Annotated in this window: 97 protein-coding genes and 1 riboswitch (1 of these 98 running past the window's edge); of the genes, 33 read left to right on the top strand and 64 right to left on the bottom strand. The window is 72.2% G+C overall.

The window, feature by feature from the left end:
* Positions 1-1,120 carry the 5' portion of a MocR-like pyridoxine biosynthesis transcription factor PdxR gene (gene pdxR / locus ACQB60_RS35820; protein WP_496930293.1) on the bottom strand. It extends 320 nt beyond the left edge of the window, so the window shows 1,120 of its 1,440 coding nt (coding positions 1-1,120); the start codon lies at positions 1,118-1,120; its stop codon lies beyond the left edge, outside the window.
* Positions 1,121-1,167: 47 nt separating this feature from the next.
* Here pdxR and ACQB60_RS35815 point away from each other — a divergent pair, with 47 nt between their 5' ends.
* The 3 genes from ACQB60_RS35815 to ACQB60_RS35805 all read left to right on the top strand — a co-directional run bounded on the left by ACQB60_RS35815 (position 1,168) and on the right by ACQB60_RS35805 (position 2,962).
* On the top strand, positions 1,168-1,713 hold the full coding sequence (locus tag ACQB60_RS35815) for a carboxymuconolactone decarboxylase family protein (protein WP_496930292.1): 546 nt from the start codon (positions 1,168-1,170) through the stop codon (positions 1,711-1,713).
* A 65-nt stretch (positions 1,714-1,778) separates the two neighbouring features.
* On the top strand, positions 1,779-2,213 hold the full coding sequence (locus tag ACQB60_RS35810; RefSeq protein WP_496930291.1) for a carboxymuconolactone decarboxylase family protein: 435 nt from the start codon (positions 1,779-1,781) through the stop codon (positions 2,211-2,213).
* The gene (locus tag ACQB60_RS35805) at positions 2,210-2,962 is read left to right on the top strand and encodes an isocitrate lyase/PEP mutase family protein (RefSeq protein ID WP_496930290.1); all 753 of its coding nucleotides are present in this window, start codon (positions 2,210-2,212) and stop codon (positions 2,960-2,962) included. The genes ACQB60_RS35810 and ACQB60_RS35805 overlap by 4 nt, the downstream gene beginning before the upstream one ends.
* A gap of 52 nt (positions 2,963-3,014) precedes the next feature.
* Here the strand turns inward: ACQB60_RS35805 and ACQB60_RS35800 are convergent, their stop codons facing one another.
* The 5 genes from ACQB60_RS35800 to ACQB60_RS35780 form a co-directional block, all read right to left on the bottom strand.
* Entirely contained in the window at positions 3,015-3,977 is a 963-nt protein-coding gene (locus ACQB60_RS35800; protein WP_496930289.1) for an ABC transporter substrate-binding protein, read from the bottom strand.
* Between the two features lies 1 nt (position 3,978).
* Positions 3,979-5,955 carry an ABC transporter permease gene (locus ACQB60_RS35795; RefSeq protein WP_496930288.1) on the bottom strand — a complete coding sequence of 659 codons (1,977 nt, stop codon included), beginning with the start codon at positions 5,953-5,955 and terminating at the stop codon, positions 3,979-3,981.
* Positions 5,955-7,076 (bottom strand): quaternary amine ABC transporter ATP-binding protein, encoded by a 1,122-nt coding sequence (locus tag ACQB60_RS35790; RefSeq protein WP_496930287.1) that lies wholly within the window; start codon positions 7,074-7,076, stop codon positions 5,955-5,957. Before ACQB60_RS35790 ends, ACQB60_RS35795 begins: the two co-directional genes overlap by 1 nt.
* Complete coding sequence (locus ACQB60_RS35785; RefSeq protein ID WP_496930286.1) at positions 7,073-8,605, bottom strand: GMC family oxidoreductase; 1,533 nt, start codon at positions 8,603-8,605, stop codon at positions 7,073-7,075. The genes ACQB60_RS35790 and ACQB60_RS35785 overlap by 4 nt, the downstream gene beginning before the upstream one ends.
* 71 nt (positions 8,606-8,676) lie before the next feature.
* On the bottom strand, positions 8,677-10,206 hold the full coding sequence (locus ACQB60_RS35780) for an aldehyde dehydrogenase family protein (RefSeq protein ID WP_496930285.1): 1,530 nt from the start codon (positions 10,204-10,206) through the stop codon (positions 8,677-8,679).
* 218 nt (positions 10,207-10,424) lie between these two features.
* Here ACQB60_RS35780 and ACQB60_RS35775 point away from each other — a divergent pair, with 218 nt between their 5' ends.
* Positions 10,425-11,174: a hypothetical protein gene (locus tag ACQB60_RS35775; RefSeq protein ID WP_496930284.1), complete on the top strand. Its 750-nt coding sequence runs from the start codon at positions 10,425-10,427 to the stop codon at positions 11,172-11,174.
* Here the strand turns inward: ACQB60_RS35775 and ACQB60_RS35770 are convergent, their stop codons facing one another.
* The 3 genes from ACQB60_RS35770 to ACQB60_RS35760 are packed head-to-tail and all read right to left on the bottom strand — an operon-like array spanning position 11,175 to position 12,895.
* The gene (locus ACQB60_RS35770; protein WP_496930283.1) at positions 11,175-11,690 is read right to left on the bottom strand and encodes a hypothetical protein; all 516 of its coding nucleotides are present in this window, start codon (positions 11,688-11,690) and stop codon (positions 11,175-11,177) included.
* Positions 11,687-11,935, bottom strand: a complete 249-nt coding sequence (locus ACQB60_RS35765; protein WP_496930282.1) for a helix-turn-helix transcriptional regulator — start codon at positions 11,933-11,935, stop codon at positions 11,687-11,689. Before ACQB60_RS35765 ends, ACQB60_RS35770 begins: the two co-directional genes overlap by 4 nt.
* A gap of 21 nt (positions 11,936-11,956) precedes the next feature.
* Complete coding sequence (locus ACQB60_RS35760; RefSeq protein WP_496930281.1) at positions 11,957-12,895, bottom strand: LysR family transcriptional regulator; 939 nt, start codon at positions 12,893-12,895, stop codon at positions 11,957-11,959.
* Between the two features lie 96 nt (positions 12,896-12,991).
* Between ACQB60_RS35760 and ACQB60_RS35755 the strand changes: the two genes are divergently transcribed.
* Positions 12,992-14,452: an MFS transporter gene (locus tag ACQB60_RS35755; RefSeq protein ID WP_496930280.1), complete on the top strand. Its 1,461-nt coding sequence runs from the start codon at positions 12,992-12,994 to the stop codon at positions 14,450-14,452.
* Here the strand turns inward: ACQB60_RS35755 and ACQB60_RS35750 are convergent.
* From ACQB60_RS35750 to ACQB60_RS35735, 4 genes are all read right to left on the bottom strand, one after another.
* Positions 14,449-15,438 (bottom strand): malate dehydrogenase, encoded by a 990-nt coding sequence (locus tag ACQB60_RS35750; protein ID WP_496930279.1) that lies wholly within the window; start codon positions 15,436-15,438, stop codon positions 14,449-14,451. The two genes, ACQB60_RS35755 and ACQB60_RS35750, sit on opposite strands and share 4 nt — an antisense overlap.
* A gap of 365 nt (positions 15,439-15,803) precedes the next feature.
* Positions 15,804-16,913 (bottom strand): XRE family transcriptional regulator, encoded by a 1,110-nt coding sequence (locus ACQB60_RS35745; protein ID WP_496930278.1) that lies wholly within the window; start codon positions 16,911-16,913, stop codon positions 15,804-15,806.
* 459 nt (positions 16,914-17,372) lie between these two features.
* Complete coding sequence (locus ACQB60_RS35740) at positions 17,373-18,314, bottom strand: helix-turn-helix domain-containing protein (RefSeq protein ID WP_496930277.1); 942 nt, start codon at positions 18,312-18,314, stop codon at positions 17,373-17,375.
* Positions 18,311-19,093 carry a helix-turn-helix domain-containing protein gene (locus ACQB60_RS35735; RefSeq protein ID WP_496930276.1) on the bottom strand — a complete coding sequence of 261 codons (783 nt, stop codon included), beginning with the start codon at positions 19,091-19,093 and terminating at the stop codon, positions 18,311-18,313. Before ACQB60_RS35735 ends, ACQB60_RS35740 begins: the two co-directional genes overlap by 4 nt.
* Before the next feature lie 303 nt (positions 19,094-19,396).
* Here ACQB60_RS35735 and ACQB60_RS35730 point away from each other — a divergent pair, with 303 nt between their 5' ends.
* On the top strand, positions 19,397-19,867 hold the full coding sequence (locus ACQB60_RS35730; RefSeq protein ID WP_496930275.1) for a peptidoglycan-binding domain-containing protein: 471 nt from the start codon (positions 19,397-19,399) through the stop codon (positions 19,865-19,867).
* An 86-nt stretch (positions 19,868-19,953) separates the two neighbouring features.
* Here the strand turns inward: ACQB60_RS35730 and ACQB60_RS35725 are convergent, their stop codons facing one another.
* Positions 19,954-20,646: a response regulator gene (locus ACQB60_RS35725; RefSeq protein WP_496930274.1), complete on the bottom strand. Its 693-nt coding sequence runs from the start codon at positions 20,644-20,646 to the stop codon at positions 19,954-19,956.
* On the bottom strand, positions 20,643-21,821 hold the full coding sequence (locus tag ACQB60_RS35720) for a sensor histidine kinase (protein ID WP_496930273.1): 1,179 nt from the start codon (positions 21,819-21,821) through the stop codon (positions 20,643-20,645). Before ACQB60_RS35720 ends, ACQB60_RS35725 begins: the two co-directional genes overlap by 4 nt.
* Positions 21,822-22,193: 372 nt before the next feature.
* On the opposite strand from ACQB60_RS35720, the gene ACQB60_RS35715 reads away from it, so the two are divergent.
* Complete coding sequence (locus ACQB60_RS35715) at positions 22,194-22,703, top strand: peptidoglycan-binding domain-containing protein (protein ID WP_496930272.1); 510 nt, start codon at positions 22,194-22,196, stop codon at positions 22,701-22,703.
* Between the two features lie 109 nt (positions 22,704-22,812).
* Here ACQB60_RS35715 and ACQB60_RS35710 read toward each other — a convergent pair whose 3' ends face one another.
* Both ACQB60_RS35710 and ACQB60_RS35705 read right to left on the bottom strand, forming a co-directional pair.
* Positions 22,813-23,271, bottom strand: coding sequence for a DUF3017 domain-containing protein (locus ACQB60_RS35710; RefSeq protein ID WP_384850772.1), 459 nt, complete (start codon positions 23,269-23,271; stop codon positions 22,813-22,815).
* A 17-nt stretch (positions 23,272-23,288) separates the two neighbouring features.
* The gene (locus ACQB60_RS35705; protein WP_384850769.1) at positions 23,289-24,155 is read right to left on the bottom strand and encodes a bifunctional methylenetetrahydrofolate dehydrogenase/methenyltetrahydrofolate cyclohydrolase; all 867 of its coding nucleotides are present in this window, start codon (positions 24,153-24,155) and stop codon (positions 23,289-23,291) included.
* A gap of 280 nt (positions 24,156-24,435) precedes the next feature.
* On the opposite strand from ACQB60_RS35705, the gene ACQB60_RS35700 reads away from it, so the two are divergent.
* The 4 genes from ACQB60_RS35700 (at position 24,436) to ACQB60_RS35685 (ending at position 28,126) form a co-directional block, all read left to right on the top strand.
* Complete coding sequence (locus ACQB60_RS35700; protein ID WP_496930271.1) at positions 24,436-25,035, top strand: hypothetical protein; 600 nt, start codon at positions 24,436-24,438, stop codon at positions 25,033-25,035.
* Positions 25,036-25,169: 134 nt separating this feature from the next.
* On the top strand, positions 25,170-25,952 hold the full coding sequence (locus ACQB60_RS35695; protein WP_496930270.1) for an FHA domain-containing protein: 783 nt from the start codon (positions 25,170-25,172) through the stop codon (positions 25,950-25,952).
* Positions 25,949-27,505, top strand: coding sequence for a serine/threonine protein kinase (locus ACQB60_RS35690; protein ID WP_496930269.1), 1,557 nt, complete (start codon positions 25,949-25,951; stop codon positions 27,503-27,505). Before ACQB60_RS35695 ends, ACQB60_RS35690 begins: the two co-directional genes overlap by 4 nt.
* A 108-nt stretch (positions 27,506-27,613) precedes the next feature.
* Positions 27,614-28,126, top strand: a complete 513-nt coding sequence (locus ACQB60_RS35685; protein WP_496930268.1) for a hypothetical protein — start codon at positions 27,614-27,616, stop codon at positions 28,124-28,126.
* Between the two features lie 88 nt (positions 28,127-28,214).
* On the opposite strand, the gene purH is transcribed toward ACQB60_RS35685, so the two are convergent.
* Both purH and purN read right to left on the bottom strand, forming a co-directional pair.
* Complete coding sequence (purH, locus tag ACQB60_RS35680) at positions 28,215-29,813, bottom strand: bifunctional phosphoribosylaminoimidazolecarboxamide formyltransferase/IMP cyclohydrolase (protein ID WP_496930267.1); 1,599 nt, start codon at positions 29,811-29,813, stop codon at positions 28,215-28,217.
* Positions 29,810-30,508 carry a phosphoribosylglycinamide formyltransferase gene (gene purN / locus ACQB60_RS35675; RefSeq protein ID WP_496930266.1) on the bottom strand — a complete coding sequence of 233 codons (699 nt, stop codon included), beginning with the start codon at positions 30,506-30,508 and terminating at the stop codon, positions 29,810-29,812. Before purN ends, purH begins: the two co-directional genes overlap by 4 nt.
* A gap of 182 nt (positions 30,509-30,690) precedes the next feature.
* On the opposite strand from purN, the gene ACQB60_RS35670 reads away from it, so the two are divergent.
* Entirely contained in the window at positions 30,691-31,509 is an 819-nt protein-coding gene (locus tag ACQB60_RS35670) for a hypothetical protein (protein ID WP_496930265.1), read from the top strand.
* On the opposite strand, the gene ACQB60_RS35665 is transcribed toward ACQB60_RS35670, so the two are convergent.
* A complete protein-coding gene (locus tag ACQB60_RS35665; RefSeq protein WP_496930356.1) occupies positions 31,506-33,170 on the bottom strand; it encodes a cell division protein PerM in 1,665 nt (554 codons plus the stop codon). The genes ACQB60_RS35670 and ACQB60_RS35665 overlap by 4 nt on opposite strands.
* A gap of 152 nt (positions 33,171-33,322) precedes the next feature.
* Here ACQB60_RS35665 and ACQB60_RS35660 point away from each other — a divergent pair, with 152 nt between their 5' ends.
* Complete coding sequence (locus ACQB60_RS35660; protein WP_496930264.1) at positions 33,323-34,810, top strand: helix-turn-helix domain-containing protein; 1,488 nt, start codon at positions 33,323-33,325, stop codon at positions 34,808-34,810.
* Positions 34,811-34,924: 114 nt separating this feature from the next.
* On the opposite strand, the gene sucD is transcribed toward ACQB60_RS35660, so the two are convergent.
* The 7 genes from sucD to ACQB60_RS35625 all read right to left on the bottom strand — a co-directional run bounded on the left by sucD (position 34,925) and on the right by ACQB60_RS35625 (position 44,259).
* Positions 34,925-35,809 carry a succinate--CoA ligase subunit alpha gene (gene sucD, locus ACQB60_RS35655; protein ID WP_496930263.1) on the bottom strand — a complete coding sequence of 295 codons (885 nt, stop codon included), beginning with the start codon at positions 35,807-35,809 and terminating at the stop codon, positions 34,925-34,927.
* Between the two features lie 21 nt (positions 35,810-35,830).
* Positions 35,831-37,009, bottom strand: coding sequence for an ADP-forming succinate--CoA ligase subunit beta (sucC, locus tag ACQB60_RS35650; RefSeq protein WP_496930262.1), 1,179 nt, complete (start codon positions 37,007-37,009; stop codon positions 35,831-35,833).
* Positions 37,010-37,314: 305 nt separating this feature from the next.
* Positions 37,315-38,403, bottom strand: coding sequence for a hypothetical protein (locus ACQB60_RS35645; RefSeq protein WP_496930261.1), 1,089 nt, complete (start codon positions 38,401-38,403; stop codon positions 37,315-37,317).
* A gap of 139 nt (positions 38,404-38,542) precedes the next feature.
* Entirely contained in the window at positions 38,543-39,433 is an 891-nt protein-coding gene (locus ACQB60_RS35640) for a hypothetical protein (RefSeq protein WP_496930260.1), read from the bottom strand.
* A gap of 46 nt (positions 39,434-39,479) precedes the next feature.
* A complete protein-coding gene (locus tag ACQB60_RS35635) occupies positions 39,480-40,715 on the bottom strand; it encodes a VWA domain-containing protein (RefSeq protein WP_496930259.1) in 1,236 nt (411 codons plus the stop codon).
* Complete coding sequence (locus ACQB60_RS35630; protein ID WP_496930258.1) at positions 40,715-43,138, bottom strand: DUF5682 family protein; 2,424 nt, start codon at positions 43,136-43,138, stop codon at positions 40,715-40,717. Before ACQB60_RS35630 ends, ACQB60_RS35635 begins: the two co-directional genes overlap by 1 nt.
* Positions 43,135-44,259, bottom strand: coding sequence for an ATP-binding protein (locus ACQB60_RS35625; protein ID WP_496930257.1), 1,125 nt, complete (start codon positions 44,257-44,259; stop codon positions 43,135-43,137). Before ACQB60_RS35625 ends, ACQB60_RS35630 begins: the two co-directional genes overlap by 4 nt.
* Before the next feature lie 141 nt (positions 44,260-44,400).
* On the opposite strand from ACQB60_RS35625, the gene ACQB60_RS35620 reads away from it, so the two are divergent.
* Complete coding sequence (locus ACQB60_RS35620; RefSeq protein WP_496930256.1) at positions 44,401-45,828, top strand: SWIM zinc finger family protein; 1,428 nt, start codon at positions 44,401-44,403, stop codon at positions 45,826-45,828.
* Positions 45,829-45,926: 98 nt separating this feature from the next.
* Positions 45,927-47,675, top strand: a complete 1,749-nt coding sequence (locus ACQB60_RS35615; protein WP_496930255.1) for a DUF5691 domain-containing protein — start codon at positions 45,927-45,929, stop codon at positions 47,673-47,675.
* Between the two features lie 119 nt (positions 47,676-47,794).
* Here ACQB60_RS35615 and icmB read toward each other — a convergent pair whose 3' ends face one another.
* Positions 47,795-48,211 (bottom strand): coenzyme B12-dependent isobutyryl CoA mutase small subunit, encoded by a 417-nt coding sequence (gene icmB, locus ACQB60_RS35610; RefSeq protein ID WP_384850719.1) that lies wholly within the window; start codon positions 48,209-48,211, stop codon positions 47,795-47,797.
* 356 nt (positions 48,212-48,567) lie between these two features.
* Here icmB and ACQB60_RS35605 point away from each other — a divergent pair, with 356 nt between their 5' ends.
* Positions 48,568-49,428 (top strand): lipase family alpha/beta hydrolase, encoded by an 861-nt coding sequence (locus ACQB60_RS35605; RefSeq protein ID WP_496930254.1) that lies wholly within the window; start codon positions 48,568-48,570, stop codon positions 49,426-49,428.
* Between the two features lie 175 nt (positions 49,429-49,603).
* Complete coding sequence (locus ACQB60_RS35600; protein ID WP_496930253.1) at positions 49,604-51,169, top strand: M23 family metallopeptidase; 1,566 nt, start codon at positions 49,604-49,606, stop codon at positions 51,167-51,169.
* Between the two features lie 49 nt (positions 51,170-51,218).
* On the opposite strand, the gene pcrA is transcribed toward ACQB60_RS35600, so the two are convergent.
* A complete protein-coding gene (gene pcrA, locus ACQB60_RS35595) occupies positions 51,219-53,750 on the bottom strand; it encodes a DNA helicase PcrA (protein WP_496930252.1) in 2,532 nt (843 codons plus the stop codon).
* 255 nt (positions 53,751-54,005) lie between these two features.
* Positions 54,006-54,161: riboswitch (cyclic di-AMP (ydaO/yuaA leader) on the top strand.
* Between the two features lie 8 nt (positions 54,162-54,169).
* Here pcrA and ACQB60_RS35590 point away from each other — a divergent pair.
* Entirely contained in the window at positions 54,170-55,375 is a 1,206-nt protein-coding gene (locus tag ACQB60_RS35590) for a C40 family peptidase (RefSeq protein WP_496930251.1), read from the top strand.
* A gap of 86 nt (positions 55,376-55,461) precedes the next feature.
* On the opposite strand, the gene ACQB60_RS35585 is transcribed toward ACQB60_RS35590, so the two are convergent.
* Entirely contained in the window at positions 55,462-55,815 is a 354-nt protein-coding gene (locus ACQB60_RS35585; protein ID WP_496930250.1) for a hypothetical protein, read from the bottom strand.
* A gap of 321 nt (positions 55,816-56,136) precedes the next feature.
* Between ACQB60_RS35585 and ACQB60_RS35580 the strand changes: the two genes are divergently transcribed.
* On the top strand, positions 56,137-57,216 hold the full coding sequence (locus ACQB60_RS35580) for a C40 family peptidase (protein WP_496930249.1): 1,080 nt from the start codon (positions 56,137-56,139) through the stop codon (positions 57,214-57,216).
* 28 nt (positions 57,217-57,244) lie between these two features.
* Here the strand turns inward: ACQB60_RS35580 and ACQB60_RS35575 are convergent, their stop codons facing one another.
* Both ACQB60_RS35575 and ACQB60_RS35570 read right to left on the bottom strand, forming a co-directional pair.
* Entirely contained in the window at positions 57,245-57,961 is a 717-nt protein-coding gene (locus ACQB60_RS35575; RefSeq protein ID WP_496930248.1) for a LuxR C-terminal-related transcriptional regulator, read from the bottom strand.
* Positions 57,958-59,250: an ATP-binding protein gene (locus ACQB60_RS35570; RefSeq protein ID WP_496930247.1), complete on the bottom strand. Its 1,293-nt coding sequence runs from the start codon at positions 59,248-59,250 to the stop codon at positions 57,958-57,960. The genes ACQB60_RS35575 and ACQB60_RS35570 overlap by 4 nt, the downstream gene beginning before the upstream one ends.
* Before the next feature lie 215 nt (positions 59,251-59,465).
* Between ACQB60_RS35570 and ACQB60_RS35565 the strand changes: the two genes are divergently transcribed.
* Together ACQB60_RS35565 and ACQB60_RS35560 are read left to right on the top strand one after the other, a co-directional pair.
* Positions 59,466-60,779 (top strand): PspC domain-containing protein, encoded by a 1,314-nt coding sequence (locus ACQB60_RS35565; RefSeq protein ID WP_496930355.1) that lies wholly within the window; start codon positions 59,466-59,468, stop codon positions 60,777-60,779.
* Entirely contained in the window at positions 60,766-61,029 is a 264-nt protein-coding gene (locus tag ACQB60_RS35560; protein WP_496930246.1) for a hypothetical protein, read from the top strand. Before ACQB60_RS35565 ends, ACQB60_RS35560 begins: the two co-directional genes overlap by 14 nt.
* On the opposite strand, the gene ACQB60_RS35555 is transcribed toward ACQB60_RS35560, so the two are convergent.
* From ACQB60_RS35555 to ACQB60_RS35545, 3 genes are all read right to left on the bottom strand, one after another.
* Complete coding sequence (locus ACQB60_RS35555; protein WP_496930245.1) at positions 60,996-61,532, bottom strand: DoxX family protein; 537 nt, start codon at positions 61,530-61,532, stop codon at positions 60,996-60,998. The two genes, ACQB60_RS35560 and ACQB60_RS35555, sit on opposite strands and share 34 nt — an antisense overlap.
* Before the next feature lie 198 nt (positions 61,533-61,730).
* Positions 61,731-62,996, bottom strand: a complete 1,266-nt coding sequence (locus tag ACQB60_RS35550; RefSeq protein WP_496930354.1) for a hypothetical protein — start codon at positions 62,994-62,996, stop codon at positions 61,731-61,733.
* Positions 62,997-63,129: 133 nt separating this feature from the next.
* Positions 63,130-63,915: a class II aldolase/adducin family protein gene (locus ACQB60_RS35545; protein WP_496930244.1), complete on the bottom strand. Its 786-nt coding sequence runs from the start codon at positions 63,913-63,915 to the stop codon at positions 63,130-63,132.
* Positions 63,916-64,081: 166 nt separating this feature from the next.
* On the opposite strand from ACQB60_RS35545, the gene ACQB60_RS35540 reads away from it, so the two are divergent.
* Complete coding sequence (locus ACQB60_RS35540) at positions 64,082-64,561, top strand: pyridoxamine 5'-phosphate oxidase family protein (protein ID WP_496930243.1); 480 nt, start codon at positions 64,082-64,084, stop codon at positions 64,559-64,561.
* 81 nt (positions 64,562-64,642) lie between these two features.
* On the opposite strand, the gene guaA is transcribed toward ACQB60_RS35540, so the two are convergent.
* Positions 64,643-66,232 (bottom strand): glutamine-hydrolyzing GMP synthase, encoded by a 1,590-nt coding sequence (gene guaA / locus ACQB60_RS35535; RefSeq protein WP_496930242.1) that lies wholly within the window; start codon positions 66,230-66,232, stop codon positions 64,643-64,645.
* Between the two features lie 392 nt (positions 66,233-66,624).
* On the opposite strand from guaA, the gene ACQB60_RS35530 reads away from it, so the two are divergent.
* The gene (locus ACQB60_RS35530; protein WP_496930241.1) at positions 66,625-66,912 is read left to right on the top strand and encodes a chorismate mutase; all 288 of its coding nucleotides are present in this window, start codon (positions 66,625-66,627) and stop codon (positions 66,910-66,912) included.
* 618 nt (positions 66,913-67,530) lie between these two features.
* Here the strand turns inward: ACQB60_RS35530 and ACQB60_RS35525 are convergent.
* Together ACQB60_RS35525 and ACQB60_RS35520 are read right to left on the bottom strand one after the other, a co-directional pair.
* Complete coding sequence (locus ACQB60_RS35525) at positions 67,531-68,283, bottom strand: hypothetical protein (protein WP_496930240.1); 753 nt, start codon at positions 68,281-68,283, stop codon at positions 67,531-67,533.
* A 71-nt stretch (positions 68,284-68,354) separates the two neighbouring features.
* Complete coding sequence (locus ACQB60_RS35520) at positions 68,355-68,813, bottom strand: hypothetical protein (RefSeq protein WP_496930239.1); 459 nt, start codon at positions 68,811-68,813, stop codon at positions 68,355-68,357.
* 241 nt (positions 68,814-69,054) lie between these two features.
* Between ACQB60_RS35520 and ACQB60_RS35515 the strand changes: the two genes are divergently transcribed.
* Positions 69,055-70,095 carry an LAETG motif-containing sortase-dependent surface protein gene (locus ACQB60_RS35515; protein WP_496930238.1) on the top strand — a complete coding sequence of 347 codons (1,041 nt, stop codon included), beginning with the start codon at positions 69,055-69,057 and terminating at the stop codon, positions 70,093-70,095.
* A 124-nt stretch (positions 70,096-70,219) separates the two neighbouring features.
* On the opposite strand, the gene ACQB60_RS35510 is transcribed toward ACQB60_RS35515, so the two are convergent.
* The 9 genes from ACQB60_RS35510 to ACQB60_RS35470 form a co-directional block, all read right to left on the bottom strand.
* Positions 70,220-72,094: a GMC oxidoreductase gene (locus ACQB60_RS35510; RefSeq protein WP_496930237.1), complete on the bottom strand. Its 1,875-nt coding sequence runs from the start codon at positions 72,092-72,094 to the stop codon at positions 70,220-70,222.
* A gap of 40 nt (positions 72,095-72,134) precedes the next feature.
* Complete coding sequence (locus ACQB60_RS35505) at positions 72,135-73,751, bottom strand: succinic semialdehyde dehydrogenase (RefSeq protein ID WP_496930236.1); 1,617 nt, start codon at positions 73,749-73,751, stop codon at positions 72,135-72,137.
* Between the two features lie 180 nt (positions 73,752-73,931).
* Positions 73,932-75,644, bottom strand: coding sequence for a serine/threonine-protein kinase (locus tag ACQB60_RS35500; RefSeq protein WP_496930235.1), 1,713 nt, complete (start codon positions 75,642-75,644; stop codon positions 73,932-73,934).
* Positions 75,645-75,686: 42 nt separating this feature from the next.
* On the bottom strand, positions 75,687-77,420 hold the full coding sequence (locus ACQB60_RS35495) for a serine/threonine-protein kinase (RefSeq protein ID WP_496930234.1): 1,734 nt from the start codon (positions 77,418-77,420) through the stop codon (positions 75,687-75,689).
* 154 nt (positions 77,421-77,574) lie between these two features.
* Positions 77,575-79,260: a protein kinase domain-containing protein gene (locus ACQB60_RS35490; RefSeq protein ID WP_496930233.1), complete on the bottom strand. Its 1,686-nt coding sequence runs from the start codon at positions 79,258-79,260 to the stop codon at positions 77,575-77,577.
* Between the two features lie 127 nt (positions 79,261-79,387).
* Positions 79,388-80,983, bottom strand: coding sequence for a serine/threonine-protein kinase (locus ACQB60_RS35485; protein ID WP_496930232.1), 1,596 nt, complete (start codon positions 80,981-80,983; stop codon positions 79,388-79,390).
* 244 nt (positions 80,984-81,227) lie between these two features.
* Positions 81,228-84,605, bottom strand: coding sequence for a serine/threonine kinase C-terminal domain-containing protein (locus tag ACQB60_RS35480; protein ID WP_496930231.1), 3,378 nt, complete (start codon positions 84,603-84,605; stop codon positions 81,228-81,230).
* 133 nt (positions 84,606-84,738) lie between these two features.
* Positions 84,739-87,009 carry a serine/threonine-protein kinase gene (locus tag ACQB60_RS35475; RefSeq protein ID WP_496930230.1) on the bottom strand — a complete coding sequence of 757 codons (2,271 nt, stop codon included), beginning with the start codon at positions 87,007-87,009 and terminating at the stop codon, positions 84,739-84,741.
* Positions 87,010-87,247: 238 nt separating this feature from the next.
* The gene (locus tag ACQB60_RS35470; protein ID WP_496930229.1) at positions 87,248-88,957 is read right to left on the bottom strand and encodes a glycerol-3-phosphate dehydrogenase/oxidase; all 1,710 of its coding nucleotides are present in this window, start codon (positions 88,955-88,957) and stop codon (positions 87,248-87,250) included.
* Between the two features lie 229 nt (positions 88,958-89,186).
* Here ACQB60_RS35470 and ACQB60_RS35465 point away from each other — a divergent pair, with 229 nt between their 5' ends.
* A complete protein-coding gene (locus ACQB60_RS35465) occupies positions 89,187-90,443 on the top strand; it encodes a nucleotide sugar dehydrogenase (RefSeq protein ID WP_496930228.1) in 1,257 nt (418 codons plus the stop codon).
* A 99-nt stretch (positions 90,444-90,542) separates the two neighbouring features.
* Positions 90,543-91,079, top strand: coding sequence for a hypothetical protein (locus tag ACQB60_RS35460; RefSeq protein WP_496930227.1), 537 nt, complete (start codon positions 90,543-90,545; stop codon positions 91,077-91,079).
* 97 nt (positions 91,080-91,176) lie between these two features.
* Here ACQB60_RS35460 and ACQB60_RS35455 read toward each other — a convergent pair whose 3' ends face one another.
* The 4 genes from ACQB60_RS35455 to ACQB60_RS35440 all read right to left on the bottom strand — a co-directional run bounded on the left by ACQB60_RS35455 (position 91,177) and on the right by ACQB60_RS35440 (position 95,527).
* The gene (locus tag ACQB60_RS35455) at positions 91,177-92,301 is read right to left on the bottom strand and encodes a GuaB3 family IMP dehydrogenase-related protein (RefSeq protein ID WP_496930226.1); all 1,125 of its coding nucleotides are present in this window, start codon (positions 92,299-92,301) and stop codon (positions 91,177-91,179) included.
* Between the two features lie 112 nt (positions 92,302-92,413).
* Complete coding sequence (gene guaB, locus ACQB60_RS35450) at positions 92,414-93,919, bottom strand: IMP dehydrogenase (RefSeq protein ID WP_496930225.1); 1,506 nt, start codon at positions 93,917-93,919, stop codon at positions 92,414-92,416.
* Positions 93,920-94,094: 175 nt separating this feature from the next.
* Positions 94,095-94,670 carry a sigma-70 family RNA polymerase sigma factor gene (locus ACQB60_RS35445; protein ID WP_127909693.1) on the bottom strand — a complete coding sequence of 192 codons (576 nt, stop codon included), beginning with the start codon at positions 94,668-94,670 and terminating at the stop codon, positions 94,095-94,097.
* A 245-nt stretch (positions 94,671-94,915) separates the two neighbouring features.
* Positions 94,916-95,527, bottom strand: coding sequence for a response regulator transcription factor (locus ACQB60_RS35440; protein ID WP_003948568.1), 612 nt, complete (start codon positions 95,525-95,527; stop codon positions 94,916-94,918).
* A gap of 380 nt (positions 95,528-95,907) precedes the next feature.
* Here ACQB60_RS35440 and ACQB60_RS35435 point away from each other — a divergent pair, with 380 nt between their 5' ends.
* The gene (locus ACQB60_RS35435) at positions 95,908-96,237 is read left to right on the top strand and encodes a WhiB family transcriptional regulator (RefSeq protein WP_384830049.1); all 330 of its coding nucleotides are present in this window, start codon (positions 95,908-95,910) and stop codon (positions 96,235-96,237) included.
* A 53-nt stretch (positions 96,238-96,290) separates the two neighbouring features.
* Here the strand turns inward: ACQB60_RS35435 and ACQB60_RS35430 are convergent, their stop codons facing one another.
* Positions 96,291-97,193 carry a LysR family transcriptional regulator gene (locus ACQB60_RS35430; protein WP_496930224.1) on the bottom strand — a complete coding sequence of 301 codons (903 nt, stop codon included), beginning with the start codon at positions 97,191-97,193 and terminating at the stop codon, positions 96,291-96,293.
* Between the two features lie 79 nt (positions 97,194-97,272).
* Between ACQB60_RS35430 and ACQB60_RS35425 the strand changes: the two genes are divergently transcribed.
* The gene (locus ACQB60_RS35425) at positions 97,273-97,941 is read left to right on the top strand and encodes an MOSC domain-containing protein (RefSeq protein WP_496930223.1); all 669 of its coding nucleotides are present in this window, start codon (positions 97,273-97,275) and stop codon (positions 97,939-97,941) included.
* 34 nt (positions 97,942-97,975) lie between these two features.
* Positions 97,976-98,749, top strand: a complete 774-nt coding sequence (locus ACQB60_RS35420) for an SDR family NAD(P)-dependent oxidoreductase (RefSeq protein ID WP_496930222.1) — start codon at positions 97,976-97,978, stop codon at positions 98,747-98,749.
* A 70-nt stretch (positions 98,750-98,819) separates the two neighbouring features.
* Here the strand turns inward: ACQB60_RS35420 and groL are convergent, their stop codons facing one another.
* From groL to ACQB60_RS35405, 3 genes are all read right to left on the bottom strand, one after another.
* Positions 98,820-100,448, bottom strand: coding sequence for a chaperonin GroEL (gene groL / locus ACQB60_RS35415; RefSeq protein ID WP_496930221.1), 1,629 nt, complete (start codon positions 100,446-100,448; stop codon positions 98,820-98,822).
* A gap of 116 nt (positions 100,449-100,564) precedes the next feature.
* Entirely contained in the window at positions 100,565-100,873 is a 309-nt protein-coding gene (groES, locus tag ACQB60_RS35410) for a co-chaperone GroES (RefSeq protein ID WP_018528412.1), read from the bottom strand.
* 534 nt (positions 100,874-101,407) lie between these two features.
* The gene (locus ACQB60_RS35405; protein ID WP_496930220.1) at positions 101,408-102,331 is read right to left on the bottom strand and encodes a polysaccharide deacetylase family protein; all 924 of its coding nucleotides are present in this window, start codon (positions 102,329-102,331) and stop codon (positions 101,408-101,410) included.
* An 82-nt stretch (positions 102,332-102,413) separates the two neighbouring features.
* On the opposite strand from ACQB60_RS35405, the gene ACQB60_RS35400 reads away from it, so the two are divergent.
* The gene (locus ACQB60_RS35400; RefSeq protein ID WP_496930353.1) at positions 102,414-103,622 is read left to right on the top strand and encodes a class I SAM-dependent methyltransferase; all 1,209 of its coding nucleotides are present in this window, start codon (positions 102,414-102,416) and stop codon (positions 103,620-103,622) included.
* On the opposite strand, the gene ACQB60_RS35395 is transcribed toward ACQB60_RS35400, so the two are convergent.
* Entirely contained in the window at positions 103,619-105,097 is a 1,479-nt protein-coding gene (locus tag ACQB60_RS35395) for an MFS transporter (RefSeq protein ID WP_496930219.1), read from the bottom strand. The two genes, ACQB60_RS35400 and ACQB60_RS35395, sit on opposite strands and share 4 nt — an antisense overlap.
* Before the next feature lie 94 nt (positions 105,098-105,191).
* Here ACQB60_RS35395 and ACQB60_RS35390 point away from each other — a divergent pair, with 94 nt between their 5' ends.
* On the top strand, positions 105,192-105,875 hold the full coding sequence (locus ACQB60_RS35390) for a TetR/AcrR family transcriptional regulator (protein WP_496930218.1): 684 nt from the start codon (positions 105,192-105,194) through the stop codon (positions 105,873-105,875).
* 66 nt (positions 105,876-105,941) lie between these two features.
* Complete coding sequence (locus ACQB60_RS35385) at positions 105,942-107,042, top strand: hypothetical protein (RefSeq protein WP_496930217.1); 1,101 nt, start codon at positions 105,942-105,944, stop codon at positions 107,040-107,042.
* 13 nt (positions 107,043-107,055) lie between these two features.
* Here ACQB60_RS35385 and ACQB60_RS35380 read toward each other — a convergent pair whose 3' ends face one another.
* From ACQB60_RS35380 to tsaB, 4 genes are read right to left on the bottom strand one after another with little or no spacing between them, the layout of a single operon-like run.
* Positions 107,056-107,319: a hypothetical protein gene (locus ACQB60_RS35380; RefSeq protein ID WP_496930216.1), complete on the bottom strand. Its 264-nt coding sequence runs from the start codon at positions 107,317-107,319 to the stop codon at positions 107,056-107,058.
* Complete coding sequence (tsaD, locus tag ACQB60_RS35375) at positions 107,316-108,452, bottom strand: tRNA (adenosine(37)-N6)-threonylcarbamoyltransferase complex transferase subunit TsaD (protein ID WP_496930215.1); 1,137 nt, start codon at positions 108,450-108,452, stop codon at positions 107,316-107,318. Before tsaD ends, ACQB60_RS35380 begins: the two co-directional genes overlap by 4 nt.
* A complete protein-coding gene (rimI, locus tag ACQB60_RS35370; protein WP_496930352.1) occupies positions 108,445-108,942 on the bottom strand; it encodes a ribosomal protein S18-alanine N-acetyltransferase in 498 nt (165 codons plus the stop codon). Before rimI ends, tsaD begins: the two co-directional genes overlap by 8 nt.
* 29 nt (positions 108,943-108,971) lie before the next feature.
* A complete protein-coding gene (tsaB, locus tag ACQB60_RS35365) occupies positions 108,972-109,628 on the bottom strand; it encodes a tRNA (adenosine(37)-N6)-threonylcarbamoyltransferase complex dimerization subunit type 1 TsaB (RefSeq protein ID WP_384830016.1) in 657 nt (218 codons plus the stop codon).
* Between the two features lie 166 nt (positions 109,629-109,794).
* On the opposite strand from tsaB, the gene ACQB60_RS35360 reads away from it, so the two are divergent.
* Positions 109,795-110,349: a L,D-transpeptidase gene (locus ACQB60_RS35360; protein ID WP_496930214.1), complete on the top strand. Its 555-nt coding sequence runs from the start codon at positions 109,795-109,797 to the stop codon at positions 110,347-110,349.
* A 34-nt stretch (positions 110,350-110,383) separates the two neighbouring features.
* On the opposite strand, the gene ACQB60_RS35355 is transcribed toward ACQB60_RS35360, so the two are convergent.
* The 4 genes from ACQB60_RS35355 to alr form a co-directional block, all read right to left on the bottom strand.
* Positions 110,384-110,563 (bottom strand): hypothetical protein, encoded by a 180-nt coding sequence (locus ACQB60_RS35355; RefSeq protein ID WP_496930213.1) that lies wholly within the window; start codon positions 110,561-110,563, stop codon positions 110,384-110,386.
* Positions 110,564-110,741: 178 nt separating this feature from the next.
* Positions 110,742-111,254, bottom strand: coding sequence for a tRNA (adenosine(37)-N6)-threonylcarbamoyltransferase complex ATPase subunit type 1 TsaE (tsaE, locus tag ACQB60_RS35350; protein WP_496930212.1), 513 nt, complete (start codon positions 111,252-111,254; stop codon positions 110,742-110,744).
* Between the two features lie 120 nt (positions 111,255-111,374).
* Positions 111,375-112,580 (bottom strand): alpha/beta fold hydrolase, encoded by a 1,206-nt coding sequence (locus ACQB60_RS35345; protein ID WP_496930211.1) that lies wholly within the window; start codon positions 112,578-112,580, stop codon positions 111,375-111,377.
* 46 nt (positions 112,581-112,626) lie between these two features.
* Complete coding sequence (gene alr, locus ACQB60_RS35340) at positions 112,627-113,817, bottom strand: alanine racemase (protein WP_496930210.1); 1,191 nt, start codon at positions 113,815-113,817, stop codon at positions 112,627-112,629.
* Between the last annotated feature and the right edge of the window lie 50 nt (positions 113,818-113,867).

The raw sequence follows: 113,867 nt of genomic DNA, 5'->3' as shown, positions 1-113,867 counted from the left end.
CGTAGGCGCCCGACGTGAGGAACTCCGCGAGCGTCAGCTGGTCCATCGCGCCGCACGCCCAGTCCGAGTAGCCCTTCTCGTCCGCCACCTCCAGGGCCAGCCGCGGCGGCAGCACCATCCAGCCGAGGCGCAGGCCGGGGGCGAGGGACTTGCTGGCCGTGCCCAGGTACACGACGTGGTCCGGGTCGAGGCCCTGGAGCGCGCCGACGGGCTGGCGGTCGTAGCGGAACTCGCCGTCGTAGTCGTCCTCCAGGATCACGCCCCCGGTGCGCCGGGCCCAGTCGACCGACTCCGCCCTGCGGTCGGGGTGCAGCGGAAGGCCCGTCGGGAACTGATGGGCCGGGGTCAGCAGAGCCGCCTTGGAGGAGTTGCCGGGCGCGCTCAACTCCCCCGTGACCGTGCCCAGTTCGTCCAGGTCGAGCGGCACCGTCCGCAGCCCCGCCCGCGCCAGGACGCCCCAGTGCACGTCCAGGCCGTACGACTCCACCGCCACGTCCCGCACCCCGCGCCGCCGCAGCACCGCGCCCAGCAGCATCAGGCCGTGCACGAAGCCGGAGCAGACGACGATCCGGTCGGGGTCCGCGCGCACGCCCCGCGCCCGGGAGAGGTAGTCCGCGAGGGCCGTGCGGAGCTCGATGCGGCCGCGCGGGTCGCCGTAGCCGAAGGCGTCGTTGGGCGCCGTCGCCAGGGCGCGCCGCGCCGCCTTCAGCCACTCGCCGCGCGGGAACGACGCCAGGTCGGGGGTGCCGGGCATCAGGTTGTACGTGGGGGCGGCGGACGTCCTGCGCCGGGGCGCCGTCGACTGCGCCGAGCGGGCCGACCGTGCGGGGCTCGGCACCGCCCGCTCCGCCACCCGCGTGCCCGAGCCCTGCCGCGCCGTCAGCCAGCCCTCCGCCACCAGGTCCGCGTACGCGTCGGCGACCGTGTTGCGCGCGAGACCCAGGTCGACGGCGAGGGAGCGGGAGGAGGGCAGCCGGGTGCCGGGGGCCAGGCGGCCGCCGCGCACCGCCTCGCGCAGGGCGTCGGTGAGGCTCTTGCGGACGCCCGTCCCGCGCGCCCCCTGTCCCGCCGCCGTGTCGAGGTGGAGGTCGACCCCCAAAGTGGCCCAGGTTTCTTCCATGGGAATGGACCATACCCATGGGCTATTCCGCTCCTAGAGTCGGCACCATGACGACGAACGAGAACACGAACGAGAACCACACCGGCAGCGGCCACAGCCACCCCGGATACGCCGCCGAGCACACCCCCCGTATGAACATCGCGACCCTCGCCCCCGACGTCTACAAGGCCATGGTCCGGCTCGACTCCGCCGCCCGGAAGGGCGTCGACCCGGTCGTCCTGGAGCTCGTGAAGATCCGCGCCTCGCAGCTCAACCACTGCGCCTTCTGCCTGGACATGCACACCAAGGACGCACTCGCCGCGGGCGAGAGCGTCGAGCGCATCGTGCAGCTCAGCGCCTGGGAGGAGTCGCAGCACTTCTACACGGCGAAGGAGATCGCCGCGATCGAGCTGACCGAGGCCGTCACCGTCCTCACCGACGGCTTCGTGCCGGACGAGGTGTACGAGAAGGCCGCCAAGGAGTTCGACGAGGCGGAGTTGGCGCATCTGATCTCCGCCATCACCGTCATCAACGCCTGGAACCGCTTCGGCGTGACCACGCGCATGGTCCCGGGCCACTACACGCCGGGGTCGACCGCGCACCGCCCCGCGTAAGGGGAGACCGTCCAAAAGAATCGCCTCCTCTCAACGCGTCGTCCGCACAAAGGAGTTACCGCACCATGCGTCCTGCCAAGGTCCACCCCGACGTCCGCGCCGCCCTCCTGAAGGCGACCGCCGCCGCGGCGAAGGGCCTCGACCCCAAGGTCAAGCACCTGGTCGAGCTGCGCTCCTCGCAGATCAACCACTGCGCCTTCTGCATCGACATGCATGTCAAGGAGGCCAAGGAGGCCGGCGAGACCGACGAGCGGCTCCACTTCCTCAACGCCTGGGAGGAGGCCGCCGATCACTACTCGGAGAAGGAGCGGGCCGCCCTCGCCCTCGCCGAGGCCGTCACCGTCCTCACCGACGGCTTCGTGCCCGACGACGTGTACGAGCGCGCCGCCCGGCACTTCGACGAGGAGGAGCTCGGCCAGCTCATCGCCGTGATCACCCTCATCAACGGCTGGAACCGCTTCAACGTGGCCCTGCGCACCCCGCCGGGACTCAAGAAGTGAGCGCCGCCGACCGGGCCGCGGTGTTCCGCGCCCTGCACCACGGCCACTCCCCCGGCGCCCCTCTCCCACTGCCTGAAGGGCGTGGGAGGTACCCCCTCGTCCTGCCGGGCCCCTGGGACGCCGCCAGCGCGAAGGTCCTGGAGGAGGCGGGGTTCCCGGCCCTGGCGACGCCGAGCGCGGGGGTGTCGGCGTCCCTGGGGTACGCGGACGGTGAGCTGCCCGCGGACGAGATGTTCGCCGCGGTCGCCCGGATCGTACGGGCCGTCGACGTGCCCGTCAGCGCGGACATCGAGCGCGGGTACGGGCTCGCCCCCAAGGAGATCGTGGAGCGCCTCCTGGAGGCGGGGGCCGTCGGCTGCAACCTGGAGGACTCGACCCCCGAAGGGCTCAAGGACCCGCAGGAGCAGGCCGATTGGCTGGCCGAGGTCCGGGCCGCCGCCGGGGACCGGCTGTTCCTCAACGCCCGTGTGGACACCTTCGTGCGGGGCGTCGGCGACCCGGAGCGGGCGATCGAAAGGGCCCGGCTCTACGTCGCGGCGGGCGCCGACTGCGTCTACCCGATCATGGCGCCGCCCGAAGTCGTCCCCGTACTGCGGGAGTCGATCGACGGGCCGCTGAACGTGGTGGCGCGGCCGGACTCGGACCTCGGCAGGCTGGGCGCGCTCGGCGCCACCCGCATCACGTTCGGCCCGGGGCTGCTGAAGGCGACGATGGCGCAGCTGAACGACCTCGCCACGGGGCTCCGTTAGTCGCAGAGCAACGGGTGGGTGGGAGAAAAGAAGTCCCACCCACCCATCGGGCTCACTTCGGAATCCAGGCCCGCCACTTGGACTCGTTCTCGGACACCCACTTCTCCGCCGCGTCCTGGGGGGACATCTTCTTGTCGGCGATGTTGAGGGAGACCTCGTTCTGGTCGGCCTCGGACCAGTGGAACTTCTTCAGGAACTCGGCCGCCTTGCCGCCGTTCTTCGCGAAGTCCGCGTTGAAGTACTTCTGCAGCGGCGTGTGCGGGTACTCGCACTTGATCTTCGCCGGGTCGGCGTCGCAGCCCTCCTTGTACTTGGGCAGCTTCACCTCCGTCATCGGCACCTTCTCGAACAACCACTGCGGCTTGTACCAGTACGTCAGGAACGGCTTCTGCTGCTTGGCGAACTGCTTGATCTGGGTGATCTGCGCCGCCTCGGAGCCCGCGAAGACGACCTGGTAGTCCAGGCCGAGGTTCTTCACGAGGGCCTTGTCGTTGGTGAGGAACGACGGGGAGCCGTCCATCAGCTGGCCCTTGTCGCCGCTCTCCGGGGTGCGGAGCTGGTCGGCGTACTTGTTGAGGTTCTTCCAGTCGGTGACGTCCGGGTGCTTCTTCGCGAAGTACGTGGGGACGTACCAGCCGATGTGGCCGGTGACGCCGACGTCGCCGCCGCGCGCGACCGTCTTCTTGTCGTCGATGTAGAGCTTTTCCTGATCCGGGTGGCCCCAGTCCTCCATGATCGCGTCGACGCGGCCCTGGCTGAGCGCGTCCCAGGCCGGGACCTCGTCGATCTGGACCTTGTCGACGCGGTAGCCCAGCTCGTGGTCGAGCAGGTACTCGGCGACGGCCACGTCCGCCTGGGCTCCCACCCAGGACTGGACGGAGAGCGTCACGGTCTTGGCGCCCGCGTTGGCGTACGGGGACGACTGCTTGGTCATGTCGGCGGCACCGCACCCGGAGAGAGCGAGGAGGGCGCCGCCCGCGGTGAGCGCGCTCAGCACTCGTGTGCGCTTGCGCATGTCAGGCTCCCTTCTTCGCGCCGCGGTCCCGGCGTTCCGTGGGCTGCGTCACCCGGTCCAGCATCAGGCCGAGGCAGACGACGGCGATGCCGCCCACCAGACCGACGCCGAGGTCGTTCTGCGCGATGCCGTACAGGACGTCGTAGCCGAGCGAGCCACCGCCGACCATGCCGCCGATGACGACGACGGCGAGGACGAGGACGACCGCCTGGTTGACGGCGAGCAGCAGCGTCGGCCGGGCCAGCGGGAGCTGGACCTGGCGCAGTTGCTGCCAGCTGGTGGCGCCGAGGGACTTCGAGGACTCCATCGCCGCCGGGCTGACCTCGCGCAGGCCCTGCGTGGTGATGCGGATGACGGCGGGCACCGCGTAGGCGATGGCCGCGGCGCACGCGGGGGCGCGGCCGATGGCGAAGAGGCCCACGACCGGGATCAGGTAGACGAACTGCGGCATCGTCTGCAGGACGTCGAGGACCGGGCGGAGCAGCCGCTCCAGGCGCGAGCTGCGGGCCGCCGCGATGCCGATGGCGAAGCCGATGAGCACGGTGACGGCGACGGCGGCGATGACCTGCGACAGCGTGTCGAGGGACTTGTCCCACACGCCGAGGACGCCGATCCCGGCCATCGCGAGGACGGCGGTGAGCGCGGTCTTCCAGGTGCCGATCAGCCAGGCGAGCGTCGCGACGATGAGCAGCAGGGACCACCAGGGCATCCACTGCAGTCCGTCGCGGATCGGGTTGAGGACGCCGGTGGTGAAGTGCGCGGCCCAGTCGGCGGTGCCGCCGACGACGGGGATGCCGGTGTAGAGGTGGTCGACCATCCAGTCCTTGGCGGTGTTGACCGGCTCGGCGATGTTCACCGTCCAGCCGGCCGGCCAGTCGAGGCGGTCGGCGAAGCGGACGGCGAGGGCGACGACGACGGTCAGGGCGGCGGCCACGGACCAGCCGCGCCAGCCGCGCAGCGCCGAGGTGTCCTCGGCCTGGGCGCCCAGCTTCTCCCCCGCCGCACAGGTGACGCGGTCGAGGACGATGGCGAGCAGCACGATCGGGAGACCGCCGGCGAGGGCCGCGCCGACGTCCACGGAGCCGAGCGCCTGGTAGACGCGGTCACCGAGACCGGCGCCGCCGATCACCGACGCGATGACGGCCATGGAGAGCGCCATCATGATCGTCTGGTTGAGGCCGAGCAGCAGCTCCTTGCGGGCCAGCGGCAGGCGCGCCGAGAACAGGCGCTGCCGGGCCGTGGTGCCGAGCGAGGTCACGGCCTCCATCACGCCGCTGTCGGCGCCGCGCAGGCCGAGCGCGGTGAGCCGGGCCATCGGCGGAGCCGCGTAGATGACGGTCGCGATGAGCGCGGCGGGGACTCCGATGCCGAAGACCAGCGCGACGGGCAGCAGATACGAGAAGGCGGGCAGGACCTGCATGGTGTCGAGGACCGGCCGCAGCACGCGGAAGATCCGGTCGCTCAGCCCGGCCGCGAGCCCGAGCAGCATGCCGAGGACGACGGAGGCGAGCACGGCGACGACCATCAGGGCGAGGGTCTGCATCGTCGGCACCCACATGCCGAGCAGCCCGCACACGCCGAACGAGGCGGCCGTGAGCACCGCGAGCCGCACCCCGGCGACCCGCCAGGCGATCAGCGCGGCACCGGCGACGACACCGGCCCAGCCGCCCGCGAGGAGCACCAGGTAGACGGCGCGCACGGCCGCCACGATGCCGTTGGAGATGTGGCCGAAGAAGTAGATGAACAGCGGGTGGCTGTCACGGTGGTCGACGATCCACGTGTAGACGTTGTTGAGCGGCCCGGTCAGGTCGACGGTGAGGGCGTCGGGCCAGGCACCGGAGGCCCACTTGGCGTTGGCGATCGGCACGAGCACGGCCGCGGCGACGGCGAGCAGCAGGAGCTTGCCGACGGCGCGGTGTCGCAGCAGGGCGCCGATACCGGTATCTCGCAGCGGACTTGAGGCGGTGGCGGTGGCCATCAGGCGGTCACCTCACCGGCGTCGGCTGTCCCCTGCCGGGGCTTGACGGCCTCCGAGGCCACCCCGGCGACCACGCCGAGCAGACCCTCGTGGTCGACGACGCCCAGGCAGCGTCCGCCGTCCATGACGCGGACGGGGAAGCCGGAGCGGGCCACCGCCTCGATGGCCTCGGCGACGGTGGCGTCGGGCCCGAGGGCCGGGCCGCGGTCCGCCTCGTCGCTGTCGGCGGTGCGCATGGCGGTGCGCACGGTGAGGACCTGCTCGCGCGGGACGTCCCGGACGAAGTCGCGGACGTAGTCGTCGGCGGGCGAGCCGACGATCTCCTCGGGGGTGCCGAGCTGCACGACCTTGCCGTCGCGCATCAGCGCGATGCGGTCGCCGAGCTTCAGCGCCTCGCTGAGGTCGTGGGTGATGAAGACCATGGTGCGGCCCTCTTCGCGGTGCAGCCGGACGACCTCTTCCTGCATGTCGCGGCGGATCAGCGGGTCGAGGGCGCTGAACGGCTCGTCGAAGAGCAGGACTTCGGGGTCGACGGCGAGGGCGCGGGCGAGGCCCACGCGCTGCTGCTGGCCGCCGGAGAGCTGGCCGGGCTTGCGCTGCTCAAGACCTTCGAGGCCGACCTTGGCGACGACTTCGAGGGCCTTGGCGCGGCGCTCGGCCTTGCCGACGCCCTGGATCTCCAGGCCGTAGGCGACATTGTCGAGGACCGAGCGGTGCGGCAGCAGGCCGAAGTGCTGGAAGACCATGGCGGCGCGGTGCCGGCGCAGCTCGCGCAGCCGGGACTTGTCCATCGCGAGGACGTCCTCGCCGTCGATGGCGACGGCGCCCGAGGTGGGCTCGATGAGCCGGGTCAGACAGCGCACGAGCGTGGACTTGCCGGAGCCCGACAGGCCCATGACGACGAAGACCTCGCCCTTCTTCACCTCGAAGGACACGTCGCGCACGGCGGCGGTGCAGCCGGTGCGCTCGCGCAGCTCGGCGGGGTCGAGGCCGGTCAGCTCGGCGTTGCCCGGGATCTGTTCGGCCTTGGGGCCGAAGACCTTCCAGAGGTTCTGGACGGCGAATACGGGCTGCCCGGTCTCGGTGGTGGACTTCTCGGTCATCGTGGCGGCCTCGCTCATCGGCCATCACCTCCCAGCATCTCGGCACACTTTTCCCCGACCATGAGCACTCCGATCATCGGGTTCACGGCGGGCATCGTCGGGAAGACGGATGCGTCCGCGATACGGATTCCGGCCAGGCCCCGGATCTTCAATTCCGGGTCCACGACCGCGAGTTCATCAGTGGAAGCACCCATTCGGCAGGTTCCCGCCGGGTGGTAGACGGTGTGCGCGGCCTTGCGCACGAGCTCGCTGATCTCCTCGTCCTCGGTGACGTCCGGGCCGGGGAAGACCTCGCGCTTGAGCCACTTGGCGAACGGCTCGGCCTGGGCGACCTTGCGGGCCAGCTTGATGCCGTCGACGAGCGTCTGCCCGTCGTAGTCGCCCTCGTCCTCGAAGTACTTGAAGTCGAGGGCGGGCTTGACCTCCGGGTCCGCCGACGTCAGGTAGAGACGGCCGCGGGCGCGGGACTTGGGGATGTTCGGCGTCATGGAGACGCCGTGCTCGGGGCGCTCGTAGCCGAGGCGCTCCGGGTTGTCCGTGAACGGGATTTGGTAGAAGTGGAACATCAGGTCCGGGCCCTTGTGGGCCGGGTCCCGCTTCACGAAGAGGCCCGCGTCGGAGTCCATCGCGGAGTTGCCGGGGATGGGCCCGTTGGTCTCCCAGACGATGACCGACTCGGGGTGGTCGATGAGGTTCTCGCCGACGCCCGGCAGGTCGTGCACGACCGGGATGCCGAGCGCCTCAAGGTCCTTCGCCGGGCCGATGCCCGAGTGCATGAGCAGCCGGGGCGTGTCGACGGCGCCGGCGCAGACGAGCACCTCGCGGCGGGCGGTGAGGAGCTTCTCCTCGCCCTCCTTGGTGCGGACGTGCACGCCGCGCGCCGTCTTCCCGTCGAGCTCCAGCTTGTGCGCCCAGGTCTCCAGGAACAGGTGGAGGTTCGGGCGGTCACCCGCCTCCATGTGGGGGTGGAGGTAGGCGACGGACGCCGAGGACCGCTTGTTGTTCTCCGGGTGGTACGAGAGGTCGAAGAAGCCGACGCCCTCGTCGAAGGGCTTGTCGTTGAAGCCCACGACCTCCGGCACGCCGAGCGCCGTCTTCGTCGCCTCGACCCAGTCGGTGGCGATCTGGTTCTGGTCCTTCTTCGCCACCCGCACGATGTTGTTGCGCAGCTTGCCGAAGTACGGGTCCATGGCCTTGGCGTTCCAGCCCGCGGCCCCGGCCTCCTCCCACTCGTCCCAGTCGGACGGCAGCGGCTTGAAGGAGATCAGCGTGTTGTGCGAGGAGCACCCGCCGAGGACCTTCGCGCGGCTGTGCAGGATGTGCGAGTTGCCGCGCGGCTGCTCGGTGGTCGTGTACTCGTAGTCCAGCTCACCGCCGAGCAGGCCCAGCCACTTGCGCAGCGTCAGGACGTCCTCGCGCCCGATGTCGGACGGGCCGCCCTCGATGACGGCGACGGTGACGCCGGGGTTCTCGGTGAGCCGGGAAGCGATCACCGATCCCGCGGTGCCGCCACCGACGATGACGTAGTCGAACTCGGTCTGGGACATGGGGGGTTACTCCAAAGTTCTGCGCGTGATGAGCGGTCGTACGGGTGCTCAGGACCTGCCGGGTGCGGGGCTCAGCCCGCGAACCAGCGGACCGGGGCGGGCGCCAGGTTCTGGTAGATGTGCTTGGCCTCGCGGTACTCGGCGAGTCCGGCGGGGCCGAGCTCGCGGCCGACGCCGCTCTTGCCGAAGCCGCCCCACTCCGCCTGCGGCAGGTAGGGGTGGAAGTCGTTGATCCAGATGGTGCCGTGGCGCATCCGGCGCGCCATGCGGCGGGCGAGGCCCTGGTCGGTGGTCCAGACGGCGCCGGCGAGGCCGTACTCGGTGTCGTTGGCGAGCGCGACGGCCTCGTCCTCGGTGGTGAACGTCTCCACGGTCAGGACCGGGCCGAAGACCTCCTCGCGGACGACGCGCATCCCGCGGTGGCACTGGTCGAGCACCGTCGGCTCGTAGAAGTAGCCGGTGGCGGGGCGGGCCTCGGTGGGCTCGGGGCGCTTGCCGCCGGTGCGCAGGACCGCGCCCTCCTCCAGGGCGGACGCCACGTACATCTCGGTCTTCTCGCGCTGCTGCTGCGAGACGAGGGGGCCGCACTCCACGCCGTCCTCGGTGCCGCGGCCCAGGCGGATCCTGCCTGCCCTGCGGGCGAGTTCGGCGACGAAGCGCTCGCGCACCGACTCCTCGATGATGAGGCGGCCACCGGCGGAGCAGACCTGCCCGCTGTGGATGAAGGCGGCGTTGAGCGCCTGGTCGACGGCGGTGTCGAAGCCCTCTTCGGTGGCGCAGGCGTCGGCGAAGACGACGTTGGGGTTCTTGCCGCCGAGCTCCAGGGCGACCTTCTTGACGCCGAGGGCGGCGGCCTGGGCGACCTTGGTGCCGGAGACGAGGCCGCCGGTGAAGGAGACCAGGTCGACGTCCGGGTGGTCGGCGAGGCGGGCGCCCACGGTGTGGCCGGGGCCGGTGACGATGTTCGCGACGCCGGTGGGGAGTCCGGCCTCGACGAGCAGCTCGATGAGGGCGACCGTCGTCAGTGGCGTGATCTCGCTGGGCTTGATGACGAAGGTGTTGCCCGCCGCGAGGGCCGGGGCGATCTTCCAGCTGGCCTGGAGCAGCGGGTAGTTCCAGGGCGTGATCATCGTGCAGACGCCGATGGGCTCGTGCACGACGACGCTGTGGATGTCATCGCTGCCCGCGTCCACGACGCGGCCCGCGCCCTCGCCGATGACGAGGTCGGCGAAGTAGCGGAAGGCATCGGCCACGCAGTCGACGTCGACGCGGCCCTCCTCGACGGTCTTGCCGGCGTCGCGGCTCTCCAGGAGCCCGATCTTCTCCCGGTCGCGCACGAGCAGGTCGGCGACCCGGCGCAGCAGGGCGGCCCGCTCGGCGACCGGCGTGTGCGGCCAGGGGCCCTCGTCGAAGGCGCGGCGTGCGGCGGCGATGGCGGCGTCCGCGTCCTCCGTGGATCCCTCGGCGATCACGGCGAACGTCTTCGCGTCCGCGGGGTCGAGGATCTCGCGCGTGGCCCCGGAGGCGGCGCTCAGCCACGCTCCGTCCACATGGATGGTCTGTTGTGCGGACACGTCCCGTTTGCCTTCCGTTCCTGTCATCTGCCCCACCTGTCACTCATGGGGGCATTGCCCCCAGCTTCCTCATGGGGGCCGGGAGCACCTGCCCTCGGCCAGGAAAAGCATGCGCGTTCGGTGGCCGAAAGTGCGCCGCATCACTGCGCATGCGGGAGTTGGTGGGGGTACGTACGCTTAATGGGTGGTTTTCCACCGGAGGTGTAGCTATGCCCGGAATATTGCATAGGCGAGCCCGGGGTGCAGTGACCAGCACCACGGCCGCCGCGGCCCTCGCCCTCACCTTGACGGGCTTCGCCCCGGCCGCGACCAGCAGGAACGACGGCGGCACCGCCGACCTGAGCGCACAGGAGATCTTCGAGAAATCACGGACCGCGACCGAGGGCGCGACGTCGCTGCGCATCAAGGTAGACGCAGGGAAGGCGGGCGGCGACCGCGCGGGCAAGGAAGCGATGCCCTCGGTGGACCTCGCCCTGGACCGCAAGGGCGACTGCACCGGAACGATCACCGAGGACGGCGCCGCCATCGAGCTGATCAAGAAGGGCGAGAAGGTCTGGATCAAGCCCGACGCGGCGTTCTGGCAGCACGAGCTGCCCGGCAGGGACGGCGAGGCCGCCCAGGAACTGCTGAAGAACCGCTATCTGTACGGCACCACGGCCGACCCCATGCTCCAGGACGTCGCCGACGCCTGTGACCTGAACAAGTTCCTCCAGGGCGACGACGAGGACGAGCCCACGAACCTGCAGAAGGACGGCACGTCCAGCCTCGACGGCACCAAGGTCGTCAAGCTCACCGGCAAGGAGGACGGCAAGCCCGTCACGTACTACGTGGCCGCCGAGGGCAAGCCGTACATGATCAAGGCCGAGGGCGAGGACGACGGGCAGAAGCTGGCCGCCGTGTTCTCCGACTTCGACAAGCCGGTCCCGTCGAAGACCCCCTCGGCCGACGAGACCCTGGACGTCTCCAAGCTCAACAACCAGCTGCAGAGCACCTGATCAGACGTCGTCCTCGTCGGCGAGGTCGTCCTGGGCGGCGAGCCCCGCCACCCACAGCGGCATCAGCCAGTGCGTGACGAAGACCGCGAACAGCACGGGAAACACCAGGCCCTTGAGGTCCATCCCCGCGCACCAGGCGCCACCGACCCCCACGGTGGCGCCGAGCAGCAGCCAGAACATCGCACGGTGGGCGCGCGCGGCGACCGCGTTCTTCTCGGCGCGCTGGCGCTCGTCGAGGGCGCGGGCGCGCAGTTCGAGCAGGCCGCGCGTCGAGGAGTTGATGACGCCGGTGGCGAGGCACCACGGCAGCGACAGACCGAGCAGCGTCCAGACCGCCCAGCGCTCGTCGCCGACCACGGCGAACAGCCAGGCGGTGATCTCCGCTGCGGTCAGCGCGATGTGCGTGCCCACGACGGTGCGCCTGCGCGCGGCCGTCGCGTACATCGGAGCGCCCTCGCGCCGGTTCATCAGGGCGACCATCCGCCGGTCGTACCCCGTCAACTGACCTTCGGTCATTGTGCGTTCCTCCCGTAGACCTCATCCGTGAGCGGCCTGAACGGCTCCAGGGAGAACAGCGCCTCCACCGGCAGCCCGAAGAACTTCCCGATCTTCAATGCCAGGTCGAGGCTGGGGTTGTACTGCCCCCGCTCGATGTAGCCGATGGTCTGGTAGTGGACACCCACTGCCTCGGCCAGGGCCTGGCGCGACACCTTTCGCTCGGCGCGCACCACGGCCAGCCTGTTGTGCACCTGCTCGCTCATGTATAAGAAGTACTACATTTGCTAGCGGGAGGGCAACAGCTCTCGTACGCAGGAACGCAGCCACGCATGGACCGGGTCTCCGTCGTGCCGGGGGTGCCAGGCCAGGCCGAGCGGGAGCGGGGGCAGGTCGAGGGGGATCTCGAAGGTGACCAGGCCGAGCCGCTCGACCAGCGGGCCGCTCCATGTGTTGACCAGGCCCACCAGATCGGTGTCGAGGAGGACGAAGAGCGAGGCGGGCACCGTGCCGAGGACGCCCACCACCCGCCGCCGCAGGCCGAGTTCGGCGAGCGCGGTGTCCACCGGACCCTGGAAGCGGCCCTTGCGGGAGACGTTGATGTGGTCGGCCGCGGCGAAGCGCTCCGGGGTCAACTCCCCCTTCAGGAGCGGGTGTCCGGGGCGTACAGCGGCGATCATGTGGTCGTCGTAGAGATGCTCGACGACCACCTCGGGCGCGGCCGTGTCGATGGCGCCGATCTCCAGGTCGGCCGTCCCCTCGCGCAGCACGGGCACGTCCACATGGCTCTCGCTGAGGAAGCGGATGCGCACGCCGGGGGCCTGCTCCTCGGCGCGCGCGAAGAGCGCCGCGCCGAAGGAGGCGGCGAGCACGTCGTGGCCAAGCACGGTGAAGGTGCGGGACACCGTCCGCAGATCGACCTCACCCTGTCCGGCGAAGAGCGCGCGGGCCCGCTCCACCACCGCGCTGACCTCGGCCTGGACCGCGAGGGCGTACGCGGTCGGCACCATCTGGCGCCCGGCCCGGACCAGGATCTGGTCGCCCAGGGCCCTGCGGATGCGGCCCAGGGTGCGGCTCATGGCGGGCTCGGAGAGGTGCAGGCGGCGGGCGGCGCCGCGCACGCTCTGCTCGTCGAGGAGGACGTCGAGGGCGACGAGCAGATTGAGGTCGAGTCCGCCGGGGCCGGTCTCCCCCGCGGACTCCGCCACGGATTGCGTCACACGCAATCACTCCTTGCAAACATTGCACTGGAAAGCATGTCAGGCCCGAGCCTACGGTGAGAGCGGATCCCACACCACTACGCCCGCTCCCGAGGAGGAGCCTTGACCTCCCCTGCCCGGAATCAGCACCGACCCCAGAACGAGACCTCCCTGAAGCGGTCGACCCTGCTCGCGCTCTGCGCCTGCGTCGTCGTCGCGCAGAGCATGGTCGCCGCCATCAACCTCCTTGTCCCGCAGCTCCGTTCGTCGTCCGTGCACCCCTCGGCGAGCGAACTCCTGTGGACCGTGGACGCGTACGTCATCGTCTTCGCGGGCCTGCTCATCCCGGCCGGCGCCCTCGGCGACCGCTACGGCCGCAAGGGCGCGCTGCTCGGGGGGCTCGGCCTCTTCGCGGCGGGCGCGACGCTCAGCGCCCTCGCCGCCTCGCCGGAGCTCCTGATCGCGGGGCGCGGCGTCTCCGGCGCGGGCGCCGCCCTGATCATGCCCGCGACCATGTCGGTCCTGCTGCGCGTCACCCCGCCCGCGGACCGGCCGCGCGCCCTCGCCTCCTGGACCCTGTCCCTGGCCCTCGGCGGCCTCCTGGGCAACATCGGCGGCGGGCTCGTCGGCGAGTACCTGCCGTGGCGCGCCCTGTTCTGGGTGATGGTGCCGCTCGCCGCGCTGCTCGCCTGCGCGGTGTGGCGCACAACTCCCGTCACCGACAAGGCTGTTCAGACCCGGCTCGATCCCACGGGGACCGCGCTGCTCACCTGCGGCCTGGCCGCCGTGCTCTTCGGCATCATCGAGAGCCCGCAGTACGGCTGGGGCTCGCCCCGCATCCTCACCGCGTTCGCCGTCGGCGCGGCCCTGCTCGCCGCGTTCACCCTGCACGCCCTGCGCTCGCGCACCCCGCTCTTCGACCCGCGGGTCTTCCGCTCGCGGCGGCTGAGCGCGGCGACGCTCGGCATGGCGGCGTCCTTCTTCGGGCTCTTCGCCCTGTTCTTCGTCAACTCCCAGTACCTGCAGTACGTGAAGGGGTACGGGGCGGCGCTCGCGGGCCTCGCCATCGTGCCGCTCACGATCGGCATGACCCTGATCCCGAAGCTCACCCCGCGCTGGTCGCACCGGCCCCGCACGCTCATCGGCGGCGGCCTGCTCCTGATCGGCCTCGGCCTGCTCGGCACCTCCACCGCGGACGCGGGGACGCCCTACCCGGCGTACGCCTGCTGGCTGTTGCTGATCTCGGCGGGCACCGGCCTGAGCATGCCCCCGCTGACCCTGACCGTGGTCTCGTCCCTGCCCCCGCACCAGGCGGGCCTCGGCTCCGGGCTCGGCACCTCGGCCCGCGAGGTCGGCGCGGCACTCGGCGTCGCGATCACGGGCACGGTGCTCGCGGGGCACGCAAACTTCATGGGCGGGATGACGGCGGCGCTGCGGGTGGTCGGGGGCGTGGTGGTCCTGGCGGCGGCCGCCGTCACGGTCACCCTCGGCTCCGGCCCGGAGAAGACCGGCCCGGAAAAGGCGTCGCCCCCGGCCGCCGCGCAGAGCGGCCGGGGGCGACGCGAGGAAGCAGTCGGCTCCTAGATGAGGCCGAGGCCGCGCACCGCCTCGCGCTCCTCCTCGAGCTCCTTGACGCTCGCGTCGATCCGCGCACGGGAGAACTCGTTGACGTCCAGGCCCTGGACGATCTCGTACTTGCCGTCCTTCGTGGTGACCGGGAAGGAGGAGATGAGGCCCTCCGGGACGCCGTACGAGCCGTCCGACGGGATGCCCATGGAGGTCCAGTCGCCGTCGGCCGTGCCGTTGACCCAGGTGTGGACGTGGTCGATCGCGGCGTTCGCGGCGGAGGCCGCCGAGGAGGCGCCACGGGCCTCGATGATCGCGGCGCCGCGCTTGGCGACGGTCGGGATGAACTCGTCGGCCAGCCACTTCTCGTCGTTCACGGTCTCGGCGGCGTTCTTGCCGGCGACCGTGGCGTGGAAGATGTCCGGGTACTGGGTCGCGGAGTGGTTGCCCCAGATCGTGAGCTTCTTGATCTCGGAGACCGGGACACCGGTCTTCTTCGAGAGCTGCGAGAGCGCGCGGTTGTGGTCGAGGCGGGTCATCGCGGTGAAGCGCTCGGCCGGTACGTCCGGGGCGGCGGCCTGGGCGATGAGGGCGTTGGTGTTGGCCGGGTTGCCGACGACGAGGACCTTCACGTCGTCCGCGGCGTGGTCGTTGATGGCCTTGCCCTGCGGCTTGAAGATGCCGCCGTTGGCCTCCAGGAGGTCGCCGCGCTCCATGCCCTTGGTGCGGGGGCGGGCGCCGACGAGGAGGGCGACGTTCGTGCCGTCGAAGGCGACGTTCGGGTCGTCGCTGATCTCGATCGAGTTCAGCAGCGGGAAGGCGCAGTCGTCGAGCTCCATGGCGGTGCCCTCGGCGGCCTTCAGCGCCGGCGTGATCTCAAGAAGCCGCAGATTGACCGGCACGTCCGCGCCGAGCAGGTGGCCGGACGCGATGCGGAAGAGCAGCGCGTAGCCGATCTGGCCGGCCGCGCCGGTGACGGTGACATTCACGGGAGTGCGGGTCATGGCGATCTCCGTTAAGACAGCTGGCGGTGAGGTGTCCCGGCCCCATGTGTGCGGGATCCCCTGAGTGCGGGATCCCTGCCATCGGCCCCGATGATCGATTGATCGATGTCATCGCCTCGATGATCGATCTCTTGGCGTCAAGAGAGATCCAGCGGTCAGGCTATCGCGCTCCGGTCCGCGGGGGCGGCCGGGCCCCTGTGGCCCAGCCCACAGAAAAGGGCCACACATAACCCGCGCGCCAGTGGGCAGGCGCACCCTACCCCCACGGGAGTGGTCACACCCCCAGGCGGCCGCCACTCTCCCTCTCCCGAGGTGGCGGCCGCCCCGCCCACCAGGGACGGGGCCCAACCACCGTACGGATCGCGCTAGTTCAGCGTGCACCCCGTCACGCCGGACTTGAGCGTGGCGCACGCCTTCGCCTCCGCGCCGCTCTTGACGGCGACCATCGGGGTGTAGGCGTCCGTGTCCGTGTCCACCTTCCCGGTCTGCTTGCCCGCCCCGGCGCCGTCCGCGACCGTGACCTTGTCGCCGGGGGCGGCCTGCGTGATGCGTGCCCACGCGGCCCCGCAGGTCTTGCTGTAGCGGACCTCGACGAGCGTCTTGCCGACGGTGGCGCGGTTGACGGTCTTGGCGAACTCGCCGCCGCAGCCCATGTTCTCGGGGTCCTTGCCGGTGCAGGACTTGCCGGTGCACTCCACGCCCGCGGGCAGCTCGGGGCCGCTGGTCGACGGCGTCACGGACGGCTTGCCCTCGTCGCTCTTGTCGTCCTTGCCGAAGTCCGTGAGGAAGACCGCGGCGGCGATGACGACGAGCGCGCCGACCGTCCCCGCGAGGAACATCGTCAGCTTCCTGCGGCGCCGCTGCCCGTCCGGCGAGCCCGCCGCCGGGTGCTGCTGCCCCGCGCCGGACCCGGGCGGCGCCGCGGCGGGCCCCCGACCGCCGTACGGAGCGCCCGGCGCCCCCGGCGCGGCGGACTCCGCGCCCGGCGCACCGGCCTGCGGCGGCACGGTCGGAGCCACCCCGGCCGGTCCCGCGACGCCCGTCACGCCCGCGCCCTTGCGCACCGTCCCCGCGGCGGTGCCCCCGCCGCCGCGCTCCGCCCTGTCCGCCTTGCCGCCCTTGGGCGGGTTCTGCCCCAACTCCCCGAGCGCGGCCCGCGCCTGGGAGATGCGGATGGCCTGCATCGTCATGTCGTGCCGCATCTCGGAGCGGCTCCAGGCACGCTCCGCGAGCTCCCACATGGTGATGAGGTGCACCGGCGGCGTCCCGGTCACCTCGGCGAGCGCGACGATCGCGCCCTTCGGCGCGAGCAGCCGCCCGTTCAGATAGCGCTCCCACGACGTCTTGCTGTACCCGGTGCGGTCCGACACCGCGGCGATGCTCAGGCCACTGCGGTCGACGAGCCGGCGCAGCTGGCTGGCGAACTCCCTGACTTGCGGGTCGAGCTCATCCGGTAGCGCCTTCCAACGAGGCATTACTCCCCCTATTCCCCCCGTACGTGCTGACGTGCCCCCGGGCTGTGCGGCCCTCCGTGCGCTCTGTCCCCTGATGTACCTGTTCTGGACTACCCACAGGGATGCGCGGAGCCAGGGTGTCAGTTCCCGCTGTGGGGGCGCACGGGAGCATTCTGGGCCACTGGCGTGCACCTTCGCACTCCTGCGGTCCGCGGTCCAGTCTCCCATCGTCGCCGCGTACACCAGTGCGGAACCCCCCTGTTCATGGCTCGTTGCCGCCCCAGGACACCGTTGCGGAATGGTCACTTCCGTGCCACAGCGAACCTCCGGGCCTTGCAGGTCGGTTGGCGGGTCCATGACTCTGGATCTCGACGGAAGACGGCGCACAGACCGCTCGAATCCGGGGAAAACCACCAGACCGGCGGCGCCCGTCCTCCCACGGGGGAGAGGACGGGCGCCGCCTTTTTCACGTCCGGAGGGTCACTTCGTGAAGCACTCCCGCTGCCCGCCGCCCGAAGGGATCCAGCACACCTTCGCGCCCGTCGTCTTCGCGCCATCGGGCCCGCCGGTGACCGTGGTCATGGGAGTGGCCAGGAAGCGCAGCCCCCTCTCCTCCTTGACCACGCGGACCTCCTTGCCCTTCGCGCCCGGGACCGACACGGTGACCCGCTCGCCGTGCCGCAGGCCGAGGCTGCGGGCCCAGAGCGCCTGGCACGTCGCGTTGTAGCGGAGGTCGATCCGGCGCCCGCCGTCGAAGCGCCGGACGGCGAGCGTGGCCACCTGGGCCTCGAAGCCGCAGCCCATCTTCGCGGGGTCCTTGCCCTCGCAGGCCGCGCCCTTGCAGTGCGGCTCGTACGGCGCGGGCGCGGGGCCCTTCGGCCGCTCGCCGGCCCGGCTCTCCCCCGCGTGCCCGCCGCCCGAGAGCGCCAGGCTCACGGAGACGGCCCCCGCCACCGCGAGGGCGACGGCCGCGCCCACGACGACGGTCACGCGGCGCCGGCGCCACCACGCCACCGGGGCGTCGGCGGACGGTACTTCGGGCGGCCCCACGAGCTCGGACACCGGCTCGTCGGCGCCCCCGGCCCCCGCAGTACCCCCGGCCCCCGTACCCCCGGCCTCCGTACCGGCCGGGCCCGCGCCCGGCGCCGTCGAGCCCACCGCACGCCCGCTCCACGCCGCGTCCGCCAGCTCCCACAGCGCCAGCAGCCGCCCCGGAGGCTCGCCCGCCAGCGTGCACAGGACCACCACGGCCTGGCGCGGCACCGGCTTCTTGCCGTTGAGATACCGCTCCCACGACGACTTGCTGTACGCGGTCCGCCCGGCGAGCGCGGCCAGGCTGAGCCCGGTGCGCTCCCGCAACTCCCGCAGACCCGTGCCGAGTTGCTCCGCCTCGGCGCCCAAGTGCGTCACCGTCCGGCTCACTTCCGCAGCTCCCCCCAGGTGTCGTGCCCGACGATCCCGTCCTCCGCCAGGTGCCGCGCCCGCTGGAAGCGCAGCGCGGCCTTCTTCGTGGAGTCCCCGTACGCCCCGTCGACGGCGCCCGAGCCGAACCCGGCCCGCTTCAGCAGGCACTGCGCCTCGACGACGTCCCAGCCGCTCATCCCCCGGTCCAGCTGGATGTCCCGGTTCAGGCTGTAGCCCGCGTACCGGCCCCCGTCCTCCCGGCGGTCCTCACAGGGGTACGTGCGCCCCTTCTCGTACGAGTACACGCCCCTGCCCGGGTCCTTCCCGTCGTCCTGCCACGCGGGCGCGGCGAGCGCCCCGGCGGCGAAGCCGAGGCCCAGGGCGAGGGCGGTGACGACGAGCACGGCGCGCAGCGGCAGCGTGCGTCCGGCGGCTCGCGGCCCGGCGCCGGGCGGCTCGGGCCCGAGGTCCAGGACCGGCCCGGACAGCTCCCCGGACAGGTCAGCGCCCTCGCCCGCGCCCTCCCCGCCCCTGCCCCGCGTCCGCTCCGCCACCTCGTGCAGCACGAGCAGCCGCGTCGGCTCCGTCCCGCAGACCCGCGCCAGCTCCTCCACGGCTTCGCGCGGCACCGGCAGCTTTCCGTTCAGATAGCGCTCCCAGGAGGAGCGGCTGTACGACGTCTTGGCGGCGAGCGCCGCCAGGCTGAGGCCGCTGTGGTCCTTCAAGCGGCGTAACTGCACGACGAGTTGGCGTTCTCGGTCCTCCAACGTCTCCGGCAGGCTCTTCCAACGCGACATGTTCCACCCCATACGCGTCCGATGGTCCCCCGAGGCGACATGCCCCCTTACCTCCGGTAGATGCGGGACGAAATCGCTCCGGTTCCCGGCGTCCCACGACCACCTCGCGGCGACTCACATCCCCGCAGGTCAGCGCGTGGGACGTCCCACGCGCGCCCAACTGCCCCGATTTCCCTGGCTGTTGCCCGCCACCGCCCGGCAGAGTCGATGGTGCCCGCCGGGCGGCACGGTCCACCCCGTGCCGCCCGGCGGGCACCACAGCGACCGACAAGTGATACGGCGACAAGTGATACGGGGGGAATCATGATGACGTTCAGGCACGCCACGGTGACCGCGGTCCTGCTGGCCACCACCGCCCTCGGCCTCACGGCCTGCGGCGGCGGCAGCGACGACGCGGGCACGGCCCGGCCGTCGAAGACCAGGGCGGCGGCCGCGCAGTCCGGCACGGGCCTCGGCACCAAGGCGCAGGCTGCCCGCGCCTGCTCCGTCCGCAAGGTGAACGAGCGCTACTACGCCGGGCACTACAAGGGCAGCAGCATCGTCCCGTCGACCGTGGGCGACACCTCGGCGGGCCGCGAGGCCCAGTGCATCCTGCAGTACCTGGGCTACAAGCCGGGCACCGTCGACGGCGTCTTCGGCCGCAACTCGCAGCGGGCGATGCGGGCGTTCCAGAACGACGTCAACGAGCGGGTCACGCACAAGGTCCTGGCGCTCGACGGGCTGCCCGGCCCCAAGTCGTGGAAGTACCTGCGCCTCGACGACCGCTGGTGGTGAAAGGCGGTGGTCCGTCCCGCTCGGGGGAGGGGACGGGCCACCGGCGGCGGGGCACCGGTCCCGGGCCGAGGGGCCCGGGACGGCCCTCAGCGGCCCTCGCCGCCCGGCGTCACCAGTCCCGTCTCGTACGCCACCACGACCGCCTGCGCCCTGCTGTCCAGGTCGAGCTTGGTCATCGTGCGGTTGAGGTGGGTCTTGACGGTGGCCTCGCTGATGTAGAGGCGCTCGGCGATGTCCGCGTTGGACAGGCCCCGGGCGATCAGCTTCAGGACCTCGACCTCGCGCAGCGTCAGCGCCCCGAGGTCCGGCGGCGGCTGGCCGCCCCCGGTGTCCGCGGCGCCCGGCGCGCGGGCGAACGCCTCCACCAGGCGGCGCGTGACGCTCGGCGCGAACAGCGCGTCGCCGCCGCCGACCACGGCCACCGCGGCGAGCAGCCGCTCGGGCCCGGAGTCCTTGAGCAGGAACCCGGACGCCCCGGCGCGCAGCGCCCCGTACACGTACTCGTCGAGGTCGAAGGTGGTGAGCACCAGGATCCGCGGGGGCGGGTCGGCCGCCTCGTCGAGGATCTTCTCGGTGGCCGCGATGCCGTTCATGCCGGGCATGCGGATGTCCATGAGGACCACGTCCGGGCGGGTCCTCGCGGCGAGTTCGACGGCTTCCGCGCCGTCCCCCGCCTCGCCCACGACTTCGATGCCGGGCGCGGCGCGCAGCAGTCCCACGAGCCCGGCACGGATCAGGAACTGGTCGTCGACGACCAGCACCCGCGTGCTGTCGGTCATCCCGTCGCGTCGTCCCCTTGCGATGCGCTCTGGGCGGAGGTCGGCAGGGTCAGTCGCACAGCGAAGCCCCCCTCGTCCCGCGGGCCGATGCTGATCGTCCCGCCGTAGAGCTTGGCCCGCTCGCGCATCCCAATCAAGCCATGGCCGCTTCCCGTCCGCACTCTGGCCGGATTCACCCCCTTTCCGTCATCGGTGACGGCCACTTCGAGGTGGTGTCTGCGGTAGTGCAGCCGGACGGCCGCGCCGGCGCCGGGCGCGTGCTTCATGACGTTGGTCAGCGCCTCCTGGACGACGCGGTAGGCGCAGAGCTCGACGCCGGGCGCGAGCGGGCGCTCCTCCCCCACCACGGTCAGCTCCACCGGCACGCCTCCGGCCCGTACCCGCTCGACCATCTCGTCCAGGCGCGCGAGCCCCGGCATCGGGGCGTCCGGCTCGCCCCCGCCCCCCGCGCCCGCGACGCTCGCCTCGTCCTGCGCGCGCAGCACCCGCAGCATGCGGCGCAGCTCTTCGAGGGCCTCGCCGCTGGTGCCCGCGATGGTGCCGAGCGCGGATCGCGCGGTCTTCGGGTCCGAGGAGAAGACGAAGGTGGCGAGGCCCGCCTGCACGGAGATCACCGACATGTGGTGGGCGACCACGTCGTGCAGCTCGCGCGCGATGCGGCCGCGCTCCTCGGCGACCTCGCGGCGGGCCCGCTCGTCCTGCTCCCGCTTCAGCTGCCGGGCCAGTTCCGTCGACTGGCGCGCGACGTACCCGAAGCGCAGCAGGACGAGGGAGAAGCCGACGGCCTGGCCGACGACGGAGGCCATCACGGAGTCCTCGCTGACCAGACCGGCGTAGATCCAGACGGCGCACATCAGTCCGGCGCCGGGCAGGGCGATGCGCAGGGGCCGCAGGGACGCGACGGTGTAGACGGCGAGCATGGGCCCGAAGGTGTTCACGACGGGCCAGTAGCCCGCGGTGATGTACACGGCGCACACCAGATGCACGGCGAGCAGCACCGCGACCGGCGCCCTGCTCCGGAGCACGACCGGCAGATTGACCAGAGCCACCAGCGCGTACCCCTTGGCGTCCAGCGCGGGCCAGCCCTGCTTGACGGACTCCTGCCCGAGCAGCACGGCCACCGTCGTCAGGGCGACCGCGATGAGCGCGTCGACGGCAAGGGGGCGGGTCCACATCGCCGCAGCGTAACCCCCGTGCCGGGGGCGGAACGTCAAACTCCCGCAGTACCGCGGAAGTTGCAGGAACCGCCGGGATACGGCAGAAGTTTGCCCGTCAATCAACCCTGGAGGGGACGTCTCCGTTTCCCGGCCGCCGTAGCTTCGTGAACCAGCAAGGCCCTGGCGCCGACCGACCATCGGCCCACGGGGGAGACGGGGGAGAGGGACGCGGGCCGACGGGGGAACATCCGGGGGAGATCCGGCCCGCGCCCCGGGGGGAAGCCGGGGCGCGGGGCCCGCGTTCCGCACCACACCGCACCACACGCGCGAGAACCGAACCGGGCGCGCATCCGTCCCTCTCGGTACCGACCAGCAACGGGGGGAACCACCATGCGCACGTCCACACACCCGACCACACGGCTCACCGCTCGACTCACCACCATGGCCGCCGCGGTCGCCGTATCCGCGCTCGCCCTGACCGCGTGCGGCAGCGGCAGCGACGGCGGCAACGAGACCGGCGGCCCGGCCAAGGCCGCGTCCCACGCCAAGTCCGCCTCCACGAAGGCGGGTTCGAAGACCGGCGGCCTCACCACCATGGGCAAGACCACGCCCAACATCGGCCCCGGCAGCACCAACGAACTCGGCGTGCGCTGTGTGCAGATCGCCGTCAACGTCTGGGCGACCAACAGCGGACAGAGCAGCGTGGAGCCGCTCGAGGTCGACAGCAAGTACGGGCAGCAGACCTACACCTGGGTCAAGAAGTTCCAGAAGGCCAAGCACCTGTCCGTGGACGGCATCGTCGGCCCGAGGACCGGCGACCAGATCTACGGCGTGCTGAGCGCCAACCCCGGCACCGCGCGGGCCTGTTACCCCGCGATCCCGGTCACACGCGACATGTGAGCGCCATGTGACCCACCGACCCCGTCCCCGGGGAACGACGACGGCCCGCTCTCCGATGGAGAGCGGGCCGTCGTCTCATGACCGGGGCCGGGGCCGGGGCCGGGCCCGGTCAGCTGCTGATCGTGTAGTGCAGGGTGTCGTCGAGGAACGGGATCTCCAGCCACGGGTGCGGCTGCGCCATCATCGCGAGCAGCACGATGGCGACGCCCAGCACCGCGTACGTGACCATGTCCGTGAAGCGCGAACGGACCGCGAGCATGCCCACGCTGGGCAGCACCCAGCGCATGACGGCACCCGCGATCAGCGCGAGGCCGATCAGTATGGTGCCGAAGCGGAACACGTCGAGCGCGGTCAGGAGCAGGCCGAGGCCGACGGCCGAGACCACGGTGAGCAGCGGCCACTGCCGGGCCGGTGCGGGCGCGTCCCCGGGGGCCGCGCGGCCGCCGCCCTCGGGCCGTGCCGTGTCGCGCGTGACCCGCGGGAAGCGTCGCGAGGACTTCTTCGGCCGCCCGCCGGGGCTGGGGGCGCTGACCGCTCCCTTGGCGTCCGGCTCGCCTTCTACGCTCATGGGTCGCCCCTTCCGGTTCAGCCCGCGGCGGCGTCGGCGGCCCGCTCGGCCGCCTCCACCACATTGACGAGGAGCTGGGCGCGGGTCATGGGGCCCACGCCGCCCGGGTTCGGGGAGATCCACCCGGCGACCTCGTACGCGCCCGGGTGCACATCGCCGACGATCTTGCCGCTCTCGTCGCGCGAGACACCGACGTCCAGGATCGCGGCGCCCGGCTTCACGTCCTCGGCCTTGATCAGGTGCGGCACGCCCGCGGCGGCCACGATGATGTCGGCCCGCTTCAGGTGCGCGGCCAGGTCGCGGGTGCCGGTGTGGCACTGCGTGACCGTCGCGTTCTCCGACTTGCGGGTGAGCAGGAGCGGCATCGGGCGCCCGATGGTGACGCCGCGGCCGACGACCACGACCTCGGCGCCCTTGATCTCGACGCCGTACTGACGGAGCAGCGTCAGGACGCCGTTCGGCGTGCAGGGCAGCGGCGCCGGCTCGTTCAGGACGAGGCGGCCGAGGTTCATCGGGTGCAGTCCGTCGGCGTCCTTGTCCGGGTCCATCAGCTCCAGGATCCGGTTCTCGTCGATGCCCTTGGGGAGCGGCAGCTGGACGATGTAGCCGGTGCACTCCGGGTCCTCGTTGAGCTCGCGGACGACGGCCTCGATCTCTTCCTGCGTGGCCGTCGCGGGCAGTTCGCGCTGGATGGAGGCGATGCCGACCTGGGCGCAGTCGCGGTGCTTGCCCGCGACGTACTTGTGGCTGCCGGGGTCGTCGCCGACCAGGACGGTGCCGAGGCCCGGCGTCACGCCCTTCTCCTTGAGGGCCGCCACGCGGGCGGTCAGATCGGACTTGATCGCTGCTGCGGTGGCCTTGCCATCGAGAATCTGGGCGGTCATGGGTACATCTTCGCGGATGGTGCGGCCCTTGTTCCAATCAGTCCCCCGCACCCTCATCCGCCACCGGGTCCGCGCTGATCAGGCATGTTGCACTTGCACAACGCATAGGGCATGCGGCTGGACAAATGCGCCATGGCTGAAGAACCATGTGCGACACAGTGCCGCGGGCAGCTGTCGGGGGGCGGACCGCATCTTTCTCAGGGCCAGACCCATGGGCCAGACCTTCCTCCGCTTGCCCCGTCGTCCCCTGCACTGTGCACTTTCGACGGAGGAAGACGCCATGAGTTTCGGCGACCCGAACAACCCCTACGGGCAGCCGCCCCAGCAGCCCCAGGGCAACCCCGGCTACGGCTATCCCCAGCAGCAGCCGGCCCCGCCCGCCTACGGCAACTACCCGGCCGCCCCGCCGCTGACCCAGCAGCCCTACGGCGGCGGCTATGTGTCGAACGTGATGCCGGGCATCACGCGCGCCGCGCAGATCATGCTCGGCGTGATCGTCCTCGCCCACGCGGCCATCGCGGTGCTCTACGGGATCGCGCTGTCCGAGTGGGACAAGACCATGGACGACGCCGGGGTCTCCGGCGACGCCGACGTCGAGAAGTTCGCCGACATCGGCAAGGGCGTCGTCGTCTTCTTCCTGGGCCTCGCCGCCGTCTTCGCCATCCTCGGCCTGGTGCTCCTGCTCCAGTACGCCAAGGGCGGCAACGGGGTGCGGGTCTGCTCCATCGTCTACGGCTCGTTCGCGATCGTCACCGGTCTCTTCATGATCGCCGCGTGGGGCATCGGCCTGCTCATCATCGCCGTGTCGATCCTGCTCATCGTCTTCGCCGCCAAGCGCGCCAGCGCCCAGTGGTTCAAGCGGAACCAGCCGCAGTACTGACGCGAGGGCATCAACTCGGCGGACTCTTCACGGAGTTCACACACACGAGGGCCGTGCGCCCCCCGTTCGGGGGGCCGCGGCCCGGCTTACGTTCCTCTACGCTGATCTCATCGGTGCTTGAGGGGGAACGGACCTTGTACAGCATCATCGTTGTGCCACCACAGGCGTTAGCGGAGGGCCACGACAGCGGTGGCCCCGACCACAACAGCGGCCCCGGACAACTGCGGCTCGCCCCGGGCGAGCGCCTCACCTTCGGCAGATCCCCGGCGGCCAACGACCTCGCGATCGACCACGAAGGGGTCTCCCGCACCGCCGGGGAGATCACCGCACAGGGCGCGTTCTGGATACTGACCAATCTCAGCGCGCACCAGACATACGTGGTCGAGAACCCGGAAGGCGCGGGCGAGCACATCAAGGTGGGCCCGGGCCGGGTGGACGCCCCCGTGCCCTTCGAGTTCTCCCGCATCGTGCTGCCCGCCGGGGGCGACCTGCTGCACTTCGAGGTGTGGGCGCCCCGCCACGACGTGCTGCGCACCGGCTCGGGGCCGGAGGGGGCGACGACGCGGCCCGCGTTCTCGCTCGACCGCACCAAGCGGTACTTCGCGGTCCTCGCCGCACTCTGCGAGCCCCGCCTGCGCGGCGCCCCGCACGCCCCGCTGCCCACCGTCGAGCAGGTCGTGGAGCGGCTGCGCCCCGGCTGGCCGTCGGCGAACCGCGCGGCCGTGCAGTGGAACATCGACTACCTGGCGGTCAAACTGCGCCTCAAGCCGGGCCCGGACGAGGCCGACGCGGGCCCGCGCCTCAACGGCAAGAAGGAGGCCCTGGTCTCCCTCGCGCTCCGCTTCGACCTGGTCCAGGAGGACGACCTGGTGGTGCTGTCCGCCCGGCCCGCGAGCCGCGGCGGGGTGCGCGGATGACCGACGGATCCCCGTATGCGGTCCAGGTGCCACGGGGCTATCGCGTCGGCTCCTGGACGGTCCGCGAACCCCTGGCCACCGGCGGCTTCGGCAGCGTCTACGCCGCCCGCCGCGAGGGCCCCGCCGAGGACGGCAGCCCCGCCAACGCCGCCCTGAAGTTCCTGCCCACCGGCCTGCGCACCCCGCGCCAGCTCAGCCATCTGCGCGAACTCGCCGAGCGCGAGGTCGAGTTGCTGCGCCGCCTCAGCAGCCCGCGGCTGATCAGGCTGTACGAGACGCTGACGGTCGACGACCCGGACACCCCCGCGCTCGACGGCGCCACCGTCCTCGTACTCGAAGAGGCCGAGGGCTCGCTCGCCCAGCTCCTCGCGCTGCCGGAGCCCGCCGGGCCCGCGCTGCTCGCGCAGATCTGCGAGGGCCTGCACCAGCTGCACCACGCGGGCTGGGTGCACGGCGACCTGAAGCCGGGCAACGTCCTGCTGATGGCGGACGGTTCGGCCCGCCTCGCCGACTTCAACATGGCCGCCGAGATGGAGGGCACGCACGCCTACTCGCCCGCCTTCTCCACCCCCGACTACACCCCGCCCGAGCTCCTCTGGTCGGAGATCGGCGAGCGCGGCCAGCGGATCCGCCCGACCGCCGACGTCTGGGCCTTCGGCGTCCTCGCCCACCAGGTCCTCACCCGCACCTTCCCGCTGCCCGGCGGCACCCCGGCGGCCCGCAGGGACGCCGCCGTCCGCTACGCCCGCGGCGAGGACGAGCTGCGCCTGTCCCCCGAACTCCCCGAGGAATGGCGGGAGATCGTCACGGACTGCCTGGCCCGCACCCACGAGGAGCGCGCCGCCCTCTCGGGCGCGGACTCGGCCGACCTGCTGCGCCGCGTCGAGGCGGCCGCCGGGACGGAGCCCTCGCCGAAGCTGCCGCGCCTGCGGCCCCGCCGGATCCACCCGGCGGTCCTGAGCGCGGCCGCCGCGGCGGCCCTGATCGCGGTCAGCACCACCTTCTACGTGGCGACCGACGACGACGGCGGCAAACCGGCCGACCCCGCGCACTACGGCGCCGCCGAACTCCGTACGGACAAGGGCATCCCCGTCGCGTACCGGAAGCTGATCGTCGACTCCGCGCACGACTGCGACGAGAAGGACCTCACCCCGGCCGTCATCGCCGCCATCCTCAAGGTGGAGAGCGACTTCGACCCGGACCTGTCCGAGCCGGGCAGCAGGGGCGAGGGCGAGTACGGCATCGCCCGCTGGACGCCGAGGGTGCTCTGGTACTGGCTGCCCAGCAGCGAACGCCCCGCGAAGATCAAGGATTTGAAGCCGCCCTTCCCGCCGAAGATGTCGATCCCGGCGGTCGGCCGCTACACCTGTGACATCGCCCGCCAGCTGTACGGGCCCGACCGGCTCAAGGGCAGCAGGGGCGAGTTCATCGCCACCGGCTACCACTCCTCCGTCACGGTGGTGAACGCGGAGGGCGGCGTCCCCGCGCGGTTCCGCGACTACGCCGACAAGATCGGGCACTACCTCAAGGAGTACACGCCACAAGGGAGTTGAGGACCCTAGGAGATGCGAGGTACCGCTCGCCGCGGCGTCCCCCGACGATGATGCCGTCCCCACCGACCGGGGACGGCACCACCCAACCAGCAGCACGACGGGGGAACCATGAAGACCATGAAGCTGGCCGTGACCGTCTCGGCGGCCACCGCCCTGTTCGCGGGCACGGCGGTCGCCGCGAGCGCCGCCGCCCCGGCCAAGAGCGACTTCCGCGCCGAGGCCCTCGCCTCCGGCCTCTCCCAGTCCCAGGCCACCAAGCTCCAGCAGCGCGTCGACAAGGTCCTCGCCGGCCACCCGGGCGGCAAGCAGGTCTCCGCCACGAAGGTGCGGTACGACGGCCTCGACGTCACCGTCGACCCGAGCGGCAAGAACGCGAAGGCCAAGCTCGCCTGCGACTACGGCCACCTGTGCATGACGGTCCGGGGCACCAACTTCGACTTCTACAAGTGCCAGACCTGGACCGTGAGCAACTGGTACGGCGAAGGCCCGTTCATCAACAACCAGACGCGCGGCACCGTCGCCCGCTTCTACAACCAGGACGGCTCCGAGCGCTGGTCCTCGACGGCGTACGAAGAGGGCCGCGCCGACTGGGGCCCGGTCTACTCGCTGCGCCCCTGCTGATCCATCCCACAGAAGCGGGCCGTGCTCCCTCGGGGGAGGGCACGGCCCGCTCGTGCGTAGCGGGATGACTCGGCGGAGCCGGGAGGGCTCAGTGGAAGAAGTGCCGCGTCCCGGTGAAGTACATCGTCACGCCCGCCTTCTTCGCGGCCTCGACCACCAGCTCGTCGCGGACCGAACCGCCGGGCTGGACCACGGCCTTGACGCCCGCGGCGGTCAGGATCTCCAGGCCGTCGGGGAAGGGGAAGAACGCGTCGGACGCGGCGTAGGAGCCGCGCGCCCGCTCCTCGCCCGCGCGCTCGACGGCGAGCTTCGCGGAGTCGACGCGGTTGACCTGCCCCATGCCGACGCCGACGGAGGCGCCGTCCTTGGCGAGCAGGATCGCGTTGGACTTCACGGCCCGCGACGCCTTCCAGGCGAAGGCCAGCTCGGCGAGCTCGCCCTCGTTCAGGGCGTCGCCCGTGGCGAGCGTCCAGTTCGCGGGGTTGTCGCCGTCGGCCTGGAGCCGGTCGGTGACCTGGAGGAGCGCGCCGCCGTCGATCGGCTTGACCTCGACGGCGTTCGACGGCGCCCGGTGGGCGCGCAGCACGCGGATGTTCTTCTTCTTGGTGAGGACCTCAAGGGCGCCGTCCTCGTACTCGGGCGCGACGATGACCTCGGTGAAGATCTCCGCGACCTGCTCCGCCATCTCCTTGGAGACCGGCCGGTTCACGGCGATGACCCCGCCGAACGCGGACAGCGGGTCGCAGGCGTGCGCCTTGCGGTGCGCCTCGGCGACGTTCCCGGCGATCGCGATGCCGCAGGGGTTGGCGTGCTTGATGATCGCGACGCAGGGGTCGTCGTGGTCGTACGCGGCACGGCGCGCGGCGTCCGTGTCCGTGTAGTTGTTGTACGACATCTCCTTGCCGTGCAGCTGCTCCGCCTCGGCCAGGCCGCCCGTCCCGTCGACGTAGAGGGCGGCGCCCTGGTGCGGGTTCTCGCCGTAGCGCAGGACGTTCTTGCGCGCGTAGGTGGCGCCGAGGAAGTCGGGCAGGCCGCTGTCGTCGGCGGCGGCGCCCGCGGCGTAGCCGCCATTGGATGCGGTGTCGGCGAACCAGGCGGCGACCGCCACGTCGTACGAGGCGGTGTGCTGGAAGGCTTCGGCGGCGAGGCGCTTGCGGGTGGCCAGGTCGAAGCCGCCCTCCTTCGCGGCGGCGAGCACGTCGGCGTACCGCGCGGGGCTGGTGACGACGGCGACCGAGGGGTGGTTCTTGGCGGCGGCGCGCACCATCGACGGACCGCCGATGTCGATCTGCTCGACGCACTCGTCGGGGGTGGCCCCCGAGGCGACGGTCTCCTTGAAGGGGTAGAGGTTCACGACCACCAGGTCGAAGGGCTTCACGCCGAGGTCGGCCAGCTGCTTCTGGTGATCCTCCAGGCGCAGGTCGGCGAGGATGCCGGCGTGCACCTTCGGGTGCAGCGTCTTGACCCGGCCGTCCAGGCACTCGGGGAACCCGGTGAGCTCCTCGACCTTGGTGACCGGCACCCCGGCGGCGGCGATCTTCGCGGCGGTCGAACCGGTCGACACCAGCTCGACGCCCGCCTCGTGGAGCCCGCGCGCGAGCTCCTCCAGACCGGTCTTGTCGTAGACGCTGACGAGCGCCCGGCGAAGGGGCCGCTTGTTGCTTCCGGCGGTGTTTTCCGCGGTCACGGGATGACTACCTTTCGTCCCTCAATCGAGAAGCCGTTGCGGGCCAGGCGCCCCACGACTTCGACGAGCAGCGTGCGCTCGACTTCCTTGATCCGCTCGTGCAGAGCGCTCTCGTCGTCCGCGTCCCGGACCTCGACCACGCCCTGGGCGATGATCGGGCCGGTGTCGACGCCGTCGTCGACGAAGTGGACGGTGCATCCGGTGACCTTCGCGCCGTACGCGAGCGCGTCGCGCACACCGTGTGCCCCCGGAAAACTGGGCAGCAGGGCGGGGTGCGTGTTCACGAACCGCCCGCCGAACCGCGCGAGGAACTCCTTCCCCACGATCTTCATGAACCCGGCCGAGACGACGAGGTCCGGCGCGTACGCCTCGGTGGCCTCGGCGAGCGCCCGGTCCCACTCCTCGCGCGACGGATGGTCCTTCACCCGGCACACGAAGGTGGGGAGCCCGGCGCGCTCGGCGCGCTCCAGACCGGCGATGCCGTCGCGGTCGGCGCCGACGGCGACGACCTCGGCCCCGTATCCCGCCGCGCCCTCGGCCGCGATCGTGTCGAGGAGTGCCTGCAGGTTCGTGCCGGATCCGGAGACCAGCACGACAAGGCGCTTCGGCGGCGTGGGCGGCTTGGGCCTGGCTTCGGCCACGGCGGGGCCCTTTCTCGGGTTGCTTCTTTGTGCGGTCGTACAAAGGCTTCGCATCCCCGGATACGGGGAACTCTACGAAGCGGCCGACCGTCAGCAACGATACCGGCACACGGAACGGCCCCTCACGGGACGGTGGCGCGGCCGGCAGGTAGCGTCTGGGGGAAGACGCCCGAACCACGCCCGATCCGCCCAGCAAGCCTCATCACGGGCCATACCAAGGGGAAGACGCACACCTGATGCCGGACCGCAGCCGCCCTTCGACGCCACCGCAGGACTCCGATTCCCAGGAGCCGGGATCCCGGGGCACGGGCTCTCCGGGTTCGGGTTCACCGGGTTCGCGCCAGGACGACAACCCCTTCGCGCCCCCGCCGGAGGGCACCCCCGACCAGCCCTGGCAGCCCCGCCCCGGCAACGGCCAGGGCGGGGACGGCGGACAGGGCGGCGGCTCGTCCCCGTGGGGCAGCCAGTGGAGCGACCAGCAGCCGGGCCGTTCCAACGGCGGCTTCGGCGACCGCCCCGGCAGCGGGAACGGCGGCCAGAACAACCCCGGCCCCGAGGGCCAGGGCGGCGGGAACGGCGGCGGGCTGCGCTGGGACCCGACGGACCCGGCCCAGCGCCGCGCGCGCTACGCCCTGCTCTCCGGGATGTGGGCCTTCTTCTTCGCCCTGTTCGGCTGGCGCTACCTGGCCCTGCTGCTCGGCGCCCTCGGCCTGTACTGGGCCATCAGCTCCCTGCGGGCGAAGCCCCGTGCGGCAGCGGGTGCGGCGGGATCGGCGGGAGCAGGGAGCGCGGCGGGGGCCGGCGCGGCGACCGGGGCGGCGACCGCCCCGGCCCCGGCTCCGGGCGGCGGCCGGCCGCAGGTGACGGCCGCGGTCAGCGGCCTGGTCACGGCGGCCCTGGCGCTCCTGATGGTCCTCGCCACGTTCACGGCGCAGCTGGTCTACCAGGACTACTACACGTGCGTGGACGACGCCCTCACCCACGCGGCCAAGCAGTCCTGCGAGAGCAAGCTCCCGAAGCAGCTGCGGCCGCTGCTGAGCGAGGACGACGGCTAGGTCGTGGACTCGGGCCTGTCCGGCGGCAGTTGAGGCCCCTCCCGCACAGCACTCACATCACTCACAGCGGGCGTCTCACCTTCGGGCGGGGCGCCCGCGTCTTTGAGCGCCGTCCAGCGCGCCTGCCGGGCGGCGTCGTCGTGCCAGCCCTCCGGTGACGCCCCGGAGGGCTCCGCCGAGAAGTCGTACGGCTCGAAGAAGGACTCCGGCACCCCCACGGGCGGCGCCGCCTCGACCGTCCGTTGCCCGCGCCGGAACCGCCCCGCCCCGGGCAGCCGGGGCGCCTTCGGCAGGCGTACGCCCGGCAGCCGCAGACCCGGCACCCGGACCGCCGGCAGGGACACCCGCGCCCACGGCCGCCGCACCCACGGCCACAGCCGCCCCCGGAACCCCCCGGCGCCGTCGGCGACGACCCGCCGCTCCCGCACCCGCCACGCGCGCAGCCCCACCGCACCGGGCACCCCGACAAGCAGCCCCCACCCCAGGGCCGCCGCCCCGGTCTGCCACCACACCGGCCCGAACTCCGCGAGCCGCCCGACCCCGAGCGCGCCGCCCGCCAGCGCCGCAAGGGCCGCGAGCAGCACTCCGGAGACCAGCGCCGCATACGCCGCCGTCGCCGCCGTCCGGCCCCGCGACCACGCCTCGTCCCGCTCCCCGAGGGCCGGGGCCGCCGCCCCCACCGTGAACCAGGCGAGCACGGCACCGGCCACCACGGGCACCGCCCCGGCCGTCCAGGTCAGCGGCGATCCGCTGCCCGCGTCCGGCACCGCCGCGAGCAGCGGGAAGGGGGGAAGCAGCGGCACCGACGCCACCGACAGCGGCCCCGCCATCCGCCCGGCACCGAGCGCGAACCCGGGCCCGAGCCCGTACGCCGCGCCCCACACCGCCGCGTTCGGCACCAGCGCGAGCGCCAGCAGCAGCACCGCGAACCGGCCCGACCACACCCCGGTGAGCTGCAGGAACGACGCCCGCACCGGCCCGGCGTGCACGATCAGGGACACCCCGGCGAACAGCGCGCCGCCGCCCACCAGCACGGCGGCCCCGGCCGCCCCGGCCCGCCCGGCGGCCACCAGGCGCGGCCGGTCGAAGTGCGCGCGCACGGCGTCGGGCAGGGCGCCGGCCAAGCGGTCGACGACGGCGGGCAGCGGCCCGTGCGGGCGGCCGTGCGCGGACCAGATCCCCACGGCCGTCGCCCCCACGGCGAGCACCGGCAGCGCTACGGCGGCGCTGGCCCACGAGGGCCGCAGCTCACCGCCCGACGCATAGAGCGTGGCGGCCGCGCCGACCAGCAGATAGCCCCCGGCGACCCCGCACCACACGGTCCGCGCGGGCAGCGCGCGCTGCGCCGGATCGGCCGCGTCGCGCGCCGCCCGGTGCACCAGCCAGCTGGGCAGCGCCACCAGGAGCAGCGGCGTCAGACCGATCGGCGCGGGCACCCCGGAGAGCGTGTCCGTCCTGATCAGCTCGGCGCCGTGGGCGAGCAGCCAGAGGGCGGCCGCGACGTGCAGGGCGCCGGCCGGTCCGCTGTCGGGGTACGGGGAGCTGATCCACAGCACCATCACGAGGACGGCGGACGAGCCGAGCCCGAGCCCCGCCGCGATGGCCCCGCCGACGACGCAGGTGCCGAGTCCGGGTGAGCGGTCGCGGGCCGCCACGATCATCTGGGTCACCCGGCCATGCTCCCAACGACACGCGCTTTCCTTGCCTAACAGGCGGATACCGGACGTGTCGCTCAATATACGTTTATGTACATTTTTGGTGCGACGGTGACGGTGCCGGTGGCCCACGGCGCGGAGAGTGCGGAGCGTCCTGCATGACAAAGAGCCCTCCCTCCCCGCTGCCGCCCCCCAAGGAACGCCGCAGGCTGCGTGAGTCCGCCTCCCTCAGTCAGGCGGACCTGGCGACGAAGGTGGGCGTCACCCGCGAGACCGTACGCTCCTGGGAATCCGGCCGCACCAACCCGCGCGGCCGCAAGCGCGAGACGTACACGAGGCTGCTCGCCGCGATCGCCGCGGACCAGGAGGCGAGCCGGACGGCGGCTTCCGCACCGGCGGCTTCCGCACCGACGGCTTCCGCACCGTCCGAGCCGGGCCCGCCGAAGCCCGCGCCCCCCAAGCCGGGGCCGCCCAAGCCGGGCCCGCCGAAGCCCGTTCCCCCGAACCCCGCTCCCCCGCATCCCGCTCCGCCGAAGCCTGCTGCCGTCACGCCACCGACTTCAGCGCGGCCGGAGCCGGAGCAGGAGCCGGAGTCGCCCAAGCCCGCTCCCCCGAAACCCGCGCCCCCCAAGCCGGGGCCGCCGAAGCCCGGGTCGCCCAAGCCCATGTCGCCGGGCAAGCACGCGGCGGCCGCCCGGCGCGGCCCGAAGTCCGCGGCCAAGCGCGCCGCGAAGTCGCGGCCCGCACCAACACGCCGTACTCCGGTGGCAGTCGGCACGCTCAAGCCGGCCGGCCCCACACCGGCACCGCGGCCCACGGAGGCGGCAGCGGATGCCCCGGCCCCTTCCGAACTCACCCCGGCCGCGGCCTTCGACGCCCTGTGCACGCGGTGCGCCCCCGCCCTCGTACGGCAGACGTATCTGCTCACGGGAAAGCGTGCCCTCGCGCTCGAATCCGTGGAGCGCGCGTTCCAGCTCGCCTGGCAGCGCTGGCCCGAGGTCGCCGTCGACCGGGACCCGGCGGGCTGGGTGCGGGCGGCCGCGTACGAGTACGCGATGTCTCCCTGGCACCGCTTCCGGCCCGGGCGGCGGGAGCAGGAGGCACCGCCCGCCGAGGCCGCCGACCGCGCCTTCCTCGACGTCCTGATGAGCCTGCCGCCCGCGCAGCGCCGCACCCTGCTGCTGTACGACGGCGTCGGCCTAGACCTGCCGGAGACGGCGGCGGAGACGGAGGCGAGCACCCCCGCGGCGGCCGGGCGGCTGCTGCACGCGCGGGAGACGATCGCCGCGAAGCTGCCCGAGCTGAGCGAGCCCGAGGCGCTGCACCAGCGGCTCGGCGCCCTCGGCGAGGGGGAGCGCCTCGCGGCGCCGAAGGCCGAACTGGTGCGCACGGGCAGCGAGAACCGGGCCCGCTTCTGGACCCGGGCGGCCATCGCCTTCACGGTGGTGATCATCGGCGCGACCGCCCTCACCCTGAGGACGGCCCCCAACCACTACGAACCGCCCCAGTCCCCCGGCAAGGCCATCAGCGGCATCCCGGCCCGGATGGGCCCGGGCCACTTGTCCCCCGAGGAGAAGGACCTCCGCAAGAAGCTGCGGAGCGAACTCACCAACGGGCCGGAGAGGTTGACGCCGAAGCCGGAGTAGGCCGCTCGCCGTAGCCGACCAGCCGGCCTGCCGCTGCGCCCACCCGCAGCCGGGCGGGCAACACAAAGCGGGCCGCACCAGCAAAGGTGCGGCCCGCTTTGACGTACAGCCAGGTCAGCCCGCGAGGATCGCGCGCGCCAGCTTCGCCGTCTCGGTCGGCGTCTTGCCGACCTTCACGCCGGCGGCCTCAAGGGCCTCCTTCTTCGCGGCGGCGGTGCCGGAGGAGCCCGAGACGATGGCGCCCGCGTGGCCCATCGTCTTCCCCTCGGGGGCGGTGAAGCCCGCGACGTAGCCGACGACCGGCTTCGTCACGTTCGCCTTGATGAAGTCCGCCGCACGCTCCTCGGCGTCGCCGCCGATCTCACCGATCATCACGATCAGGTCGGTGTCGGGGTCGGCCTCGAACGCCGCGAGGGCGTCGATGTGCGTCGTGCCGATGACCGGGTCGCCACCGATGCCGACGGCCGACGAGAAGCCGATGTCGCGCAGCTCGTACATCATCTGGTACGTGAGCGTGCCGGACTTCGAGACCAGGCCGATGCGGCCCGGCTTCGTGATGTCGCCCGGGATGATGCCCGCGTTGGACTGACCCGGCGTGATCAGGCCGGGGCAGTTCGGGCCGATGATGCGGGTCTTGTTGCCCTTCGACTGCGCGTACGCCCAGAAGGCGGCGGAGTCGTGGACGGCGATGCCCTCGGTGATGACGACGGCGAGGGGGATCTCCGCGTCGATGGCCTCGACGACGGCGGCCTTGGAGAAGGCCGGCGGCACGAAGAGGACGGAGACGTTGGCGCCCGTCTTCTCCATGGCCTCCTTGACCGTGCCGAAGACCGGGACGGACGTGCCGTCGAAGTCGACCTCGGTGCCCGCCTTGCGCGGGTTCACGCCGCCGACGATGTTCGTGCCGTCACCCAGCATGAGCCTGGTGTGCTTCATGCCCGTGGCACCGGTCATGCCCTGGACGATGACCTTGCTGTCCTTGTTGAGGAAGATAGCCATGGCTGTTCTGTCCCTCGTCCCTTACTTCGCGGCCGCGAGCTCGGCGGCCTTGTCGGCCGCGCCGTCCATGGTGTCCACGCGCTGCACCAGCGGGTGGTTGGCGTCGGAGAGGATCTTGCGACCCAGCTCGGCGTTGTTGCCGTCGAGGCGGACGACGAGGGGCTTCTCGACCTTCTCGCCCTTGGAGGCGAGCAGCTCGAGGGCCTGCACGATGCCGTTGGCGACCTCGTCGCACGCGGTGATGCCGCCGAAGACGTTGACGAAGACGGACTTGACGTCCGAGTCGCCGAGGATGATCTCCAGGCCGTTCGCCATGACCTCGGCGGAGGCGCCGCCGCCGATGTCGAGGAAGTTGGCGGGCTTCACGCCGCCGTGGTTCTCACCGGCGTACGCGCCGACGTCCAGGGTGCTCATGACGAGCCCGGCGCCGTTGCCGATGATGCCGACCTCGCCGTCCAGCTTCACGTAGTTGAGGTTCTTGGCCTTGGCGGCAGCCTCGAGCGGGTTGGCTGCGGCCTTGTCCTCGAGCGCCTCGTGCTCGGGCTGGCGGAAGTCGGCGTTCTCGTCGAGCGAGACCTTGCCGTCCAGGGCCAGGATCCGACCGTCCTTGGTCTTCACCAGCGGGTTGACCTCGACGAGGAGCGCGTCCTCGGCGACGAAGGTCTCCCACAGCGTCACCATGGCCTCGGCGACGCCCTCGGCCACGTCGGCCGGGAACTTCGCCTGGGCCACGATCTCGCGGGCCTTCTCGATGTTCACGCCCTCGACGGCGTTGACCGGGACCTTCGCGAGGGCCTCGGGGGTCTTCTCCGCGACCTCCTCGATGTCCATGCCACCCTGCACCGACGCCATGGCCAGGAAGGTGCGGTTGGTGCGGTCGAGGAGGTAGGAGACGTAGTACTCCGCCTCGATCTCCGGGGACAGCTCGGCGATCATCACCTTGTGGACCGTGTGGCCCTTGATGTCCATGCCGAGGATGTCCGTCGCGCGAGCGACGGCCTCGTCCGGGTTCGCCGCCAGCTTCACGCCGCCGGCCTTGCCGCGGCCACCGACCTTCACCTGCGCCTTGACGACCGACTTGCCGCCCAGTCGCTCGGTGGCCTCGCGCGCCGCCTCAGGCGTGTCGATGACTTCACCGGCCAGCACCGGTACACCGTGCTTGGCGAAGAGGTCCCTCGCCTGGTACTCGAACAGGTCCACGCGCGTCCGTCCCTTTTCAGTGATATCGCGGTTCGTTGTCTGCGTGGGCGTGCCGCGGAGGGCAACGTGACTGCGCTGTCACAAGGGAGGCGTACACGGTGTCCGTGGACGCGGCATGTCCGTCTCGCAGGTTATCGCCGTGGGACGTAGGTCCCTAAATCGCAGATCACATTTGCGCGGTGATGACGGTCACAACCTCGCCGTCTTGGCCGGAAAGGGCAGCCCCTGTCGCAGGGGAGGACGACAGGGACTGCCCGTTTGCTCCCGCGATCGGCCGATCAGCGGCCGGTCAGCGGTTCAGTGGCTCAGCCGTTGTAGGTCGGCAGGTAGCCGGGGGTGACCGAGCCGCCCACGCCCTGGACCCCGGTGACCGCGTTCCCGGCGAGGGTCTGGGCGTCGGAGGTGACGGTGCCCGTCAGGTCCTGCGCGAAGGGCTGCACGTCGGCGACCACGCCCTGGGCGAACGGCTGCACGTCGGCGACCACGCCCTGCGCGAACGGCTGCACGTCGGCGACCACACCCTGCGCGAACGGCTGCACGTCGCCGGACACGCCCTGCGCCAGGTATCCGGCGTCCCCGACGGCCTGCCCGGCGACCGGGACGACACCGTCGACCGCGGTGCCCGCGACGGGCGGGAGCACCGAGTCGGTGGTCTGGCCGACGATCGGCGACACCGACTGGACGGCGCCCTGGACCTGGCCCGGGGCCTGGTCCTGCACCTGGGCGGCGGTCTCCTGGATGTGCGGCGCGAAGGCCGAGAGGGGACCGAAGAGGTAGTCGATGTCGGCGGCGGGGAGGGTGTCCGCCTCGGGGAGGGTGCCGGTTTCCGGGACGGAGGGGAGGGTGCCCGTCTGCGGGAGGGAGCCGGCGTCGGGCAGGGTGCCCGTCGCGGGGACGGAGGGCAGGGTGCCCGTCGCGGGGACGGAGGGCAGGGTGCCCGTCGCGGGGACGGAGGGCAGGGTGCCCGTCGCGGGGACGGAGGGCAGGGTGCCCGTCTCCGGCACGGAGACGTCGGCCGCCTTGGCCTTCTTGGCGACGTCGCCGACCGTCGACTTGGCCTTGCCCGTGGCCTTCCCGGCGGCGCCCTGCACGCCCTCGACCCCGTCGACTCCCTTGGCGGCACCGGTGGCCTTGCCGACCGCGCCCGTCGCGGTCTTCTTGACCTGGTCCACGGCGGAGCCGTCCGTGACGCCGGACGCCTTGCCCTGGACGTCCGCGACGGTGTCGGCGGCCTGGTCCGGGACGGAGACGTCGGAGACGTCGGGGGCGGCGACATCGGGGACGGAGACGGAGTGCGCGGGCAGCTCGTCCGCGCTGGCCACGGCCGAACCGAGCGCCCACGCACTGGTGACGCCCGCGGCTATGACGATGGAACGGCGGATGTTCTTGTTCATGCTTGCGTCAGATCCTTCGAACTCTCGAACTCTGATGTTCCGTCAGGACGTTCAGGACCGGAGAGGTCGGGTGCGTCCGGACGGCGGGCAGACCTGTTCCGCCCCCGCGCGGCAGGTCACGAGCGGGGAACGGGCTGCCCTAGCCAGGGAATTCGGGAATGTCCCGGTGTCTGTCGCGGGTCGGTGCGCCTTCGGAAGCGCGGACGGGGCCGGAGGCGAGCAGGACCGCGGCCCGGTCGCCGAACGCGGCGGCGTGCAGATCGCCGTGGCGCGGTGAACTCGTGTCGCCCACCGACTGGTTGGCGAGGCCCTCCCCCGGGACGCGGGGAAGAGGAGCGTGCGGAAGCCCGCCCGCGGGGCCACGGAGCCCCTCGTCGGCGCGGCGGTCCGAGCGTTCGTCGCCGCGGTCGGCCGTCGGCCCGAGGCCGTTCCCGTACGAGAAGTCGGCCCGCGGCCCGAACGGCGCGCCGGACGCGTGCCGCTCTTGCTGGTCCTTGCGCCGGTCCTGGTCCTGGCCAGGGCCATGGCCCTGGCCCTGGTGGCGAGCGGGCCCGGTCTCGGGTGACCGGCCCTCGGGGGCCCGGCCGGAGTCGTCACCGGGCAACCCGACGTCGGGCAACCCGGCATCAGGCAGCCCGGCATCGGGCAACGGCAGCTTCGGCGACCCGGCGTCGGCGATGCCGCCGACCCTGTCCACGACCTCGTGCACGGCCGTGCGCGCCGGGCGCTCCACCTGCCGTACAACAGGCTTGGCTGCCTCGACGGGCTGGGCCGCGTCGACCGGGTCGGTCGCCTCAACCGGCTTGACCGGGTCGGTCGGCTCAACCGGCTTGGGTGCCTCGACCGCCGCGCGCAGCGGCGCGTCAACCGGTACGGGGCCGCTCTCCGCCGCCTGCGCCCGCTCCCCGAAGAGGAAGCCGAGCGCCAGCAATCCGGCGAGCAGCAGCACCACTTGCAGCCCGCGCCGACCGCCCGCCGCGCGCAGGGCTGCGCGCACGGCGGTGTCGGGAGTGGCTGCTGTGGTCATCACGGGCCGGATCCTGTCACGGACCTCCCTGCGTCGCGCAAGCCCACTGTTACTGATGCGCAGCCATGTCCGGTATGGGAAGCGGCCTTCGCTCGATCGCGGCGGCCATCACCTCCGGGAAGAGGTCCGGCGTACAGGCGAACGCGGGTGCGTCCAGGGCGGCGAGGGCCGCCGCGTGCTCCCGGTCGTAGGCGGGCGAGCCCTCGTCCGAGAGCGCGAGCAGCGTCACGAACTGCACCCCGGACGCCTTCATCGCAGCGACCCGCTTCAGCATCTCGTTCCGAATGCCGCCTTCGTAGAGGTCGCTGATCAGGACCACGACCGTGTCCGCGGGGCGGGTGATCTGTGCCTGGCAGTACGCGAGCGCCCTGTTGATGTCGGTGCCGCCGCCGAGCTGGGTGCCGAAGAGGACGTCGACGGGGTCGTCGAGCTGGTCGGTGAGGTCGACGACGTTCGTGTCGAAGACGACCAGACGGGTGTTGAGGGAGCGCATCGAGGACAGGACGGCGCCGAACACGGAGGCATACACGACGGACGCCGCCATCGAGCCGGACTGGTCGATGCAGAGGATGACCTCCTTCTTCACGGACTGCGCGGCCCGCCCGTACCCGATGAGCCTCTCGGGGACGACGGTCCGGTACTCGGGCAGGTAGTTCTTGAGATTGGCCGCGATCGTGCGGTTCCAGTCGATGTCGTGGTGGCGGGGCCTGCTGACGCGGGCGCTGCGGTCGAGGGCGCCGGTGAGCGTGGCGCGGGTGCGGGTGGCTAGCCGCTTCTCCAGGTCCTCGACGACCTTGCGGACGACCGCGCGCGCCGTCTCCTTCGTCGTCTCCGGCATCGCCTTGTTGAGCGAGAGGAGCGTCCCGACCAGGTGGACGTCCGCCTCGACGGCCTCCAGCATCTCGGGCTCCAGAAGGAGCGTGGACAGGCCGAGCCGGTCGATGGCGTCGCGCTGCATGACCTGGACGACGGAGGACGGGAAGTACGTACGGATGTCGCCGAGCCAGCGCGCCACGGACGGCGCGGAGGCCCCGAGCCCCGCCGAACGGTCCTTGCGCCGGGCGTAGTTCGCCCCGCCCTCCTTGCCGTAGAGCGCGGAGAGCGCGCCATCCATCGCGGCGTCCCGCCCGCCGAGCGCGCGGCCGGTGCCGTCCGCCGCGTCACCGCCGAGCACGAGCCGCCAGCGCCGCAGCCGCTCGTCGTCCGGCTCTCCCGTGCCGTCCGTCGTCGCGGTCGTCGAGGTCGTCTCGGTCGTCGCGGTCGTCTCGGTCGTCGCGGTCGTCATCAGGCCACCCCCACATGGTCGTTACGGTCGTCGGCCGCCCCTCGGAGCAGGAGTCGCAGCACCGGCAGCACCGCGTCCGCGCGCTCCTCGTCGAGCTCAGTCGCGAACCCGGGCACCCACTGGGCGACGGCCGCCGCCCCGCGCCCGTCGCCCTTCGGCCCGCGCCGCACCAGCTCACCGAGGGTCCGGCGCACTCCTGGTTCGTACGCCGAGAAGGTGCGGCGCAACAGCGGCAGTACGTCGGTGAAGGCGCTGTCCGGTACGCCGGTCAGCCACGCGTCGACGAGGGCCAGCAGCCGTTCGTCGTGCACGAGCAGCATGCCTCCGCCGGAGCCGCCGCCCACGAAGCCCTCGATCCACGCGGCGGCCTCGCCCGGCGGCGTGCCCGGCGAGAGGGCGAGCCCCATGAGCCGGGCGGCCTCTCCCTCCGCCAACTGACCCTCGTCCAGGAGAAGTCGGGCACAGCGGCCGCGGATGACCCCGGCCACGGTGTCCCGGGCGGCGAGCACACGGAGCACGGACTGCCAGCGCCCCCGTATCCCGCTGCTGCCGCGCCTGCCCCATCCGCTGTCCTCGCTCGGCTCCGGCTCCTGCCGCGACTGCGGCTCCGCCTCGCCCTCGCCCTCGTCCTCGCCCTCGCCCTCGCCCTCGTCGAGCAGGCCCACCGCCTGGTGCACCGCGTCCACGTGGCCGCGCATCTCCGTCGCCGCGTCCCCGTCGAGTGCCGCGCACGCGGGTGGCAGGCCCACGAAGATCCGCTCGGCGAGGCCCGCCGCGACCTCCCCGAGCGCGCGCGTGTCCGTGCCCCGGACATCCCCGTACCGCAGGGAGCGGACCAGGGCGGGGAGGGCCTGGGCGAGGTGGCCGACGTCGGTGTCGAGAGCCGCGCGGTCGGCGAGGACCCGCATGACCGTGGGCAGCGCCTCCGGCAGCCCGGCAAGCAGGCACTGTTCGGCGAGGCCCGTGACGTCGGCGAGCGCCGTCGCCGCGATCGCGTCCGACTCGGCCCTGGCGGTGGCCGCGGAGAGCACCGTCGTGCCCCACACCCCGGCCTCGGCCACCCGCACCGAGAGCTCCGGCTCCCAGCGAAGGCCCCAGGTCTCCCGGAAGGTGCCGGTGCTGCCGCGCGAGGCGGCCGGTTCGCCCCAGCCGATGCCGAGCAGCCGCAGCCGGTGCAGGAGCCTGCTGCGCCCGGCGTCGTTCTCCTTGCGCAGATCGAGCTCCAACTCCCGCTCCAGCGCCTCCGGTTTGAGCCGGAGCGAGCGCTGGGTGCGGGTGAGGTCGCGCTGCAGCGGCACCGCGGGCGCCGCCTCGGGCACCTCGCCGAGCACGTCGCCGACGACGAGCTTGTCGTGCACCAGGGCGAGCGGCACGTCCGAGCCGTCGCACATCACCGCGCGGATCGCGTCCGTCGTCTCCGAGAGGCCGGCCAGCGGGCGGCCGCGCATCGCGGCGAGCGTGTCCGCGAGCCGCACCGCCTCGATGACGTGCGCGGACGAGACGAGCCTGTCCTCGTCCCTGAGCAGCCCGGCGACCTTGGTGAGCCAGCGCTCCACGGGCCGGTCGGGGGCGCTGAACAGATGGCCGTACCAGCCGGGTGAGTCGATGCCCGCCCCGTAGCCGCTGGCCCGGGCGAGGCGGCGGTGCGTCCAGGGCACCCAGGTCAGGTCGACCTTGGCCTTGGGCAGGCCCTTGAGCAGCGCCCGGTCGGCGGCCACGGTCGTCTTCTGCCGCAGCGCGGGCACGTGCCAGGCCCCGCACACGACGGCGACTCCTGCGGCGCCGAACTCCCGCTGCGCAGCCCGCAGTTGCAGCCGCATGTGGGCCTCGCGCACCAGGTCGCGGTCGTGCCCGCCCGTCCCGTACCGCTCCCGGAGCGCACCCATCGCCTCGCCGAGCGCCTCGAAGGGAACGAACGCGTCGGCTCCGGAGCCGCGGTGCTCGACGACGTCCTCCCACCAGCGCTCGGGGTCGTCGTACCCGGCGGTCTCGGCGAGGACGGCGAGGGGATCCACGCGCATCCGCACTTCGGCCTCCCCCTCGCCCTCGGGGGGCGGCTCCTCCTTCTCCTCCTTCTCCTCCTTCTCCTTGTCCTCCTTCTCCTTGTCCGCCAGCGAGTGCGCCGCCGGGAGGTCGATGAAGCGGGCCGGGATCTCCCGCTCCACCGCCCACGTCAGCGCGGCCCACTCCGGGGAGAACTCGGCGAACGGCCAGAACACGGAGCGCCCCGGCTCGTCCACCACGTGCGCGAGCAGCGCGACCGGCGGCCGCATGTCCTGGTCGGCCACGAGCGGCACCAGCACGTCTGCCTCCGGCGGGCCTTCGATCAGGACCACGCGCGGGTCGGCGGCATCGAGCGCGGCCCGCACCGCGCGGGCCGAGCCCGGACCGTGGTGCCGCACCCCCATCAGCAGGGGCTTCATGCGCTCACCTCGCGGCAGGCCCGGTAGAAGTCCTTCCAGCCGTCGCGCTCGCGCACGACCGCCTCCAGGTACTCCTGCCAGATCACCCGGTCCGCCGCCGGGTCGCGGACGACCGCCCCGAGGATCCCGGCCGCGACGTCGCCGGGCCGCAGCACGCCGTCCCCGAAGTGGGCCGCGAGGGCCAGGCCGTTGGTGACCACGGAGATCGCCTCAGCCGTGGAGAGCGTGCCGCTCGGGGACTTCACCTTCGTACGCCCGTCGGCCGTGACGCCGTCGCGCAGCTCGCGGAAGACCGTGACGACCCGGCGGATCTCGTCGATGCCGTCGGGCGCTGACGGCAGGTCGAGGGAGCGGCCGAGCTGGTCGACGCGGCGGGAGACGATGTCGACCTCGGCGTCAGCGGTCGCGGGCAGCGGCAGCACCACCGTGTTGAAGCGGCGGCGCAGGGCGCTCGACAGGTCGTTGACCCCGCGGTCGCGGTCGTTGGCCGTGGCGATGAGGTTGAAGCCGCGCACGGCCTGCACCTCCTGGCCCAACTCCGGTATCGGCAGGGTCTTTTCGGACAGGATCGTGATGAGCGTGTCCTGCACGTCGGCGGGGATGCGGGTCAGCTCCTCGACCCGGGCCGTCATGCCCTCGGACATGGCGCGCATGACGGGGCTCGGCACGAGGGCGTCGCGGCTGGGGCCGTGGGCGAGCAGCTGCGCATAGTTCCACCCGTAGCGGATGGCCTCCTCGGGCGTGCCCGCCGTGCCCTGGACCAGGAGCGTCGAGTCGCCGCTGACGGCGGCGGCCAGGTGCTCGGACACCCAGGTCTTGGCGGTGCCGGGCACGCCGAGCAGGAGCAGCGCGCGGTCGGTGGCGAGCGTGGTGACGGCGACCTCGACGATGCGCCGCGGGCCCACGTACTTCGGCGTGATCACCGTGCCGTCCGGCAGCGTGCCGCCGAGCAGATAGGTCGCGACCGCCCACGGCGACAACCGCCAGCGGGCCGGGCGCGGCCGGTCGTCCTGCGCGGCGAGCGCGGCCAGCTCGGCGGCGAACGCCTGCTCGGCATGCGGCCGCAGGGCCTCGGCGTCGGCGGTGGGCACGGTGGCGGTCGCGGTGGTGGTGACGGACATGCGTGATCCCCCTCCAGCTCGTCCGGACGCTTTGGCCCGGAGGTGTTTCCACCGTGCACCACGCCACTGACAATCGACCGTCGGCGGACCGTCCGTGCAGGTCAGAGCCGATTGTCAGTGGCGGGACCTACCTTCGATCTCATGACTCAGCAGGGGGTGCGCTGGACGGCGGATCAGGTGCTGGCACTGGCTCCTGACGCCCCGTCACAGCGGGCGGGAAGCAAACTCGGCGTCGCCGGCCCATGGTCGGAGACGGGAAGTTCCGGCGAGGGGACGGTGTGGGGGCTGTGCAAGGGCAGTGGCAGCAAGCCGTATCAGACGGTCGTCGACATCACGGGCGGCGCGGGCGCGGGAGGTGCGGGCGCGGGAGGTGCGGGCGCGGGAGGTGCGGGCGCGGGAGGTGCGGCGGGCCCGGCGTACAAGTGCAGTTGTCCGAGCCGCAAGTTCCCGTGCAAGCACGCGCTCGGGCTGCTGCTGCTCTGGTCCGGGGACGACGCGGCGGTGCCGGACGGCGCACCGGTGCCGGACTGGGCCGATGAGTGGCTGGCGGGGCGCCGTAAGAGAGCGGAGGGCAAGTCGGGCGACGGAGGCGGGAGTTCAGGCGGCGGCAGTGCCGGGCCCGAGGCCGCGCGCCGCCGGGCGGAGCGCCGCGCCGAGCGGGTGACGGCGGGGGCGACGGAGCTGGAGCAGCGCCTCACGGACCTGCTGCGCGGCGGCCTCGCCACCGCCGAGCAGGCGGGGTACGGCCTGTGGGAGGAGACGGCCGCGCGCATGGTGGACGCCCAGGCCCCCGGACTGGCCGCGCGGGTAAGGGAGTTGGGCACCATACCGTCGTCGGGGCCCGGCTGGCCGGTGCGGCTCCTGGAGGAGTGCGCGCTGCTGCACCTCCTCGACCAGGGCTGGCTGCACCGCGCGTCGCTGCCGGAGGGCCTGGCCGCCACGGTCCGCTCCCGCATCGGCCTGCCCGCCGCGGCGGAGGGCGCGCCGCTCCGCGACCTGTGGCTGGTCCTCGCGCAGTACGACACGTCGGACAGCAAGCTCACCACCCGCCGCATCTGGCTGCACGGCTCCCGCTCGGGCCGCCCCGCGCTCCTGCTGTCGTACGGGGCGGCGGGCCGCGCCCCGGCCCTCGCGCTCCCGGTGGGTCTGGCGCTCGACGCCGAGTTGACCCCGTATCCCGGCGCGGGCCGGCTGCGGGCGGACCTGGGCGAGCAGTTCGCTCCGCCCGCCCCCACCTCGGCCCGCCCTCCCGGCCTGCGCCCCGCCGAGGCCGTCGTCCGGTACGGGACCGCGCTGCGCGACGACCCGTGGCTGGACTCCTGGCCGGTGACGCTCGACGGGGTGATACCGGCCCCGGTGCCCGGCGAGGACGAGTGGCAACTGACGGATGCGGACGGCGACTTCGCGCTTCCCCTCACCCCGACCGCCACGTCCCGGCCCGGCCTGTGGCGTCTCGCCGCGCTCTCCGGCGGCGCCCCGGTGACGGTGTTCGGCGAGTGCGGCCACCGCGGCTTCACGCCCTTGGCGGCCTGGCCCCAGGAGGCGGGCGAGGCGATCTCCCTGTGCTGAGGGACCACGTACGGGACGGGGACCCGAAGCGAGAGCAGCACCACACCGCGCACAAGAGCGGCATACGAGAGCGGCACTCCATACGAGAGGGGGACACCATGACCTTCGGAGAACCGACGACCACGGACCCGGCGGCCACGACAACGGCCACGGCCGAACCGTCCCGCGGCACCGAACCGTTCCGCGGCGCCGAACCGACCCACCGCGCCGCCCCGACCGGCATCGCGGAGCCGACCGGCCCGGAGCCGACCGGCGGCATCCCCACCGGCCCCTGGGAGGAGCTCGTCACCACCGCGCTCCTCGGCACCGACCGCCGCCCCCCTCCCGTGCACGCCCCGGGCAGGGCGGCGCCCGTCGCACTCCTGGACGCGGCCGCCGTGCAGACGGTCCGGCGCCGGGCGGGGCTGCGTCCGGCGGCCGCCGTCGCCCCGCCGGAGCCCGCGGCCGACGACCCCAGGCCCCCGGTGCCACCCGCCGCGCGGCGCAGGCTCGCCGCCCTGCTCGCCGACCGGCCGGGCGCGGGCGGCGGCGGACGCCGTGGCACCGCCCCGGATCTGATGGAGCTGCTGCCGCAGTGGCTGGCGCTGGCGAACGCCCGCGGCTTCGCCCCGCCCCCCGAGCTGCTGCCCGCGCTCCTGGACGCCGCCCGTGGGCGCACGGATCTGCGGCCCCAGGCCCTCGCCTTCGCGGGCCCGCGCGCGCTGTGGCTGGCCCGGCTCAACCCCGACTGGCGGTTCGCGTTGCGCGCGGCCCCGGGCGGCGGCCTGGCCCTGCCCTCTCCCGAAGAGCGCGGCGAGGTCCAACAGCTGTGGGAGGAGGGCCTGTTCGCCGAGCGCGTCGCCCTGCTCACGGCCGTACGGGCCGCGGACGCGGCGGCCGCGCGCGAGCTGCTCGCCGGCTCCTGGCCGACGGAGCGCGCGGAGGACCGCCTGATGTTCCTCGACTCGCTGCGCACGGGCCTGTGCGCAGCGGACGAGCCGTTCCTGGAGCAGGCGCTGCGCGACCGCAGCCGCAACGTCCGCTCCACGGCGGCCGAGCTGCTCTCCGCGCTGCCGACGTCGGCGCTCGCCTCCCGCATGGCCGCCCGCGCCGCTTCGTGCGTGGCCCTCGACCGTACGGAGAGCACACCGGCCCTCGTCGTCGAGGCCCCGCACGAGTGCGACGCCGGCATGGAGCGCGACGGCATCATCCCGAAGCCGCCCACGGGCCGGGGTGAACGGTCCTGGTGGCTCGGCCAGTTGGTGGAGTCGGCGCCGCTGTCCGCCTGGCCGGGGCGGCTCGGCGGGCGCACACCGGAGGAGATCGTGGCGCTGCCGGTGGCCGACGACTGGCGCGGCGAGCTGCACGCCGCGTGGTGCCGCGCCGCCGTGCGCCAGCGGGACGCGGCCTGGTCCCGTGCGCTGCTCGGTGCCCCCGTCGCGCCGGACGCGGCAGGGCCGGGCGCGGTCTCGCTCGCCGAGCGCGCCAAGCTCCTCGCGGCGCTGCCGCCGGACGAGCGGGCGCGCTGGGTCGCCGGCTTCATCGAGCGCCACGGCCTGTCGGAGGCGTTCCAGCTGCTCGGTGTCTGCGCGGTCCCCTGGGCGGAGCCGCTCGGCCGGGCCGTGGTGGACGCGCTCGACATCGCGCGGGACGCCGGGAGTTACCCCTGGAGCTTCAGCGGTGTGATGGGGCTCGCGGAGCGCTGCCTCGACCCGGCCGAGGCGGTCCGGCTCGACGTCCTCACGGCGATACAGGACGAGCCGGAGGACGCCTCGCCCGGGGCGGGCGGCTACTGGTCCGAGGCGTTCCAGCGGCTCGTCAGCACACTGCGCCTGCGACAGGCGATGAGAGAGGAACTGACCATGTGACGCCGAGCGGCACCGACACCGGAGCGCCCGTCACCAAGCGACCGTCGCCGAGCGCGCCTTTCATCAAGCGCCCGTCGCCAAGCGACCATCGTCAAGCGCCGGTCATCAAGCGCCCGTCATCAAGCGCCCGTCGACTCCCGCACGTTGGCCCGCACCCACTCCACGATCGAGGACGTCGTCGCCCCCGGGGTGAAGATCTCCGCGACCCCCTTCTCCTTCAGGGGCGCGATGTCGTCCTCGGGGATGATGCCGCCGCCGAAGACCTTGATGTCCTCCGCGTCCCGCTCCTTGAGGAGCTCCAGGACGCGCGCGAAGAGCGTGTTGTGCGCGCCGGAGAGGATGGAGAGGCCGATCGCGTCGGCGTCCTCCTGGATCGCGGTGTCGACGACCTGCTCGGGAGTCTGGTGCAGGCCGGTGTAGATGACCTCCATACCGGCGTCGCGCAGCGCCCGCGCGATCACCTTGGCACCTCGATCGTGGCCGTCGAGACCCGGCTTGGCGACGACCACGCGGATCGGACCGGCTGCCACACCCATCACTGCCTCCATGTACCGAACAGGTAGCGGAATCCACCGAGCGAGGAGCCGGGGAAGTGAACGAACGTTATCTCCAGCATCTCGCACCCGGCAGTTTCACGGTGGAGACCGAGGGGGAAATCACACGTTGGGACATATTCGCCGCGCGCCACTCCCACGACAGGCGACCCAGGGGCCGCCGGGACGGCGCGAGGAGAGCCGCAACGAGGTCGCCGCGCCACCACGCCGTCAGCCGCACGGCATGGTGGTGCGGTGCATCGCTTTCGTCACCGGAAGCGCATCCTTGGCCACGGCTTTCCCTGAGGGGCACACGGGGGACAGAGTCGTCTTCCCGCATGCCGGTCGGGAGGTCGACCATGACGGTCACGAGGGTCTTGCCCTTTCGTCAGCTCAGTCACCTGCTCCCCGTCAGAATGGCGGGGCTCTCCCTCGCCTTCCTGAAGGCGACGGCACTGGAGCTGGCGATCCTCGCCGGGCACATCCTTCTCTACCCCTCCGGCATGACCCAGGAGCGCCGCCCCCAGCTCCCGCCCGCGAGCGGCGGCGACACCCCGCGGCTGCCCGGCGAGGACAGGCCCCCGGTCCTGCTGCTGCACGGATTCATCGACAACCGCTCCGTCTTCGTCCTGCTCCGCCGCTTCCTCACCCAGCACGGCAGGCAGCACGTGGAGTCCCTCAACTACTCGCCCCTCACCTGCGACATCCGCACCGCGGCCGAGCTGCTGGGCCGCCACGTCGAGGAGATCTGCCGGCGCACCGGCCACCACGAGGTGGACATCGTGGGCCACAGCCTCGGCGGCCTCATCGCCCGCCACTACGTCCAACTCCAGGGCGGCGACGCCCGCGTGCGCACCCTGGTCACCCTCGGCACACCGCACGCGGGCACCCGCGTCGTGCCGCTCGCCGACGCGCACCCGATCGTCCGCCAGATGCGCCCCGAATCCCCGGTGATCAAGGAGCTGCGTGCCCCCGCCACCGGCTGCCGCACGCACTTCGTCAGCTTCTGGAGCGACCTCGACGCCTGGATGGACCCGCTCGAGACGGCCTGCGTCGACCACCCGGATTTGCGCGTGCAGAACGTGCGGGTGACCGGAATCGGGCATCTCGCCATGCCCGTGCACCCCGCGGTCGCGGCGGGCATCCGGCAGGCGCTCGACCTCACGGAGCCCTCTACCACGGCCGCGGCCTCCGCCGCCGGGGGTATGACAGTGGCCTGAAAGTTCGAACTGACCTCGAACGCAGGGCCAAAGGTCTGCCCACTGACCGCCGAAAGGCGGCCGAATGCCCGTTTCCTGAGCGCATGAAACCTGCCGAAGATTGTCGCGCCCGCATACCGCCGGGTACAGTCACCGCACTGCTCTGCCCCCTGCCGTCGAGGCGAAAGAGAAGTTGGTGAACGACCGTCACCCGTCGGGGACCACTCCCCCGTCCTCGGCACCCGACGTCGACTACGGCTCTTACGGCGCCTACGACCAGCAGAGCACCCAGCACGGCGGCTACGCCCCGTACGACGTCTACGCCACCGGCTCGTTCACCACCTCGGGCGGCTACGCCACCGACACCTTCACGACTGCTACCGACACCGGCAGCTTCGCGACGGACCCCCTCTTCGGCGATCTGCCCACCGGGCAGTACGACACCGGGCAGCACGACACGGGGCAGTACGACACCGGCCAGTGGGCCACCACGACGGGCACGCAGACCACGCTCAACTACGACCCGTACGCCGCGCAGCACCACGCCTCGTACGACACCGGCGGCTACGACACCGGCAGCTACGACACCACCGGCATCTGGGCCACCGCCGGGTACCAGCAGCTCGCCGACATCCCGGCGCAGGCGGGGCCCGACGCCACCGGTCAGTGGGACGCGAGCGCGTGGCACGAGGCGAACCAGGCGGCCCCCGCGGCACCCCTGGACCAGACCCAGCAGTGGGAGACGCAGACCTTCGCGGCGGGCACCTTCGACACGGGCGCCTACGACGCGACCGCGTGGAACTCGGACGGCCACCACGAAGCCGCCCCGCACGGGGCGGCGCACCATGAGTCGGCCCACGACGTGCCGCACGAAGACCCCTACGGGCCCCCCGCCTCGTACGACCAACCGCCCGCGGCGGAGCACGAGTTCACCCCCGACGAGGCGTACCAGCCCGACGGTCCCGACGGTCCTGATGGCCCCGCCGACCTCCCCGGCCGTACCCGCCCCGCCGCGCGCTCCCGCAGCACCCGCCGCCGCTCCCCGGCGAAGCGTTCCGCCCTGCTCACCGTCGCGGTGCCCTCGGTGTGCGTGATGGGGGTCGCGGGCATCGCCGCCGCGTCCGTGAGCAACCTCGGCGGCGGTGACGACGGCAAGGACACGACGGCCTCCGCCCCGGACCCCACGTCCGTGAAGCCCGCCGCCGCCAACAGCAAGCTCGACACCCAGCTGGAGAACCTCTCCGCCGACGCGGGTGACTTCGCGGACCGCGCGAGCCGCACCCAGAAGCGCATCGACCTCAAGGCGAAGAAGGACGCCGCGGAGAAGAAGGCCGCCGCGGAGGCCGCGCGCAAGGAGCGGCTGCGGCCCAAGTTCGCGCTGCCCGTCAAGCAGCACGGCCTCAGCGCGTACTACGGCCAGGCGGGCGTCAACTGGATGTCCGTGCACTCCGGCATCGACTTCCCCGTCTCGTACGGCACGCCCGTGATGGCCGCCACCGACGGCGTCGTGTCGACGAAGTGGAACAGCGCCTACGGCAACATGGCGGTCGTGACCGCCAAGGACGGCACGGAGACCTGGTACTGCCACCTCTCCACGCACAAGATCATGAGCGGCGAGGTCAAGGCGGGCGACGTCATCGCCTTCTCCGGCAACTCGGGCAACTCCACCGGCCCGCACCTGCACTTCGAGGTGCGCCCCGGCGGCGGCTCGGCCATCGACCCGCTGCCGTGGCTACGCAGCCACGACCTCGACCCGACGTAACTCCGGCCGCCCCCGGGCGCGTTCGTCTCCGGGCGCGTTCGTCTCCGGGTTACAGCTTCTCCACCGGCGCGTACCGCAGCAGCAGGCGCTTCGGCTTGGGCTCGCCGAAGTCCACCGTCGCCTCCGCGTTCGCGCCCGTGCCCTTCACTCCGACGACCGTGCCGAGACCGAACTGGTCATGGGTGACCCGGTCCCCGACCGCGAGCGAGACCACCGGCTTCTCGTTGGCCCTGCGCGTCGCGAAGCCCTGCGGGCCGCCCGCGCGCGAGCGGGACGAGGACAGCGAGGCGGCGACACCGGCCGCCGGTCCCGAGGAGGCCGGGGCGCCCATCGAGCCCGTGCGCTTCCAGTCCACGTGGACCTCGGGGATCTCCTCCAGGAAGCGCGACGCCGGATTGTACGAGGGCTGGCCCCAGGCGCTGCGCATCGCGGAGCGGGTGAGGTAGAGCCGCTCCCGCGCGCGCGTGATGCCCACGTACGCGAGGCGCCGCTCCTCCTCGATCTCCTTGGTCTTGCCGAACGTGCGCATGTGCGGGAAGACGCCGTCCTCCATGCCGGTGAGGAACACCACCGGGAACTCGAGGCCCTTGGCGGTGTGGAGCGTCATGAGCGTGATGACGCCGGAGCCGTCGTCCTCCTCGTCGGGGATCTGGTCCGAGTCGGCGACGAGGGCGACGCGCTCCAGGAAGTCGGAGAGCGAACCGGCGGGGGCGGCGCCTTCGTCGGCATCGGCGGCGGCGTCGGCGGCCGTGTCGGTGTCGGTGTCCGTCCCCTCCTCGGTCGCGCCGTTGTCCTGCTCGAACTCCAGGGCCACGGCGGCGAGTTCCTGGAGGTTCTCGATGCGGGTCTCGTCCTGCGGGTCGGTGGAGGACTGCAACTCGGCCAGGTAACCGGTCCGCTCGAGCACGGCCTCCAGGACGACGGCCGGGCCCGCGCCGGACTCGACGACCGTGCGGAGCTCCTCCATGAGGGTGTTGAAGCGCTTGACGGCGTTGGCGGAGCGGGCCGCCATCCCGTACGCCTCGTCCACGCGCGCGAGGGCCTGCGGGAAGGAGATCTTCTCGCGCTGCGCGAGCGCGTCGATCATCGCTTCGGCGCGGTCGCCGATGCCTCGCTTCGGCACGTTCAGGATGCGGCGCAGCGGCACCGCGTCCTCGGGGTTGGCGAGGACCCTCAAGTAGGCGAGGACGTCCCGGACTTCCTTGCGCTCGTAGAAGCGGACGCCGCCGACGACCTTGTAGGGCAGGCCGACGCGGATGAAGATCTCTTCGAAGACACGGGACTGCGCGTTCGTCCGGTAGAAGATCGCGACGTCGCCCGCCTTGGCGTCGCCCGCGTCCGTGAGGCGGTCGATCTCGTCGGCGACGAACTGCGCCTCGTCGTGCTCGGTGTCCGCGACGTAGCCGGTGATGCGCGCGCCCGCGCCCGCGTTGGTCCAGAGATTCTTGGGGCGGCGGCTCTCGTTGCGCTCGATGACCGCGTTGGCGGCGCTCAGGATCGTCTGCGTGGAGCGGTAGTTCTGCTCCAGGAGGATCGTCGTCGCGTCCGGGTAGTCCTCCTCGAACTGGAGGATGTTGCGGATGGTGGCGCCGCGGAAGGCGTAGATGGACTGGTCGGCGTCACCCACGACGCACAGCTCGCCCTGTTCGCCGGGATCACTGCCCTCTCCGGAGGGGCCCACCAGCTCGCGCACCAGCGCGTACTGCGCGTGGTTCGTGTCCTGGTACTCGTCGACCATCACGTGGCGGAAGCGGCGGCGGTAGTGCTCGGCCACGTCCGGGAAGGCGCGCAGCAGGTTGACCGTCGTCATGATCAGGTCGTCGAAGTCGAGGGCGTTGGCCTCGCGCAGGCGCGACTGGTACATCGCGTACGCCTCGGCGAGGGTCTTCTCGAAGCCGTCGGCGGCCTGGGCGGCGAAGTCCTCCTCGTCGATCAGCTCGTTCTTCAAGTTCGAGATCTTGGCGCTGAAGGACTTGGGCGGGAACTTCTTCGGGTCCAGGTCCAGGTCGCGGCAGACCAGGGCCATCAGGCGCTTGGAGTCCGCCGCGTCATAGATCGAGAAGGAGGACGTGAAGCCCAGCTTCTTGTACTCGCGGCGCAGGATGCGGACGCAGGCGCTGTGGAACGTCGACACCCACATCGCGTTCGCCCGCGGCCCGACGAGCTGCTCGACGCGCTCCTTCATCTCGCCCGCGGCCTTGTTCGTGAACGTGATCGCGAGGATCTGGCCCGGGTGCACGCCGCGCTCCGCGAGGAGGTGGGCGATGCGGTGGGTCAGGACGCGGGTCTTGCCCGAACCGGCGCCCGCGACGATGAGCAGGGGGGAGCCGGCGTGGACGACGGCCGCGCGCTGGTTCTCGTTCAGCCCGTCGAGGAGCGCCGCCGGGTCGAGGACCGGGCGGGGGGCGCCGTCGCGGTAGTGCGCGTCCCGGGGCGGCGGGGGCGCGTCGAACTTCCCGCCGAACAGGTCGTCCGGAATGGGCTCCGGAGCGCTGTCCTCGGGCGGCGGCGGGGGCTCTTCCTCATGGGCCTGCGAGGGCTTGAGGTCCGCCAGGAAGCTGTCATCAAAGAGGCTGCTCATCGCCTCCCGAGTCTAGGCGGACCCACTGACAACCCGCCCCGGGTTCCGGCCACCCGCCCCGCGGCACCCCTCGCGCCACCCGGTGCACGCGACCGGTCACGCTGCGCCACCGGCCGTCAAGGGCGCGTCTTGGCCTTCGTAAAGTCACGAAAATGTATCGGGCATATCGAACATCAACCTTCACACGGAGCACACGAGTTGGCTAGCGTGCTCCGCGGGCCGCACGTGATCCCACCGGCGAACCCCGCCGGGAACGCGCGGCCTCCGCCGAGTCCGACCCCCTCGGAGCCGGGGACCCACCAAGACCTTGGGGTGAATCGGTCCCGTACGAAGTACGGGACTGTAGGGCAGCCTTCCGAACCACCCGCCCGAACCCGACAGCTAACCCGGTAGGCGGTCTACGGAAGGAGTCGCCTCCCTTGGCGTCGCACCGCAAGCCGCGGACCCGCATTGCCGGAATACGTACAGCCCCCGCCATCGGCATCACGACGGCGGCCCTCACCTCCGTGGCCCTCCTGTCGCAGAGCGCGAACGCAGCGCCCTCCGCCCCGCAGAAGCCGAGCCTCGAAGAGGTCCAGAAGAAGGTCGACGCCCTGTACCACCAGGCGGGCGTGGCCACACAGAAGTACAACTCGGCCAAGGAGAAGACCGAGAAGCAGCGCAAGAAGGTCGACCGCCTCCTGGACGACGTGGCCAAGCGCACCGACAAGCTCAACGACGCCCGCCAGGAGCTCGGTTCGTTCGCGGCCGCCCAGTACCGGACCGGGGCCGTCTCCGAGACCGCCACGGCGATGCTGGCCAGCGACCCGCAGGGCTACTTCGACCAGAACCACCTCTCGGACCGCCTCACCGCGCGCCAGAAGAGAGCCGTCGACACCTTCCAGTCGCAGCAGGCGTCCGCGACGAAGCAGCGCACGAAGGCGGCGCAGAGCCTCAAGAGCCTGAGCCGGTCGCGGGACGACCTGAGGACGAGCAAGCAGGACGTCCAGGGCAAGCTCCGCGAGGCCCGTGAGCTCCTGTCGAAGCTGACCGCCGAGGAGAAGGCGCGGCTCGCGGCGATCGAGAAGAAGAAGGAAGAGGCCGCCAAGCGCAAGGCCGCCGAGCTGGCCCGCAAGCAGCAGGCCGAGGAGGCGCGCAAGCGCAAGGCCGAGGAGGCCGCGAAGCAGAAGGAGCAGGAGAAGGAGCAGAACGGCGGCTCCGACTCCGGTTCGGGGTCCGGGTCCGGCTCGGGTTCCGGCTCCGGCTCCGGTTCGGGCAGCACGGACGGCAGCTACGCCACCAAGGCCGCCAAGGTGATCGACTTCGCCGAGGCACAGATGGGCAAGCCCTACGTGTGGGGCGCCACCGGACCCGACTCCTTCGACTGCTCCGGGCTCACGCAGGCCGCGTGGAAGTCCGCCGGGATCTCCCTGCCGCGCACCACCTGGGACCAGGTGAAGGTCGGCACGACGGTGAAGACCGCCGACGCCAAGCCGGGCGATCTCGTCTTCTTCTACGACGACATCAGCCACGTCGGGATCTACATCGGCAACGGCAAGATGATCCACGCCCCGAAGCCGGGCGCGAACGTCCGCGTCGAGTCGATCTACTACATGCCGATCCACAGCGTGGTGCGGCCCGCGTAACCCTCTCCTGGAACACGAAAAGGGCACCCACACGCGTGGGTGCCCTTTTTCTCCGCGGGCTCAGGTCCGGAGCACCGCGTGCAGGCTCAGGTCCAGAGCACCGCGATGAAGATGTTCGCCGTCGTGAACAGGCCCACCGTCCCGAACATCGCCTTGTCCACCTTCTCGTCGTCCCGCTTCACATAGACGAGCGCGAGGATCACGATCAGCAGCCCGAGCTTCACGCCGATCTTGATGTTGTTGACCGGGTTGTCGTCGGCCTGGTTCAGGCCGACCAGGACGACGCCCGTGACCAGCATGGTGAGCGCGCCGTGCAGCATGGCCGGCGTGAAGCGGGCCGCGCCCGCGCCGATCTGCTTCATCTGGGTCAGGAAGCCACCCAGGAGCGCGGCGATGCCGATGATGTGCAGGCCGACGAAGAGATGGATGAGTAGGTCCATGAGTCCGGAGCCTAACCGGGCCGATAGCACCACTTGACGGCGAGGTCGCCCACAAACACCACATCGGTCACGGACGTAAGGGAGTGGGACGCCGCCCCGCGGGCAGCTCGGTCACATACGGTCATCGCATCGTCCCCTTGCGTCAGTTGCGGACAATCCGTCACCAACTCGTGACGCTCAGGTTTAGCGTCCTTGCCCAGGTGACCGGCTCCCCACCGCCGCTCGGACCAGGGGCGGCCGTCGGCCACCACCGCCGAGAAGTCCGGCGGCGGCCCCGTTCCCCTGTGCGGGCCGCCGCCGGACGCGAAAGGGGCCCGACTCGTGGCAGCGCACCGCAAGCCCAAACAGCGCTCGCTCAGCGGCCATACGGCCCGTACCGCCGCCACCCTCGCACTCGCGTCGGCAGCGACGGCCACCGCGTTCGAAGGCACCGGACACGCGGAGCCCAAGCTCAGCCCCGCCGAGGTGAAGGCCAAGGTGGACGCCCTCTACCACCAGGCGGAGGCCGCCACCGAGAAGTACAACGGCGCCAAGGAGAAGGCCGACAAGGCGGACAAGGCCCTGGACGGGCTCCGCGACGAGGCGGCCCGCAAGGAGGACCGGCTCAACTCCGCGCGCGAAAGTCTCGGTTCGTACGCCGCCGCGCAGTACCGCACCGGCGGCCTCGACCCGTCCGTCCAGCTCGCGCTCTCCTCCGACCCCGAGCAGTTCCTGGACCGCGCGACGCTCGCCGACCGCGCGGGCAGCAGGCAGGCCGCGGCCGTCACCCGCGTCCAGGAGGAGCTGCGCGGGATCGACCGGCTGCGCGGCGAGGCCGACGACGAGCTCGCCGACCTCAAGTCCCGCCAGGCGGAGCTGAAGCGGCACAAGAAGACGGTCACCAAGAAGCTGAGCGAGGCGCGGCGGCTGCTGTCCGAACTCACCGGGGACCAGCGCGCGGACGTCACCGACGAACTCGCGGGCGGCGGCCCCGCCCGTGACGCCAGCGACACCAGCGGCGCCTCCCGCGCCGACGCGAGGGCCACCCCCGCGGGAACGTCCAAGGCCCCCAACTCCCGCGCGGCGGCGGCCGTTTCCTACGCCTACAAGGCGCTCGGCAGCCCCTATGTGTGGGGCGCCACCGGCCCGAGTGCCTTCGACTGCTCGGGCCTCACCCAGGCCGCGTACCGCTCGGCGGGGGTCGCCCTGCCGCGCACCACGTACTCCCAGATCGACGCGGGCCGCCGGGTCTCACGCTCCGAACTGCGCCCCGGCGACCTGGTGTTCTTCTACTCGGGCATCAGCCACGTCGGCCTCTATGTGGGCGGCGGGCAGATGATCCACGCCCCGAACCCGAGCGCGCCGGTGCGGCTCGCACCCATCGACCAGATGCCGTTCGCGGGCGCCACGCGGGTGGTGTGAGTCCCGCCCACGACGGGGCGTCAGGCCCTCAGACCAGCCGCCGGGCCGTCGCCCACCGCGTCAGCTCGTGCCGGTTCGACAGCTGCAGCTTCCGCAGTACCGCCGAGACATGGGACTCGACCGTCTTCACGGAGATGTAGAGCTGCTTGGCGATCTCCTTGTACGCGTACCCGCGCGCGATGAGGCGGAGGACCTCGCGCTCGCGCTGGGTGAGGCGGTCCAGGTCCTCGTCGATCGGGGGCGCGTCCGTTGACGCGAAGGCGTCCAGGACGAAGCCCGCGAGGCGGGGCGAGAAGACCGCGTCGCCGTCCTGGACGCGGAAGACCGAGGCCACCAGGTCCGTGCCGGTGATGGTCTTGGTGACGTAGCCGCGGGCGCCGCCGCGGATCACGCCGATGACGTCCTCCGCCGCGTCCGACACGGACAGGGCGAGGAAGCGGACCGGGTTCTCCGTGTCGGCCATCAACGGGGCGCAGCGGCGCAGGACTTCGACGCCGCCGCCGCCCGGCAGGTGCACGTCCAGGAGGACGACCTCGGGCCGGGTGGCCGTGATGACCGTGACCGCCTGGTCGACGTCGGCGGCCTCGCCGACGACCTCGACGCCGGTGCGCTCGGTCTGGCCGATCTCCGCCTGCACGCCCGTACGGAACATCCGGTGGTCGTCGACGAGGACGACCCGCACGCGACGCTCGGTCCCGGTGCCGGGCTGCTCCGTCGGCTCGTTCGCCTCAGTGGCGTCGCTCATGTCGTCTTCTCCGCCCTCTCCATGGTCAGTTCGACCTCGGTGCCGCCGTCCGGCACCGCGCGCAGCCGCGCCGTGCCGCCGTTGCGCTCCATGCGGCCGATGATCGATTCTCTTACGCCCATGCGGTCGGCGGGGATCGAGTCCAGGTCGAAGCCGGGGCCGCGGTCCCGCACCGAGACGAAGACGGTGTCGCCCTCGACTTCGGCGTAGACCTGCACCGCGCCGCCCTCGCCACCGTACTTGGCGGCGTTCACCATTGCTTCCCGCGCGGCCTGCATCTGTGCGGAGAGTCGGTCGTCGAGCGGGCAGTCACCGACGACCACGACCTCCAGGGGGACGCCGTGCTTGTCCTCGACCTCGGCGGCGCTGCGCCTGACCGCCTCGGCGAGGGTGTCGGGCTCCTCCGCCTCGTCCTTGCCGGTGCCCTCCGGCTTGTAGAGCCAGGCGCGCAGGTCGCGCTCCTGGGCGCGGGCGAGGCGGCGGACCTCGCCCGCATTCTCCGCGTTGCGCTGGATCAGGGTGAGGGTGTGCAGCACCGAGTCGTGCACGTGCGCGGCGACCTCGGCGCGCTCCTGGGCCCGGATGCGCATGAGCCGCTCCTCGGAGAGGTCCTGCGTCATGCGGACGAGATAGGGGCCCGCGAGGAGCGCGATGCCGACGAGCACAGCGAGCGCGGCCTGCAGGACGGCGCCGAGGTGGGCGGCCGAGCCCTGCAGCACGAAGATGCCGGAGACTCCGGCGCCGACGAGGAGCACCCCGGCCGCGGAACGGGCGATCGTCAGGGTGCGCCGGCGGCGGCCGACCGCCATCCAGCGGGCCCTGCGGGCGTTGTCCGCCTGCCGCCAGACCAGGGCGACGCCCGCGCCGACGAGGAGGGTCGGCACCAGATACGCCTTGGCCGAGCCGGTCAGGTCGACGCTGCTGATGAAGACCATGGCGACGGCGACCATCGCGAGCAGCGCGACGATCTGGCCCTTGTCGGGCTTGCGGGCCACGAGTCTGCGGCGGCCGTCGGGCGAGGTCTCGGCGGTCATCATCGGGTGCCGCGGCGCCTCGTCGACGCCGCCGACGCCCAGGGGCACGAAGAACCAGAACGCGGCGTACACCAGCGCTCCCAGTCCGTCCGCCATGCACAGGCCGATGAAGATGAGCCGCACCCAGACGACGGGCAGGCCGAGGTGCCCGGCGAGACCGCGCGCCACCCCGCCCAGCCAGCGGCCGTCACCGCTGCGGTAGAGCTTGCGCAGCGGCCGCTCGTCTTCGATCGGGGGTGCGACGGCTTCTGGCATGACATTGATGTTCACACGGGCGCGGGGGTACGGGCATCAGGGTCGACCCCCGAGACTCCCCTGATCTGTGCGGATCGGGGACCGTCAGGGGCGATATCAGGGTCCGGCCAGGGTCGTCCCGGCTCCCGCGGCGGCCCCGCGCCCGTCACCATGGACGCATGACGGATCAGCAGGGCTCCGCGCCGAGGCCGACGCGGACCGAGCCGCGCGATGACATGTCCGACCGGGCCGCCGAGGCCGGCCGGCCGGTCGGCGAGCGCGTCTTCCGCCGCGACCGGCGGCAGAAAATGCTGGGCGGCGTCTGCGCGGGACTCGGCAGGCGCTGCGACATGGACCCGGTGATCTTCCGCATCGGCCTCGCGGTGCTCGCGATCACCAGCGGCTTCGGCCTGATCTTCTACGGCTTCGCCTGGCTCCTGGTCCCGGCCGACGACGCGGAGGAGAACGAGGCGCGCAAGCTACTCTCCGGCCGCGTCGACGGCCAGGCGCTGACCGCCGTGCTCTTCGCCCTGGTCGGCTGCGGCGTCTTCCTCACGCTCCTGAACAACAGCAGCGCGCTGACCTTCTCGGCCACGCTCGCGCTCCTGCTCGCGGGCGCGGGGTACTGGTCGCAGCAGCGCGACACCGAGGATCCCGACCCGGTGGCGGCCCAGGCCGCGGCGGACGCCCCGCCCGAGGCGAAGGCCCCTCCGGTGGCCCCGGCCCCCTCCTGGTGGCGGGACCCGATCGTCAAGGACGGCACGCACGTGGGCCCGTCCGGCTACTTCTGGGGACCGGACAAGGTCACCGTGGACTACCGTCCTGATCCTCCGCACGACACCCCGTACTCCCAGCGCTCCCAGCGCTCCCAGCACGAGCGCGCCGCCGCGGCGAAGGCCACCGCGCCCGAGCCGCGCGGGCCGCGCTGGATCGGCGGCTGGTTCTTCCTGCTCGCACTGCTCGCGGGCGGCCTCGGCACCGGCCTGACCTGGCACGAGCAGCCGCTCGGCACCAGCCTGCAGACCGGCCTGGCCTGCGCGCTCGGCGTCCTCGGCCTGGGCATCGCGCTCAGCTCCTTCCTCGGGCGCACGGGAGCGGGCTCGATCGTCCTCGCCGTGCTCACGGCCGCGCTCCTCGCGGCCTCCGCGGCCCTCCCGAAGAACATCGACACGCACTGGATACGCACGGAGTGGCACCCCGCCACGGCGGCGGACGTCCGGCCGAAGTACGAGCTGGGCACGGGCGTCGGCACCCTCGACCTGACCCGCGTCGAGGTGGGTGAGGGGAAGACCGTCACGACGCGCGCCGAGCTGGGTGCGGGGCGGCTGCGGGTGATCGTGCCGAAGGACGTCACCGTGAAGGCGCGCATCGAAGTGGGCGTCGGCGACATCCAGTTGCCCGACGACACCAAGAAGGACGTGGATGTGGCACCGGGCAAGGAGGAGAGGGTGACGTTGAAGCCGCCTGCGGGCAGCAAGGACAGCGGCACCGTGGAGCTGCGGCTCGAAGTCGGTCTCGGTCAGGCGGAGGTGAGCCGTGCTGCGTCATGAGTTCCAGCCGGGAAAGATGATCGCGGGGCTCGCCCTGATCGCGGCGGGCCTGGTCTCCGGGGGCGACGCGGGGGGCCTGTGGGACGTCCCGTGGTTCGTGGTGATCCCCGTCGTGGCCGGGGGTCTGTGTCTCGCGGCCGCCGCGGCCGTCGTGGCCCAGTCGGTGCGCGGCCACCGCAGGCGCCGCTCACCGGCCGGTCAGGACGGCCGGACGGCTCAGGACGAGAAGCCCGACATACCCGTGAGGTGACGCCGTCGGTCGGCGCGCATCGCGTCGAGGGAGAACACGGCGGCTCCGGCGAGCACCAGCGGCAGCCACGCCATCAGATACGCCAGGTCGTTGCCGTAGTAGTAGGGCGACTCGGCCCAGCTCATGGTCAGCCAGAGGCTGAGCGAGATCAGCGCGCCGCCCAGTGCGGCGAGCCGGGCGAAGAGGCCGATCAAGGTGCCGATGCCGACGGCGAGTTCACCGAGCGCGATGGCGTAGCCGAAGCCGACGGGGCTCTTCAGGGCGAGGTCGACGAGGGCGGGGACGGCGGAGATGTCGCGCACCCCGCGCATCGTCTCGCCGACCGAGCCGGCCCCGGTGGCCGACATGAAGGTGCCGTCGGTGAGCTTGTCCAGGCCGGCGTAGATGAAGGTGACGCCGAGGAAGACGCGCAGCGGGAGCAGGGAGTAGCGCGTGGCGGTGGCGCGCCAGTCGCCTCCCGCGGCGTAGTGGGTGTGGCTGTCCGTGCGCATGCCGTGGGCCATGACTCTGCCGCCTCTCCCGTAGGGCCGTCTTCTGACCATACGTACGAGACGGGGCCACCGCTCAGCAGCGTGCGGCGGTTTTCTCGAGGTGCGGGAGCGAAGGCTCGAGGTGCGGGAGCGAAGGGGAGGGAGGGGGACGGTGCGGAGTGCTCGGTCCACGACGTCGATGCCGGGGACGCCGGGGACGCCGGGGAGGACTCAGTCGGCGACGTCGATCACACAGCGGTTGGTCTCCACGCCCGCCGCGGTGACCACTTGGATCACGACACTGCCCGGCTCGACATCGGCCGGGACGGGGACGGTCAGCGTCTCGTCGGCCGGATTGGTGAAGCCTCCGGTCACGGGCACGAGCGGGACGTGCACGTACACGGCACCGATGCGGACCACCATCCGGGCCAGCCGGTCGGCGCCCCCCGCGCCGGGCGGCACGAATCCGGCGCCGCGGATCTCGATGTCGTCGCCGACGCGGATCGGGGCGTCCAGATCGCCCGCCTCCCGCGCCCGCACCACGGAGAGGATCACGGGCCGCCCGCCCTCGGCGTACTTCCCGGCGAGATACGTCGCCGCCGACACGAGCACCAACAGGGCGAGCCCCCAGGGGAGTTCGGGCAGCTCCTCCGGGTGCCGGGCCAGGCGCACGGCGGCGAAGACCACGGCGGCGGCCGACACGAGGACGTACTGGACGTCCGTGAAGGAGCCGCGTCCCTCGTCGTCCGTGACCGGGTCGGTGGCCCGCGGGCGGTCGGCGGGCACCTTCTGCAGCCGCTGCCCGAGCACCCGCAGGCTCACCACCCTGCGCACCAGGACGGCGACCCCGCACACCACCGCGAGGACGGTCACCAGGGCGGCCGCACGCCCCGGCCCGAGCCCGTCGAGCAGCTCCTCGCGCCGCCCGGGCCGCCCCGCCCCCGCCAGCTCACCGGCGAGGACGAGCACGGAGAAGACGACGAGGAGCACCCAACTCGCCGCCACCACACGGGAGGTGGAGAGCCGGTTGTCCTCGCCGATGACGGGCGCGAGGACCCCGCCGCGCGCCCGGTGCGCGTATCCGGCCCCCGTGAGGAGTCCGGCCGCGACGAGCGCCGCGAGCAGCCCCGCCGTGCGTGCGAGCGTCCACCCGGCACCGATCGCGGTGAGCGCCTGGACGAGGAGCAGCACCGCCACCCCGGCCCAGACGACGAGGACGGTGCGGCGCCACAGCCGCGCGAGCCATGCCTCGCCCTCGGCCCGGCCCCGCTCCGCGACGGCCCGCGCGGACTGGGTCAGCTCGTCCGACACCCACTGCCGGGACGCCCCGGCCGAGTGCGCCACCGCCGCCGGCAGCCCCTGCCCGGCCGCCAGCTCGTCGCGCCGGGCGAGGAACGCGGCGACGGCCTGCCGGTGTCCCTCGCGCGCGCCATGCGGACAGTCACCGCACGTACAGCCGCCCCCGTGCACGCCCTGCCTCGCCTCCTGTACCGCCACCACCGCGTACGCCGCCTTCCCCACCCGTCAACTTCCGTGCAACGAAAGGGAATTGTCCCGCACGGAAGGACATGCTCGGGCCACGGTTCGGGTCAGAGAGGGTGAATGGCCGACCCCCGGGTTGACCGGCGGCTCAGGCCAGCAGGTCCGGCTCGCTGCGGCTGATGTCCTGCCACAGGGACTGGTAGTTGATCCAGGCCACCAGATCGCTGCCGAGCTGTTCGCGCGTCGCCACCGCCTGCTTGTGGCCGATCATGACGGGGCGGCCCGCGGCCCGCGCGCTGAGCTGCACCTGGCAGGAGCGCTCCAGGGAGATGAACCACCAGGCGGCCGCGTCCACGGAGTCGCCGACGGTGAGGAGCCCGTGGTTGCGCAGGATGACCGCCTTGTGGTCCCCGAGCGCGGACGCGATCCGGCGCCCCTCCTCCTCGTCCACGATGACGCCCGTGTAGCCGTCGTACAGGGCGTGACTCTCGTAGAAGGCGCATGCCTCCTGGGTGATCGGGTCGAGGAGTTCGCCCAGCGTGGACAGGGCACGCCCGTACAGCGAGTGGCAGTGGGCGACGGCCACGACATCGGGCCGCGCCCTGTGCGCCTGCGCGTGCACGGTGAACGCGGCCTGGTTCACGTGATAGCGCCCCTCGACCACCTGCCCCTCCTCGTTGGCGAGGACGAGGTCCCCGACGGTGACGTGGCGGAAGGGCATCCCGAAGGGGTTCACCCAGAAGCAGTCGGTGTACTCGGGGTCCCGGACGGTGATGTGCCCGGACACCCCGTCCTCGTAGCCGAGCCGCCCGAAGATCCGCAGCGCGCCCGCGAGCCGCTCCTTGCGGTGGCGCCGTTCGTCGTCCGGCGTCTCGTGCACGGGCGGCAGCGCGAACTGCAACCGCTCTGCGGGTATCGGTGTGGGCGCCTGCATGTCGTGTCCTCCATCCCTGGCTGTACGGAGCGGAAGTTACCGGCGGTCAGCACAGGAAGACAGGGGTCCTCTGTGAAGAGAGTCTGGAGTCGGGGCGCCGATCGGGCGCCGGACACGCGCCGGAAACCCGACAGGAGGTGTCGGGTATGGGCGCGAGACTCTCCGTATGTCGTTCAACTGGGAAGCCTTCGCCACCGCCGAGCCGGCCTTCGCCCACACCATCGAAGAGCGCTTCACGAAGTACACCCACCACGTCCTCGCGACGCTGCGCAAGGACGGCACCCCGCGCACCACCGGGCTCGAAGTCCGCTTCCTGCACGGGGAGTTGTGGCTCGGGATGATGCCGCGCTCCGTCAAGGCGCTGGACCTGCTGCGCGATCCGCGCTTCGCGCTGCAGGCCAACCCGGGCGCGGGCGCGGAGATGACCGACGGGGACGCGCGGATCACCGGTCGCGCGATCGAGGTGCGCGACGACGCGACCCGCGCGCTGTATGTGGACGAGGTGAAACCGCCGAGCGCGGACGCCTTCCACCTGTTCCGCACCGAGCTCACGGAAGTGGTCCGCACGTCGCTCGAGGACAACACCTATCTGCTCCTGGAGACCTGGTGCCCGGGTGAGCCCCTGCGGACGCGCAGGCGCGCCTGACCCGCCCGCACCCGGGCCCACGTACGCGAAGGGCGCTGTCCACAGCTGTGGACAGCGCCCTTCGACTCGGCTACGGGGAGGTCACTCCCACTCGATCGTCCCCGGCGGCTTGCTCGTGACGTCGAGGACGACGCGGTTGACGTCCGCGACCTCGTTCGTGATGCGCGTCGAGATCTTCGCGAGGACCTCGTACGGCATGCGCGTCCAGTCGGCCGTCATGGCGTCCTCGGAGGAGACCGGGCGCAGCACGATCGGGTGGCCGTACGTGCGGCCGTCGCCCTGGACGCCGACGCTGCGGACGTCCGCGAGCAGCACGACCGGGCACTGCCAGATGTCGCGGTCCAGGCCCGCCGCCGTCAGCTCCTCGCGGGCGATGGCGTCGGCCTCGCGCAGCAGGTCGAGGCGGTCCTTGGTCACCTCGCCGACGATGCGGATGCCGAGGCCGGGGCCGGGGAACGGCTGGCGCTGGACGATCTCGTCCGGCAGGCCGAGCTCCTGGCCGACCATGCGCACCTCGTCCTTGAAGAGCTTGCGCAGCGGCTCGACGAGCTGGAACTCGATGTCGTCGGGCAGTCCGCCCACGTTGTGGTGGGACTTGATGTTGGCGGTGCCGGTGCCGCCGCCGGACTCGACGACGTCCGGGTAGAGCGTGCCCTGCACGAGGAAGGCGACCTCGGGGCCGTCCTCCTGGAGGATCTCCAGCTGCGCCTGCTCGAAGACCCGGATGAACTCCCGGCCGATGATCTTGCGCTTCTCCTCGGGGTCGGAGACTCCGGCCAGCGCGTTCAGGAACCGCTCGCTGGCGTCGACGACCTTCAGGTTCGCGCCGGTCGCGGCGACGAAGTCCTTCTCGACCTGCTCGGTCTCGCCCTTGCGCATCAGGCCGTGGTCCACGTACACGCAGGTCAGCTGGGAGCCGATGGCCTTCTGCACGAGGGCCGCGGCGACCGCGGAGTCCACGCCGCCGGAGAGCCCGCAGATCGCACGCTTGGTGCCGACCTGCTCGCGGATGGCGGCGACCTGCTCGTCGATGACGTTGTCGGTCGTCCAGTTCGGCTTGAGGCCCGCGCCGCGGTAGAGGAAGTGCTCCAGGACCTGCTGGCCGTGCGTGGAGTGCATGACCTCGGGGTGGTACTGGACCCCGTACAGCTTCTTCTCGTCGTCCTCGAAGGCGGCGACCGGCACGACGTCCGTGGAGGCCGTCACCGAGAAGCCCGCGGGGGCCGCGCTGCACGCGTCGCCGTGCGACATCCACACGGACTGCTCGGCCGGGGTGCCCTCGAAGAGCGTCGAGCCGGGCTTGGAGACGGACAGCGGGGTGCGGCCGTACTCGCGCGCGCCGTTGTCGTCGACCGTGCCGCCGAGGGCCTGGGCCATCAGCTGGAAGCCGTAGCACATGCCGAAGACGGGGACGCCCGCCTCGAACAGGGCGCGGTCCACGGTCGGCGCGTTCTCCGCGTACACCGACGAGGGGCCGCCGGAGAGGATGATCGCCGCCGGGTTCTTGGCGAGCATCTCGGCGACCGGCATGGTGCTCGGGACGATCTCGCTGTAGACCCGGGCCTCACGGACGCGGCGGGCGATGAGCTGGGCGTACTGCGCTCCGAAGTCGACGACCAGGACGGTGTCCGGGCTGTCGGGAGCGGCGGCAGCGGGGGTCGCTGAGGACACGGCGGCGGCCTTCCGGCGTTGAGCGTGAGCCGAGCTCGGCGCGGAGTGCGGTGAGCGGGGGCTCAGGGCGTGAGCAGGGGGTTGTATTTGTCGATTCTAACGGTCCTGCGCGGACCGCCTTCGTCGCATCAGACGGGCGCCCCGTCTCAGGATCCGAGCCGCCCGGCGGACCCGATTGACCCGGCGCGCGTCCGCGGGTGCATACTGGCCCCGTGACCAAGCACCTCAGCTTCCTCTTTACCTATGGCAACCGGCCCGCCGGCTGCCATGGTCGAGCTGCTTGATCCACTGACAAGCGACTTCCCAGGCGCCCCGGGCCGACAAGGCCCGGGGCGCTCTGTGGTTTCCGGGCCTTGCCGCTCCGGGGCACCCCTTCACACCAGGAGCCCCACATGACCGCCACCGCCACCGAGAAGACCGGCGCCCACACCCCCGAGGCCGCCGACGTGATCACCGGCGCCCGCGACCGCATCGACGCGCTCGACGACCGCATCATCGGGCTCATCCAGGAACGCATGGCCGTCTCGGCCGTCATCCAGGAGGCCCGCATCGCCTCGGGCGGCCGCCGCGTGAACCTCTCCCGCGAGATGGAGGTCCTCGGCCACTACAGGGACGCGCTCGGCAAGCCCGGCACGACGGTCGCGATGACGCTCCTGGAGCTGTGCCGGGGCCGCGTCTGAGGCGGGCGGCCGCCCGGGGCGCACCGGGCGGACCTGAGTTCGGATGCGTTCTCACCCGTACGGCGCGTGACCGGGCTCGGGCGGGCTTCGTTGGTCCCGATGTCCGTGCCAGCCAGGGGCGGGCCCGAAAGAACCACGCGTGGCTCCGCTGGAGCGATGAGGCGTACGGATCCGTCGGATCCGCTCACGCCGTGGGACCTCGCTCCAGAGACGTGACCGGACGGCAGGGGACAGCAGCCCGGTCACCCAAGAGAACGGTCGGCTCCGGGGACGCCCGGGGCCGGCCGGCCTCCCCCTCTCCCGTCCCCCTCCCCGTCCCGTGTCCCGATCCCGTCCAGATGTGGTCGAAGCGGTTGCGCCGACAACTGCCCATCCACCACGATGCGTAAGACGGGGCTTCAAGTCCCGTACCCCAGAACTCCATTGCCATTGGTCGATACCAGTCGGGCGCCCCCTGTGCGCCGGGTCGGCCACCGGTAGCCATGGTCAGCGGCGCACTCCCCCCGGCGCCGCCCTGTGGCACCGACGCTGCCCTGACGTCGGTGCTGACAGCCGAGGGCCCCGCGGATCCGTCCCGCGGGGCCCTTCGCTCTGCTCTCGACTCCCGTACCCCCGGGGCTACTTCGCCACCTTGGCGAGCTGCGCGTCGACGACCGCCGCGGGCGGCTCGGGCTCGGCCCTGCTCGCCTCGTCGGCGACCCCGTCCTCCCCGGCGACCTCCGGCTCGTGGAAGTTCTCGGCCGTGAAGGCCACGAGGGTCGAGCCGCTGCGGACGACCGTGACGTTCTTGCGGACGAGGAACGTGCCCTTGCGGCTGGCCAGTTTGTAGGCGACGGTCTCGTCGCCCTTGCCGGGCGCGGCCTGCGCGCGCAGGCCGAAGGAGCGCTCGCCGCCGTCCCAGAAGGTCACGCACTTCTTGGACTTCAGCGCCGTCCGCAGGTCGGCCATCGCCTTCTTCGCGCCCGTGCCCTCGTACGAGGAGAGCCGCACCCTCGTCGACGTGGCGTCCTTGAGGTCGGTGCCCGTCACCACGCGGTCGACGTGCGCCGTGGCGCCGGACGGCGGCACGGGCGCGAACGCCCCGGCCAGCGGGCGGCAGACGTCCGGCCGCACGGCCCCGCCCCTGGCGCCCCGCGCGTCCCGGCCCGCGCCCTCGTCGATCTTGTAGCCCGGCACGTCCTTCTTGGTCAGCGCCGCCCGCTCCAACACCGCCTGCGCCGAGGGCTTCTGGTCGCCCTGCGCGGCCGCGGACTTCGACGGCTTCGTGCCGCCCTCGTCGTCACCGCCCCCGTCGCTGCTGCACGCCGCCGCCAGCCCCAGCACCGCCACCACCGAAGCGGCCCGCACCGCACGCCTCACCGTCGACCTCACGCTCTGTTCCCCGCCTTCGTCTTGCAGTCCCCCAGTACGACTCAAGATCAGCGCATTCGGTTCCGCCGCCGCTACCAGGCCCAGAACCGATAGGGACTCAACAGCACGATCATCAGGGCCATCCCGCCGATCACGATCACCACGCTCAGCACCCGGCGGCGCCGCTCGCCCCGGGGGTCGGCGCGCGGGCCGTCCGGGGCGGCCCGCCAGCCGTCCGGGCGCCAGGGCTCGGCGGGGCCACCGTGGCGGTCCGGGTCCTTGCGCTCGCGGCGGCGCCTGCGGCGGCTCAGCCCCTCGGTGCGCTGCCGCTCGGCCTCCTCGTCGAGGCGGCGCAGCCGTTCGGCCACCATGCGGGCGCGCGCGGACGGCTCCTTCGGGGCCTCGGACCGCCGGATGTCCCGCTCGCTGTCCTCCTCGAACTTCCGCCACACCTCGTCGGGTATGACGGGGTCCTCCTCCGGTCCGCCCGGACCGCCGGATGACTGCACGGCCACGCCGCTCCCCCATTCCGTCGTCGTCTCGTTCGCCATCTCGTCGTCAAACGCGGGCAGTTGTACGACACCAGGGGGCAACGGCACAAGGCGAGGCCGAAATCGTGCGCGGGGGGCGTGATGCACGCCACATAAGAATTCTGTGAAATCGAGGACAACCATTCACAGGGAACACAGGTCATGCATGCGTAACAACGGCCACGCCCGCGCCCCACCGCGGAGGGCTCCCACCTCCGCACTGCGAAACCGACGCAGTGCGCCGGACTTCGCTGAGGTCTTCATGAAGCTTCGCCGTGCCATGGCGGCCGCAGCCGCCACGGCTGCCATAGCCCCGCTCGCGCTCCTGTCGGCTCCCGCCGCGTTCGCGACCGACGACACCACCCCGACGCCGACCGCGTCGGCCTCCGAGACGGCTCCCCCGACCGAGACGGCCAAGCCGACCGACACGGCCGAGCCCACCGAGACGGCCAAGCCCACGGACACCGCCAAGCCGACCGACACGGCCAAGCCCACGGACACCGCCAAGCCCACCGAGACGGCCAAGCCGACGGACACGGCGAAGCCCACGGACACCGCCAAGCCGACCGAGACCGCCGAGCCCACGGACGAGCCGTCCGAGTGCCCGGTCGACGAGGACGGCAACGACGCCGACTCCGCGCTCGAGCTCGCGGTCACCGGCCTGCCCGGCAAGATCGTCGCGGGCAGCGGCTGGCACCAGTTCAAGCTGACGGCGTCCAACCACAGCGACAAGGCCCTCGGCGAGGTCCAGTGGCTGGCGGCCGTGGACAGCTTCTCGGAGAGCGACGACGAGCGCGACTGGCTCTCCACCTACGCGCAGATCCAGTACTTCAACCCCGAGACCAAGACCTGGGAGTCCATCGCGGACGAGGTCGAGGGCGGCCTCTTCTTCGGCTCTACCGAGCTGGACGCCAAGGAGAAGGTCGACATCAAGCTGCGCGTCAACATCAGCGCCAAGGCCCCGGCGGGCGCGGGCTACGCGCTCGGCCTCGGCGGCTACCTGGACTCCGAGAAGAACTGCGTGCACAACACGTTCGCGTTCTACGAGTTCACGGTCCTGAAGCCCGGCAGCCACAACGAGGACCCGGGCACCGCCAAGCCGGGCGACGGCGGCCACAAGCCGCAGGGGGGCAAGAAGCCGCAGGGCGGCGCGCAGGAGATCCCGACCACCGGCAGCCTCGCCGAGACCGGCTCCAGCTCCATGCTGCCGACCCTCGGCCTCGTCGGCGGCATCGCCGTCGTCGCCGGTGCGGGCGCGGTCTTCGTCGTCCGCCGCAAGAAGGGCGCCGACGCCGCCGCGTAAGGCCGCCCGACGCCGCGTGAAGCGGCCACTGAGCCGCGAAGGACCTGCACTCGGAGGGGGGTGCAGGTCCTTTCGCGTACCTACTCCTTCTTGGCCGCGTACCTACTCCTTCTTGGCCGCGTACCTACTCCTTCTTGGCCGGCACCGCCGGCATCCCCAGGAACGGCAGCCGCAGCGCGCCGAACGCGTCCGCGGGCACCGCCGGGGCCTTCGGCTCGACCGGTGCGAGCCGCCGGTACGCGGTGCCGGGCGCCGGACGCGGGTCCTGTGCCCCCTTGTTGGGCCAGAACGACATCGCGCGCTCTGCCTGGGCGGTGATCGTCAGGGACGGGTTCACCCCGAGGTTCGCGGAGACCGCGGCGCCGTCCACGACGGAGATGCCGGGGTGGCCGTAGAGCCGGTGGTAGGGGTCGATGACGCCGCTCTCCGGGGAGTCGCCGATCGGGCAGCCGCCGAGGAAGTGCGCGGTCAGCGGGGTGCCCATGAGCTCACCGACGTTCGAGCCCGCGAAGCCGTTGATCTCCTCGGCGAGCAGGGTCGCGGCCTGCGTGGCCTCGGGGATCTGGTTCGGGTTGGGCGCGCCATGGCCCTGACGAGCCGTCAACAACCCCTTCCCGATGCCCTTTTCCTTGCGGTACGTGGTCAGGGAGTTGTCGAGGGTCTGCATCACCAGGCCGATGATGGTCCGCTCCGACCAGCGCCGGTTGGAGAGCGAACGGACCATCAGCCAGGGGTGCTTGGCGCCGTTCAGGAGCCAGCCCGCGACCCGCGCCCTGCCGCCGCCCTTCGCGCTGTAGGGCACCTGGAGCAGCGTCATGCCGCCCATCGCGTTGGACTTCTTGCCGTAGCGGACCGGCTCGATGTGGGTGGTGTCGTTGGGGTGGATCGAGGACGTGATGGCGACGCCCTTGGTGAAGTCGACCCGGTCCGCGCCGTGTTGGCGGCGGTAGCGGCGGTCGTCGGTCTGCGCGCCCACCAGGGCCTCGGAGTTGGTGCGGGTGAGCGCGCCGAGCCGGGCGGAGATGCCGGGCAGCAGACCGGCGTCCTTCATGCGGTGCAGCAGGGTCTGGGTGCCGTACGTACCGGCGGCGACCACGACCCGCCGCGCCCGGAACACCCTGCCCTTGCCCTTCTTCTTCTGGTCGGTGGGCAGCGTGGAGACCGCGTAGCCGCCGCGCGAGTCCTCGGTGAGGGCGACGACGGAGGTCATCGGGTGGACGACGGCTCCGGCCTTCTCGGCGAGGTAGAGGTAGTTCTCGTTGAGGGTGTTCTTCGCACCGTGCCGGCAGCCGGTCATGCACTCGCCGCACTCGGTGCACGCCTTGCGGGAGGGCCCCGCGCCGCCGAAGTACGGGTCGGCGACTTCCTGACCCGGCCTGGCAGTCGCCGACCCGTCGGCGTCGTCCTTGTCGCCGAAGAAGACGCCGACCGGCGCCATGTGGAAGCTGTCGCCCACTCCCATCGCCTGCGCGGCCGCCTTCAGATGGACGTCGGAGGGCGTCATCGTCGGGTTGAGGCGCACCCCGAGCATGCGCTTGGCCTGCTCGTAGTACGGCGACAGCTCGCCCTGCCAGTCCGTGATGTCCTTCCACTGCGGGTCGTTGAAGAACGCCGCGGGCGGTACGTACAGGGTGTTGGCGTAGTTGAGGGAGCCGCCGCCGACCCCGGCGCCCGCGAGCACCATCACGTTGCCGAGCAGATGGATGCGCTGGATGCCGTAGAGGCCGAGGGCGGGCGCCCACAGGTAGTTCTTCAGGTCCCAGGAGTTCTTGGGCAGCGTCTCGCGCGTGAAGCGGCGCCCGGCCTCCAGGACGCCGACGCGGTAGCCCTTCTCGGTGAGGCGGAGCGCGGAGACGGAGCCACCGAAGCCGGAGCCTATGACGACGACGTCGTAGTCGTACTCCTGCCCCTCGTCCAACTCCTGCCCCTTGTCCAACTCCTGTCCCTCGTCCAACTCCTGCCTCTCATCCGGGTTTTGGGCAGAGCTCTCCTGTGACATGGACTCTCCTCGTTGAAAACTCTGCGGGGCCGGGGCGTGCTCAGCGCAGCCGGAACGCCTTCATCACCTTGAGGCTGGCGCTCATGAACGCCGCGTACTTCTCGTCGTCCATCCCGAACGACGGCGCCAGCGGGATGAGCCGCTGGTGCGCGACGGTCTGCGCCTCCGTGTACTTGAGGATGCCCTCGGAGCCGTGGCGGCGGCCGAGCCCCGAGTCCTTCATGCCGCCCATCGGCGACTGCACGCTGCCGTAGGCGGGCGCGAAGCCCTCGTTCACGTTGACCGTTCCGGTACGGAGGCGGGCGGCGATCTTGCGGCCGCGGCTGCCGTCCTTCGTCCAGACCGAGGAATTGAGGCCGTACGAGGTGGCGTTGGCGAGCTCCACCGCCTCGTTCTCGTCGGTGAAGCGGTAGAGGGAGACGACCGGGCCGAAGGTCTCCTCGGCGCAGACCGACATCGGGGACTCGACGCCGTCCAGGATCGTCGGCTCGTAGAAGTACGGGCCGATGTCAGGCCGGGCGACGCCGCCCGCGACGAGCGTGGCGCCCTTCGCGACGGCCTCGTCGACATGCCGCTTGGTGGTCTCCAACTGCCGCTCGCCGACCAGCGATCCCATGTCGGCTCCGTACGCGAGGGAGCGCCCGAGCCGCATGGCCTTGGTCCGCGCCGCGAACCGCTCGACGAACTCGTCGGCGATGGACTCGTGGACGTACAACCGCTCGATGGAGATGCAGAGTTGGCCCGCGGACGAGAAGCAGGCGCGCACCGCGCCGGCCGCCGCCTTCTCCACGTCGGCATCGTGCAGCACCAGCATGGCGTTCTTGCCGCCGAGTTCGAGCGAGACGCCGACGAGGCGGCCCGCGGCGCCCTGCGCGACCTCGCGGCCGGTGCGGGTGGAGCCGGTGAAGGAGACGTAGTCGGCGTGCTTGACGATCTCGGGCCCGACGACGGGACCCTCACCGATCACCACCTGGAAGACCTCGGACGGAAGGCCCGCCTCGATGATCAGGTCCCGCGCCCACAGCGCGGTCAGGCAGGTCTCGGTGTCGGGCTTCATCACGAGCGCGTTACCGGCGACGAGGGCGGGCAGCGCGTCGCCGATCGAGAGCTCGAAGGGGTAGTTCCAGGGCGCGATCTGGCCGACGACGCCGCGCGGCTGCCGGTTCTCCGTCACCTTGGTGAGGGTCGGCACGACGCCGGTGTGGCGCTTCGGGTTCAGGTACGAGGGGGCCTTGCGGCCGTAGTGGCGGGCGGCGACGGCGACGGCCTGGAGCTCCTCGTGGGCGTGCAGGCGGGCCTTGCCGGTCTCCAGCTGGATGAGGTCGAGGACCTCGGCCTGGCGCTGGAGGACCAGGTCGTGGAAGCGCAGCAGGACCGCGGCGCGCTGCCGCACCGGGGTGCGCGCCCAGGCGACCTGGGCGACGCGGGCGCGCTCGAACGCGGTGGCCACGTCCTCCGGGGTCGACTCCGGTATGTCGGCCAGCTTCTCGCCGGTGAACGGCGTGTGGTTGGCCGTGCGTCCCGAGCCGATGACGTCGCGGGTGAGCTGGGCGACCAGCTCCGGCGTGACCACGTCGGCGGCGGTGCGCACGCCGTCCGGGGCGGGGGCGATGGGGTTCGTTCCTTGGGGCGCCGCGCTGGCCTGCGAGTCCGTCATGGTCGTGAGATTAGGCGCCCGCCGGGGTTTTGGGTACCCATCGGTAATCAGCTTTCACGGACCGCACACACCACGCCAGTGATCGCTGGCAACAAAGCCGCTGATCAGGGCGTTGTCCATGTACACACCGCACGGAGATCGCACCGGAAAGATCTCTTCAGGGCGTCACCGAAGATCCCTTCACGGGTTCACCATCGCCTTGCCGATCTTGAGGCGCTCCCGCACGCCCTTGAAGAGCCCGGTGCCCTCCTTCTCCTCCTTCGTCCCCTTGGGCATGTCGACGCGGAGCTCGTAGAACTCCTGGTCATCGGTGATGATCATGAGCTGCATGCAGCGGGTCGCGTCCCCGACGGCCCGCTGGTCGTCGTCGTACGTGGTGTCGGCGATCGCCGCGTCATAGCCGTGGAAGGACGTCTTGGTGTACGTCGAGCGCGCATTGTTGTCGTTGTCCTTCCAGAACTCGCCCATCTGACGCGCCCAGGCCAGCGCGGGCGTGGTCCCCATGGCATGCCTCGTCAGGCGCACCAGGACCGCACCGTCGCCCTCCTTGGCGCCGTACTCCACGAGCCGCTTGCCCTGGGCCCAGTTGGTGTCGCCGTCCTCACGCGCGTACGCCTGGTAGTCCCTGGGCACGGAGAGCTCCGCGACGATCTTGCTCTCCCGGCGCACCTTCCACGGTTCGGGCGTCGTCTCGGGCTCGCGGGGCGGGGCGATCTCACCGCTGTCGCCGCCCTCCGAGACCGATGCCCCGAACGAGGGTCCGTCGTCGCCCCTGCCCACGGAGACGCCGACCCAGATTCCCCCGCCCACGAGCAGGGCACCCGCGAGGGCGGCGGCGATCAGGGCCGGGGTGCGACGGGACGGCTTGGGGGCACCGTCCGGGTCGTCCCGGTCGGAAGTGACGGTGGGGCCTTCGGGGGTGTCCGGCTCAAGCGGGACGCCCGGCGCCGGACGCCCCATCTTCATGGTGCCCACGTCATCGGCCAACTCCCGCATGCCGGACGGGTCCTGGGCAGGCGGCTGCGGCCCGGTGAAGGCTTCCGGCAGCGCCCGCCCCTCCGCCACGGCCGCCAGCGCGAGCGCCACGTCCCCCGCGCCGGGCCGCGCCTCCGGGTCCTTCACGAGCAACCGCTCGATGAGCGGCCCGAGTTCACCGGCCTGTACGGGCTTCGGCGCCTCGGCGGACAGCACGGCGGCGAGCGTGGACTCGACCGTCGTACGCCGGAAGGGAGACCACCCCTCGACGGCGGCATAGAGCAGCACCCCTAGCGACCAGAGATCGGACTCGGGCCCGGCACCCCGCCCCGACATCCGCTCGGGCGCGATGAATTCGAGGGACCCGACGAACTCCCCGCTCATGGTCAGGGACTCCTCGCCCTGGACGTGGGCGATCCCGAAGTCGGTGAGGACGACGCGGCCGTGCGCGCCGATCAGCACGTTCGCGGGCTTTACGTCCCGGTGCACGATGCCCTTGGCGTGCGCGGCGCCGAGCGCGCCGACGACGGCGAGGCCGATGCGGGCGGACTCGGCGGGCGCCAGGGCGCCCCGCTGCAGCACTTCGTGAAGGCTCTCGCCCCGGATCAGCTCCATGACGATCCACGGGAGCCCGTCCTCCACGACCACGTCATGGATGGCGACGGCCGCCGGGTGCTCGACGCGAGCGGCGGCCCGCGCCTCCCGGTAGAGCCGCGCGGCCATGCGCTCGCGCGCGGGCCCGTGCGGATCCCCGGGCAGCCGCGGCTCCTTGACCGCGACGTCCCGCCCGACCAGCTCGTCAACGGCACCCCACACGGTGCCCATGCCCCCGGACCCGATCCGCTCACCGAGCCGGTAACGCCCGCCTATCAGGCGCCCGTCACCCGGCCCGGCCCGGCGTCCCCCGTCGTTGCTCATGGGTCATGAGTACCGTGCGGGGGTGTGCCGGGGCCAGTCCGGTTAGAGCTTCGTGATGTCCAGGTTGTCGATGGCGGCCTTGGCGACGTCGCGGCCGCGCTCGGTGAAGTCGCCCTTGCCGGGGTAGCCGATCATCAACCGGTACATGTCGCCCGACTTGGTCTTGTAGTAGAGGACCTGGAGTTCGCGGGGGCGGGGGTCCTGGCTGTCGGTGGTCTGGTAGACCGCCGTGTTCAGGGCTGCCTTCTCGCCCTTGTACTTGGTGTCCTCGGGCTTGGTCTTGGCACCGGCATCCATGCCGATGTTGCTGTCGCCCGTCTCCTTGAAGTCCGCGTCGTCCTCGTACATCTCGGCGGCGGCCGATCCGGCGATCTCACTGCCGCTGTCCTCCGCCTTCTTGTCGAGGGAGAGGCTCACCCAGATGCTGCCGCTCGCGTCGGTGTACTGGACCCAGTGGTCCGTCTTGAGGGCGTCGTCACCGGGCTTGGACTCCTTGTACCCGGTGGGTGCCGTCACCGTCGCCCCCAGCTCCTTGACCTGATGGTCGGTGAGACCCCCCGCCAGCTCCTCGTCCCCCTTGAAGGGGTTCGCCACCACCAGCACCCCGGCCACCACCACGGCGACAACCGCCGCCCCTATCCCGAGCAGCGCCTTGCGGCTGACGGTGACGCCACCCTTGGCGCCCGCGGGGCTCACGGATCCGTCGGCACCGGCGAGCGGCGCGAACTGCGTGGCCGCCAGCTGCTGCGGTGGCTTGACCGCCTCCTCCAACAGCCCCCGCACCTGCGCCGCGTTCGGCCGGTGCGCCGGGTCCTTCGCCAGCAAGCCGTTGATCGCGTCGGCCAGCGGCCCCGTCGCGGTCGCCGGCGCCGCGGGCGTCGCGTTCAGGACCGACTGGAGCGTCGCGGGCGTATTGCTGCGGCGGAAAGGCGAGACGCCCTCCGTGGCCGCGTAAAGAACCACACCCAGCGACCACAGATCAGAAGCCGGCCCGGGACGCTGCCCCAACACCCGCTCCGGCGCGATGAATTCGGGCGAGCCGACGAAGCCGCCCGTGTCCGTCAGGTTCGTCTCGCCCTCGATCTGCGCGATGCCGAAGTCGGTGAGGACGACGCGGTCGTGGCGGCCGAGCATCACGTTGTCCGGCTTCACGTCGCGGTGCAGGATGCCCGCCTGGTGCGCGGCGTCCAGGGCGTTCAGGACCTCCAGGCCCACGCGCGCGGCCTCGCGGGCGCTCAGCGTGCCCTCCTGGAGCGCGTCGCCGAGCGAACGTCCCTGCACGAACTCCATGACGATCCAGGGCTGTCCGTCCTCGACCGCGACGTCGTGGACGTTCACCACCGCCGGGTGGTCGAGCCGGGCCGCCGCACGGGCCTCGCGGCGCATCCGCTCGAAGGCGTTGGTCCGCTCCCGCTCGGGGAGGTGGTCGGGGACCCGGGGCTCCTTGACCGCGACCTCGCGGTCCACCGTCTCGTCCTTGGCCCGCCAGACGGTGCCCATGCCGCCGTGGCCGAGCTTGCTGAGGAGCCGGTAGCGGCCCGCGATCAGACGGCCCGCGCCCGGGTCGGGTACGGACGGCCCGCTCGGCTGGTGGGGCTGATGCGACTGGTTCGGCACGACCTGCGTCGGCTGCGCGTACGGCGACGGGGGCGGGGTGGGAGCGGCGGGCTGTCCGCCCTGTCCCGGTGCGCCCGGTGCGTCCGGCCGCCGCGGCGGCTGCAGGCCGAAAGTCGTCGGGTCGTTCGGGCCATAGGAGGTTCCCCCGTTGTCACTCATGACCCCATGCCTACCGTGCGGGGCGGCTCGGGTTCCACCCGGGTATCGGATTTGTGACCCCCTGCGTACCTTCGCTCAGTGCCCAGTCCCCGTACGGAAGACTCCCCGTCCCCGTCACGCACGGCGCCCCACTCCCGTACGAAAGGCGCCCCCCTCACCCCCGTACGAACGAGTCCACCGCCGTGTCGAAATACCGCCGCCCCTCAGCCGCCTTCCCGACCGGCGCCGACACCCACACGTCATACATCCGGCCACCCTCCTGCCAGCACAGGTCGACCGTGTGCCGGGCGCCCTCCTTCTCCGTGAAGCCGTCCCAGCTGAACTCCCACAGCGCGGCGGGCCTGCCGTTGTGCGTGGTCTGGGTGACCGAGCCGCCGCGGTAGCCCGGGTTGTTCGCGGGCCCCTTGGCGGCCGAGCGGCGCTGCACGGCGAGGGGGCCGCCAGGCTGGGGCGCGGCCTCCTTGACGCCGATGCGGAAGGCTCCGTCCGGCGAGACGTAGAAGGTCCGCGGCCCCTGCTTCTCGCGCGTGAAACCTTTCGGCACGGCGAGCATGAAGCCCTCGGGGTCCTGCGCCACCCGGTAGCCGTCCGGTGCCTCGGGTGTGCTGGGCCGGGGCGTACGGGTGCCCTTGGTGACCGTCACGGTGGGCGTGGGGCGCGGCCCGTTCGTCGTCGCGGACGGGGGCGTGGGGGCCGAAGTCGTGGGCGCTCCGCCGCCGTTGCCGTCCCGGCCGAGGAGCAGCGCGGCGGCCACCCCGCCCCCGGCCACCGCCGCCACCAGGGCCGCGGCGATCAGCGCGGTGCGGCCGCGCCGGGAAGCGGCGGCGGGGGCGGGGGCGCCGTGCGTCGGGACGGGCCGCGCGGGCACGGACCGCACCGTCGGCGAGTACGCGGGCGTGCGCCCGCCCCTGGCCCCTCCCCTGGCCCCGCCCCTGGCCCCGCCCCTCGGACCACCCTTCGGTCCGCCTCCCGGCCCGGCGGCCCCCGGCATGCTGCCCGTCTCGACGTACGCGCGCAGCAGCCGCTCCGCCGCGACCACGTCCAGGCGCAGGTCCGGGTCGCGTTCGAGCAGGCCCAGGACGACGGGCAGCAGCGGCTCGACGACGGCGGGCGGGCGTATCTCGTCGTAGACGACGGCGTGCAGCACCCCGCCGATCGAGTCCCGCCTGAACGGCGACTCCCCGGTCAGCGCGGTCACCAGGAGCGCGCCGAGCGACCACAGGTCGGACTCGGGCCCGGTCCGCTCCCCCGCCATCCGCTCCGGCGCGGTGTACTCGGGCGAGCCGACGAACGAGCCGATCTCCGTGAGCGTCGTCGCCCCGGTGACCTGCGCGATCCCGAAGTCCGTGAGCACGACGCGGCCGCTGGCCTCCTCCACGAGGACGTTGGCGGGCTTGAGGTCGCGGTGCAGCACCCCGGCGGCGTGCGCGGTGCGCAGGGCGCCGAGCAGGTCGAGGCCGATCCGTGCGACCTCGCGCGGGTCCAGCGGCCCGGTCCGCGAGATGCGCACCGCGAGCGAGTCCCCGTCGATGAACTCCATGACGATGTACGGGTGGTCGTCCTGCACCACCACGTCGTGGACCACGATGATGTGCGGATGCCGCAGCTGCGCGACGGCCCGCGCCTCGCGCAGGGTCCGCTCCCGCTGCAGGGTGGCCTCGGCGTCGGACAGCGTCTCGTCGAGCACGAGTTCCTTCACCGCGACCCGACGCCCGAGCAAACGGTCGGTGGCGCGCCAGACGACCCCCATGCCGCCCCGGCCAAGGCGCGCCTCGAGGTGGTAACGGCCTGCTATGACACGGCCGTTGCCCCCACCAGCGTGACCTCCCAGGCTCCCCATGCGGCCATCATGCCCCACACATGTGCGAAGGAAGGCGACTGGTTCCGGTACGGGGACGGGATCAGGCCCAGGGATCTGGCCCAGGTGTCAGGGCCAGGTGTCAGGGCCAGGTATCAGGCCCGTACCGTCACCGCTCCCGCCAGCTGCGCAGCATCGCGTCGAACTGTCCCCGCATCTTGTCGCGCTCCGCCGCGGGACCCGACAGATAGACCGCGTACTCGACGCCGTCACTGCTGAAGTACGTCTGCTCGATGGCGTATCGGGGGCCCGCCGTCGTGTCGTTCGCGCCCGCGGTCCAGCTGAACTCCCAGAGGGCGCCCTTCTGGTCACGGAAGGTGTTCGAGTTCAGCTGGAGCCGCTTGTACTGCGGCAGCTTGCCCCGCAGGCCCTTCTCCAGGGCCACCTGGTGCGTGTACGGGGACTCGAACTGCGGCTTGCGGTCGATGGCGATGCGCACGAAGCGCCGCCCTCCGTCCGGCGTGTAGTCGATCTGGTTGCCGTCCATCTCGCGCTGCCAGCCCTTGGGCATCATGAGGCTGAAGCCCTCGGCGTCGTGCTTGCGCACCCAGCCTGCGGGGATCTGCCCCTCGCCGCCCTTCCCCGGGTCGTTCGTCCCCGTGCCCCCCTGCGACTGCCCGGAACCCTTGTCCCGGTCCTGGTACTGGAGATACGCCACGGCGCCACCGCCGCCGAGCAGCGCGGCCAGGACGGCCACCAGGACGACGGCGGGCCAGCGGCGGCGCGGCTTCGCGGACGGCTCGGGCAGGGCGCTGCCGCGTACGACGGTGTCGGACCGGTGGGGGTGGGCCGACGGGAACGGTGTGGCGCCGACCGGCGACACGGACGCGGAGACCGACTGCGTCGGCGTGTGCACCCGCGTCGGCACGTACGCCTGCGCCGCGTCGGGACGGCGCCCCTCCGCGGCCTCGGCCAGCATCTGCTCGGCCTCGTCGGCGCTGGGCCGCACGGCAGGGTCCTTGGCGAGCAGCGCCATGATGACGGGCCCGAGCGCGCCCGCGTGCTCCGGCGGCGCGGGCTCCTCCGTGACGACGGCCTGCATCGTGCCGAGCGGAGAGGTGCGCCGGAACGGCGAGTTGCCCTCCACCGCCGTGTACAGCGTGGCGCCCAGCGCCCACAGGTCGGAAGCGGGCCCGGGGGCCGCGCCGCTGACCCGCTCGGGCGCCAGGTAGTCGACGGAGCCGACGATCTCGCCGGTCCGCGTGATCGTCGAGTCGCCCTCGACCTGGGCGATCCCGAAGTCGGTGAGCAGCACGCGGCGATCGCGCGAGAGAAGGACATTGCCGGGCTTCACGTCCCGGTGCAGCACCCCGGCGGTGTGCGCGGCGCGCAGGGCCCGCAGCACCCAGAGGCCGATGCGGGCGGCCTCGGCGGGCTCGACCCGGCCGTCGTCGCGCACGGCGTCCGCGAGGGAGGGGCCCTCCACCAGCTCCATCACGATCCACGGCCGGTCGTCGTGCTCCAGGACGTCGTGGACGGTCACGACGGCGGGGTGGTTGATCCGGGCGGCGGCGCGCGCCTCGGTCTGGGTGCGTGCGAGCAGGACCGCGCGGTCGGCCTCCTGCACGTACTGCGCGGCCGTCAGTTCCTTGACCGCGACGGCCCGGTGCAGCACTTCGTCCTGCGCGCGCCACACCCGTCCCATGCCACCGCGGCCGATGGACTCACCGAGTCGGTAGCGGCCCGCGAGGAGCAGGCCCTGCATCTGATTCACGTTCCCCCGCAATGGTCTTGACAGGCCAAGGTTAGGGAGCGGTGACCTCTCAGGGAACCAGCGGGGGTGCATGGAGACCGCTCTGTGACGCATGACGCGTATGGACGGGGTGTTCCCCGGTGTACGAAGGGTCCGCCACGGAGCGCCGCCTTGCGCCGGGCGCGGGCAGCGTCGATCTTTCGCCCGGGTCGGCCCTCAGCCCTTCGTCCGAGCCCTCAGCCCTTCGTCCGAGCCATCAACCCTTCGCGCGGTACGAGTTCTGCGCAGCCTCGTACAGCCGGTCCACCTCGTCCCGCTCGGCCTCGGGCCCGCGCACCTGCACGACGTGGTACGAGTCGCCGACAACCATCGCGACGTTGCGCACGAAGATGTCGCCGCCGTCGGGCCCCTGCCAGGTGTACTGCCCCTCGGCCATGGCGCGCCCGCCCACATCGATGCTGCGGAGCCCGCCGACGGTGGCCCAGGAAGAGTCGCGGTAGGGCTGCAGCTCCCTCTCGTTCTCCTTCTGGTACTTCATGGGGTCCGTGCCGTACTCGTCCGTGCCGTCACGGCCGGGCACGACGAGGAGCTCGAAGGAGCCGTGGGTGTAACGGACCTGCCCCCGCCCGTTCTTGGGCTGGCGGTCCCAGCCGCGCGCGACGGCGACCTGGAACCCCTCGGGGTCCTTGCGGAGCGTGAAGCCCTGCGGCACCTCGGGCGCGGTGGTCTGCGGCTCCTCGGAGCCAGGACTCTTCTCCGGCTTCTCGCTGGGCTTGTCGGTGGGCTTGCCGCCGGGCTTGTCGTCGTGGCTGGACCCGGCGGTCGGCTCCTTGTCGCCCGGCGCCTGGCTGACCTCGCCCGCCGCACCGGTCTGCCCGCCGCCCGCGCCCTTGTCGTCCGAGCCACCGCTCTTGGGCATGAAGAGCATCGCGTACGCCACCGCGGCGACGAGCCCCACCAGGACGGCGATCAACAGCAGCCGCCCGAGCGACCTGGGCCCGCGCGCCGCACCCCGGGGCCCCGCGCCCGTGACCACCCCGGCGCTGCCCATGGAGGCGGAAACCCTGGGTGACCTGGGCGACTTGGGCGGTTTGGGCGCTCTGGCGGGCCGGGGCGCGCGCGGCACCTTCGCGGGCTTGGGAGCCCGGGACGGCTTCGGCGCCTTCTGGGTCTTCTGCGCCTTCTGAACCTTCTGCGGCCTCCGCTCCTTGGCCTGCTTCGGCACGCGTACGGCGTCGGTGGCCCGCCCTTCGGCGAACCGGCCCTCGACGAACCGGCCCTCGGCGAACCGATCCTCGACAGACCTCCCCTCCGCAGCGAGCGAAGCCCCCTCACCGCGACCGCGCTTGTGCCGCCCGTGCCCGTTGGCCGCCGAGGCCGAGGCCCCGCGACGCCACCGTCTGCGGACGATCTCACCGCGGCGCCGCACGATGGGCAGCCGGCGCGCGTCGAACGGCGGCGCGGGCACGACGTCCGCCCCCGCCTCCGGCTCGGGCGCGGACCGCACCAACGACCGCAGCCAGCCGCGCAGTTCCTCGAAGTCGAGCCGATCGGTGGGGTCCTGGCGCAGCAGCGACTCCACGACGGGCCGCAGCGGCCCGCACTCCTCGGCGAACGCGGGCGGCTCGGCGCAGACCATCTGCACCAGCTCGGTGGTGCTGTCCTCCGGGTACGGGGCGTGCCCCTGCACGGCACGGAACAGCAGCGCGCCCAGGGCCCAGAGGTCGGTGGCGGGCCCGATGGGCGCCGCCAACTGCCAGTTGGCGTGCACGGGCCCGGCCTGCTCGGGCGCCCACCGCTCGGTGACGGGTCCCACGACGGCCATCCGCGCCTGCCGCGCCCGCTCGGCGGCGAGCGCGGTCCCGGGCCCACGCCGGGCCCCACCGGAGGCCGCTCCCTCATCCCACCCACCGCTACGGGTACCGGCCCCGGACCCGGCCTTGACGAGCTCCACCCCGGTCTCGGCGTCCACGGCACGAGCGCCCCCGCCCTGCGTCCAGCGCGAACGCTCAAGATCGGCGGCACCGGCAGGCGCGTACTCCGACTCGGCGTCGAAGGAGGCTCCGCGGCCGAAGGAGGCTTCATGGTCGTACGAGCCTTCGCGACCGTACGAGGCTTCACGGTCGTACGTGGCCTCCGGCTCATACCCGCGGTACCGGGACTCGCGGTCCAACTCGCGGTCCAGCCCGTCCTCGAACCCCGGCCCGTCCTCGAAGTCGGACCCGAACTCACCCCCGTACCCGCTCTCGTCCCCCGCCGTCCCGTCCGCGCCCTCGGCCCCACCCGGCCCCTCAACCGCCCGCACATCGAAGCCGTCCGGCAACCCCCGCTCGTTCAACACCCCACGAGCACCCTCGAGTCCGGCCGCCCCACCGCCCCGCAACGGCCCCTGTCCCGCCCGCCAGTCGGCGATCCCCCCGACACCGGGGCGGGGAACGGCCCCGTGCCACGTGCCACGGCTGCTCCGGCCGCTGCGGCCCCGCACCCCGTAGGGGTCGGCTATCCGCCCACTGTTGGCACCACCGTCGACGCCGCCCTCATCCCGATCCTGCCCCTGCCCCTGCCCCTGCTCCTGCTCCTGCTCCTGGCCGTGGTCACGGCCCCGCTCCCGCCCCCCGTCAAGCCCCTCGTCCGCCCGCTCCTCACGCACCCGAGCAGCGGCCCTCGTCCCCGCCTGGTACGCCGCTATGGCCCCACCGGGCAACACCCGCGGCTCCCGGCCCTCTTGAGCCTCCCGGTTCCCCCGGTTCTCCCGGGCCTCCCGGGTCCCGTGCCCCTCCCGAGACTCCCCAGACTCCCGATCCCTGTACTCCAGTTCGGCCCTGGGCTCACGCGCCCCCTCCAAGACCTCCGGAGCCCCCGCCCCAGATCCCCCGCCCCCAACTCCCTCGCTGCCCCCGACTCCCTCGCTGCCCCCGACTCCTTCGCCGCCCTCGACTTCCCCCGCCGCCCCCTGCTCCCCGTACTCCCCCTGCTCCTCCGGCCGCGGGTCATACCCGCACAACGCCTCCTCCGCCGCCCCCACGGCCAGCCCCGTCAGCATGACCCGGCCGTCGTCGCAGACCAGCACCGTGCGCGTGGTGATGTTCCGGTGCACCCAGCCGTGCGCGTGCAGCGCCCGCAGCGCCGTCAGGACGTCCGCCGCGATCTCGGCCGCGCGGTACGGGGTCAGCGGCTGGTCCTCGAGGAGCGCGGACAGCGGCCGTGCCGACACCAACTCGCTGACGATCCACAGCGAACCGTCCTCCGCGAACACATCGAAGACCTGGTCGAGCCGCGGATGATCGGGGATCTGCGCCGCCGCCTGTGCGGCCTCCATCGCGCGCCGCACCGCCGGATCCGTGGGCCTGCGCGTCGACTGCCCGGCCCGCCCGGAGCCCCGCTCGAAGCCGCGCCCCTGCCCCCGCTGCGGCGTCGCGATGGCCACCGCGCCAGGACCGGCCCACTCCTCCGCGTCGAGCACCTCGGCCTCGACCGTCTCCGGCAACGGCACCTGTCTGACCAGGACTTCCTGGCCGCTGTACGTGTCGAAGGCCCGCGTCTCCGCGAACGTGTCCGCGAACTCGTGCTCCTCCGCGGGCGGCAGCGGCAGCCGGTAGCGGTCGGCGAGAACCCGTCCCGCGTATTCGTCCACGACGCCTCCCCCGTCCCGCCGGTGGTCAATTCCGTTCGCTCAAGGGCCTGTTGCGGATACGCCAGACGTCATTTCCGGTCCGGCTGCGCATAGTCCGCAGGCACTCACGATACGTGCCGAAGGCGAACAGCATTCAGGACTTCGGCTTGAAGGTCCGGGTGAGCGTCTTCCAGGTCGCCCGCCGGTCCTTGCTCCCCCAGTCGTCGGCCTTGGCCGTGTACATCATTCCGTAGCCGAGCCCGTCGTTGACGACGAAGCCCCTGTCTATCGACCGGTACTTCGTGCCTCCCTCGACGTAGGTGAACTCCCAGTCCGCCGTGTTCCAGCCCCGGAAGTCCACCTTCTCTATCCGAATCCGGTCATACTGCGCCCTGCGCATGTACGACTCCTGACTCTTCCAGTCCGCCACCGGGTCGTCCTTGGGCGTGTGCGTCCAACCCACCAGCAGCTTCTGCCCGTTGGGCCCGGTGAAGCGGGCACCCGACGCGCCGGTCGAGCCGTACTTCCAGCCCTTGGGCAGCCCGATCGAGAAGCCCTGACCGTGCTTGTACGTGGATGCGGCGCCGTCGTCCGAATCCTTGCCCTTGCCCTTGTCGCCGCCGTTCTTCGCCGGATCGTCCTGCCCGGCCCCGGAACCCTCGCCCTTACCCTCGTCCGGCTGCGTGCCCTGTCCGTCGCCCTTGCCGGAACCGTCACCCTTGGCCGGGTCCTTGTCCTTGCCGTCGCCCCCGGCGGCCCCGCTCGACGCGGTCTTGTCGCCGCCCTTGCTGTCCTTGCCGGAGTTGTCGCCACCGCTCAGGGCGATCGCGAGGACCGTACCGAGCACGGCCAGCGCGACCACCACGGACACGATCACCAGCGTCCGGCGCGGCACCACATCGGTGAGCGACGCCTTGGGCGGCCCGCCCGGCCGGGCCGGCATCGGAGTCGTCGCCGCGACTCCCGTCTTCGCCCCACCAGTTGTCCCCGCCGCCGACCCGGCCGACGAGGCACCCGCGCCCGCGGCCGAGGGCGAAGCCGACGGCACAGGCGGCACCGCACCGGCCCCGGCCGCCTTCGTCCCGGCCGCCTTCGTCCCGACCTCTGCCTGCCCGGCCTCAGCCGTCTGCCGACCAGCCCCGGCCCCGGCCTGCCGACCCGCCTTCGCCGCCTCGGCCACCCCGGCGCCACCCGCGGCCCCCTCAGCAGCCGCCCCCTTGGCACCGACCGAGCCACCGCTCCCGGCATCCGCATCGGCCTTCGCACCAGCGGCCTGCCCCGCACCGTCCTGCGCAGCAGCACCCTTGGCGCCCGCCGCCTTGGCACCAGCGACCTTCGCCCCGGCGCCCTTCGCGCCAACTGCCTTGACCCCGGCGGCCGAACCCGCCGCCGCGGCAGCCGCCTTCTTCCGCACCGACCGGAACGCCCCGCGAAGCCGCTCCGCCGCCTCCTCGCCCTTGCCGCCCCCAAAGGAGCCGCCCGAACCACCGGAACCAGAACCCGAACCGCCCGGAACCGGCGGCAGCGGCACGACCTTCGTCGCCTCGACCGGCTCGGCCGCACGCGGCTCGGGAGCGTGCAGCACCTCCGTGAGGAGCGCCCGCGCCCCGGCGTCGTCGAGCCGCTGCTCCGGGTCCTTGGCGAGCAGGCCGTAGATGACCTTCTCCAGCAACGGGCCCGCGCTCTCCGGCCGTTCGACCGGCTCGGTCATCACCGCGGTGAGCGTCGCGATGGCCGAACCCTTGTCGTACGGGGGCACGCCCTCGACCGCCGCGTACAGCAGGCCGCCCAGCGACCACAGGTCCGCCGCGGGGCCGGGCTTGTGCCCGCGCGCCCGCTCCGGCGAGATGTACGAGGGGGCACCGACGAGCATGCCCGTGGACGTGATCGACGGGTCGCCCTCGACCTGGGCGATGCCGAAGTCCGTGAGCACGACGCGCCCGTCCTCGGCGATCAGCACGTTCGACGGCTTCACGTCGCGGTGCAGGATCCCCTCGCGGTGCGCCGAGCGCAGCACGTCGAGGATCGCGAGGCCCACCTCGGCGGCCCGCCGGGGCGTCAGCGTGCCGTCCTCCCGGATGGCCTCGGCGAGCGACTTGCCCTCGACGAGCTCCATCACGATCCACGGCCGGTCGTCCTCGTCGACCACGTCGTACACGGTGACCGCGCTGGTGTTGCGGATCCGGGCGATCGCCTTGGCCTCGCGCAACGTACGCGTGATCAGGCGCCGCTTCTCGTCCTCGTCGATGCTGGAGGGGAAGCGCAGTTCCTTGACGGCGACCGTACGGCCGAGCGTCTCGTCCTTCGCGCGCCAGACCGTGCCCATGCCGCCGCGGCCGAGCACTTCTCCCAGCCGGTAGCGCCCGGAGAGGAGACGTTCGCTCTTGTCCTGACGGGCCTCACCCGTCTGCTCCGCGTCCGACATGCGTCCCCTCTGCTTGCTACCGCTGCGACCCGCGCAACCCGCCCTGACAGAGCCTTCATTGTCCCTCACGCGAGGACCGGTCGTCGCCGCGGGTCCTCAGTCCCCCACGAGAACCCGCACACAACCGACACCTGGCGGGCGTTGACCCCGGCCGAGCGCTCCGTCGCTCCTTAACCCCCCTTCACCCAAGCCGAGTTCTCCCTCCCGAGGAACCCTCCGTCCCTGCAGCCCACGGGTCTTACGACAGCGGCACGATGTCCGGCGCCCCGAGCCGCGCCGCGTCCGCCGTCAGGTCGTCCGGCTGCCGCTGGGACTCGCGCTCGGCCTCCACCCGCTTCTCGTAGTGCTGCACTTCGCGCTCGATCTGGTCCTTGTCCCAGCCGAGCACGGGCGCCATCAGCTCCGCGCACTCCCGCGCGCTGCGCGTACCGCGGTCGAAGGTCTCGATCGAGATGCGCGTGCGCCGCGTCAGGACGTCGTCCAGGTGCCGGGCGCCCTCGTGCGACGCCGCGTACACCACCTCGGCGCGGAGGTAGTCGTCGGCGGCCGGCATCGGCTCCCCGAGCGTGGGGTCCTTGGCGATGAGTTCGAGCACCTCCTCCGCCAGCGCGCCGTACCGGTTCAACAGGTGCTCCACACGCACCACATGAAGCCCTGTCCGGGCGGCGATCCTCGCGCGCGCGTTCCACAGCGCCTTGTAGCCCTCGGCGCCGACGAGCGGGATGTCCTCCGTGACGCAGTCGGCGACGCGCTGGTCCAGGCCGTGCACCGCCTCGTCCACCGCGTCCTTGGCCATCACGCGGTACGTCGTGTACTTGCCGCCCGCGACCACGACGAGCCCCGGCGCCGGGTGCGCCACGGTGTGCTCCCGGGACAGCTTGCTGGTCGCGTCCGACTCCCCGGCGAGCAGCGGCCGAAGCCCCGCGTACACCCCCTGCACGTCATCCCGTGAAAGGGGCACCGCCAGCACGGAGTTCACATGCTCCAGGAGATAGTCGATGTCCGCGCTGGAGGCGGCCGGGTGCGCCTTGTCCAGATCCCAGTCGGTATCAGTGGTGCCCACGATCCAGTGCCGCCCCCAGGGGATGACGAACAGGACGCTCTTCTCGGTCCGCAGGATCAGTCCGGTCGAGGAGCTGATCCGGTCCTTCGGCACGACGAGGTGGATGCCCTTGGAGGCCCGGACGTGGAACTGCCCGCGCTCGCCGACCATCGCCTGGGTGTCGTCGGTCCACACCCCCGTCGCGTTCACGATCTGTTTGGCGCGGATCTCGTACTCTCCGCCGCCCTCCACGTCCTGCACCCGGGCCCCGACGACCCGCTCGCCCTCCCGCAGAAAGCCGGTCACGCGCGCGCGGTTGGCGGCCTTCGCGCCGTACGCCGCCGCCGTGCGCACCAGCGTCGCGACATAGCGGGCGTCGTCCATCTGGGCGTCGTAGTACTGCAGCGCCCCCACCAGCGCGTCCTTCTTCAGGCAGGGCGCGACCCGCAGCGCGTGCTTCCGCGTCAGGTGGCGGTGCATGGGCAGCCCGCGCCCATGCCCCTTGGACATCGACATCGCGTCGTACAGCGCGACGCCCGATCCCGCGTACAGCCGCTCCCAGCCCTGGTGCTGCAGCGGATACAGGAAGGGCACGGGCTTCACGAGATGCGGCGCGAGCCGTTCCAACAGCAGCCCCCGCTCCTTCAGCGCCTCCCGCACGAGCGCGAAGTCCAGCATCTCCAGATAGCGCAGGCCGCCGTGGATCAGCTTGCTGGACCGGCTCGACGTGCCCGAAGCCCAGTCCCGCGCCTCCACGATCCCGGTGGACAGACCGCGGGTCACGGCATCGAGGGCGGTGCCCGCACCGACCACGCCCGCGCCCACGACCAGGACGTCAAGCTCCCGCTCGGCCATCGACGCCAGTGACTCGGCACGCTCCGCCGGCCCCAGAGTTGCTGTCCTCACCGCTGCCTCCCGTATGCGATCGGCTGTGGTCGCGCTCACATCATGCCCAGATTCTTCTCGACCTCGCTCCCCTCCGGCGCCACCTGTGGACAACACTCCGAGGTCGGGAGCAGGGCAATGCCGCAAATCGGTCATATTTACTCCTAGTCTGACATTGCGCTCGCCCACCTTGTCCACAGGGCTTGCGCCCACGTCCCGCTCCGGCTACTGGGAAGGACGGCCCACCGCCATGCCCGCAGATCTCGCCGTCATCGGACTCGGCCACCTCGGCCTGCCCCTCGCGCATGCCGCTGTCGCCGCCAACATCGCCACCGTCGGCTACGACCCGAGCCGCGCCACCGACCTCGCCGGCGGCCGCCTCCCCAGCGACGGCGGCGCCGAGGGCACCCTCACCGCCGCCGACGTCCGCCGGATGCTCTCGGGGGGCTTCCGGCCGACCGCCAACCCCGTCGAACTCGGCCGGGTCCGCACCGCCGTCATCTGTGCCCCCGCCCCACCGGCGGCGGACCGCACCCTCGACCTGAGCCAAGTGGCCGACGCCGCCCGCGCCCTCGCCGCACGACTGCGCCCGCACACCACGGTGATCCTCGAATCCCCCGTCTACCCGGGCACCACGGAGGAATTCCTCCGCCCCCTCCTCGAAGAGGGTTCCGGCCTGCGCGCGGGCCGCGACTTCCACCTCGCGCACTCCCCCGGCCGCCTCGACCCGGGCAGCCGCACCCACGGCTACGCGGTCACTCCCAAGGTGATCGGCGGCCTCACCCCCGCCTGCACCGAGTCGGCCGCCGCCTTCTACGGCCGCCTCACCGACAAGGTGGTCCGCGCGCGCGGGCCGCGCGAAGCCGAAACGGTCCACCTCCTCGAAACCAACTACCGGCACGTGAACATGGCCCTGGTCAACGAGATGGCGGTGCTCTGCCACGACCTCGGCATCGACCTGTGGGACGTCATCCGCTGCGCCGAGACCAAGCCCTTCGGCTTCCAGGCGTTCCGCCCCGGCCCCGGCGTCGGCGGCCACGGCGTCCCCCTCGACATCCCGGGCCCCGCGCGCGGGACCCGCCCCCTGCGCATGGTCGAACTGGCCGCCCAGGTCAACGACCGCATGCCCCAGTACGTCATCCAGCGCTCGGCGACCCTCCTCAACGAACACGGCAAGTCCGCCCGCGGCGCCCGCGTCCTCCTCCTCGGCGTCACCTACAAGCCCGACCTCGCCGACCAACAGGGCGCCCCCGCCCAGGAGATCGCCACCCGCCTCATGCAGATGGGCGCCACCGTCAGCTACCACGACCCCTACGTGCCGACCTGGAGCATCGTCGGCCACCCGGTCCCCCGCGCAGACTCCCTCTACGAGGCCGCCGCCGACGCCGACCTGACGATCCTGCTCCAGCACCACCGCACATACGACCTCCAGGGCCTGGCGGTAAAAGCCCAACTCCTCCTGGACACAAGAGGCGCAACCCCGGCAGGCGCGGCCCACCGCCTCTGAACCTTCGCGAATTCCCCCTGGGATCGTCAGCCCCGACTGCTACCGTGCGGCCTTTCTGCCGCACATCAGTGCGGCGGTTCACACCCCAGGGGGACACGCATGACCCAGCCACCGCAGCAGCCATACGGCCAGCAGCCCCAGCAGCCGTACGGGCAGCAGCCATACGGCCAGTTCCCGCAGCAACCGCCCCAGCAGGGCGGCTTCCCGCTGCCTCCGCACCCCGCGGCAGCCCGCACCGGCAACGTGGGCCTCGGCATCGGCGTCGCCATCGTCCTGCTGTTCGTCACGGCGGGCATCTACGGCGCCATCATGAAGGCCGTCGACCACGAGATCGGCTACGCGGCCTTCGGCGTCGGCGCCGTCATCGGCTTCGCCGCGGGCAAGCTGGGCGGACGCAACGTCGCGGTACAGGTCGTCAGCGCCCTGGCCGCCGTGGCCGCCGTGTACCTGGGCCAGCTCACCGGCTGCGCGATGGTGATAGGCGACGAACTCAACGTGTCGTTCTTCGAGGTACTCACCGACCACTTCGACTGGGTCAACCAGGTGTGGAAGCACGAGAAGGACGCCCTCACCTTCGTCTTCCTCGCCCTGGGCGGAGTCTCCGCCTTCGCCGCGGCCAAGCGGGCCGCCGACTAGGCACCGCCGCAGAACACGCAGAATGGGGTTGGGCCCACCAGAAGGTGGGCCCAACCCCTTTTTCCGCATATCCGCTCAAGCCGAGCGCAGCGTTACCTCACCGCTTGTGCTGCGCGTCCGCCACCGTCACCTCGACCCGCTGGAACTCCTTGAGCTCGCTGTAGCCGGTCGTGGCCATGGCCCGGCGCAGCGCCCCGAAGAAGTTCATCGAGCCGTCCGGGATGTGCGAGGGACCGGTCAGGATCTCCTCCGTCGTGCCGACCGTGCCGAGGTCGACCTTCTTGCCGCGCGGCACGTCCTCGTGGACGGCCTCCATGCCCCAGTGGTGGCCCTTGCCGGGCGCGTCCGTGGCGCGGGCCAGCGGGGAGCCCATCATCACCGAGTCCGCGCCGCAGGCGATCGCCTTCGGCAGGTCGCCGGACCAGCCCACGCCGCCGTCCGCGATGACGTGCACGTACCGGCCGCCGGACTCGTCCATGTAGTCACGGCGAGCAGCCGCCACATCAGCCACGGCCGTCGCCATGGGCACCTGGATGCCGAGCACGTTCCGCGTCGTGTGCGCGGCGCCGCCGCCGAAGCCCACCAGCACACCGGCCGCGCCCGTGCGCATCAGGTGCAGGGCGGCCGTGTACGTGGCGCAGCCGCCGACGATGACCGGCACGTCCAGCTCGTAGATGAACTGCTTCAGGTTCAGCGGCTCGGCGGCGCCGGAGACGTGCTCGGCCGAGACCGTCGTGCCGCGGATGACGAAGATGTCCACGCCCGCGTCGACGACGGCCTTGGAGAACTGGGCGGTGCGCTGCGGGGAGAGCGCGGCGGCGGTGACCACACCGGAGTCGCGCACCTCCTTGATGCGCTGCCCGATCAGCTCCTCCTTGATGGGAGCCGCGTAGATCTCCTGGAGGCGGCGGGTCGCGGTCTCGGCGTCGAGCTCCGCGATCTCGTCGAGCAGCGGCTGCGGGTCCTCGTACCGGGTCCAGAGCCCTTCCAGGTTCAGGACGCCGAGGCCGCCCAGCTCGCCGATGCGGATCGCGGTCTGCGGCGAGACGACGGAGTCCATCGGGGCCGCCAGGAAGGGCAGCTCGAAGCGGTAGGCGTCGATCTGCCAGGCGATCGAGACCTCTTTCGGGTCGCGGGTACGCCGACTCGGTACGACGGCGATGTCGTCGAAGGCGTACGCCCGGCGGCCGCGCTTGCCGCGCCCGATCTCGATCTCAGTCACTTGTGGGGCCTTTCCCTCTTGGTCTGCCCGTCCAGTATCCCCGACGCACGAGGAAGGGGCGGCCCCGGGAACTCCGGGGCCGCCCCTGCACCGCTCAGACGGTTACTTGCGGCTACTTACGGCTGTAGTTCGGCGCCTCTGTCGTCATCTGGATGTCGTGCGGGTGGCTCTCCTTGAGACCCGCCGAGGTGATCCGTACGAAGCGGCCGTTCGTCTGAAGCTCCGGAACGGTCCGGCCGCCCACATAGAACATCGACTGACGCAGCCCGCCCACCAGTTGGTGGACGACGGCCGACAGCGGACCCCGGTAGGGCACCTGGCCCTCGATGCCCTCGGGCACCAGCTTCTCGTCGGAGGCGACACCCTCCTGGAAGTACCGGTCCTTGGAGAAGGACTTCTGCTCGCCGCGCGACTGCATGGCGCCGAGCGAGCCCATGCCCCGGTACGACTTGAACTGCTTGCCGTTGATGAAGAGCAGCTCGCCGGGCGACTCCTCGCAGCCCGCGAGCAGCGAGCCCAGCATGACCGTGTCCGCACCGGCGACGAGTGCCTTGGCGATGTCGCCCGAGTACTGCAGGCCACCGTCGCCGATGACGGGGACACCCGCCTCCTTGGCGGCGAGCGACGCCTCGTAGATGGCCGTCACCTGCGGGACGCCGATGCCGGCGACCACGCGCGTGGTGCAGATGGAGCCCGGCCCGACACCGACCTTGATGCCGTCGACACCGGAGTCGATGAGCGCCTGCGCGCCGTCCCGGGTGGCGATGTTGCCGCCGATGACGTCGACACCGCTCGCATTGGACTTGATCTTGGCGACCATGTCGCCGACCAGCCGGGAGTGGCCGTGCGCGGTGTCGACGACGATGAAGTCGACGCCCGCCTCGATCAGCGCCTGGGCCCGCTCGAAGGCGTCCCCGGCCACACCCACGGCGGCACCGACGAGCAGCCGCCCCTCGGCGTCCTTCGCCGCGTTCGGGTACTTCTCGGCCTTGACGAAGTCCTTGACGGTGATGAGGCCCTTGAGGACACCCGCGTCATCGACGAGCGGCAGCTTCTCGATCTTGTGCCGCCGCAGCAGTTCCATGGCGTCCACACCGCTGATGCCCACCTTGCCGGTGACCAGCGGCATCGGCGTCATGACCTCGCGCACCTGACGGCTGCGGTCGGTCTCGAAGGCCATGTCACGGTTGGTGACGATGCCGAGCAGCTTGCCCGCGCCGTCCGTCACCGGGACGCCGCTGATGCGGAACTTGGCGCAGATCGCGTCGGCCTCGGCCAGCGTCGCGTCCGGATGCACCGTGATCGGGTCCGTGACCATGCCGGACTCGGAGCGCTTCACCAGGTCGACCTGGTTCGCCTGGTCGGCGATCGAGAGGTTGCGGTGCAGCACACCGACGCCGCCCTGCCGCGCCATGGCGATCGCCATGCGGGACTCGGTGACCTTGTCCATCGCCGCGGACAGCAGCGGGACGTTCACCCGCACGTTCTTCGAGATGTACGAGGAGGTGTCGATCTGGTCCGGCGCCATGTCGGACGCGCCGGGCAGCAGCAGCACGTCGTCGTAGGTCAGCCCGAGTGTCGCGAATTTCTCGGGCACTCCGTCGACGTTTGCAGTCATGACACCTTCCCCAAATGGCCTTGATCGGTGCGGATGTCCATGCTAACGGGATCCGAGGGTGTCTCATTCCACGGGCAAGATCATCGACAAGCTTTGTACGTTCGTACGGCAACGAAGCCGTCGTACGCGCGCCCGGAACCGCTCTCGACCGCCACTGCCCGGCCGCTCCGCCCGGCTACTGCTCGGCCAGGGCCCGCAGCCTGCTCAGCGCCCGGTGCTGGGCCACCCGCACCGCGCCCGGGGACATCCCCAGCATCTGCCCGGTCTCCTCGGCGGTGAGGCCGACGGCGATCCGGAGCAGCAGCAGCTCGCGCTGGTTCTCCGGAAGGTTGGCGAGGAGCTTCTTGGCCCACTCGGCGTCACTGCTCAGCAGCGCCCGCTCCTCCGGGCCGAGCGAGTCGTCCGGCCGCTCGGGCATCTCGTCCGAAGGCACCGCCGTGGACCCGGGGTGCCGCATCGCCGCCCGCTGCAGATCCGCGACCTTGTGCGCGGCGATCGCGAAGACGAACGCCTCGAAGGGCCGGCCGGTGTCCTTGTAGCGCGGCAGCGCGAGGAGGACCGCGACGCACACTTCCTGCGCCAGGTCCTCCACGAAGTGCCGCGCGTCGCCCGGGAGTCGGGACAGCCGGGTACGGCAGTAGCGCAGCGCGAGGGGGTGGACGTGGGCCAGGAGATCGTGCGTGGCCTGCTCGTCGCCCTCCACGGCGCGAAGGACGAGGGCACCGATCACCGTCGTCTTGTCATCGCGCATCGGTCCATGGTGCCTTGGCGCCGATTGATCCGTGGCACCGCGTCCGTAGTTGTGCACCGAAGCGTTATGAGTAGGTGCGCCAGAACTCATCCTGTGCGCCTCCCCCTCCCGCTCGACCGACTCGTCCCCGAGGAACTCCACACCTCAAGGATGCGGCATCGGCGGCGAAACAAGGAGCGGGCGTCCGTCGCCCCGCCCACCAGCACGCGGCGGGCGGGGATCGCCGAGCCCCCGCTGCGACACACCTAGCGGACCAGGCCCCAGCGGAATCCGAGCGCCACGGCGTGCGCACGGTCCGAGGCGCCGAGCTTCTTGAACAGCCGCCGGGCGTGCGTCTTGACCGTGTCCTCGGAGAGAAAAAGCTCACGCCCGATCTCGGCGTTGGACCGGCCGTGGCTCATGCCCTCGAGCACCTGGATCTCCCGCGCGGTGAGCGTGGGAGCGGCCCCCATCTCGGCGGACCGCAGCCGCCTCGGGGCCAGCCGCCAGGTGGGGTCGGCGAGCGCCTGCGTCACGGTCGCCCGCAGCTCCGCACGCGAGGCGTCCTTGTGCAGATAGCCGCGGGCCCCGGCGGCGACCGCGAGCGCGACCCCGTCCAGGTCCTCGGCGACGGTGAGCATGATGATCCGCGCACCGGGGTCGGCGGAGAGCAGCCGCCGAACGGTCTCCACGCCGCCCAGTCCGGGCATGCGTACGTCCATCAGAATCAGGTCCGAGCGGTCGGCGCCCCAGCGGCGGAGGACTTCCTCGCCGTTGGCCGCCGTCGTCACGCGCTCGACGCCGGGCACGGTCGCGACCGCGCGGCGGAGCGCCTCTCGGGCAAGCGGGGAGTCGTCGCAGACGAGGACGGATGTCATGGCCGCCCTCCGCAGCTGATGCGCGTCACCTTGAGCCTCCAGGCTGTACTTATTCGTCACCTGTGCGGTTGACGCTCTCGGACACCTGCCCGAGCGCTTGTTCTTTCAACCGCCTCCGCACTCTCAACGATGGTCACTCGAAAGAGTTACGGGTCGGGCGGCCGCCTTCGGCACTCTACGTGAGGGCGCGGACACAGTGCAGACAGCGCAAGAGACCCTCAAGGTTTCATCACAAGCTATGCCCCATTTAGCCCTTTTTCTTCCCTTTTGCTGGTGTCTGTGGCTAGATTCGCAATGAGTCATATTTTCATCTCCTTAGATAGTAGATGTACGGTCGTGGGCACCGTATCCGCGTCAGAACGGCTACCAGGAGACAAGCAATGGCAGATTTCTCCCGCCTTCCCGGACCGAACGCAGATCTCTGGGACTGGCAGCTCCTCGCGGCCTGCCGCGGGGTCGACAGCTCGCTCTTCTTCCACCCGGAGGGCGAGCGCGGAGCGGCGCGGAGCGCTCGCGAGAACTCGGCCAAAGAGGTCTGCATGAGGTGCCCGGTACGGGCGGAGTGCGCCGCGCACGCACTGGCGGTACGCGAGCCCTACGGAGTGTGGGGCGGGCTCACCGAGGACGAGCGCGAAGAGCTCATGGGGCGCGCCCGCAACCGGCTCGTCACGGCCTCCGCGTCCAGTGGCAGCGCCTTGTCACGTAACTGAAGGAACGATTCTTCTAACGGCCGGTCACGGCGGGCTTCCGCCGGCTCTCCGGGTCAGCGGGCGGCGGCGCGGGCGAGGTGGTCGAGCGTCGCGGCCACGGCCGGCACCTGGGCCAGATCGGGCAGCGTGAGGGCGACGATCTCCCGCTGCACCGCCGGCTCCACCGTCACCGCGAGGGCCCCCTTGGGCCGTACGGACTCGATGGCGAGCTCCGGCAGGACGGCGACCCCGAGACCCGCGCCCACCAGGCCGATCACCGCCGGGTAGTCGTCGGTCGCGAAGTCGATGCGGGGCGTGAAGCCTGCACTCTCGCAGACCTCGACCAGCTGGCGGCGGCAGCGGGGGCAGCCCGCGATCCACGGCTCGTCGGCGAGTTCCCCGATGGTCACCGAGTCCGCCTTGGCGAGGCGGTGGCCCTCGGGCACCAGGCCGACGAGCCGGTCCGCGAGCAGCGGGCGCACCACGAGGTCGTCCCACTCCTCGGCGCAGGTGCCGTCGGCGCGCTCGTAACGGAAGGCGAGGGTCACGTCGCAGTCGCCCTCGCGCAGCATCTCGACCGAGCGCGGCGGTTCGGCCTCCACGAGGGAGACGCGGGTGCCGGGGTGGGCGGCGCGCAGCGCGGCCAGGGCGCTCGGGACCAGCGTCGAGCTGCCGCTGGGGAAGGAGACGAGGCGGACCCGGCCCGCGCGCAGGCCGGCGATGGCCGCGACCTCCTCCTCGGCCGCGGTCAGCCCGGCCAGGATCCCCGCGGCGTGCCGGACGAGGGCCTCGCCCGCCTGCGTGAGCCGCATCTCGCGGCCCGTGCGGATCAGCAGCGGGGTGCCCGCCGAGGTCTCCAGGGCCTTCATCTGCTGGCTCACCGCGGGCTGGGTGCAGCCCAGCTCACGGGCGGCCGCCGAGAAGGAACCGGTGGCGGCCACGGCGCGCAGGACACGGAGATGGCGGGCTTCGATCACCCCTTGAGCATAAGTGAGCCTTGGGCAAGGCGCGAAATATCACGTCGCCGCTTTGAGCCTGCTCGCCTAGCCTGCCTCTATGAAGCTCCTCTCCGTGAACCTGGGCCGGGCCACCTCCTCCGCACACACCGACGCCCCCTCGGGGACCACCGGCATCGACAAGCAGCCGACGGCGGACCGCGTGCATGTCTCCGCCCCCGGACCGAAGGGCGTCGCCGGCAGCGGCCTCGCCGGGGACGACGTCTGTTTCCGCCGGGTGCACGGCGGCGACGACCAGGCCGTCTACGCGTACGCGCGCGAGGATCTCGACGCGTGGGAGCGACTGCTCGGGCGGTCGCTCGCCAACGGCTCCTTCGGCGAGAACCTCACCACCATCGGGCTCGACGTGAGCGGCGCGAAGATCGGTGAGCGCTGGCGGGTCGGCTCCGAGCTGGTGCTCGAGGTGACCAGTGGGCGCATTCCCTGCCGTACGTTCCAGGGGCACCTGGGTGAGCGGGGGTGGGTGCGGCGATTCACTCAAGAAGGCGTTCCCGGGGCCTACTTCAGGGTCGTCGAGCCGGGCGACATCCAGGAGGGCGACGCCGTCGAGATCGTGCACCGGCCGGACCACGAGGTCACCGTCGCCCTGCAGTTCCGGGCGATCACCACGGAGCGGACGCTGTTGCCGCGGATGCTCGCGGCGGGGGACGCGCTGCACCCGGAGACCCTCGCGGACGCCCGTAAGTACGTCGCCCAGCAGGCTGGTTGACCCTGCGTCACCGTCCAGTCATTAGCCTGGGCGCATGACTACGGCTCTGATTACGGGATCCACGGCCGGTATCGGCGCCGCCTTCGCGCGCCGCCTGGCCGCCGACGGACACAACCTCGTCCTGGTGGCGCGCGACACGAAGCGGCTGCGGGAGCAGGCGACCGAGCTGCACGACCGGCACGGCATCGAGGCGGAGGTGCTGACCGCCGACCTCGCCACGGACGAGGGCATCGCCGCCGTCGAGGAGCGTTTGTCCGACCCCAGGAACCCGGTCGACCTGCTGGTCAACAACGCCGGCTTCGGCAACAAGGGCCGCTACCTGGAAGTGCCGATGGCCGACGAGCTGACGATGCTCAAGGTGCACTGCGAGGCGGTGCTGCGGCTGACGACGGCGGCCATCGAGTCGATGCGGCCGCGCGGGCGCGGCGGGGTGGTGAACGTGGCGTCGGTGGCGGCGTTCGTGCCGCGCGGCACGTACGGCGCATCGAAAGCCTGGGTCGTGCAGTTCACCCAGGGCGCGGCGAAGGACCTGGCGGACTCCGGGGTGCGGCTGATGGCGCTGTGCCCCGGCCTCGTCCGTACGGAGTTCCACCAGCGGGCCGGCATGGGCACGGACAACATCCCCAAGTGGATGTGGCTCGACGCCGACAAGCTGGTCGCGGCGGCCCTCTCCGACCTGGCCCGCGGCAAGTCCCTGTCCATCCCGGACCCGCGGTACAAGGCGATGATGGGCGTGGTGAAGGTGACGCCGAGGGCGCTGATCGGCGGGATCACTTCGCGTACGGGGCGCAAGTACGGCCCCCGGTAAGGACGTTGACCGACGCACCGAGGCCCGGCACCCCCGAAGGGGCGCCGGGCCTCGTCGCTGAACCCGTGGGTCAGTGGGCGTGCCCGTGACCGTGGCCGTGACCGGCCTCGGCCTCTTCCTCGGCCGGCTTCTCGACGACCAGGGTCTCGGTCGTGAGGAGCAGGGAGGCGATGGACGCGGCGTTCTCCAGGGCGGAGCGGGTCACCTTGACCGGGTCGATGACGCCGGCCTTGACCAGGTCGCCGTACTCGCCGGTGGCGGCGTTGAAGCCGAAGCCCTTGTCGAGCTCCGCCACCTTGGAGGTGATGACGTAGCCCTCGAGGCCGGCGTTCTCGGCGATCCAGCGCAGCGGCTCGACGACGGCGCGGCGGACGACGGCGACACCGGTGGCCTCGTCGCCCTCCTTGCCGAGGGAGCCCTCGAGGACCTTCGCGGCGTGGACGAGCGCGGAGCCACCACCGGAGACGATGCCCTCCTCGACCGCGGCGCGGGTCGCGGAGATGGCGTCCTCCAGACGGTGCTTCTTCTCCTTCAGCTCCACCTCGGTGGCGGCGCCGACCTTGATGACGCACACGCCGCCGGCCAGCTTCGCGAGGCGCTCCTGGAGCTTCTCGCGGTCCCAGTCGGAGTCCGTGGCCTCGATCTCGGCCTTGATCTGGTTGACGCGGCCCTCGACGTCACCGGCGTTGCCGCCGCCGTCGACGATGGTCGTGTCGTCCTTGGTGATGGTCACGCGGCGGGCGGTGCCGAGCACGTCCAGGCCGACCTGGTCGAGCTTGAGGCCGACCTCCTCGGCGATGACGGTGCCGCCGGTGAGGGCGGCCATGTCGCCGAGCATCGCCTTGCGGCGGTCGCCGAAGCCGGGGGCCTTGACGGCCACCGCGTTGAAGGTGCCGCGGATCTTGTTGACGACGAGGGTGGAGAGCGCCTCGCCCTCGACGTCCTCGGCGATGATCAGCAGCGGCTTCGAGGAGCCGGCCTGGATGACCTTCTCGAGCAGCGGCAGCAGGTCCTGGATCGAGGAGATCTTGCCCTGGTGGATGAGGATGTACGGGTCCTCGAGGACGGCCTCCATGCGCTCCTGGTCCGTCACGAAGTACGGCGACAGGTAGCCCTTGTCGAAGGCCATGCCCTCGGTGAAGTCCAGCTCCAGACCGAAGGTGTTGGACTCCTCGACGGTGATGACACCGTCCTTGCCGACCTTGTCCATCGCCTCGGCGATGAGCTCGCCGACCTGCGTGTCCTGGGCGGAGAGACCGGCGACGGCGGCGATGTCCGACTTCTCGTCGATCGGACGGGCGGTGGCGAGGAGGTCCTCGGACACGGCCTTGACCGCGGCGTCGATGCCCTTCTTCAGGGCGGCCGGGGAGGCACCGGCGGCGACGTTGCGCAGGCCCTCCTTGACCAGGGCCTGGGCGAGCACGGTGGCGGTGGTGGTGCCGTCACCCGCGATGTCGTTGGTCTTGGTCGCCACCTCCTTCACCAGCTGGGCGCCGAGGTTCTCGTACGGGTCCTCGACCTCGACCTCGCGGGCGATGGTGACACCGTCGTTGGTGATCGTGGGGGCGCCGAACTTCTTGTCGATGACGACGTTGCGGCCGCGGGGGCCGATCGTCACCTTGACCGTGTCGGCAAGCTTGTTGACGCCGCGCTCGAGGGCGCGACGGGCGTCCTCGTCGAACTTCAGGATCTTCGCCATGGGAGCGGTTCAGCCCTCTCGGAAAACTGGGTCAAAAACGAAGCCGCGCCCCTCGCCGCCCGGCATCAGCGGGGTGGCCAGGGGCGCAGCTCTTCAAAGCATTCGCTTCGAGGTGACTACTTCTCGACGATCGCGAGCACGTCGCGGGCCGAGAGGACGAGGTACTCGTCGCCGTTGTACTTCACCTCGGTGCCGCCGTACTTGCTGTACAGCACGACATCGCCGACCTTCACGTCGAGCGGAAGGCGCTCGCCGTTCTCGAAGCGGCCCGGGCCCACGGCGAGGACGGCGCCCTCCTGGGGCTTCTCCTTCGCGGTGTCCGGGATGACCAGGCCAGAGGCCGTGGTCTGCTCGGCGTCGAGCGGCTGGACCACAATGCGGTCCTCGAGCGGCTTGATGGCAACCTTGGAGCTGGTGGTCGTCACGATCCGACCTCCCCCTTCGGAGATCTCACGGGGTTAACTGTCTGAGGTGGCGACCAGGTGGATCCGTCGTCGCGGGTGCCGGACCTGCCCGTCGCTATTGGCACTCTCCAGTGGGGAGTGCCAGGCCCGAGACTAGGACGACGATTAGCACTCGGTCAAGCGGAGTGCCAATTGGCTAACGCCGTGTTTATCGGTGAGCGGGGCGACCCTCCGGGGCGGGGGTCCCCTCGGGGGCCGGCTCGCCCCTTGCGGGACAACGGTCACGCTCCCGCGATGGTGCCTTCGAAGCTTCCGGAGCTTTCGAGGCTTCCGGAGCCTTCGGAGCCTTCACAGGGGTGGGATCCGCCGTGCGGAGCGGCTGCCCGCAGCGAGACGGCTCGCTCCCCGGTCTGCCCTTCCGCGGCACCTTCTGGGCCGCCTTCCTGCCCAGCCTCTCGATCGGGTCCACCGAGTCGGCGCACGCGGTGAGTGCGGGCGCGAGCACCGCGGTCGCCAGCAAGCCCGCCAGCAGTCTGTGCGCCCGCGCCCGCCGCGTCACAGGTAGTCCTCCAGCCTGGCCACCGCGTACCCCTTGTCCGTCACCGTCTTCATGACCCGGCGGATCATGTCGGGCATCGTGCCCTTCCAGTCCTCACGCCCCCGGAAGTGCGTGAGGATGATGTCGCCGGGGTGCAGGTCCCGGTCCCACTCGCGCCACTCCATGTGGTCGACGAATGCTTCGGACGCCCACAGTGGCACCGCTTTGACGCCGCAGGACTTCGCGGCGCGCAGCGTGTCCTGGTTGTAGTTGCCGTACGGCGGGCGGAAGAGCTGGGGGCGCTTGCCGTAGTGCTTGCGGATCACGTCCTGCATGCCGCAGATCTCGCGCCGCTGCCCCTCGTACGAAAGCCCGGGCAGATAGCGGTGGTTGAGGGTGTGGTTGTTGAGGGTGACCCCCCTGTCCTGCATCTTCTTGAAGTAGCCGTAGTCCTCCTTGACCAGGTAGTCGCTGAGGAACGCGGTGTAGGGGATCTTCAGTTCGCTCATCATCCGCAGCAGCGCCGGGTCCTTCTCGGCGCCGTCGTCCATGGTGAGGAAGACGACCTTCTCCTTGGTGGGGACGGTCGTGAAGACGGGCGGCAGGTGCGCCTGGTCGCGGACCTCGAAGCCCTTGCGGGTGGCGATGTGCGGCTTCTTGGCGGGCGGGCGGGGTGCGGCGAGGGGGGTCCTGGCCAGGCCCCAGCGCTTCGCGGCGGCGGCCCGCTGGGCCTGGGCGACGCGCAGCTTGTGGGCGTAGCTGTCGAGGGCGCGGGCCGGCGGGGCCTTGAGGGGCTGCTGGCCGGGGGCGGGGCGGACGGTGTCGCCGTCGCCGGACGCGCAGCCCGAGACGATCGCGGTGAGGGCGAGAGCGGCCACGGTGGCGTACGCCGGGAGCTTCCGCTTTCTGGCTCTTTTGTCGTTTTGTCGTACTAGTTGCATGGCGCCGGATCCTCGCAGCTCACAGCCCTGCAGCCAGGCCGACACCGCCACCGGACGCGCACCATCCACCGACTGGCCCACAATGGGCCGGGTGAACGACCAGCTCTCCCCCGCATCGGAATTCGCCGCGCTGCTCGCCCCCGAGGGCCGCGCCCTCCTCGACGAGGTACGGGACGTCGCACCGGCCGGGGAGCTGGCCGCGGCCACCCGCCTGCGCCGCACGCACCCGGCGGCGCTGGTCTCGGCGGCGCTCGCGCAGGCGCGGCTGCGGCAGCGGGCGGTGGCGAAGTTCGGGGCCGAGGACGCGGCCCGGATGTTCTTCACGCCGGACGGTGTCGAGCAGGCCACCCGCACGTCCGTCGCCACCCACCGCGCCGAGTCCTTCAAGGCCCTGGGCGTACGGAGCGTGGCCGATCTGTGCTGCGGGATCGGCGGGGACGCGATCGCGCTCGCACGGGCCGGGATCTCCGTGCTCGCCGTCGACCGGTCGCCGCTGACGTGTGCGGTGGCGCGGGCGAACGCGGAGGCGCTGGGGCTCGCCGAGCTCATCGAGGTCTGTGAGGCGGATGTGACGGAGGTGGACACGGCTTCGTACGACGCCGTGTTCGTGGATCCGGCGCGGAGGGGCGGGCGAGGGAGGATTTTCGATCCGGAGGCTTACTCGCCGCCGCTGTCGTGGGCGGTCACCGCCGCGTTGAAGGCTCCGCACGCCGCGTTGAAGATCGCGCCCGGCATCCCGCACGAGGCGGTGCCCGCCGAGGCCGAGGCGGAGTGGATCTCGGACGGCGGGGACGTGAAGGAGGCCGTGCTGTGGTTCGGCACGGGCACGGCGCGCTCGCACCGGGCGACCCTGCTGCCCTCCGGCGCCTCCCTGTGGACCTCCCTCGACGCGATGCTGCCCGACCCCGAGGTGCGGCCCGTGGGGCGGTACTTGTACGAGCCGGACGGCGCCGTCATCCGGGCCCATCTGGTCGCGGAGGTGGCCCGGCAGGTGGGCGGCGGGCTCATCGACGAGACCATCGCGTACGTCACGTCCGAGGAGCGGCACAGCACCCCGTACGCCACCGCGTACGAGATCACCGATCAACTGCCCTTCAACGTGAAGAAGTTGAAGGCACTGCTGCGGGAGCGCGGGGTCGGGATCCTGACCGTCAAGAAGCGGGGGTCCGCCGTCGAGCCGGAGGAGCTGCGCAAGAAGGTGAAGCCGCAGGGGCGGCACGCGGCGACGGTGTTCCTGACGCGGGTGGCGGGGGCGCCGACGATGCTGGTCGGGCACCCCCTCCACGACTAGGACCCGAGCAGGCCCCCGACCCGAGCAGGGCCCTGGGAACGGGACTTGTGCAGCGCCGCCGTCGCCAGTGCCGCCGCCGCGAGCAGCGCCGCCGACACCGCGAACGCCGTGGCGTAGCCGTCCGCGAGCGCGGCCGGGCCCGGCCGGTCGCCCGAGGTGCCCGAGGTGCCCGAGGTGTGGGCCGCGACGGTCGCCAGGGCCGCGAGGCCGAGTGAACCGCCCAGCTGGCGGGAGCAGTTGAGCAGCCCCGCCGCCATGCCGGTCTCCTCGACGGCGACGCCCGACGTGGCCGCCGCGCCGAGCGGCACGAAGCACATGCCGGTGCCGACGCTGGCCACGAGCGAGGGGCCGAGGACCGAGCCCGCGAAGGTGCCGCCCGCCTCGGCGGTCAGTGCGAACCACAGGAACCCGGCCGCCCCCAGGAGCCCTCCGGTCACCAGCAGCGCCCGCTCCCCGAACCGGCCCACGGCGCGCGCCGCCGCGGTGGACCCGGCGACGACGCCCACGCAGAACGGCAGGAAGGCGGCTCCGGCGCGCGTGGGCCCGTACGACAGGACCTCCTGGAGGTAGAGCGAGGTGAAGTAGAACGCGGCGAACTGGCCCGCGGACATCAGGAGCGCGAAGACGTTCGCGGAGAGCACCGGGCGGCTGCGCAGCAGCCCGGGGCGGAGCAGCGGGGCGCGCTTGCGGGTCTCGACGGCGGTGAAGGCGGCGAGCAGGGCGGCGCCCGCGAGCAGTGTGATGAGGGTGGTGGCGGAGGTCCAGGCGTGGGTCTCGGTGCGCACCAGGCCGAGGACGAGCACCGACGTCCCGGCCGTGACCAGGAGTCCGCCGACGAGGTCGAGGCGGGGCGCGGGGTGGGTGCGGCGGTCGGCGGGGACGGCGCGCGGGGCGACGGCGAGGGCGGCGAGCACCACCGGGACGTTGATCAGCATGACGGAGCGCCAGCCCGCCCCGTCGGTGAGCAGCCCGCCGCCCATGACGCCGACGGCACCGCCGAGCGCGCCCACGGCGCCCCACAGGCCCATGGCCCGCGAACGGGCCGGTCCCGCCGGGTAGTTGACGGTGATGAGGGCGAGCCCGACCGGGGCGAGCGCCGCCGCACCCGCGCCCTGCACCGCCCGCGCGGCGATGAGCTGGCCCGGCGTACCGGCGAGGCCGCCGAGGAGGCTCGCGGCGCCGAAGACCGCGAAGCCCCACATCAGGGTGCGGCGCCGCCCGATGACGTCGGCGAGCCGTCCGCCGAGCATCAGCAGGCCCCCGAAGGCGAGGGCGTAGGCGTTCACGACCCAGGTCAGGGAGCCGTCCGCGAAGCCGAGGTCGGCGCCGATGTCGGGCAGGGCGATGTTCACGACGGACACGTCGAGGGAGACCAGGAACTGCACCGCGAGCAGCACCGGGAGCAGCCAACGGCCGGGCAGGGAAGGGGAGTTAACCCCGTCCGTGGACACCTGTGGGTTCACTTTCTGCGTCATGGCGCGGAGATTACTATACGCGTATAGAAAATACCTCGGGCGGTGTCGGGAGAGGGCTTGGCGGGCGCGCGGGAGAGAGCGGGAGAATGGCCGCGTGGCAGCTGAAGCAGCGGAGAACGGCAAGGCCAGGCGCCCCGTCGGCCGTCCCCGGCGGATCGAGGCCGGGGCGATCGTGGACGTGGCGCGGCGGATCCTCCAGGAGGAGGGGGTCGGGGCGCTGAGCATGCGGCGGGTCGCCCGGGAGGTGAGGGCGACGCCGATGGCGCTCTACCACCACGTGCGCGACAAGGACGAGCTGCTGATGCTCACCCTGTCCGGCACGGCCGCCGCCATGGAGCGCCCCGAGCTCCCCGCGGACCCCCGCGACCGGCTGCTCGCCGTCTCGCTGCACATGCACGCCGTACTGCGGTCGATGCCCTGGGTCGTCGAGGTCCTCAGCCTCGGCGATCTCACCGACAAGGGCGCCCTGTGGATGGTCGAGGAGATCGTCGGGGCGGGCATCGACTGCGGGCTCGACCCGGTCGAGGCCGTGCGCGCCTACCGGACGATCTGGCACTGCGTCTACGGCGATCTGGTGTTCCGGCGCGCGATGGAGCGGCGCGCCGAAGAGCCCGACCGCAAGCGGTACTTCCCCGACCTGCTCACCGAGGCGGACGCCGCCGAGCTGCCGCACCTCGCGCAACTCGCGGACCAGTGGCTGGAACTGACCGAGGACTACGACGTGTCACAGCAACTGGGCGCCGTCATCGACGGGTTGCTGGCGGCCGCCGGGCGGTAGGCGCCGGTGGCTCCGGGGGCTTATGGTGCGGGGCCAGTCGAACGCACGTCATACGGGGGAACAGATATGGCCATACCGAGCCACGGCACCGTCGGACAGGGAAGCGGGGTGGGCCGGGCCGACGCCGCCGGCGCGCCCGCCTACCTGCGGATGGGCACCGTCGTCATCCTGTACGCGCTCGCGGCCACGGTCTGGACCGCGTACGAGATCAACGACTACGACGTCCAGGGCGAGGGGCACTTCTTCAAGTCCCTGTGGGACCCGCGTGCGGGCATCGTCCCCATGGCCCAGACGCCCTACGACTGGGCCATGGTCGCGACGGCCCTGGTCGCGGGCGCCCTCGCGCTCGGGCGGCGCCGGGTGGCGCGCGGCGCGCTGATGCTGTTCGCGGTGGCCCTCCTCTGGCTGGCGCTGCGCGATCTGATCGGCCTCTCGGCCTCCGACACCTACCGCGAGCTGGTGACCGCGAGCGACTACGGCAAGGGGTTCATCGCCGTCCGGGTGACCGGGCTCGTCATCGGCATCGCGGTCCTCGCGGAGATGGCCCGCGCCGGGCGCCGCCCGCTGCCGCCCTTCGGGGCTCCCCAGCAGCAGTACGGATACGGCTACCCCGCCGCCTATGGCGCCCCCGCCCCGTACGACGGCTACGGCCCCGGCGGCCAGGTCCCGCCGCCGCCCGGCTATCTGCCGCACCCCGGCGGTCCCCGCCCCGGCGCCGTCGCGGCCGGTGTCTGTCTGCTGCTGATGGGCCTCACCGCACTCGGCTGGCTCATCTACCGGCTCACGCGGCACTCCGTGTACCTCACGGGCACCACGTACGGCGGCGGCACCGACTCGGACGCGGGCGACTTCTTCCGCAACCTCGTGGACGCCTCGCACGGCCCCTCGGACCCGTACGTCTTCTACTCGGTCGCGCTCGTCGCCGCGCCGCTGCTGATCGGCACCGTCCTGCTGCAGCGCCGCCCGGCGGCCCGCGGCGCCGCGCTCGCCCTCGCGTTCATGGCCCTGTACATCGACGTGCGCGGCCTGGTGCCGGTGTTCGACGAGGGGCACTGGGACGCCTACTTCGACACGACGGTCGGCGCCCTCGCGCTGCTGACCTCGTTCTTCACGGCCTTCTTGGAGGTCGTGGTCATCGTGACGCTCCTGCGGGTGCCCGAGGAGTGAGCCCCCGGGCGCCTCAGCCGGCGTCGGCGCCCAGCGACTCGAACCGCCAGCGGTGCACCGAACGGGTCAGCAACTCGCCCGCGGGCTCCGGGAGTTCGGGCAGCTCGGCGTCGAGGTCCGCGTCCCACCAGGTGATGACGAGGACCCGGTCCTCGGGGGCCCGGAAGGTCTCGCGGCGCAGGGGCGTGGCCGCGAGCTCCTGCCCCCGGGCCCAGTCGAGCAGCTCGGCGCCGCGGCCCTCGGCGGCCCTGGCCTCCCACATCAGCGCGACGGTCATGAGTACAGGTTCTCCTTGCTGACCTCGTGCACGTGGTCGTGGTCGTGCGTGGGGGCGTGACCGTGACCGTGACCGTGCTCGTGGCCCGGCACGTGCGGCTCCGTCACGGGAAGCGAGGAGTCCGCCGAGAGGCCCAGGTCCGACGCGGTCCGGTTGCGGGCCACCATCTCCGCACCGAGCGCAGCGACCATCGCGCCGTTGTCCGTGCACAGCTTGGGCCGGGGCACCCGCAGCCGAATCCCGGCGCGCTCGCAGCGCTCCTGCGCCAGCGCCCGCAGCCGGGAGTTGGCGGCCACGCCGCCGCCGATCATGAGGTGGTCGACGCCCTCGTCCTTGCAGGCCCGCACGGCCTTGCGGGTCAGCACGTCGACGACCGCCTCCTGGAAGGACGCCGACACGTCCCGCACGGGAACGTCCTCGCCCGCGGCCCGCTTCGCCTCGATCCAGCGGGCCACCGAGGTCTTGAGCCCGGAGAAGGAGAAGTCGTACGCGGGGTCGCGCGGCCCGGTCAGCCCGCGCGGGAACGCGATCGCGTCCGGGTCGCCCTCGCGCGCGTACCGGTCGATGACGGGCCCGCCGGGGAAGCCGAGGTTGAGCACCCGTGCGATCTTGTCGAACGCCTCTCCCGCCGCGTCGTCGATGGTGGCGCCGAGCGGGCGCACGTCCGAGGTGATGTCGGCGGACAGGAGCAGCGAGGAGTGGCCGCCCGAGACGAGCAGCGCCATCGTCGGCTCCGGCAGCGGGCCGTGCTCCAGCTGGTCGACGCAGATGTGCGAGGCCAGGTGGTTGACGCCGTAGAGGGGCTTGCCGAGCGCGTACGCGTACGCCTTCGCGGCCGAGACGCCGACGAGCAGCGCGCCCGCGAGTCCGGGCCCGGCGGTGACGGCGATCCCGTCGAGGTCCTTGGCCGTGACGCCCGCGTCCTTCAGGGCGCGCTGGATCGTCGGGACCATCGCCTCCAGGTGGGCGCGGCTCGCGACCTCGGGCACGACGCCGCCGTACCGGGCGTGCTCGTCGACGCTGGAGGCGACGGCGTCGGCGAGGAGGGTGGTGCCGTGGACGATGCCGACACCGGTCTCGTCGCAGGAGGTCTCGATGCCGAGGACGAGCGGCACGTCGCGTGAGTCAGCCATGAAAGTCGGTTCCTTGTACGGAAGTTGCGGGATCGGTCAGCTTCATGACCAGGGCGTCCACGTTCCCCGGCTGGTAGTAGCCGCGCCTGAAGCCGATGGGCTCGAAGCCGAAGCGCTCGTAGAGCTTCTGCGCCCGGGTGTTGTCGACGCGCACCTCGAGCATCACCTCGGCGCACTCGAAGGCGGTCGCGTGCGTCAGCAGATCGGTGAGCAGGCGCGCACCGAGGCCGGTGCCCCACTGGTCGCGGGCGACGGCGATGGTCTGGACGTCGGCCTGGTCCCCGGACGCGGCGAGGCCCGCGTAGCCGACGAGCCGGCCCTCGGCGGAGCCGCCGTCGGATGCCGTGTCCATGGCCACCGCGTAGCGGCGGGTGGCACCCGGCCCGCGGGCGTGCGCCAGCTCGGACCAGAACATGCCGCGCGACCAGGCGTCGTCCGGGAAGAGCTCCTTCTCCAGGGCGAGCACGGGATCGATGTCCCACCAGCGCATCTCGCGCAGCACCGCATCGCTCACCGGAGTCACTTGGGGGTGACCACCTTGTAGTTCTTGGGCACTTGGGCGTCCGGGCGGCGCAGGTAGAGGGGGCGGGGCTCCAGGAGCTCCTCGCCCTTCGCGAGCCGCTCCGCCGCGAGCGAGGCCAGCGCGGCCGCCGAGACGTGCTCGGGCCCGCGGGCGTCCGGGAACGTGTCCGGGTAGAGCAGCGCGCCCGCTCCGACGGCCGGGAGCCCCGCGACGTCTTCGGCGATCTCGGCGGGCCGGTCGACGGCGGGCTCGGTGAGCCGGGTGCGCGGGTCCGCGTACCGGGCCCAGTAGACCTCCTTGCGCCGGGCGTCCGTGGCCACGACGAAGGGGCCTTCCTCGATCCCGGAGGCGTGGGCGAGGCCGTCGAGCGTGCACACCCCGTGCACCGGCACCCCGAGGGCGAGGCCGAAGGTGTCGGCGGTCATCAGGCCGACCCGCAGTCCGGTGTAGGGGCCTGGGCCCACGCCGACGACGATGCCGGTGACCGCGTCGAGTCTCAGTCCGGCGTCGGCGAGCACCCGGTCGACGGACGGAAGCAGCAGCTCCCCGTGGCGGCGGGCGTCCACCTGACTTGACGCGGCGACGACGGCGGACCCGTCGTGCAGGGCGACGGTGACGGCGGGGGTTGCGGTATCGAGAGCGAGCAAGAGCACGCAAACAGCCTACGGCTCCGGCGACCGGCGCACGGCCCCGAGCGGGGTCCGCCACCCTTCAGGGGTGCGTTCCCCGGGGGCAACCCCGGGATGGCGTGCGCCTGCCGTTCGTACGCCTGCTGCTACCGTCACCCCGTAGCCGTACGGAGTACGAAGAGGTGGCGCAGTGGCAAGGAGCAGCTCGGGATTCGTGGCCGGGCTCACGGCGGCGGCACTCGCCGTGGTCGGCTTCCTCGCGTACCAGGCTTCGGCCAGCGCGCCGGACTCCCTCACGGGCAAGCACCGCGAGAAGTCGCCCAGCGCGTCCTCCTCGCGCTCCCCCAAGGACAAGGCCGACCCGAAGGCGCTGCCCGGCCAGTCCGGCTCCGGCGAGCGCGTCGTCTACGCGCTCGGCGACCGGCGGGTGTGGCTGGTCGACAAGAGCAACAAGGTGGAGCGCACGTTCGAGGTGACGGCGGGCTCGGTCGACCCGGCTCCGGGCACCTACACGGTGAGCTCCCGCTCGGGCTCCGTGACCGGGACGGACGGCAAGGCGATCGAGCACGTCGTGCGGTTCACGAACAACGACGGGGTCGCGATCGGGTTCAGCGCGGCGGTCGACGGCTCGACGCCGAAGCCCGACCCGTCGAAGAAGACCGGCGGCATCCGCGAGTCCCGCAAGGACGGCAACGCCATGTGGGAGTTCGCGCTGATGGGGACGAAGGTCGTCGTCGTCCCGTAGTCGCGTGGATCCGTAGTACGTGGATCCGTCGCCGTCACGCGGCGTCGCGGCGCCCCGTCTCCTGGGGGCGGAACGCGGGCTCCGGGTCGCGGGGCGGTGTCGAGACCGCGTCCGCCGCGGCGCAGGCCGCGAGCAGATCCCTTATCGACGGACCGCCGGAGATTCCCGGCAGCCCGTACGGCTGCGGCTGCGCTTCGTGCTCTGAAGCCGGCATGGACGCCTCCTGGGGCCGCGGGGGCAGACGTGGTTAGGTAGACCTAACCAGGACCGGTATCCATACGACCACGCCCGGCGTGCTCCGTGCAACATCTTGCCGACACCATGTCGGAACCTTAGGGGGAAAGTACGAAGCCCCCGATGAACTCGTGCGAGTGGCCGGCAGGCACTCGTGGTCAGCCGTCGAGCGACGCCAGGTCCGCGTCGGCCCACCGCTCGCCGATCCCGGTCAGCGTCACCTCGCGCACCTCGTCGGTGGTGTCCCCCACGGCCCGGTCGATGACGACGTGCAGCCGGTCGTCCGAGAGCTCCTCGACCTTGCCGTCACCCCACTCCACGACGATCACCGAGTCGGGCAGCGAGACGTCCAGGTCCAGGTCCTCCATCTCGTCGAGCCCGCCGCCCAGGCGGTACGCGTCGACGTGCACGAGGGCGGGGCCGGAGCCGAGGGAGGGGTGGACGCGGGCGATGACGAAGGTGGGCGAGGTGACGGCGCCGCGCACGCCGAGCCCCTCGCCGAGCCCGCGCGTCAGCGTCGTCTTGCCCGCGCCCAGCTCACCGGTGAGCATGACGAGGTCGCCGGGGCGCAGGATCTTGGCCAGCCGGTGGCCCAACTCACCCATCTCCTGGGGAGAGTTGACGGTGCGGTGCAGAGTGGCGGCGGGGGCCTGGCGGTGCGGTGCTTCCATGCCGTCCACGGTAGCCGCTGACGGCCGCCGGTCCGTCCGGGTCGGGGCCCGGTCCACCCGCCGGTCCACCCCGTGGTCCACCCGCCGGTCCGCCTCATGGTCAGCCCTGCGGGTCCCGGGTCACCCCACCGCGCTGCGCGCCCGCTCCTTGGCCCGCGTGAGCAGGTCCGCGAGCCGGTCCGTGACCACCTCCGGGTGCTCCAGCATCACCAGGTGCCCGGCGTCCGGCACCAGGACCAGCTCGGCGTCCGGCAGGTGGTCGGCGATGGCCTCGCTGTGCTCGCTGGGCGTGACCAGGTCCTTGTCCCCGGCCAGGACGAGGACGGGGAGGCGGCCGAAGTGCCGCAGGGCGGCCGCCTTGTCGTGCTCGGCGAAGGCCGGGTAGAACTCCGCGACCACGTCGATCGGCGTCGACTCGATCATCCGCTCGGCGAACCGCGCGATGGCCGGGTCCACGTCCTTCGACGAGAACGAGTAGCGCTTGATGATGCCCGCGAACAGGTCGGCGGTGGCCCGCCGCCCCCGCTCCACCAGCTCCGCCTGCGAGCCGAGCGCCCGCAGCACTCCGGGCAGGATCCGCCGCACCGCGTTGACGCCCGCCACCGGAAGGCCGTAGTTGACCTGACCGAGCCCCCCGGACGAGGTACCCACGAGGGCGACCCCGGCGACCCGGTCCCGGATCAGCTCGGGGTAGTGGGCGGCCAGCGCCATCGTCGTCATGCCGCCCATGGAGTGCCCGACGAGGACCAGCGGGCCCTCGGGCGCCGCCGCGTCGATGACGGCCTTCAGGTCGCGGCCCAACTGGTCGATGGAGACCGGCACATCGCGCTCGGTCTGGTCGACACCGCGCCCCGAGCGGCCGTGGCTGCGCTGGTCCCAGTAGACCGCGCGGACCACGCCGCGCAGGGCGGCCCGCTGGAAGTGCCAGGAGTCCTGGTTGAGGCAGTAGCCGTGGCTGAACACGACGGTGACGGGGGCCGGGACCTTGCGCCCGAAGAGCCGCCGCCTGCGGGGCGCCGACGCGCTCTCCGGCTCGGGCTCGTCGATCTCGTACGAGAGTTCCGTGCCGTCCTCCGCGACGGCCGTGCCCGGCGTGCCGCGCAGCGAGCCGTAGGGGCCCGAGGCGTCCAGGGCGAGGCGGGCCTTCTTGCGCATGCCGCGGCCGACCGTGAGCCGCTCGATGGCGACGCCCGCGGCGGCCCCGGCGGCGATGACGCCTATCGCGGCGCCGGCCACCCCGGCCCTGCGCCAGTTCCCGGCCGCACCGGCGCCGGCCGCCGCCAGCGCCACGTCCGCCGCGGCCGCCCCCGTGCTGCTCTCGCTCACGTGCCGCTCCTCCTCAGTCGTCCGCCCTCGGGCCCAGTCTGGGGACTCAGCCCGCCGCCCGCGCGTCCGCGTCGTCCACGTCGCCCGACTCGTCCATCTCGTTCACATAGACGCGGGGAACGCGCGAACCGATCCGGGTCACGATCTCGTACGCGATGGTGCCCGCCGCCTGCGCCCAGTCCTCCGCGGTCGGCTCGCCCCGGTCGCTGGGCCCGAACAGGACCACTTCGGAGCCCACCGGCGGCTCGTCCCCGCCCAGGTCGACCACGAACTGGTCCATCGCCACCCGGCCAGCGACCGTGCGCAGCTTGCCGCCCACCAGGGCGGGGCCGCGGCCCGACGCGTGCCGGGGAACGCCGTCGCCGTACCCGGCGGGGACCAGGCCGAGGGTCGTGTCCCCGGGTGTGACGTAGTGATGCCCGTAACTCACGCCGTGACCCCCCGGAACGTGCTTCACCAGGGCCAGGGACGCCGTGAGCCGCATCACCGGGCGCAGGCCGAAGTCCTCGGGGGTGCCGATCTCGGGGCTCGGCGAGATGCCGTACATCGCGATCCCGGGGCGGACCAGGTCGAAGTGGGTCTCCGGAAGCGTGAGCGTGCCCGGGGAGTTGGCGATGTGGCGGACCTCGGGGCGCACCCCCTGCCGCTCGGCCCCGGCCACCATCTCGCGGAAGACCGTGAGCTGGGCGGCGATGGAGGGGTGGCCGGGCTCGTCGGCGCAGGCGAAGTGGGACCAGAGGCCGGTGACCTTGATGAGCCCCTCGGCCTCGGCGCGCAGGGACTCCTCGACCAGCTCCGCCCAGTCGGCGGGCTGGCAGCCGGCCCGCCCCAGGCCGGTGTCGGCCTTGAGCTGGACGCGGGCCGTGCGGCCCGCATCGCGGGCGGCGGCGGTGACCTCGCGCAGCGCCCACAGCCCGCTCACCGACACGTCCAGATCGGCCTCGACGGCCTCGCGCCAGGGGCCGCCCGGCGTCCACAGCCAGCACATGATCCGGCCGGGGAGCCCGGCGGCCCGCAGGGCGAGGGCCTCCTCCGGAGTGGCGGTGCCTATCCAGTCGGCGCCCGCCTGCACGGCGGCACGGGCACAGGGGATCATCCCGTGGCCGTACCCGTCCGCCTTCACGACCGCCATGAACGCGGCGCCCGGCGCATGGGCGCGCAGGGCCCGCACGTTGGCGCGCAGGGCGGCCAGGTCGATCTCGGCGCGGACGCGCGGGATTGCTGGAGTCTCGGTCACGCGCCCAAGTCTCTCAGAGCCCGCCGACAGCACCCGGACACGCGTTCAAC

It is taken from the genome of Streptomyces odontotermitis, assembly GCF_050510915.1.
Taxonomy (GTDB): domain Bacteria; phylum Actinomycetota; class Actinomycetes; order Streptomycetales; family Streptomycetaceae; genus Streptomyces.
Note: the sequence above shows the minus strand (reverse complement) of the source record. Positions and strands in the feature narration are given on the sequence as shown.

Coding starts and splice junctions, on each gene's coding strand:
- ACQB60_RS35720 (WP_496930273.1), bottom strand. CDS start 21,821: ATGTGGACCCGCCCCCTTGCCGTCGACGCGCTCATCGCGGTCGCCCTG.
- ACQB60_RS35475 (WP_496930230.1), bottom strand. CDS start 87,009: ATGTCGGACGCGGAGCAGACGGGTGAGGCCCGTCAGGACAAGAGCGAA.
- ACQB60_RS35385 (WP_496930217.1), top strand. CDS start 105,942: ATGGCCATACCGAGCCACGGCACCGTCGGACAGGGAAGCGGGGTGGGC.
- ACQB60_RS35790 (WP_496930287.1), bottom strand. CDS start 7,076: ATGAGCGAGGCCGCCACGATGACCGAGAAGTCCACCACCGAGACCGGG.
- ACQB60_RS35710 (WP_384850772.1), bottom strand. CDS start 23,271: ATGAGCGTAGAAGGCGAGCCGGACGCCAAGGGAGCGGTCAGCGCCCCC.
- ACQB60_RS35445 (WP_127909693.1), bottom strand. CDS start 94,670: ATGCGCGATGACAAGACGACGGTGATCGGTGCCCTCGTCCTTCGCGCC.
- ACQB60_RS35605 (WP_496930254.1), top strand. CDS start 48,568: ATGACGGTCACGAGGGTCTTGCCCTTTCGTCAGCTCAGTCACCTGCTC.
- ACQB60_RS35555 (WP_496930245.1), bottom strand. CDS start 61,532: ATGGCCCACGGCATGCGCACGGACAGCCACACCCACTACGCCGCGGGA.
- ACQB60_RS35540 (WP_496930243.1), top strand. CDS start 64,082: ATGTCGTTCAACTGGGAAGCCTTCGCCACCGCCGAGCCGGCCTTCGCC.
- ACQB60_RS35810 (WP_496930291.1), top strand. CDS start 1,779: ATGCGTCCTGCCAAGGTCCACCCCGACGTCCGCGCCGCCCTCCTGAAG.
- ACQB60_RS35355 (WP_496930213.1), bottom strand. CDS start 110,563: ATGCCGGCTTCAGAGCACGAAGCGCAGCCGCAGCCGTACGGGCTGCCG.
- ACQB60_RS35530 (WP_496930241.1), top strand. CDS start 66,625: ATGACCGCCACCGCCACCGAGAAGACCGGCGCCCACACCCCCGAGGCC.
- ACQB60_RS35735 (WP_496930276.1), bottom strand. CDS start 19,093: ATGTCGCGTTGGAAGAGCCTGCCGGAGACGTTGGAGGACCGAGAACGC.
- rimI (WP_496930352.1), bottom strand. CDS start 108,942: ATGCGCTGGTGGGACATCGATCCCGTGCTCGCCCTGGAGAAGGAGCTC.
- ACQB60_RS35420 (WP_496930222.1), top strand. CDS start 97,976: ATGACTACGGCTCTGATTACGGGATCCACGGCCGGTATCGGCGCCGCC.
- ACQB60_RS35405 (WP_496930220.1), bottom strand. CDS start 102,331: ATGCAACTAGTACGACAAAACGACAAAAGAGCCAGAAAGCGGAAGCTC.
- ACQB60_RS35425 (WP_496930223.1), top strand. CDS start 97,273: ATGAAGCTCCTCTCCGTGAACCTGGGCCGGGCCACCTCCTCCGCACAC.
- ACQB60_RS35785 (WP_496930286.1), bottom strand. CDS start 8,605: ATGTCCCAGACCGAGTTCGACTACGTCATCGTCGGTGGCGGCACCGCG.
- ACQB60_RS35670 (WP_496930265.1), top strand. CDS start 30,691: ATGCCGGACCGCAGCCGCCCTTCGACGCCACCGCAGGACTCCGATTCC.
- ACQB60_RS35780 (WP_496930285.1), bottom strand. CDS start 10,206: ATGACAGGAACGGAAGGCAAACGGGACGTGTCCGCACAACAGACCATC.
- ACQB60_RS35770 (WP_496930283.1), bottom strand. CDS start 11,690: ATGACCGAAGGTCAGTTGACGGGGTACGACCGGCGGATGGTCGCCCTG.
- ACQB60_RS35725 (WP_496930274.1), bottom strand. CDS start 20,646: ATGACCGACAGCACGCGGGTGCTGGTCGTCGACGACCAGTTCCTGATC.
- icmB (WP_384850719.1), bottom strand. CDS start 48,211: ATGGGTGTGGCAGCCGGTCCGATCCGCGTGGTCGTCGCCAAGCCGGGT.
- ACQB60_RS35730 (WP_496930275.1), top strand. CDS start 19,397: ATGATGACGTTCAGGCACGCCACGGTGACCGCGGTCCTGCTGGCCACC.
- ACQB60_RS35665 (WP_496930356.1), bottom strand. CDS start 33,170: ATGATCGTGGCGGCCCGCGACCGCTCACCCGGACTCGGCACCTGCGTC.
- ACQB60_RS35715 (WP_496930272.1), top strand. CDS start 22,194: ATGCGCACGTCCACACACCCGACCACACGGCTCACCGCTCGACTCACC.
- purN (WP_496930266.1), bottom strand. CDS start 30,508: ATGCGAAGCCTTTGTACGACCGCACAAAGAAGCAACCCGAGAAAGGGC.
- ACQB60_RS35660 (WP_496930264.1), top strand. CDS start 33,323: ATGACAAAGAGCCCTCCCTCCCCGCTGCCGCCCCCCAAGGAACGCCGC.
- ACQB60_RS35435 (WP_384830049.1), top strand. CDS start 95,908: ATGGCAGATTTCTCCCGCCTTCCCGGACCGAACGCAGATCTCTGGGAC.
- ACQB60_RS35575 (WP_496930248.1), bottom strand. CDS start 57,961: ATGAGCGACGCCACTGAGGCGAACGAGCCGACGGAGCAGCCCGGCACC.
- ACQB60_RS35490 (WP_496930233.1), bottom strand. CDS start 79,260: ATGGGGAGCCTGGGAGGTCACGCTGGTGGGGGCAACGGCCGTGTCATA.
- ACQB60_RS35585 (WP_496930250.1), bottom strand. CDS start 55,815: ATGGACCTACTCATCCATCTCTTCGTCGGCCTGCACATCATCGGCATC.
- ACQB60_RS35465 (WP_496930228.1), top strand. CDS start 89,187: ATGCCCGCAGATCTCGCCGTCATCGGACTCGGCCACCTCGGCCTGCCC.
- ACQB60_RS35620 (WP_496930256.1), top strand. CDS start 44,401: ATGACTCAGCAGGGGGTGCGCTGGACGGCGGATCAGGTGCTGGCACTG.
- ACQB60_RS35745 (WP_496930278.1), bottom strand. CDS start 16,913: ATGCCTCGTTGGAAGGCGCTACCGGATGAGCTCGACCCGCAAGTCAGG.
- tsaE (WP_496930212.1), bottom strand. CDS start 111,254: ATGGAAGCACCGCACCGCCAGGCCCCCGCCGCCACTCTGCACCGCACC.
- ACQB60_RS35685 (WP_496930268.1), top strand. CDS start 27,614: ATGAAGACCATGAAGCTGGCCGTGACCGTCTCGGCGGCCACCGCCCTG.
- ACQB60_RS35400 (WP_496930353.1), top strand. CDS start 102,414: ATGGGCCGGGTGAACGACCAGCTCTCCCCCGCATCGGAATTCGCCGCG.
- sucD (WP_496930263.1), bottom strand. CDS start 35,809: ATGGCTATCTTCCTCAACAAGGACAGCAAGGTCATCGTCCAGGGCATG.
- ACQB60_RS35690 (WP_496930269.1), top strand. CDS start 25,949: ATGACCGACGGATCCCCGTATGCGGTCCAGGTGCCACGGGGCTATCGC.
- ACQB60_RS35625 (WP_496930257.1), bottom strand. CDS start 44,259: ATGTCCGTCACCACCACCGCGACCGCCACCGTGCCCACCGCCGACGCC.
- guaB (WP_496930225.1), bottom strand. CDS start 93,919: ATGACTGCAAACGTCGACGGAGTGCCCGAGAAATTCGCGACACTCGGG.
- ACQB60_RS35815 (WP_496930292.1), top strand. CDS start 1,168: ATGACGACGAACGAGAACACGAACGAGAACCACACCGGCAGCGGCCAC.
- ACQB60_RS35635 (WP_496930259.1), bottom strand. CDS start 40,715: ATGACGACCGCGACGACCGAGACGACCGCGACGACCGAGACGACCTCG.
- ACQB60_RS35615 (WP_496930255.1), top strand. CDS start 45,927: ATGACCTTCGGAGAACCGACGACCACGGACCCGGCGGCCACGACAACG.
- ACQB60_RS35520 (WP_496930239.1), bottom strand. CDS start 68,813: ATGGCGAACGAGACGACGACGGAATGGGGGAGCGGCGTGGCCGTGCAG.
- ACQB60_RS35700 (WP_496930271.1), top strand. CDS start 24,436: ATGAGTTTCGGCGACCCGAACAACCCCTACGGGCAGCCGCCCCAGCAG.
- ACQB60_RS35485 (WP_496930232.1), bottom strand. CDS start 80,983: ATGCAGGGCCTGCTCCTCGCGGGCCGCTACCGACTCGGTGAGTCCATC.
- ACQB60_RS35460 (WP_496930227.1), top strand. CDS start 90,543: ATGACCCAGCCACCGCAGCAGCCATACGGCCAGCAGCCCCAGCAGCCG.
- ACQB60_RS35750 (WP_496930279.1), bottom strand. CDS start 15,438: ATGACCCGCACTCCCGTGAATGTCACCGTCACCGGCGCGGCCGGCCAG.
- ACQB60_RS35440 (WP_003948568.1), bottom strand. CDS start 95,527: ATGACATCCGTCCTCGTCTGCGACGACTCCCCGCTTGCCCGAGAGGCG.
- tsaD (WP_496930215.1), bottom strand. CDS start 108,452: ATGGCTGACTCACGCGACGTGCCGCTCGTCCTCGGCATCGAGACCTCC.
- ACQB60_RS35495 (WP_496930234.1), bottom strand. CDS start 77,420: ATGAGTGACAACGGGGGAACCTCCTATGGCCCGAACGACCCGACGACT.
- ACQB60_RS35765 (WP_496930282.1), bottom strand. CDS start 11,935: ATGAGCGAGCAGGTGCACAACAGGCTGGCCGTGGTGCGCGCCGAGCGA.
- ACQB60_RS35795 (WP_496930288.1), bottom strand. CDS start 5,955: ATGGCCACCGCCACCGCCTCAAGTCCGCTGCGAGATACCGGTATCGGC.
- ACQB60_RS35645 (WP_496930261.1), bottom strand. CDS start 38,403: ATGAACAAGAACATCCGCCGTTCCATCGTCATAGCCGCGGGCGTCACC.
- ACQB60_RS35515 (WP_496930238.1), top strand. CDS start 69,055: ATGAAGCTTCGCCGTGCCATGGCGGCCGCAGCCGCCACGGCTGCCATA.
- ACQB60_RS35505 (WP_496930236.1), bottom strand. CDS start 73,751: ATGACGGACTCGCAGGCCAGCGCGGCGCCCCAAGGAACGAACCCCATC.
- ACQB60_RS35570 (WP_496930247.1), bottom strand. CDS start 59,250: ATGCCAGAAGCCGTCGCACCCCCGATCGAAGACGAGCGGCCGCTGCGC.
- ACQB60_RS35545 (WP_496930244.1), bottom strand. CDS start 63,915: ATGCAGGCGCCCACACCGATACCCGCAGAGCGGTTGCAGTTCGCGCTG.
- ACQB60_RS35395 (WP_496930219.1), bottom strand. CDS start 105,097: ATGACGCAGAAAGTGAACCCACAGGTGTCCACGGACGGGGTTAACTCC.
- groL (WP_496930221.1), bottom strand. CDS start 100,448: ATGGCGAAGATCCTGAAGTTCGACGAGGACGCCCGTCGCGCCCTCGAG.
- ACQB60_RS35565 (WP_496930355.1), top strand. CDS start 59,466: ATGTCCGACCGGGCCGCCGAGGCCGGCCGGCCGGTCGGCGAGCGCGTC.
- ACQB60_RS35510 (WP_496930237.1), bottom strand. CDS start 72,094: ATGTCACAGGAGAGCTCTGCCCAAAACCCGGATGAGAGGCAGGAGTTG.
- ACQB60_RS35500 (WP_496930235.1), bottom strand. CDS start 75,644: ATGAGCAACGACGGGGGACGCCGGGCCGGGCCGGGTGACGGGCGCCTG.
- ACQB60_RS35630 (WP_496930258.1), bottom strand. CDS start 43,138: ATGAAGCCCCTGCTGATGGGGGTGCGGCACCACGGTCCGGGCTCGGCC.
- ACQB60_RS35705 (WP_384850769.1), bottom strand. CDS start 24,155: ATGACCGCCCAGATTCTCGATGGCAAGGCCACCGCAGCAGCGATCAAG.
- ACQB60_RS35380 (WP_496930216.1), bottom strand. CDS start 107,319: ATGACCGTCGCGCTGATGTGGGAGGCCAGGGCCGCCGAGGGCCGCGGC.
- ACQB60_RS35800 (WP_496930289.1), bottom strand. CDS start 3,977: ATGCGCAAGCGCACACGAGTGCTGAGCGCGCTCACCGCGGGCGGCGCC.
- pcrA (WP_496930252.1), bottom strand. CDS start 53,750: ATGAGCAGCCTCTTTGATGACAGCTTCCTGGCGGACCTCAAGCCCTCG.